This window comes from Staphylococcus sp. FW104-15G4D, assembly GCF_058790135.1.
Window position 1 is genome coordinate 658,592 of sequence record NZ_JBYTCH010000001.1, and the last position, 115,343, is coordinate 773,934.

Here is a 115,343-nt window from a genome sequence, read left to right on the forward strand (position 1 = left end):
AGAAAGTCATGAAGTTCAACTCCACTTCTTTCACGAAGTGAAAGTTAGTGTTACTTATGCAACCGCAAAGCGGTTGTAATCCACAAAATAAGCACGAATGACAAGAGAAACGGAAAAAATAAAATTTTCGAGAAAGTCATGAAGTGCAACTCCACTTCTTTCACGAAGTGAAAGTTAGTGTTACTTATGCAACCGTAAAGCGGTTGTAATCCACAAAATAAGCACGAATGACAAGAGAAATGAGAATAAAAGAAGTTTCAAGAAAGTCATGAAGTGCAACTCCACTTCTTTCACGAAGTGAAAGTTAGTGTTACTTATGCAACCGCAAAGCGGTTGTAACAAAAGGCGTATTAAGGCAATTACTTTTTAATGATCACAATGGACAAGCCATTGTGTAAGTATCACTAATCATTAAAATGAAAGTGATACTATATAAGCACTAAAGTGCTAAGCTATTTTAAGGAACGCCTGAGCTAAAGCTCATGCATAAGAAACGCTAAGCACTAAAGTGCTAAGTGTTTCTAAAAATTCTACTTGTATTTTAGAAAGTAAAATGGGAAAATATAGTAGTCTATGGATAGACACTTTTAAAGGAGGTGAATCGACGTGGAAAACTTCGATAAAGTAAAAGATATCATCGTTGACCGTTTAGGTGTTGATGCTGACAAAGTAACTGAAGATGCATCATTTAAAGATGATTTAGGCGCTGACTCACTTGATATCGCTGAATTAGTAATGGAATTAGAAGACGAATTTGGTACTGAAATTCCTGATGAAGAAGCTGAAAAAATCAACACTGTTGGTGATGCTGTTAAGTACATCAATAGCTTAGAAAAATAATAAACTTACATCTGAGTCGTCACTCACGTCGGCTCAGATTTTTTCTTTAGTTTTACTTTATTTTCACGTAAAATTAAGATGTATAAATATTTATTTTAGAGTTAGGAGGTTAGGCAGTGGCTAACCATAAAAAGAGAGAGATGGTCAAAGAATTTCAACAAAAATTTACCAACAAAATGAATGAGTGGGGTTTTAATTTTAATAATATCGATATGTATCAACAAGCGTTCTCACATTCGAGTTTTATCAATGATTTTAATATGAATCGACTTGATCATAATGAACGTTTAGAATTTTTAGGTGATGCGGTATTAGAATTGACGGTTTCACGCTATTTGTTTGATAAGCATCCTCATTTGCCAGAAGGTAATCTGACAAAGATGCGTGCAACAATTGTTTGTGAGCCCTCACTTGTAATATTTGCAAATAAAATTGATTTAAATGAACTTATTTTATTGGGTAAAGGTGAAGAAAAAACAGGCGGTAGAACTAGACCATCATTAATATCTGATGCTTTTGAAGCATTTGTAGGTGCTTTATATTTAGACCAAGGTTTAGATACTGTATGGAAATTTGCTGAGAAAGTCATTTTCCCATATGTAGAAGATGATGAATTAGTTGGTGTGGTCGACTTTAAAACACAGTTTCAAGAATACGTACATCGACAAAATAAAGGTGATGTGACCTATCGCCTTATTAAAGAAGAGGGTCCTGCCCACCATAGGTTATTTACTTCTGAAGTTATTTTAGAAAATAATGCAGTTGCAGAGGGTAAAGGAAAGACGAAGAAAGAATCCGAACAAAAGGCAGCCGAGCAAGCTTATAAGTCAATGAAGAAAAATGAGTCATTTTAATGTAGATGAGTGACATCTATAGAGAAGCATACGCATACATAATTATTAATTAATTAGAAATAGTAATAATGAGATTGTATTGTGACATGCTGATAAACTCAACATGAATGTGATAAGGAGAATAAGATGGTTTATTTAAAATCAATAGATGCCATAGGATTTAAGTCTTTTGCCGACCATACCAATGTCCAATTTGATAAAGGTGTGACAGCTATTGTTGGTCCTAATGGTAGTGGTAAAAGTAATATTACTGATGCAATTAAATGGGTATTAGGTGAACAATCAGCTAAATCGTTACGTGGTTCTAAAATGGAAGATATTATCTTTTCAGGAGCAGAACATAGAAAGGCTCAAAACTATGCTGAAGTAAAACTCAAATTAGATAATCATTCTAAAAAATTGCAGATTGATTCAGATGAATTAGTAGTCACTCGGCGTCTATACCGTAGTGGAGAAAGTGAATACTACTTAAATAACGATCGTGCTCGTTTAAAAGATATTATTGAAATCTTTTTAGATTCAGGTTTAGGAAAAGAAGCATTCAGCATCATCTCACAAGGTAGAGTTGACGAAATTTTAAATGCTAAACCTATCGACCGACGACAAATTATTGAAGAATCAGCTGGCGTATTAAAATATAAAAAGCGGAAAGCTGAATCTATTAACAAGTTAGATCATACTGAAGATAATCTAACTCGTGTTGAAGATATCTTATATGATTTAGAAGGTCGAGTTGAACCACTTAAAGAAGAAGCAGCAATTGCTAAAGAATATCAACAGTTATCCAAACAAATGGAACAAAGTGATGTTATCGTTACGGTACATGACATCGATCAATATACGGAAGACAACACTAAATTAGACCAACGTTTAAATGAGTTGAAAAGTCAGCAAGCAGATAAAGAAGCACAACAAGCTCAAGTAAATCAATTGTTGCAAAAGTTCAAAGGCGAACGTCAGCAAGTTGATTCTGATATTGAAAAATTAAACTATGAATTAGTTAAAACAACAGAAACATATGAACAACTCGCTGGGAAATTAAATGTATTAGAAGAACGTAAAAAGAATCAATCAGAAACAAATGCTAGATATGAAGAAGAGCTTGAGAACTTAAATGCTCAGATTGAATCGATTGATCATGAAAAGCAACAAAATGAAGAAACGTTAAATGAACTTAAAGATAAACAGAAACATTTAAATAAAGAAGTACAAGATCTAGAGTCAATTCTGTACGTATCTGATGAACAACACGATGAAAAGCTTGAAGAAATTAAGAATAATTATTATACGCTAATGTCTGAACAATCGGACGTTAATAATGATATACGTTTTCTTGAACATACGATTAATGAAAACGAGGCAAAAAAATCTAGATTAGATTCGAGACTTGTTGAAGCATTTAATCAGTTAAAAGAGATACAAAATAATATTAATGAAACTGAAAAAAGTTATAAAATTTCTAAAAAGGCTTTAACAGAAGCGGAACAACACATTCACCGTATTGAAAAAGATTTAACCAAATCTAAAAAACAGCAATCTGAATATGAAGATAAGCTGTATCAAGCCTACAGATATAATGAAAAATTAAAATCTAGAATTGATAGTTTAGCTACTCAAGAGGAGGATTATACGTATTTCTTCAATGGGGTTAAACACATTCTCAAAGCTAAAGATAACGAATTGAGAGGAATTCATGGCGCAGTAGCTGAAGTGATTGATGTTCCATCTCAAATGACTCAAGCAATAGAAACAGCTTTAGGTGCATCACTTCAACATGTCATCGTTGATAATGAGAAAGATGGGAGACAGGCGATTCAATTTTTAAAGCAACGCAATTTAGGGCGTGCGACATTTTTACCTTTAAATGTTATTAAGCCACGACATATTGCGTCAGATATTAAAGAGATAGCTCGTCAAACTGAAGGGTTTATTAATATTGCGTCAGATGCTGTAAATGTTTCTTCCAAGTACCAAAGTGTCATTGAAAATTTATTAGGAAATACAATCATCGTTAATGATTTAAAACATGCTAATGAATTAGCTAGAGCTATACGTTATCGTACTCGAATTGTAACTTTAGAAGGAGATGTAGTTAATCCTGGTGGTTCAATGACTGGCGGTGGTGCACGAAAATCGAAAAGTATTCTTTCTCAAAAGGATGAACTATCAAAAATGCGTCATCAACTTGAGGATTATCAACGTCAAACTGCTGATTTTGAACGTCATTTTAAAGAATTAAAAGACAAGTCCGAACAATTAAGTGAGCAGTATTTCGATGCGAGCCAACAATATAATACGTTAAAAGAAAAAGTGCATCATCATGAATTAGAGTTAGATCGTTTAAAAACACAAGAGACGCATCTTAAGAACGAACATGAAGAATTTGAATTTGAGAAAAATGATGGTTATCAAAGTGATAAAAGTAAAGAAACTTTAACGCAAAAACAGGCGCGTTTATCTGAAATCCAACAACAATTGACTGAATTAGAGAGTGAAATTGAACGTTATACTCAATTGTCTAAAGAAGGTAAAGAATCAACAACTAAAACCCAACAACAACTTCATCAAAAACAATCCGATTTAGCAGTGGTGAAAGAGCGAATAAAATCTCAAAAAGTCGAGATTGAACGTTTAGTTAAACAACAAGAATCAACGCAGCAACAAATTAAGACTGTTGAAGAGAAAATAAGGCTGTTTAATTCTGACGAAATGATGGGTGAACAAGCATTTGAGGATTTGAAATCTCAAATTCAAGAACAAGAAGAGGCACGTGATCAGCTTAATCAACAACATGAAGAACTTAAACAACAACGTATCAATCTAAATGAAACGATTGAGAATAATGAAAGTCAGCTACAAGTTTGTCATCAAGATATTTTAGCTATCGAAAATCATTATCAAGATATTAAAGCAAAACAATCAAAATTAGATGTGTTGATTAATCACGCGATAGACCATCTGAATGATGTATATCAGTTAACTGTAGAGAGAGCACGCGCTTTATATGAATCTAATGAACCTATTGAAAGTCTACGTAAGAAAGTCAAACTTACGAAAATGTCTATAGATGAGTTGGGTCCAGTAAACTTAAATGCTATTGAACAGTTCGAGGACTTAAATGAACGTTATACCTTCCTCAATGAGCAACGCACGGATTTAAGAGAAGCTAAAGAGACACTTGAACAAATCATTAATGAAATGGATCGTGAAGTAGAAGGACGTTTTAAAGAAACATTCCATGCGGTACAAGACCACTTTACAACTGTCTTCAAACAATTATTCGGTGGCGGACAAGCTGAACTACGTTTAACAGAAGACGATTACTTATCAGCAGGTGTTGATATTATTGTTCAACCTCCTGGTAAAAAGCTTCAACATCTTTCTTTATTAAGCGGTGGTGAACGCGCATTAAGTGCTATAGCATTATTATTTGCAATTCTTAAGGTACGTTCTGCTCCATTTGTTATACTAGATGAGGTAGAGGCAGCGTTAGATGAAGCAAATGTGATTCGCTACGCTCAATACTTAAATGAACTATCAGAACAAACACAATTTATAGTTATTACTCATCGTAAAGGAACGATGGAGTTCTCTGACCGTTTATATGGAGTCACAATGCAAGAGTCAGGTGTTTCTAAGTTAGTTAGCGTTAACCTAAATACTATAGATGAGGTTATGAAGGAGGAACAAGCATGAGTTTTTTTAAACGCTTAAAAGATAAATTTTCAGGTAAAAGTGAAGATGAGATTCAAAAAGAATTAACTGAAGATGTGGAATCAAACGAAACAAGTGATTCGGATGCATCAAGTGAATCAGGTGAACCCAATGTCACTGATACAATCGAAGAGCCTAAACCTAAGAAAAAACCAAAAAAATTAAGTGAAGCTGATTTCGACGAAGATGGTTTAATCTCAATTGAGGACTTTGAAGAAATTGAAGCCCAAAAAATTGGTGCGAAATTTAAAGCTGGTTTAGAAAAATCACGTCAAAATTTCCAAGAACAGTTAAATAATTTAATTGCACGCTATAGAAAAGTAGACGAAGATTTCTTTGAAGCACTTGAAGAAATGCTTATTACGGCTGACGTTGGTTTCAATACAGTAATGAAATTGACAGATGAATTACGCACGGAAGCGCAAAGACGCAATATTCAGGAAACTGAAGATTTACGTGAAGTTATTGTTGAAAAAATTGTCGAGATTTATCACCAAGAAGACGATCATTCAGAAGCAATGAATCTTGAAGATGGTAGATTGAACGTTATCTTAATGGTTGGTGTCAATGGTGTTGGTAAGACCACTACAATTGGTAAGTTAGCATATCGATATCAACAAGAAGGTAAAAAAGTGATGCTTGCAGCTGGAGATACATTCAGAGCTGGCGCAATCCAACAATTAAAAGTTTGGGGAGACCGTGTAGGCGTGGAAGTTGTAAGTCAGAGTGAAGGCTCTGATCCAGCAGCAGTAGTATACGATGCAATTAACGCCGCAAAAAATAAAGGTGTAGATATTTTAATTTGTGATACTGCAGGTCGTCTACAAAATAAATCTAACTTAATGCAAGAACTTGATAAAATGAAACGTGTAATTAGTCGAGCAATCCCTGATGCACCTCATGAAGCATTACTATGTTTAGATGCTACAACAGGTCAAAATGCGTTGTCACAAGCGCGTTCATTTAAAGACGTGACAAATGTTTCAGGTATTGTATTAACCAAATTAGATGGTACTGCTAAAGGTGGTATCGTTCTTGCCATACGTAATGAATTGCATATCCCTGTTAAATATGTAGGCTTAGGTGAAAAACTTGATGACTTACAACCATTTAACCCTGAAAGTTACGTATACGGTTTATTTGCTGATATGATCGAACAAAATGAAGATATTCCTGATGAATTAATTGATGAATCGTCGAATGAAACTGAAGAAGGTACTCAAGATGGGCCAAGATGATTTAGTTAAAACAATTAGAATGAATTATTTGTTTGATTTTTATCAATCATTATTAACTCAAAAGCAGAAAAGCTATTTGGAATTATTTTATTTACGAGATTATTCATTAAGTGAAATCGCTGATACATTTGAAGTGAGTAGACAGGCAGTTTATGATAATATAAGAAGAACTGGCGATTTAGTAGAAGATTATGAAACTAAACTAGGTTTATATAGAAGATTTGAGAAACGCCAAGAAATTTATGATTTAATGAAACAATCTCTTAATAATCCAGATTTACTAAAAGAATATATCGCTCAATTAGAAGAGTTAGAGTAGTAATAATTAAAAAAAGGAGGGCACTAGTAATGGCATTTGAAGGATTATCCGATCGATTGCAAGCCACGATGCAAAAAATGCGTGGTAAGGGTAAAGTTACTGAAGCGGATATCAAAACAATGATGCGAGAAGTACGATTAGCATTATTAGAAGCCGATGTTAACTTTAAAGTTGTTAAAGAGTTCGTTAAAACTGTTTCTGACCGTGCTTTAGGTTCAGATGTTATGCAATCTTTAACACCCGGCCAACAAGTGATTAAAATTGTTCAAGAAGAACTTACAAGCTTGATGGGTGGAGAAAACACATCTATTAAAATGGCAAATAAACCACCTACTGTTGTCATGATGGTTGGTTTACAAGGTGCCGGTAAAACTACAACTGCTGGTAAATTAGCATTATTAATGCGTAAAAAATATAATAAAAAGCCGATGTTAGTTGCAGGAGATATTTATCGTCCAGCTGCGATTGACCAATTACAAACTGTTGGTAAACAAATTGACATACCTGTATATAGTGAAGGTGACCAAGTTCAGCCTCAACAAATTGTTGAAAATGCATTGAAACATGCTAAAGAAGAACATTTAGATTTTGTCATCATCGATACAGCGGGACGTTTACACATTGATGAAGCGTTAATGAATGAGTTACAAGAAGTTAAAGAAATTTCTAAACCAGATGAAATTATGCTAGTTGTTGACGCAATGACAGGTCAAGATGCTGTCAATGTTGCGCAATCATTTGACGATCAACTAGATGTATCAGGTGTAACTTTAACGAAACTTGATGGTGATACACGTGGCGGTGCTGCATTATCTATACGTTCGGTGACTCAGAAACCTATTAAATTTGTAGGTATGAGTGAGAAATTAGATGGTTTAGAACTATTCCATCCTGAACGTATGGCTTCTCGTATCTTAGGTATGGGTGACGTGTTAAGCTTAATTGAAAAAGCACAACAAGATGTTGACCAAGAAAAAGCTAAAGATTTAGAGAAGAAAATGCGTGACTCTTCATTTACATTGGATGATTTCTTAGAACAATTAGACCAAGTTAAAAACTTAGGTCCTTTAGATGATATTATGAAAATGATTCCTGGGATGAACAAAATGAAAGGATTGGATAAGCTTAATATGAGCGACAAACAAATCGATCATATTAAAGCGATTATTCAGTCTATGACTCCTAAAGAACGTTCAAACCCAGAAACACTAAATGTTTCTCGTAAGAAACGTATAGCTAAGGGTTCTGGTCGTTCATTACAAGAAGTCAATCGTCTTATGAAACAGTTCAATGATATGAAGAAAATGATGAAACAATTTACTGGTGGCGGCAAAGGTAAAAAAGGTAAGCGAAGCCAAATGGAGAATATGTTAAAAGGTATGAATTTACCATTTTAATAAACATTTTTAAAACATCGGACAATTTTGTTGATTGTTCGATGTTTATTAATTGTGGAAACCCTAGCTAAAAGCTAGTGTGTAAGTCCCACTAACTAAATAAATATAAAGGTACGCCTGAGCTAAAGCTCATATACGCCGTGATTGATTGGGAATTATGCTTATAATACCCTAATCAATTGTGCGGGGGCGAGAAGACGAATTCATGATGAATTCTGTCTCGCTCCCATAACCAAATCTACGATTTATTTCATAAATCTAATAGAGGAACACCCTAGCTAAAAGCTAGTGTGTAAGTCCCACTAACTAAATAAATTTAGAAGTGGGGCTTTAGGTAAAGAAAAAAGTCTTTACAAACTTTTGTGTAACTGTTAATATTTATTCTTGTAGAAAATAAAATGAAAACACATAAAGGAGAGTAATTTAAATGGCAGTTAAAATTCGTTTAACACGTTTAGGTTCTAAAAGAAACCCATTCTATCGTATCGTAGTTGCTGATGCACGTTCACCACGTGATGGTCGTATCATCGAGCAAGTAGGTACTTACAATCCAGCAAATGTTAATGCACCAGAAGTTAAAATTGATGAAGAGTTAGCTTTAAAATGGTTACACGATGGTGCTAAACCAACAGATACAGTTCACAACATTTTATCAAGAGAAGGTATCTTGAAAAAATTTGATGAACAAAAAAATGCTAAATAATTAGCTTAAATTGTTGTAAGTCTGAGACATTATTAATGTCTCAGACTTTTTTAACTTTTGGATAGAATTAAACACATTTAAAAGAGGCATGACTTATTCTCTTTTTTCTAAAGTTTCTCTTATATATCATGCTTACATCGTAATTTCCAAACAATTTGAAATGATTGTTATATCACTTTTTATATAACCACGCATACGTGATAAAATATACATAATTCATTTTCAAAAAAGTTAAAAATAGATAGACTAGGAGGGGCGTTGAATGGAAGTAGAAGTAGGACAAATTGTAAATACACATGGAATTAAAGGCGAAATTAAAGTTAAGTCGAATTCAGATTTTACAGAAACACGATTTCAACCAGGTGAAAATTTAATTGTTAAACACAATAATGAAGATATCGAATATACTGTTTCATCTTATCGCATACATAAAGGGTTTCACATGTTAAAATTTGAAGGAATAAACAATATTAATGATATTGAACATCTCAAAGGTGATTATCTATATCAAGAACGTGATCATGAAGATATCGAGTTGGATGAACATGAGTTTTATTATTCGGATATCATAGGATGTACAGTTTTTGATGATACAGATACTCCTATCGGTCGAGTAATTAATATCTTTGAGACTGGCGCCAATGATGTGTGGGTTGTTAAAGGAGATAAAGAGTATCTTATTCCATACATTGAAGATGTGGTTAAAGATATAGATGTGGAAGGTAAATCAATTAAAATTACACCTATGGAAGGATTGTTAGATTAATGAAAATTGATTATTTAACGTTATTTCCAGAAATGTTTGATGGTGTGCTGAATCATTCGATTTTGAAACGCGCTCAAGATAAAGAAATTATTGATGTAAATACAATAAATTTTCGAGATTATTCAATCAACAAACATAATCAAGTGGATGATTACCCATTTGGCGGTGGGCAAGGCATGGTGTTAAAACCTGAGCCTGTTTTTAATGCTATGGAAGATTTAAAAAGAGATGACGATACGCGTGTGATATTAATGTGTCCTCAAGGTAAACCTTTTACTCAAGAGATAGCTCAAGAGTTAAGTAAATCGCAACATATTGTATTTATTTGTGGTCATTATGAGGGCTATGATGAACGAATCAGAGAGCATCTTGTTTCTGATGAAATTTCTATGGGAGATTATGTGCTTACAGGTGGAGAGTTACCTGCAATGACTATGACTGATGCAATTGTGCGCTTGATTCCTGGAGTGTTAGGCAATGAAGCTTCCCATCAAGATGATTCATTTTCAGATGGATTATTAGAATTTCCTCAATATACAAGACCAAGAGAATATAAAGAAATGAAGGTGCCGGATGTCTTATTATCCGGAAATCACGCTCACATTGAACAATGGAGACATGAACAAAAATTGATTCGCACTTACGAAAAACGACCGGATCTTTTAGAAAATTATGAGCTCAGTCAAAAAGATAAAGAAATTTTAGAAACGTACAAAAAGCAATTGAAAAACAAGTAGCGTTATGCTAACATAATTTAAGTGTGAAAAAACACTAAAAATCACTATGATCCGCTGCTATACTTTTGTCTAGGCAAGAACATAGGTTGAAGGAGAGAATTTATAATGAGTAATCATAAGTTAATCGAAGCAGTAACTAAATCACAATTACGTACTGACTTACCTACTTTCCGTTCTGGTGACACTTTACGTGTACACGTTCGTATCGTAGAGGGTTCACGTGAACGTATCCAAGTCTTCGAAGGTGTTGTAATTAAACGCCGTGGTGGAGGAATTTCTGAAACTTTCACAGTTCGTAAAATTTCTTCAGGTGTAGGTGTGGAAAGAACATTCCCATTACACACTCCAAAAATTGAAAAAATCGAAGTTAAACGTCGCGGTAAAGTACGTCGTGCTAAATTATACTACTTACGTAGTTTACGTGGTAAAGCTGCTAGAATCCAAGAAATTCGTTAATCAGCAAACTCGACATTTTCAACACAAGTTATTTGTAACTTGTAATAAAGATAAAGCTTTCAAACATCTTAATCAAAGGTGTTTGAAAGCTTTTTTGTTTCATTTGAATGTTAAGTACTTACAAAATCGTATAAATAAAACACACCATTGTCTTTAAGAATGATATGCCTCCTAAAAGTTGGACTGAAAATCTAAAATTAGGGGCGGACATTTTATAAGTAAATATTACAAATTTTAAATCAAGTTAAAAATAGTTCAAGACTATTTAAATGAATGTCTAAGAATGTCATATTTATACAAAATAACCCATCAACAACTCTGTTGATGGGCAATATTCTAACTTATATTTAATTATTACAATTTAACATTCACTAAAAGGAAATCATTTTCCTCTTAAAAACAGAATTAATATAATAAATCCTGCAACAATATAGTAAAATAATAAAAAATATATCGCATGTATTGGATTGTTGTCTACAATAATTCCTTTATTCCAAATTACTTTAGATATTGTGTACAGACATACAAAAGCCAATGGAAATGCGAATAATATGTATTTTTTCAAAGAACCACATCCTATTTCACTTTACTATTGGCATATCTACTACATTCATCATAAGTCCATGTCAAACTAGCTGCTAATCCAACTACAGTACCTTTACCGCCTAATTTCAATATTATTTTAGCTGCTTTTTGCCAACTTCCTGTAGTCATTGCGTCAATTAAAGTACCCGTAGCAGACACACCTAATATTTCAGGAATTTTATTGTAAAGGCAACCATTACGTACTTTCAGCCATTTCTTCGCATGTTTTTGTTCTGCTGGACTTGCATTTGGCGCATCATCTCCATAATTACCGGCGGCTCTTGATGCTGTTCCGCTATGTTTATATTGATTTGCATCTTGATCTGACAAAAGTAGTCCTTTTTTACTTAACCCATTTATTATTTCTGATTAATATTTGTTATTTTGCAAATTATTCACAATGGTAGATTTTTGATATCCTAAAATTTTACCTTCTGACTTTATTGAAGACTGTTCAAACGTAACCTGTAATGCTTGTGCTAATTCATCGACTTCTTTTTGATTATATTTATGCCCTTCCTCAGCTTTAGAAGAAAATGGAGAAACTACAGTTAATGCTAATACAAACGACAGCAAAGAGATTACAAATCTTGACAATAGTTTATTCATTTTTACAAACAAAACCAAAACTACAATCTTGGTATTTTGTGATACATTTTACTTTTATCATATTGTATAGTTAGGTTTTGTATTATTTCCTATATGTCTGAGTTAAGTTCTTAAACGTCCTATATTAGTTTTTGACTGTTGTTTTAAATAATATTATAAATTAATGTCCAAGCGTTATTTATCACCTGAGAGTTCGCTTTGACTATGTGTAGCATGACCTAGAAAGAAGTATATATGTTCAAAGAGAATCACATATTTCAAAGTATGTCTAAAAAAGGTAACTGGCTATATAATTTTTATAATAATACTAGAATTAAGTCAAAATTTAAAGACTTGTCTCCTAAACAACATTGGAAACAAATCTTTAAAATAACATACTGAACTAAGGTACAACTTTTGGGATTCAATACATAAGTTAACGCAGTTCAAATCAAAATGATTAAACTTTATTTTTTTCTTACTTTTTTAGTAAACATGATACTTAAAATGACTCCAATGATACTTAAAATAATTAACCAATAAAAATGTGACGGTGTGTAAGTCAATCTAATCGTTGTTTGTCCAGCTTTAGCTGGAATTGTAGTCATAATTCCGTTACCTTTTTTTACATCTAAAGGCTTACCGTTGGCTCTAGCTTGCATGCCATTTTCATAAGCTATAGGTAACACGATATATCCGTTATCGTTTTTATTTTTAGTAATCGTATAACCATTTCTCTCTTTTTTTACTTTTACTGAATGTAATTGTTTAGAAGCTTTTTTAAGTGTGTGATAATTTTCCCCATAAATTCCTTTAATCTTAAATCTATACGTACCTTCAGACATATGAATATTAAGTTTGTCTGAAGCTTTCACACGCATTGTTACAGGTGATACCACACGTCGATATTTATATGACAACGCATTTCGATTTTGACTATATTCATTTACGCCAATACTATGTTCCTTATCAGGAGTGAGCATTTCAACATCCATTTCGAGATACATGTCTTTATACTTTTTAGTTAAAGAATGAGGTAATGTGAGTTGAACGCCTCCATTATTTTTATCTACCTTTAGCTGATTTTTCTTTTTCCATTGTGAATCTTTTAATTGTAGTTGAGCATCATTTAATAGATTTTTATTAGGGCTAAACGTAGTGTTAACACTTTTCGTATTATTATCGAATACCACACCTTGAAGCATCGTTTGTTCTCTATCTAGAGGTGAGTTTAAGTTATTAGAATCATAGACTTTATGCGTAATGTGTGCGCTTGGATAAGAAATCGTATTCTTTGAGTGAATCCATTGATCTTTCCCATCTTTGATAAGATCTTTCTTTTTAAATCCATAAGGCATGTTTAAGTCATTAGGATGTCTTAATCTATCTTGTACATTCCATAAAGCCATCAAATTCGCTCGATTACCTAAATAGCGATATGTACTATTTTTATCTACAGGCATGTTGATTTGCATTGTTTTATCATAGTATTTTAAAATTTGACCGTTGAAAATGCTTGAATATAAAGATGTACCATTGTAGTGATATATAAATGGTGAGTTAAGTGCGTAAAATGAAAAATAATCTAATCTTTTCAAAGGATCTAGTTTATCACTAGTCATTTGATTAATTTTATTGTTTAATACTTTACTTCTATAACTTGAATCGTTAATAGTGTCCATCGTAGTTTGGTATGGTTCAATAGTTATTTTTTTTGAATCATTTACCATAATAACTTGTTCAACTAAAAATAGAATAACTAGCCCGATTGCTATCCATTTTCTTTTTAAAAGTGATTTCCTGTATAATAATAAGCCAATAACTATCATTATTATAATTGCAATATACATCCAATTTACAGAGCGATCAGTGTAAGTGATGTAAAAACAGCTATATAAAAATATAGGTATAGCTATAATTAAATAATTCTTTAGAGATAATTCGCTTAAATGTTGTATGAAAAGTGCAATTAAAGCGCCTGATGATAATGCTAAAAAGTAAACCCAACGTCTTTGAGGTAATGAGAATCCATTGAATGCACTATCAAACCATTGTGATAAAGAACCAATGAGTAGTAACCAAGTTGCAATGGCGAATAACTTATAATAATAATGTTGATATAGCTTGAATGAAAATAACGCAATAATTACAATAATAGAAATTGTTATATAAAAACCATCAGTAAATATATTATAATTTTTTTCAAATAAATTGGTTAAAAAGGTAATTCCAAATTTAGGATTCTGTGATCTATCATTATTTAAAAATGAAGAAACACCAGTATAAAGACCAAATAAACTTGATAAAACACTTAATAAAGTAGCGATAACTAATATGTAAAATTTTTGCCAACGATTAACAATATCTTGCGGATGTACTGCAAGGAGGCGATAAATAAAATAAAATCCTAATACAACCGCTTCATAATAACTAAAATAGAAATTAGTGAATAGTGTAAATGTAATTGCAAAGATAAACCATCCTAACTTGCGCTCTCTAAAAAATCTTTCCATAGCCCAAATTGACATAGGTAGCATGATAAGTAAGTTACCATAAAATGACCAAGTAAAATTATAATATGTCATAACGGTAGACATGCCATACAAAATAGTTGCAATAAACATAGGTGCGGGTTTGAATTTCAAATACATAAACAAATAAAAAGTAAAAATCAAAGTAATTACAGTTCGCACATATGCCATAACAAGTTGATTAGTTGGCCAAAAGCTAATGTCATGTGGATTAATATGAATAGTATGTTCAAGTCCCCAAATACATGCAAAATTGATCCACATAAGTGGTGACATTGAGTAGTAATATGCTAATGATTTCACATAATCTCCACCCAAACCAAAAGAGGCATCATAGAACCCTTTAAAAGAAGCAAAATGTTCATACAGATACATTTGGAAAGGCATCATTTGCCTAAAACCATCACCACTTCCACTGAAAACGTCGCCTTTTGTCATGTATTGATAGATAAATGGAAAGTAGAGTATTAATGAAAGGATACAGCTTAATATTAGGATAGATAGAAATCGCCTTTTAGGTGTTTGCCAAAACTTTTTAATCACGGTGAATCCTCATCTTTCTTTTTATTGAATTCGTATATCTTATATATATCATACTAAAAATAATACTTATAAATGAAATAAATATCATTGTTTTCCAATAAGGGGGCTGATATTTAATAATTATAGTTTGATCATTCTTGTTTACTGGAACACCAGTCATCATATAATTTACTTTGTGGATGTTAACTTGACGGCCGTCAATATAAGCACGCATACCAGCTCGATAAGGAATATTTATGGTAGCTAAACCTTTAGAGTGTTGACCGAGATTCACTTTCACACCATTTTTAATATCATTGTAATCCATATTAAAGTTTGCATTATGATGTGCAGTTTTGAGTGTCTTATAATTTTCTCCACTGAGATTGAGTAACTTAAATTTGAAACCGCCATTTGGAGATAATTTAATAGAAATATTGCCGTTTTTATCAGGTTGGGTCCGATAAAGTTGTGTGTTTATCCCAGTTTTGTAGACTGAATTATTATAAAGACGGTTATTAAAGTAATTATTAACATTTACAGTGTAATTACTGTCTGGATTACCTCGTTTAATATATAAAGTTATATAAAAGTCCTGATATTGCTTACGGATTTTTTTAGGTATATGAATGTTAACAATTCCTATATTATTTTTAACTTCTAACTGATTATTTCCTTTACTTTTAATATTCTTAGTAGTTATACGTGCATGTTTTAGTAAATTCTTACTTTGAGAATTGAAATCTTTGCCATTTGAATCTACAATCGCTCCTTTAAGCATTGCATGTTCACGGTCTATCGGTGTTTTTAAGCTTTGACTATTATATAGGTTATTAGTCACTTTAACGCTAGGTAAATTAAGCTGATTTTCATATATGTCATATTGGCCGCTCGATTTCACTTTTTTGAAGTAAGTAGGTATATTATTTTGATATTTTTTTAACATTACATATTTAATTGAGAATAAACTATCGATATTTTGTCTAGCATTAGTCGATTGATAACGACTAAGTGATTCCTCTGCTAAATTAATTTTCAAAGCATCATAATAGAAATCCAAGATATTGTGATGAAAGATACTTGAATAGAGACTCAAACCTTTAAAGTTTTGATACATCGGCGTATTGTCCTGCTCGTTAACCCGCCAATCAATACGTTGGTCATCCTTCTTACTATTCTTCATTTCTTTAACTAATGCTCTTTGTAAATCAGAGCTATATAGACTTGAATTCGCATAAAATGTATTCGCACGATCCTGATGGTCTTGGAAGTAAATTTGATTTTTTATAAAAACAAAACTCACCATCATACTTAAGGCAACAATTGAAATGATATAAATATATGTAAGTTGTATGCGAACCTTTCTCTCTTTTAAAAATAAAATTAATAATCCAATAATTGAAACTACCGGTACAAGTATTAACCATGGTAAGAATTTATGATAACAATAGGCGCTAATATAAATAATGAGTTGGGCGATCAAACTTGTAGTGATATATGATTTAACACTCACCGTTCTAAAGTACTTTACATATAGTCCGATTAATAAAGATGATGAAAAGGCTAAAATAAAATGCCAACGCTTCTGAGGTGCTGAAAATCCATTAAAAATTTGATCTATAAGTGGTATAAAAGTAAATATGATGAGTACTACGGTCATCAGTGCAAATAATCGATAATAGTAGTGTCTATATAATTTAAAGGTTAATATACTTTGAATTGTTAAAAATAAAATGACGATAAGATAGTTATCGAAGAATATGTTTGTATTAATATTCAGATGCTCAAAAGTTGGAACATTTCCAGAGAATGATACCCGTCTATTGTTTACGAAACTTTGTACGCTGTGAAAGAAAATAAATAAGCTATTTCCTAAAGCTAATACTGCTGGGATAAGTAAAGTGCACAAGGTTCTTATTCGTGTTGAATCATCATCAGGATGCCTAAACATGATTCTAATTAAGCCATAAACACTAGCAATAATTAAAAAATAGTAAGCAAAATAGAAATTATTTATTAATACTAATGTAATAGTTAAGATTAACAGACCACTTTTACGTTGTTGAATTGACTTTTCCATGGCCAATAAAAGTAAAGGTAACCAAATAAACACATCACTGAAAAATGGCCAATAAGCTGTAAATCTGAAATAGAGTGGTGAGATTACAAATAAAAATGCGGTAAATATACTCAAAATTTTATTTTTAAAAATGTATTGAGCATATAAAAATGTACAATAAAGCGCAATCGTCCCCTTAAAAATTGAGACGATTAAAGCGTTATTCATCCAAAACATCACTTGATGTGTATCTAAAGATATGAATAATTTTACAAACGAAATAATTAGAACATTAATGATAAATAATAAATTTGTTGAAAAATAATAACTTAAATCAGTGAAGAAATCCCCACCTAAGCCAAAGTTAGACGCATAAAATAGATTCCCTTGATGCCACTGATTGTAAAGATACATTTGTATTGGAACCATTTGTTCCATGCCATCATTTGGACCAGTTGATAAAATACCATCGTGATAAAAACGATATACGACATAACTATGTCCAATAAGTGATAGCACTATAAATAATACGGTATAACTTAAAACTCTTTTCATTAATTACTCCTAAATAACTTGATGCTTGTTATCTAATTCTCTTATTAGTTATTTAAATTGTAGGCGATAGCGTCAATGAATGAAAGTGATTTTGTTTAAGATATGTGATGTTTACACAAACTTAAATTTTGAGTTATTTAATGTTGTTATTCATTTTTAAAAATAAAAGATAAGCATGTTACACTTAAAGTGGTTGTATAAACAGAATTAAAGTATAATTAATAAGTCGAATTAATTATACGATTATTATAAAATGAACATGAAAGTAAGGTGATATTAATGGCGATACAATGGTATCCAGGACATATGGCGAAAGCTAAAAGAGAAGTGAGTGAGCAACTCAAAAAGGTTGATGTAGTATTTGAGTTAGTTGATGCTCGTATTCCATATAGTTCTAGAAATCCTATGATCGATGAAGTTATTAAACAAAAACCGCGAGTGGTTATTTTAAATAAAAAAGACATGACTAACTTAAAAGAATTAGAAAAGTGGGAAGGATTCTTTAAGGAACAAGGGTTCTTTCCGGTAGCAGTTGATGCTAAACATGGTAAAAATTTAAAAAATGTAGAGGCTGAAGCAATAAAAGCTACGAAAGAAAAATTTGAACGTGAAAAGGAGAAAGGGCTTAAACCGAGAGCGATACGTGCAATGATTGTTGGTATTCCAAATGTCGGGAAATCAACTTTAATTAATAAATTGGCAAAACGTAGTATTGCAGAAACAGGTAATAAACCAGGTGTTACTAAACAACAACAGTGGATTAAAGTTGGGAAATCACTTCAATTGTTAGATACACCAGGAATATTATGGCCTAAATTTGAGGACGAGGAAGTCGGTAAGAAATTAAGTTTGACTGGTGCAATCAAGAATAGCATCGTTCATTTAGATGAAGTAGCAATTTATGGCTTAAACTTCATGTTTGAACATGATTTAGAAGGTCTCAGACAACATTACAATATAGATGTAGACAAAGATGCAGAAATTTTAGAGTGGTTTGATGCGATTGGTCGTAGGAGAGGCCTTCTTCAAAAAGGTAATGAAGTAGATTATGAATCAGTCATTGAATTAATCATTAATGATATGAGAAATGCTAAGATAGGTACATATTGTTTTGATATTTTAAAAGAAATGAAGAGTGACTTATAAATGACATCAACAATTAAAGAAATACGTGATCAACTTGCATTAATTCAATCTATAGAAGAACTTGAAGCGCATGTAGCTAATAAAGATACCCGAAAAGGAGTTCAAAAAGCTATAGAATCACGTAAAAAGTATTTAATCAAACAACAAGAACTAGAAAACAATTATATTAGTATGAATCACTACGAAAATGAAATATTGAATCATGACAACGAGGCATTAATATGTGGAATCGATGAGGTAGGACGAGGACCACTCGCTGGTCCTGTTGTTGCTTGTGCAGTCATATTAAATAAAGGCCATCATTATCTTGGGTTAAATGACTCTAAAAAGGTACCAGCTAAACAGCGCTTAATTTTAAATGAAGAATTGAAAAATAATGTTACGAGTTACGCTTATGGAATTGCAACTCCACAAGAAATTGATGACTTGAATATTTATAAAGCTACACAGGTAGCCATGCAAAGAGCGATTAATCAATTAAGTATTCAACCTACACATTTACTTATTGATGCAATGAAACTCGATAATGATATTCCTCAAACATCAATTATAAAAGGAGATGCTAAAAGTGTTTCAATTGCTGCAGCTAGTATTATGGCGAAAGAATATCGTGATAATTATATGAAAGAACTAGCTAATGATTATCCTAATTACGGATTTGAAAAAAATGTTGGATATGGTACTAAACAGCATTTAGAGGCAATTGACACATTTGGTGTAATAAATGAACATCGCAAATCCTTTGAACCTATCAAGTCGATGTTAAAATAATTTGAATTTTAATTTAATTGCAAAAAATATGGTCTTTCAGTTTACAATAGCGCTTTCATTTTTTATAATTAAAAGGGAACTTAACCTAAGAAACAGGAGGATGGAAGATGAATATCCACGAGTATCAAGGTAAAGAAATATTTCGTTCTATGGGCGTAGCCGTTCCAGAAGGACGAGTAGCATTCACTGCTGAAGAAGCGGTGGAAAAAGCGAAAGAATTAGATTCAGATGTATATGTGGTTAAAGCACAAATACACGCTGGGGGTAGAGGTAAAGCAGGCGGTGTAAAAATTGCTAAATCACTTTCTGAAGTTGAAACTTACGCTAATGAATTATTAGGGAAACAATTAGTTACTCACCAAACAGGACCTGAAGGTAAAGAAGTTAAACGCTTATATATCGAACAAGGTTGCGATATTCAGAAAGAATATTATGTTGGTTTCGTAATTGACCGTGCAACAGACAAAGTTACTTTAATGGCGTCTGAAGAGGGTGGTACTGAGATTGAAGAAGTGGCAGCTAAGACACCTGAGAAAATCTTTAAAGAAACAATCGACCCAGTTGTAGGTTTATCTCCTTATCAAGCACGTCGTATTGCTTTCAACATTAATATTCCTAAAGAATCTATTGGTAAAGCAACTAAATTCTTATTAGCACTTTATAACGTGTTCATTGAAAAAGATTGCTCTATCGTAGAAATTAATCCACTAATAACTACTGGTGACGGACAAGTATTAGCTCTAGACGCTAAATTAAACTTCGACGATAATGCATTATTTAGACATAAAGATATCGTTGAATTACGTGATTTAGAAGAAGAAGATCCTAAAGAAATCGAAGCATCTAAATATGACTTATCATATATCGCTTTAGACGGTGATATCGGTTGTATGGTTAACGGTGCAGGTTTAGCTATGGCAACAATGGATACTATTAATCATTTTGGTGGAAATCCAGCTAACTTCTTAGATGTTGGTGGCGGTGCTACTAAAGAAAAAGTTACTGAAGCTTTCAAAATCATTTTAGGTGATGACAATGTTAGAGGTATCTTTGTAAATATCTTTGGTGGAATTATGAAATGTGACGTTATCGCAGAAGGTATCGTAGCAGCAGTTAAAGAAGTAGAATTAACTTTACCATTAGTAGTACGTTTAGAAGGTACAAATGTTGAGCGCGGTAAAGAAATCTTAAACGACTCAGGTTTAGCAATTGAACCAGCAGCTACTATGGCTGAAGGTGCACAAAAAATCGTTAAACTTGTTAAAGAAGCGTAAGGAAAGGATGGGAGCACTAAGATGAGTGTATTTATTGATAAAAATACGAAAGTAATGGTACAAGGTATCACAGGGTCTACTGCCCTTTTCCATACAAAACAAATGCTTGATTATGGAACACAAATTGTCGCAGGGGTAACACCAGGTAAAGGTGGACAAGTTGTAGAAGGTGTTCCTGTTTATAATACAGTTGAAGAAGCTAAAAATGAAACTGGCGCTAACGTATCAGTTGTATATGTTCCAGCACCATTTGCTGCAGATTCAATTTTAGAAGCAGCTGAAGCTGAATTAGATATGGTTATCTGTATTACTGAACATATTCCAGTTGTGGATATGGTTAAAGTTAAACGTTATTTACAAGGACGTAAGACACGTTTAGTAGGACCAAACTGCCCAGGTGTTATTACGGCAGATGAGTGTAAAATCGGAATTATGCCTGGTTACATCCATAAAAAAGGTCACGTAGGTGTTGTATCTCGTTCAGGTACTTTAACTTATGAAGCCGTACATCAATTAACTGAAGAAGGCATCGGTCAAACAACGGCTGTTGGTATCGGTGGTGACCCAGTTAATGGTACAAACTTCATTGATGTATTAAAAGAATTCAATGAAGATCCTGAAACTAAAGCAGTAGTAATGATTGGTGAAATTGGTGGTACTGCTGAAGAAGAAGCTGCACAATGGATTAAAGATAATATGAATAAACCAGTAGTAGGATTTATTGGTGGTCAAACTGCACCTCCAGGAAAACGTATGGGACACGCTGGTGCAATTATCTCTGGTGGTAAAGGTACTGCAGATGAAAAAATCAAAACATTAAATGATTGTGGTGTTGAAACTGCAGATACACCATCAGAAATTGGTACAACTTTAATCGAAGCAGCTAAAAAAGCTGGAATCTATGATGAATTATTAACAGTTGATAAATAATTGATAGATTTTTATTAGACTCGAACCTTTAATTAGGTTCGAGTTTTTTTATAGTCTTAGTGGAAGTGATATATATAATAGTAGAAACTCGTCACCGTTTAATGAATGATGAGTTTGGAAAATTACTCCTTACAATCACATTAAATTTAACACTTATATGTCTTTAAATAGTAATAACCAACTGGGTTAAATTGAGCTATAATACTTCTAAAGGAGTAATGCATAGTGATTCAACACACTTTATTGAAGCTCTATTGGGCTAATTTCGCCACAACGCAAGTTCATCAATTTATTAAAGAATATCCAGAAGTTATTTCAGAAAACGCACTAATTCAAAATAAGATGATTGAGGATTGGGCTAAAAGACAAACCTCATCCACAGTCAGGAGAAAATTGAGCTTATTTAAATCACTTAATACAGAAGTTATATTTCAAGAAATGACTAAAATGAACCTCAAATATTTAACTTACTTTGATAAACATTATCCTCAATTACTTAAAGAAATTTATGATTTCCCATATGTAATTTTTTATAAAGGAAATAAACAACTATTTAATTGTCCTCATACTTTAGCTGTTATAGGCTCAAGAAAGTCAACCTTATATACAACTCAAGCTTTGGAATATCTTTTCCCATCATTTAAATCACTAAAAATGACGATTATTTCAGGATTAGCATATGGTGCAGATAGTATAGCTCACCAAGTCGCACTAAAAAATAAACTTCCAACAATAGGCGTTCTTGGCTTCGGCCATTCATATCATTATCCTAAATCATCTTTAAAGACAAGAGAGAATATCGAACGAAAAGGACTAGTTATAAGTGAGTATCCACCTCATTCTCCCATAACCAGATATAAATTTCCTGAAAGAAATAGATTGATTAGTGGACTCGCTCGGGGTCTATTAATTACAGAAGCAGAGAAAATAAGCGGTAGTCAAATAACAGTAGACTGCGCTTTAGAACAAAACCGGAATGTATATGTTTTACCAGGATCAATGTTTAATCCTATGACCAAAAGTAATTTACTTAGACTTCAAGAGGGGGCACAAGTCGTTTTAGATGAATGTAGTATTCTTTCAGACTACATTTTCTAAAATAATTTTGAATATACCTCTATTTATAGTGAATGACATGTATTAAATTAGTTAAAGTTTTATGTGACAAAATTAATAATATTTGTAACAAAATGTGAATTTAAAAATTAAAACGTTGACAAACACAAAATTAAGCGTTTATCATTTATCTTTAGTAATTCAATTTGCAAGGGGGAAATCACTTTGGCGGATAATTTAGTCATAGTTGAGTCGCCTGCAAAAGCTAAAACCATTGAAAAATATTTAGGAAAAAGATACAAAGTTATCGCTTCAATGGGACACGTACGTGACTTGCCTAGAAGTCAAATGGGTGTCGATACTGAAGATAACTATGAACCAAAATATATTACAATTCGCGGTAAAGGTCCGGTTGTTAAAGATTTAAAGAAATATGCTAAAAAAGCTAAAAAAGTTTTTCTCGCTAGTGACCCCGACCGTGAAGGTGAAGCGATTGCCTGGCATTTATCAAAAATTTTAGAACTAGAAGACTCAAAAGAAAACAGAGTAGTATTCAATGAAATTACAAAAGATGCGGTAAAAGATAGTTTCAAACACCCTAGAGGTATTGAAATGGATTTAGTTGATGCTCAGCAAGCACGTCGTATTCTAGATAGACTCGTGGGTTATAATATCTCTCCTGTATTATGGAAGAAAGTTAAAAAAGGTTTATCTGCAGGACGTGTTCAGTCAGTAGCTCTTCGTTTAGTTATCGACCGAGAAAATGAAATACGTAATTTCAAACCAGAAGAATATTGGACTATTGAAGGGGAATTTAGATATAAAAAGTCTAAATTTAATGCTAAGTTCCTCCATTATAAAAATAAACCTTACAAATTAAATACAAAAGAAGACGTTGAGAAAATTACAACAGCTCTTGATGGAGATCAATTTGAAATTACGAATGTAAATAAGAAAGAAAAAACACGTAATCCAGCTAACCCATTTACTACTTCAACCCTTCAACAAGAAGCTGCACGTAAGTTAAACTTCAAAGCTCGTAAAACTATGATGTTAGCGCAGCAACTATATGAAGGTATTGATTTAAAACGTCAAGGTACTATCGGTTTGATTACTTACATGCGTACTGATTCTACACGTATATCAGACTCTGCAAAGTCAGAAGCTCATAACTATATTACTGATAAATATGGTAAAGAATATGTGTCTAAACGTAAGGCAACCGGTAAACAAGGTGACCAAGATGCCCATGAAGCGATTAGACCTACAAGTACTTTAAGAACTCCAGATGAAATGAAACCTTATTTAACTAGAGATCAACATCGTCTGTATAAATTAATTTGGGAACGTTTTGTGGCAAGCCAAATGGCTCCTGCAATTTTGGATACTATTGCACTCGATGTTACTCAAAATGATATTAAATTTAGAGCAAATGGTCAGACTATAAAATTCAAAGGTTTCATGACACTATATGTTGAAGCTAAAGATGATAAAGAAAATGATAAAGAAAATAAACTTCCTAAATTAGAGGAAGGCGATAAAGTTACAGCAACTCAAATTGAACCTGCACAACACTTTACTCAACCGCCTCCACGTTATACAGAAGCACGTTTAGTTAAGACACTAGAGGAACTTAAAATAGGAAGACCTTCAACTTATGCTCCGACAATAGATACTATTCAAAAGCGTAACTACGTTAAATTAGAAAGTAAACGATTCGTACCAACAGAACTTGGCGAAATTGTTTATGAACAAGTCCAAGAGTACTTCCCAGAAATTATTGATGTAGAGTTTACTGTTAACATGGAAACTTTATTAGATAAAATAGCTGAGGGAGATACGAATTGGCGTAAAGTAGTTGGTGATTTTTATAATAGTTTCAAGCAAGATGTTGAACGTGCTGAAGAGGAAATGGAAAAAATAGAGATTAAAGACGAACCAGCTGGAGAAGATTGTGAAGTCTGTGGTTCACCTATGGTTATTAAAATGGGAAGATATGGTAAGTTTATGGCTTGTTCTAATTTCCCTGATTGTCGAAATACTAAAGCTATAGTTAAATCTATCGGAGTAACATGTCCTAAATGTAATGAGGGTGAAGTAGTTGAACGGAAATCCAAGAAGAATAGAATATTTTACGGATGCTCTCAATACCCTGATTGTGACTTCATTTCTTGGGATAAACCAGTAGGAAGAGAATGTCCTAAATGTAACCACTACTTAGTAGATAAGAAAAAAGGTAGAAGTAGCCAGGTCGTTTGTTCTAACTGTGATTACAAGGAAGAAGTTCAAAAATAGATTAAATTAAATTAGGAGGAAAATGATGACTCAAACAGTTAATGTCGTTGGAGCTGGATTGGCAGGTTCTGAAGCGGCATATCAGTTAGCTCAGCGTGGTGTAAAAGTTAATTTAATTGAAATGAGACCAGTGAAACAAACTCCAGCTCATCACACTGATAAATTTGCTGAACTTGTATGTTCTAATTCACTAAGAGGTAATTCTCTGACAAATGCAGTGGGTGTGCTTAAAGAAGAAATGAGACGTCTGGACTCTCTAATTATTCAAGCAGCTGATAAAGCACGTGTCCCAGCTGGGGGAGCTCTAGCTGTAGATAGACACGATTTTGCTGGTTATATCACTGATACGCTTCGTAATCATCCCAATATAACAGTATTAAATGAGGAAGTTAATCATATTCCTGAAGGATACACAATTATAGCTACAGGTCCACTAACGACAGAACACTTAGCTCAAGAAATAGTTGATATTACAGGTAAAGATCAACTTTACTTTTATGATGCAGCGGCACCGATTGTAGAAAAAGATACAATAGACATGAACAAAGTTTACTTAAAATCTCGTTATGACAAAGGTGAAGCTGCTTATCTTAATTGTCCTATGACAGAAGAAGAATTTAATAGATTTTATGATGCTGTATTAGAAGCTGAAGTAGCACCCGTCAATGAATTTGAAAAAGAAAAATATTTCGAAGGATGTATGCCTTTTGAAGTAATGGCTGAAAGAGGTCGTAAAACTTTACTATTTGGTCCAATGAAACCTGTAGGACTTGAGGACCCTAAAACAGGTAAACGTCCATATGCAGTTGTACAATTGAGACAAGATGATGCAGCAGGAACACTTTACAATATCGTAGGGTTCCAAACACATTTAAAATGGGGCGCGCAAAAAGAAGTTATACGTCTTATTCCTGGATTAGAGAATGTGGATATCGTGAGATATGGTGTGATGCACCGTAATACATTTATCAACTCTCCTGACGTTTTAAATGAAAAATACGAGCTTGAGGGTCATGAGCATCTTTATTTTGCAGGTCAAATGACTGGTGTAGAAGGTTATGTAGAAAGTGCGGCAAGCGGTTTGGTTGCGGGAATTAATCTCGCTCATAAACTTGCTGGTAAAGGAGAAGTTATTTTCCCTAGAGAGACGATGATAGGAAGTATGGCCTATTATATTTCTCATGCTAAAAATGAGAAAAACTTCCAACCTATGAATGCTAATTTCGGCTTATTACCATCATTAGAAAAGCGAATTAAAGATAAAAAAGAAAGATATGAAGCTCAAGCAAATAGAGCGCTCGAATATCTAGATAATTATAAACAAACACTTTGATGAGCATAATAGTTCAACTGGGTAGTAAAATAATTACTACCTAGTTTTTTTATGGAATGATTCGATTGTTTTGTGGTGAATAGGTAATATTTAAATCTTGCATTATAGGTTTAATAATTCAAGGTTTTATAAATTCTTTTTGACATTAATTCTCTAAAGATTTTGAATTGATTACCAAATTACTGTATGCCCTATCATTCATATGCTACAATGCAATATGATGGAGGGGAATTATATTGAATGAAATCCAAAAAACATTTTTATACATGTTGAAGGTAGAAAGAAATTTTTCAGAATATACTTTGAAATCCTATCATGATGATTTGATTCAATTTAATGACTTTTTAGTTAGTGAACATTTAGATTTAGCTACATTTGAATATAAAGATGCTCGAAATTATTTATCATTTTTATATTCACATAATTTAAAAAGAACGACAGTATCGAGAAAAATTTCTACTTTACGTACTTTTTATGAATATTGGATGACTCAAGATGAATCAATAGTTAACCCCTTTGTTCAACTTGTACACCCTAAGAAAGAACAGTACCTTCCTCAATTCTTCTATGAAGAAGAAATGGAAGCTTTATTTCAAACTGTGGAGCAAGATAGTAAAAAGGGCATACGAGATAGGGTTATTATTGAATTATTATATGCAACAGGAATACGTGTGTCTGAATTAGTTAATATCAAAATTAAAGATATAGATATGAATTTACCTGGAGTGAAAGTTTTAGGTAAAGGAAATAAAGAACGTTTCATTCCCTTTGGTGAATTTTGTAAGCAGAGTATTGAAAGATATTTAGACGAATTTCAACCTAGAAAAACTAATGACCATGAATATCTTATAGTTAATATGAATGGTGCGCCTATTACTGAACGTGGTGTGAGGTATGTTCTCAATGATGTAGTTAAACGCACTGCTGGTGTCACAGATATACACCCCCATAAACTCAGACATACGTTTGCAACGCATTTATTAAATCAAGGTGCTGATTTGAGGACAGTTCAATCTCTTTTAGGTCATGTTAATTTATCAACGACAGGCCGCTATACTCATGTTTCAAATCAACAACTTCGCAAGGTTTATTTAAATGCACATCCTCGAGCAAAAAAAGGAGAGTAAGTTATGAGTAATACTTTACATGCAACAACTATTTACGCTGTACGTCATAATGGAGAAGCTGCAATGGCAGGTGATGGCCAGGTTACTCTTGGACAACAAGTTATTATGAAACAAACTGCTAGAAAAGTTAGACGTTTATATGAAGGGAAAGTGTTAGCAGGATTTGCTGGTAGTGTTGCTGATGCATTCACGCTTTTCGAAAAGTTTGAAACAAAACTACAACAATTTAGCGGTAATTTAGAACGTGCGGCAGTTGAATTAGCACAAGAATGGCGTGGAGATAAGCAGTTAAGACAATTAGAAGCAATGCTTATTGTTATGAATAAAGATGCAATTCTTGTTGTAAGTGGTACAGGCGAAGTTATTGCGCCAGATGATGATCTTATCGCTATTGGGTCTGGAGGCAATTATGCTTTAAGTGCTGGTCGAGCGCTTAAAAGACATGCTTCACAACTTTCGGCTAAAGAAATGGCTTATGAAAGCTTGAAAGTTGCTGCAGACATCTGCGTATTTACTAATGATAATATTATCGTTGAAACATTGTAGTTGAATTGCATAATGTGATTTTATTTTTAAGAATTAGGAAATGAATCTTAGTTACAAAGTAACAAGATGGAGGAATGTTATATATGGATACAAATGGAATTAAATTGACTCCAAAAGATATCGTATCTAAATTAAATGAATACATTGTTGGACAAGGTGACGCAAAACGTAAAGTAGCGATTGCATTAAGAAATCGTTATAGAAGAAGTTTATTAGATGAAGAAGCTAAACAAGAAATCGCACCTAAAAATATTTTAATGATTGGACCAACTGGGGTAGGTAAAACTGAAATAGCTAGAAGAATGGCTAAAATAGTTGGTGCACCTTTCATTAAAGTTGAGGCTACTAAATTTACTGAAGTAGGTTATGTAGGTCGAGACGTTGAAAGTATGGTAAGAGACTTAGTTGATGTAGCTGTTCGTTTAGTGAAAGAAGAGAAGAAAGCACTCGTCAAAGATGAAGCGATTGCTAAAGCGAATGATAAGCTTGTTAAATTGTTAGTTCCAAGTATGAAGAAGAAGGCTTCTCAAGGAAATAATCCTCTTGAAAATCTTTTCGGAGGTGCAATTCCTAACTTTGGTCAAAATAATGAAGAAGAGGAAGAGCCACCTACTGAAGAAATAAAAACTAAGCGTTCAGAAATTAAGAAGCAATTAGAAGAAGGTAAACTTGAACAAGAAAAAGTAAGAATAAAAGTAGAACAAGATCCAGCAGCTATGGGCATGCTAGGAACGAATCAAAATCAACAAATGCAAGACATGATGAACCAATTGATGCCTAAAAAGAAAGTTGAACGAGAGGTATCTGTTGAAACAGCAAGAAAAATACTTGCTGATGATTATGCTGATGAACTTATAGATCAAGAAACAGCAAACCAAGAGGCTCTAGAGCTTGCAGAACAAATGGGTATTATCTTTATAGATGAAATTGATAAAGTAGCAACAAATAATCAAAATAGTGGTCAAGATGTTTCACGCCAAGGTGTTCAAAGAGATATTTTACCAATCCTTGAAGGTAGCATGATTCAAACCAAGTATGGTACTGTAAATACTGAACACATGCTATTTATTGGTGCTGGTGCGTTTCACGTTTCAAAACCTAGTGATTTGATTCCAGAATTACAAGGTCGTTTCCCAATCAGAGTAGAACTTGAAAGTCTTTCTGTTGACGACTTTGTCAGAATTCTTACAGAGCCTAAGTTATCATTAATTAAGCAATACGAAGCGTTGCTTCAAACTGAAGAAGTGACTGTAAACTTCACTGAAGAAGCGGTCAAACGTTTAGCTGAAATTGCTTACCAAGTCAACCAAGACACTGATAATATTGGTGCTCGTAGATTACACACAATTTTAGAAAAGATGCTTGAAGATTTATCATTCGAAGCACCAAATATGCCACATGCTGTTGTAGACATAACACCACAATATGTTGATGATAAACTAAAAACTATCTCAACGAATAAGGATTTAAGTGCATTTATTTTATAATATAAATAGAAGGAGAAAAATTATGAGCTTATTATCTAAAACTAGAGAATTAAACACGTTATTACAAAAACATAAAGGCATTGCAGTAGACTTTAAAGATGTTGCACAAACGATCAGTAGCGTTACAGTCACAAACGTATTTATCGTATCAAGAAGAGGTAAAATTTTAGGGTCGAGTCTTAACGAGTTATTGAAGAGTGAGCGAATTATCAATATGTTAGAGGAAAGACATATTCCTAGTGAGTATACTGAAAAACTTATGGATGTTAAACAAACACAATCTAACATTGACATTGATAATGTTTTAACAGTGTTCCCTCCTGAAAACAAAGACGTTTTTGTAAACAGTAGAACAACTATTTTCCCTATATTAGGTGGAGGAGAACGACTTGGTACGCTCGTTTTAGGTCGAGTTCAAGATGACTTTAATGAGAACGACCTAGTTTTAGGTGAATACGCTGCAACTGTAATTGGTATGGAAATCTTACGTGAGAAACATAACGAAGTTGAAAAAGAGGCTCGTGATAAAGCTGCAATCACAATGGCTATCAATTCGCTATCTTATTCTGAAAAAGAAGCGATTGAACATATCTTTGAAGAGTTAGGCGGAAATGAAGGTTTACTTATCGCTTCTAAAGTGGCTGACCGTGTTGGTATTACTAGATCTGTTATTGTAAATGCATTACGTAAATTAGAAAGTGCTGGTGTCATTGAATCACGTTCACTAGGTATGAAAGGTACTTTCATCAAAGTTAAAAAAGAAAAATTCTTAGATGAATTAGAAAGAACAAAATAATTAATAAAACATCAAATATAAAAAAAGAGTGTCAGCTATATCATGAGCGATACTCTTTTTATATGTGATCATAAATATTATTCATTGTTCAGACACAAAGGCATTGCGTTTTTGGACAAGTTATGATATATTAATTGACGGCTATTAAGCCAATACACACATAATTAATGTAAATATAGAGGGTGCAAATCTTTGGATTTGTCTTTATATGAGTTAATTATGGAGGTAAATAACCAATAGGAGGAATTTTAAAATGGCAGTAATTTCAATGAAACAATTACTTGAAGCCGGTGTTCACTTCGGTCACCAAACACGCCGTTGGAACCCAAAAATGAAAAAATATATCTTCACTGAAAGAAATGGTATCTATATCATTGACTTACAAAAGACAGTGAAAAAAGTTGAAGAAGCATACAACTTCCTTAAACAAGTATCAGAAGATGGCGGTAAAGTCTTATTCGTAGGTACTAAAAAACAAGCACAAGAATCAGTTAAAGCTGAAGCAGAACGTGCTGGTCAATTCTACGTTAACCAAAGATGGTTAGGTGGAATCTTAACTAACTACAAAACAATCTCTAAACGAATCAAACGTATTTCTGAAATTGAAAAAATGGAAGAAGATGGATTGTTTGAAGTATTACCTAAAAAAGAAGTTGTTGAACTTAAAAAAGAATACGACCGTTTAATTAAATTCTTAGGCGGTATTCGTGATATGAAATCTATGCCTCAAGCATTATTCGTTGTTGACCCTCGTAAAGAGCGCAACGCTATTGCTGAAGCACGTAAATTAAATATTCCTATCGTAGGTATTGTTGACACTAACTGTGATCCAGACGAAATTGATTACGTTATCCCAGCAAACGATGATGCTATCCGTGCCGTTAAATTATTAACAGGCAAAATGGCAGATGCTATCTTAGAAGGTCAACAAGGTGTATCTAATGAAGAAGTAGCTGCAGAACAAAACATCAATTTAGATGAAAAAGAAGAATCTGAACAAGCAGAAACAACTGAAGAAAACACTTCTGTTGAATCAAACTAAGATATAGTTTAAATGGGTGATAAGATACTAATGCTTATCACCTTTTTTTAAAAGTAAAACAAATCGTAATAGAGTATTGGAAATATCACCTAAAATAATGGTAAAATTTGGGTATATCATAAATACAATTATATATTGGAGGAGAAATTAATGGCAATTTCAGCAAAACTTGTTAAAGAATTACGTGAAAAAACAGGCGCAGGTATGATGGATTGTAAAAAAGCGCTAACTGAAACTGATGGTGACATCGATAAAGCAATCGACTACTTACGTGAAAAAGGTATCGCGAAAGCAGCTAAAAAGGCTGACCGTATCGCTGCTGAAGGTCTTGTACACGTAGAAGTTAAAGGAAATGAAGCAGCTATCGTTGAAATCAACTCAGAAACTGACTTCGTTGCTCGTAACGAAGGATTCCAAGAATTAGTTAAAGAAATTGCTAACCAAATTCTTGATAGTAAAGCTGAAACAGTTGACGCTTTATTAGAAACTAAATTATCAAGTGGCAAAACTGTTGATGAAAGAATGAAAGAAGCTATCTCTACAATTGGTGAAAAATTAAGTATCCGTCGTTTTGCTATTAGAACTAAATCTGATAATGACGCTTTCGGTTCTTACTTACACATGGGCGGACGCATTGGTGTGTTAACTGTTGTTGAAGGTACAACTGACGAATCAGCTGCAAAAGATGTAGCTATGCACATCGCTGCAATCAACCCTAAATATGTTTCTTCTGATCAAGTAAGCGAAGAAGAAATCAACCACGAAAAAGAAGTATTAAAACAACAAGCATTAAACGAAGGTAAACCAGAAAACATCGTAGAAAAAATGGTTGAAGGTCGTTTACGTAAATATTTACAAGAAATTTGTGCTGTAGATCAAAACTTCGTTAAAAATCCAGATGAAACAGTTGAAGCATTCTTAAAATCAAAAGGTGGTCAACTTACTGACTTCGTTCGTTACGAAGTAGGCGAAGGTATGGAAAAACGCGAAGAAAACTTCGCTGATGAAGTTAAAGGACAAATGAAATAATCTGTCATAATTTTAACAAGAAAGAAGACACCTATTAAGTTTCCTTTCTAATAGTTTTAGAGCTATAGAAAGGAGCCATCCGTGTCTTCTTTACTTATATATTTTTACATATTTCTACTATAGAGAGGATAAGAAAATGGCTCAAACTTCTAAATATAAACGTGTAGTCTTGAAATTGAGTGGAGAAGCTTTAGCTGGAGATAAGGGATTCGGTATCAATCCAATTATCATCAAAAGTGTAGCGAAACAAGTTGCTGAAGTTGCTAAAATGGACTGTGAAATTGCAGTTATTGTTGGTGGCGGAAACATTTGGAGAGGTAAAACAGGCAGCGATTTAGGAATGGATCGAGGCACTGCTGACTATATGGGCATGTTAGCAACTGTAATGAATGCTTTAGCGTTACAAGATAGTTTAGAACAATTAGATTGTGATACACGTGTTTTAACTTCAATTGAAATGAAACAAGTTGCTGAACCATATATTCGTCGACGTGCAATCAGACATCTAGAGAAGAAGCGCGTAGTTATCTTTGCAGCTGGTATAGGTAACCCTTACTTCTCAACTGATACTACAGCAGCTTTACGAGCAGCTGAAGTTGAAGCAGATGTAATCTTAATGGGTAAAAATAATGTAGATGGTGTTTATTCAGCTGACCCTAAAGTTGATGAAAATGCCGTTAAATATGAACACTTAACTCATATTCAAATGTTACAAGAAGGTTTACAAGTAATGGATTCTACTGCTTCATCATTCTGCATGGACAATAATATTCCATTAAATGTATTCTCAATTATGGAAGAAGGAAATATTAAGCGCGCCGTTATGGGAGAAAAAATCGGTACGCTGATTACAAAATAAATTAGAGGTGTAAAAAATGAGTGACATTATTAAAGATACTAAAGCTAGAATGCAAAAATCTATCGACAACTTATCACGTGAATTAGCTAACATCAGTGCTGGTCGAGCTAATTCAAATTTACTAAATGGTGTAACAGTTGATTACTATGGTGCACCAACACCAGTACAACAATTAGCAAGTATCAATGTTCCTGAAGCACGTTTATTAGTAATTTCACCATATGATAAAACTTCAGTAGATGATATTGAGAAAGCAATCATCGCAGCAAACTTGGGCGTTAACCCAACAAGTGACGGTGAGGTCATCCGAATTTCTGTTCCTGCATTAACAGAAGAAAGACGTAAAGAACTAGTGAAAAACGTTAAAAAAATTGGTGAAGATGCAAAAGTTTCAATTAGAAATATTCGCCGTGACATCAATGATCATCTTAAAAAAGAAGAGAAAAATGGTGACATTACTGAGGATGACTTAAGAAGTCAAACTGATGACGTTCAAAAAGCAACTGATAACTCTATTAAAGAAATAGATCAGTTAGTTGACGATAAAGAACAAGATATCATGTCTGTTTAATCATGGGACTTGTCACTGAGTAGATTAAAATTTATAACTACTCTTCACATGATATTTATAAAGTGTCTAAGAATGAATTAGTGAGCTCGACTTTAGGTCATACTTCTTCAATACTTTATGAATCTTTATGTTTTAATAGTCTAAACTGTACCAAGTAGGACTTTGGTACAGTTTTTTTATTTGCTTATTCAATGGAATAAATGAGTATGATAAAATGGTAGATGATTGTTTAATTAACCTATACAATAAAACAGAGATGATCAGGCTCGGAGGAAAGACCATGTTTAAAAAGCTAAAATATAAAAATAAGACTGAAAATAATCTAAATAATGATTTAGATTTACATAATATTCCTGAACATGTTGCCATCATTATGGATGGAAATGGTCGATGGGCTAAAAAACGTAAAATGCCAAGAATAAAAGGACATTATGAAGGCATGCAAACAATCAAAACAATTACTCGAGAAGCGAGTAATATTGGTATTAAATATTTAACACTTTATGCTTTCTCCACAGAGAATTGGTCTAGACCTGAAAGCGAAGTTAATTATATTATGAATCTGCCTGTTAATTTTCTTAAAACATTTTTACCAGAGTTAATTGAAAAAAATGTTAAAGTTGAAACAATTGGATTCGGTGAAGGCTTACCCCAATCAACTATTGAAGCTATTAATCAAGCGAAAGAAAAGACGAAGAATAATACAGGATTAACATTAATTTTCGCTATTAATTATGGTGGACGTGCTGAAATTATTCAAAGTATGAAAGAAATATTTGAAGAGTTACAATCTGCGCATCAAAGTTCTGAAGCTATTGATGAAAATCTATTAAACAAACATTTAATGACTCGCGATTACCCTGATCCGGAATTACTAATTCGTACTTCTGGAGAACAAAGAATTAGTAACTTTTTAATTTGGCAAGCTTCATACAGTGAATTTATTTTTAATGAGAAGTTATGGCCAGATTTCGATGAAAATGAATTAAAAGAATGTTTAAAAATTTATCAATCGCGCCAAAGACGCTTTGGGGGATTAAGTGAGGAGTAAAGTATGAAAGTAAGAACATTAACTGCAATTATTGCCTTATTAATATTCTTGCCATTCTTACTAAAAGGTGGCATGATTTTAATGCTTTTCGCTTACTTATTAGCTTTAATTGCATTAAAAGAACTATTAAACATGAACATGATTAAGTTCTTATCTATACCAGGATTTATTAGTGCATTAGCCTTAATTATTATTATGTTGCCTCAAGATGCTGGGGAATGGGTACAAACTATACAACTTAAAAGCTTAATAGCTATGAGTTTTATTGTCCTTAGTTATACAGTGTTATCTAAGAACAGATTTAGTTTTATGGATGCAGCTTTCTGTCTTATGTCGGTAGCATATGTAGGTATTGGATTTATGTATTTCTATGAAACACGTTCAGAGGGATTACATTACATATTATTTGCCTTTCTAATAGTTTGGTTAACAGATACTGGAGCATATATTTTCGGTCGATTGATGGGTAAACATAAATTATGGCCTGTGATTAGCCCTAATAAAACGATTGAAGGTTTTATTGGGGGAATCATTTGTAGTTTACTCGTACCTTTAATTATGCAATTTTTCGTGAATTTCCATCTAAACATATGGCTGTTATTAATAGTTACAGTGATTTTAAGTATGTTTGGCCAATTAGGAGATTTAGTTGAATCTGGATTTAAGCGACACTTTGGTGTCAAAGATTCAGGCCGTATTTTACCAGGTCACGGTGGTATTTTAGATAGATTTGATAGTTTTATGTTTGTTTTACCACTATTAAATATTTTATTAATCCAAATTTAATTTGTGGTACAGTCTATAAAATAAAATAGATGTTATAATAAAGGAGTTATTGAGATATTGGAGAGAGTGCAATGTCTCTTAACTCCTTTTGAACACTATCACTGTATAAATCGTTAACTACAATTATACATATTTATTCGAGAATGAATCTAAGCGTATTATAATGTTTTATATTATTTGTTTATTCTAGTACTTAGATTTATTGAAAATTAAACATAATATCAATAGAGGTGTAGAGTATGAGCTATTTAATAACAATAGTTTCATTTATCATCGTATTTGGTGTACTAGTTACTGTACATGAATACGGTCATATGTTCTTTGCTAAAAGAGCAGGTATCATGTGTCCTGAATTCGCGATTGGCATGGGGCCTAAAATTTTTAGTTTTAGAAAAGATGAAACATTATACACAATACGTTTATTACCTGTAGGCGGTTATGTAAGAATGGCTGGAGATGGACTTGAAGAGCCACCAGTTCAACCAGGTATGAACGTAAAAATTAAATTAAATGAAAAAGATGAAATTACGCATATTATTTTAGATGATCAACATAAATTCCAACAAATTGAAGCTATAGAAGTTAAAAAATGTGACTTTAAAGATGATTTATATATAGAAGGTATAACATCTTATGATGAAGAAAGACATCATTACTCAATCGCTAAGAAAGCATATTTTGTTGAAAATGGAAGTCTTATACAAATCGCCCCTAGAGATAGACAGTTTGCGCATAAGAAACCATTACCCAAATTTTTAACACTTTTTGCCGGCCCGCTCTTCAATTTTATTCTAGCATTAGTGTTATTTATAGGTTTAGCTTATTACCAAGGTACGCCTACAAATACAATTGGAGAAGTAGTAAAGCATTCACCTGCAGATCAAGCTGGGTTACATAAAGGTGATAAAATTGTTGAAATCGGTGATCATAAAATTAAAGACTTTAGTGAAATAAGAAAAGTATTAGATGATAATAAAACTTCTAAAACAACAATTAAAGTACAAAGAGATCACCATTTAAAAACAATGCAACTTGAACCCAAAAAGGTAGAAAACAAAATTAGCAAAAACAAAAAGCAAACAAGTTACCAAATCGGATTTGCACCTAAGTTGGAGCATAGTATCTTTAAACCAATCAGTTATGGAATTTATAATTTCTTTGATAAAGGTAAATTAATCTTCTCAGCGGTTGTTGGTATGATTGCTAGCATCTTTACTGGTGGTTTTTCATTCGACATGCTTAATGGTCCAGTAGGTATTTACCATAATGTGGACTCAGTTGTAAAGTCTGGTATTATCAACCTAATAGGCTATACAGCATTATTAAGTGTAAACTTAGGTATCATGAACTTATTACCTATTCCAGCGTTAGATGGTGGTCGAATTTTATTCGTATTATATGAGGCTATTTTCAGAAAGCCAGTGAATAAAAAGGCTGAAACAGCTATTATTGCAACAGGTGCATTATTTGTTGTTATTATTATGATTATCGTAACTTGGAACGATATACAACGGTATTTCTTATAATTAGGGAGGAAAATAGAGAATGAAACAATCTAAAGTATTTATACCAACGATGAGAGAAGTTCCTGCAGAAGCTGAAGCACTAAGTCATCGTTTATTACTTAAAGCAGGTTTAATCAAACAAAGTACTAGTGGAATCTATAGTTATTTACCACTTGCAACAAGAGTTTTAAATAACATTTCTAACATCGTACGAGAAGAAATGGAAAGTATTGATGCCGTTGAAATTTTAATGCCCGCTTTACAACAAGCTGAATTATGGGAAGAATCTGGACGTTGGGGAGCTTATGGTCCAGAGTTAATGCGGCTCAAAGATAGAAATGGAAGAGAATTCGCATTGGGGCCTACGCATGAAGAGGTTGTAACTTCTCTAGTTAGAGACGAACTAAAATCATACAAACGTCTACCTCTTACCTTATTCCAAATTCAATCAAAATACCGTGATGAAAAGAGACCCCGCTTTGGATTATTACGCGGCAGAGAATTTATTATGAAAGATGCATATTCTTTCCACGCTGACGAAGAATCTTTAGATGCAACATATCAAGATATGTACAATGCATATAGTAAAATCTTCAAGCGTGTTGGGATTAACGCACGCCCTGTAGTCGCTGATTCAGGCGCGATTGGTGGTAATCACACTCATGAATTTATGGCACTAAGTGAAATTGGCGAAGATACAATTGTTTATAGTAACGAAAGTGACTATGCTGCTAATATTGAAAAAGCAGAAGTTATTTATCATCCTTCAGAAAAACATACTGAAATAGCTGAACTATCTAAAATTGCAACACCTAATGTCAAAACAGCACAAGAACTCGCAGATTTCTTAAATCGTCCGCTAGATGAAATTGTTAAAACAATGATTTTCAAAGTAGATGGCGAATTTATTATGATTCTAATAAGAGGGCACCATGAATTAAACGATGTTAAATTAAAAGCATATTTCGGTACTGAAAATGTTGAAATGGCATCACAAGATGAAATTGTCAATTTAGTTGGTGCAAATCCTGGTTCTTTAGGCCCAATTCATAATAAAGAAATTAAGATATACGCAGATAACTATGTAAAAGATTTAAATAATCTTGTTATAGGTGCTAATGAAGATGGCTATCATTATGTTAATGCTAATGTAGAAAGAGATTTTAACATTGATGAATATGGTGATTTTAGATTTATTTTAGAAGGCGAAATGTTAAGTGATGGTTCTGGTAAAGCTCAATTTGCGGAAGGTATTGAAGTTGGACAAGTCTTCAAGTTGGGTACAAAATACTCTGAAGCAATGAACGCTACCTTCCTTGATAATCAAGGTAAAGCACAACCATTAATTATGGGATGTTACGGTATTGGTATTTCGAGAACTCTTAGCGCCATTGTTGAACAAAATAATGATGACAATGGTATTATTTGGCCGAAATCAGTCACACCATTTGATTTACACCTAATAACAATTAACCCTAAAAAAGATGATCAGCGTGAATTAGGAGATCAATTATATGACCAATTAAATGGTAAATTCGATATTCTTTATGATGATAGAAAAGAACGCGCAGGTGTTAAATTTAACGATGCTGACTTAATTGGGTTACCATTGCGAGTTGTAGTTGGTAAAAGAGCTGAAGAGGGTATTGTCGAGATCAAACAACGCTTGAATGGTGAAAGTGAAGAGATTCACGTCAATGATTTAGAAAATTATTTAAAAGATTTATATGACAATTTAAAATAGATTTAGATTTTGAAAGTTAACTAGTTGAAGTAGGGCGGGGAATGAATTTTGAGTTTGAAATTCAAACCTGCTCTTCTTTATTGTTTTAAATATACAAATAATTTCTTATGAAAATTTATCAAATGAGTAGTATAATATGAATCAAATTTGCTATAAGATTTGACTGTGCAGCAATAGTAGTTCTTATCACATACATAATTAGAATTTAAATAAAAGTACAAGTATTAAAAATTTAAGGTGGTTATTATTTTGGCAATGACAAATCAAGAAAAATTCAAAGTACTTGCCGATCAAATTAAAATATCAAATCAATTAGAGACTGATATTCTAAATGAGGGTGAACTGACTCGAATTGATGTTTCTAATAAGAATAGAACATGGGAATTTCAAATCTCATTACCACGTTTCCTTTCACATGAAGATTACCTATTATTTACTCATGCAATTGAAGAAGAGTTTAAAGAAATAGCCACAGTTACCATCCATTTCTCAATTAAAGATACAACTAACCAAGACGAACATGCATTAAAATACTTTGCCCATTGTATTGATCAAACGAGATTATCACCTAAAGTTAAAGGTCAATTAAAACAAAAGAAATTGATTATGTCTGGTAATGTAATCAAAGTTTTAGTATCCAATGATATTGAACGTAACCATTTTGACAAAGCATGTAATGGAAGTTTAGTTAAAGCTTTTCAAAAATGTGGTTTTAATATAGACAAGATTATCTTTGAAACAGATACTACGAATCATGATGATGATTTAGCCTCATTAGAAGCTCATATTCAACAAGAAGATGAACAAAGTGCTAGAGAAGCTACTGAAAAATTAGAAAAAATGAAGGCTGAAAAGGCTAAACAACAAGATAACAATGAAAGTTCTGTTGATAAGTGTCAAATTGGGAAAACAATTCAAGTTGAAAACATTCGCTCTATTGATTCAATTATCGAAGAAGAATTCAAAGTAGCAATTGAAGGTGTTATTTTCGATATAAATTTAAAAGAATTAAAAAGTGGACGTCATATCGTAGAGCTTAAAGTTACAGACTATACAGATTCTTTAGTTTTAAAAATGTTTACTCGTAAAAATAAAGATGACCTAGACCATTTTAAAGCTTTAAGTGTAGGAAAATGGGTCAGAGCACAAGGACGTATTGAAGAAGATACATTTGTGCGTGATTTAGTCATGATGATGTCAGATATTGAAGAAATAAAAAAAGCACCAAAAAAAGACAAAGCTGATGAAAAACGTATAGAATTCCACTTACATACTGCAATGAGTCAAATGGACGGTATACCCAATATTGGTTCTTATGTTGAACAAGCTGCTGAGTGGGGTCATTCAGCTATTGCAGTTACTGATCATAATGTCGTTCAAGCATTTCCAGATGCACATAATGCTGCAGAGAAACACGGTATCAAAATGATTTACGGAATGGAGGGCATGCTTGTTGATGACGGTGTGCCTATCGCTTACAAACCTACTGATCGAGTATTAAAAGATGCTACTTATGTGGTATTTGACGTGGAAACAACTGGTTTATCTAATCAATACGATAAAATTATTGAGTTGGCAGCTGTCAAAGTTCATAATGGTGAAATTATTGATAAATTTGAGCGCTTTAGCAATCCTCATGAACGTTTATCTGAAACTATCATTAACTTAACTCATATTACAGACGATATGTTAACTGATGCTCCAGAAATTGAAGAAGTATTAACTGAATTTAAAGAATGGGTTGGAGACGCGATATTTGTAGCTCATAATGCCTCATTTGATATGGGATTTATTGATACTGGTTATGAGCGCTTAGGCTTTGGACCATCTACTAACGGAGTGATCGATACATTAGAACTTTCACGTACGATTAATACAGAATACGGTAAACATGGTTTGAACTTCCTTGCTAAAAAGTATGGAGTCGAACTTACACAACACCATAGAGCCATTTATGATACAGAAGCAACCGCTTATATTTTCATTAAAATGATTCAACAAATGACGGAACTGGGCGTTCACAATCACAATGAAATAAATAAAAAACTAACAAATGAGGACGCATATAAAAGAGCACGTCCATCTCATGTAACACTTATAGTTCAAAACCAAGAGGGACTTAAAAATTTATTTAAAATTGTGAGTGCATCCTTAGTTAAATACTATTATCGTACGCCTAGAATTCCACGATCTCTTTTAAATGAATATAGAGAAGGTATATTAGTTGGTACTGCTTGTGATGAAGGTGAATTATTTACTGCTGTTATGCAAAAAGACCAAGCACAAGTTGAGAAAATCGCTAAGTATTATGATTTTATAGAAGTTCAACCACCTGCATTGTATCAGGACTTAATGGATAGAGAATTAATCCGTGATAATGAGACATTAACAGAGATTTATCAACGGTTAATTGAAGCGGGAGATAGTGTAAATATTCCAGTTATTGCGACAGGAAATGCACATTATTTATATGAACATGATGCAATTGCACGAAAAATTTTAATAGCGTCACAACCGGGTAATCCTTTAAATCGTACTACATTACCAGAAGCGCATTTTAGAACTACAGATGAAATGCTAGATGAGTTTCATTTTCTAGGAGAAGAGAAAGCTTATGAAATCGTAGTTAAAAATACGAATGAATTAGCAGAACGTATTGAGAGAGTTGTACCGATTAAAGATAAATTATTTACACCTAGAATGGAAGGTGCAAATGATGAGATCCGTGAGTTAAGTTACTCTAATGCTAAAAAGTTATATGGGGAAGATTTACCACAAATTGTTATAGATCGATTAGAAAAGGAATTAGAAAGTATTATAGGTAATGGTTTCTCGGTTATTTACTTAATTTCTCAAAGATTAGTTAAAAAATCACTAGATGATGGTTATTTAGTAGGATCACGTGGTTCAGTAGGATCAAGTTTCGTAGCTACTATGACTGAAATAACCGAAGTCAATCCTTTACCACCTCATTATATATGTTCACATTGTAAAACAAGCGAGTTCTTCAATGATGGTTCAGTAGGTTCAGGTTTCGATCTTCCTGATAAAAAATGTCCTACATGTGGCAATGAACTCATAAAAGAGGGACAAGATATTCCATTCGAAACATTCTTAGGTTTCAAAGGAGATAAAGTTCCCGATATTGATTTAAACTTTAGTGGGGAATATCAACCAAATGCGCATAACTATACCAAAGTGCTATTCGGAGAAGATAAGGTTTTCCGTGCAGGAACAATTGGTACAGTTGCTGAGAAAACTGCTTTCGGTTTTGTAAAAGGATACTTAAATGATCAAGGTATTCATAAACGCGGAGCTGAAATTGATAGATTGGTTAAAGGTTGTACTGGTGTTAAACGTACGACTGGACAACATCCGGGTGGTATTATAGTAGTTCCTGATTATATGGATATTTATGATTTTACACCGATACAATTTCCGGCAGATGATCAAAGTGCAGCTTGGATGACAACTCACTTTGACTTCCACTCCATTCATGATAACGTATTAAAACTTGATATCCTTGGTCACGATGATCCAACAATGATACGCATGCTTCAAGACTTATCAGGTATTGATCCTAAAACTATTCCAGTTGATGATAAGGATACGATGCAGATTTTCAGTGGACCTGAAAGTTTAGGCGTTACTGAAGATGAAATACTATGTAAAACTGGTACATTTGGAGTTCCTGAATTTGGTACTGGGTTCGTTAGACAAATGTTAGAAGACACGAAACCAACAACCTTCTCGGAACTTGTACAAATTTCTGGATTATCACATGGTACTGATGTGTGGCTTGGTAATGCTCAAGAATTGATACGACAAGGTATTTGTGATTTATCAAGCGTAATAGGTTGTCGTGATGATATCATGGTCTATCTTATGTATGCAGGCTTAGAACCATCTATGGCCTTTAAAACAATGGAGTTTGTACGTAAAGGCCGTGGATTAACCGATGAAATGGTTGAAGCTATGAAAGAAAATGATGTACCTGACTGGTATTTAGATTCATGCCGAAAAATTAAATACATGTTCCCTAAGGCACATGCTGCAGCATATGTTCTAATGGCAGTAAGAATTGCTTATTTTAAAGTACATCATCCTTTATATTATTACGCAGCGTACTTCACAATAAGGGCTTCTGACTTTGATCTCATTACAATGATTAAAGATAAAACGAGTATACGTAACACTGTTAAAGATATGTACTCACGTTATATGGACTTAGGCAAAAAAGAAAAAGATGTTTTAACAGTTTTAGAAATTATGAACGAAATGGCACATCGAGGGTTCCGTATGCAACCAATTAGTCTCGAAAAAAGTCAGGCTTTCGACTTTGTTATTGAAGAAAATACGCTTATTCCTCCGTTTGTTGCAGTACCAGGTCTAGGTGAGAATGTTGCCAAACGGATTGTTGAAGCACGTGAAGAAGGACCTTTCTTATCCAAAGAAGATTTAAATAAGAAAGCAGGACTTTCACAAAAAGTTATTGATTACTTAGATGAGATGGGATCCTTACCAGGTTTACCAGATAAAGCACAATTATCTATTTTTGATATGTAGTTTTCCCTTGAAAATGATTGCTAATTATCAAATAGATTACCAAAATCAGGAAGTAGGTGCTAAACAATAGAATGTTAATAGCACCTCTATCCCGTCTACAACTTATGAAATTTGTTTAGTATCATGAGTTATGATATACTTTAATTGTGTAAAAAATGATTAAACTCAGGCAGAAGAGTGGGCATATACCCGCTCTTTTCTATTTGCCAAAAAAGGAGGCCTGTATGAGTAAAATTACTGAACAAGTAGAAACTATAATTCAGCCTATATTAGATGATTTAAAATTTGAACTTGTTGAAATTGAATATGTTAAAGAAGGTAAAGATCGCTTTCTTAGAGTATCCATCGATAAAGAAGGTGGCGTAGATCTTAATGATTGTACTTTAGCTTCAGAAAAAATTAGTGAAGCAATGGATGAAAATGACCCTATCCCGGAAATGTATTACCTTGATGTAGCATCTCCAGGGGCAGAACGACCTATTAAAAAAGATAAAGATTTTCAAAATGCTGTAAGTCAACCTATATTTGTTTCACTTTATGCACCAATAGAAGGTGATAAAGAGTGGTTAGGAATCTTAAAATCTGTAGATGAAGACAATATAGTTATGGAAGTAAAAGAAAAATCAAAAACCAAAGAAATTGAAATACCAAGAAATAAAATCGCTAAAGCACGTCACGCTGTTATGATTTAACGTGATGAGGAGGAAAAACTGTGTCAAGTAATGAATTATTATTAGCTACTGAATATTTAGAAAAGGAAAAGAAAATTCCTAGAGAAGTACTTATCGATGCTATTGAAGCTGCGCTAATCACTGCATATAAGAAAAATTATGACAGTGCAAGAAATGTAAGAGTAGAATTGAACATGGACGAAGGTTCGTTTAGAGTTATTGCTCGAAAAGAAGTCGTAGAGGAAGTCTTCGATGATAGAGATGAAGTAGATCTAAGCACTGCATTGGTAAAAAATCCAGCTTATGAAATTGGTGATATCTATGAAGAAGATGTTACTCCTAAAGACTTTGGACGAGTAGGCGCACAAGCAGCTAAACAAGCAGTTATGCAACGTTTAAGAGACGCTGAAAGAGAAATCCTATATGATGAATTTATTGATAAAGAAGAAGATATTTTAACAGGTGTGATTGACCGTGTCGATCATCGCTATGTTTACGTAAATTTAGGTAGAATTGAAGCTGTTTTATCTGAAGCTGAAAGAAGCCCTAACGAAAGTTACATCCCTAATGAACGTATTAAAGTTTATGTAAACAAAGTTGAACAAACAACAAAAGGACCTCAGATTTATGTTTCAAGAAGTCATCCTGGTTTATTAAAACGTTTATTTGAACAAGAAGTTCCAGAAATTTATGATGGAACTGTCATTGTTAAATCTGTAGCACGTGAAGCAGGAGACCGTTCTAAAATCAGTGTTTACTCTGATAATGCAGATATCGACGCAGTAGGTGCATGTGTAGGTTCTAAAGGTGCACGTGTTGAAGCTGTTGTTGAAGAACTTGGTGGAGAGAAAATAGACATCGTTCAATGGAATGAGGATCCGAAAGTATTCGTTAGAAATGCTTTAAGCCCATCACAAGTTCTAGAAGTTATTGTTGACGAAGAAAATCAATCAACAATAGTGGTTGTACCTGATTACCAACTTTCTCTAGCAATAGGTAAACGTGGTCAAAATGCGCGTCTAGCAGCTAAATTAACTGGTTGGAAGATTGATATTAAATCTGAATCTGATGCACGTGAAGCAGGCGTTTACCCTGTAATTGAATCTGAAGAAGTTGCAGATGAAATCGTAAACACTGGTGATGAAGATGTTGAATTTGATGACGTTAATTTAGAAGAATCTAATTTAACAACAGCAGAATTAGCTGCAGAGACTGATGAAGAAAAAGACTCTGATGCTGAAGAAGATAAAAATACAGAAGAATAGATTGGAGTGTTAACTTATGAAAAAGAAAAAAATTCCAATGCGAAAATGTATTATATCTAATGAAATGCATCCAAAGAAAGATATGATTCGAGTAGTCATCAATAAAGAAGGCGAAATCTTTGCAGATGCGACTGGTAAGAAACAAGGTCGTGGAGCATATGTTTCTAAAGATGTTTCTCTAGTTGAAAAGGCTCAACAAAAAGAGTTACTTGAAAAGTACTTTAACGCCTCTAAAGAAACACTAGAGCCGGTATATAAAGAAATTATTCGTTTAATTTATAGAGAAGAGATTCCTAAATGATTAAAGATCAAATATTTAATTTCCTGGGCTTAGCAATGAGAGCAGGAAAAGTTAAAAGTGGAGAATCTGTTATTTTAAACGACATTAAAACCAATAAGATAAAACTCGTAATCGTAGCAACCGACGCGTCTGACAATACTTTGAAAGTTATGAAAGATAAGTGCAATAGCAACCAAGTTCCATTAAGGAATTTTGGAACGAGGGCTGAATTAGGGGGAGCACTTGGTAAAGGCGAGAGAGTTAATATTGGTGTAACAGATAATGGTTTTGCTAAAAAGTTATTATCAATGATAGATGAATATCGTAAGGAGTGATTATATGAGTAAAAAAAGAATTTACGAATATGCAAAAGAATTAAATCTAAAGAGTAAAGAGATTATAGATGAGTTAAAAAGTATGAACGTTGAAGTGTCGAACCATATGCAAGCTTTAGAAGACGACCAAATTAAAGCTTTAGATAAAAAGTTCAAAAAAGAACAAAACACAGACGACAAACAAAATACTCAAAATAATCACCAAAAATCTAATAATAAACAAAATCAAAATAATAAAGGCAATCAATCGAATAAAGATAAACAAAATAACAAAGGTAATCAACAAAAAAACAATAACCAACAAAAGAATCAAAACAAAAAAAATGGTCAGAACAATAAAGGCAAGCAACAAAATAAAAATAATAAAAACAATAAAAATAACAAAAATAATAAACAGCAAAATCAAGCTGCAGAACCTAAAGAAATGCCTTCAAAAATTACTTATCAAGAAGGAATTACTGTTGGTGAATTAGCTGAAAAACTTAATGTTGAATCTTCAGGTATCATTAAAAAATTATTCTTATTAGGAATTATGGCTAACATTAACCAATCATTAGATGAAGAAACACTAGAATTAATTGCAGATGATTATGGTGTGGAAATTGAGCAAGAAGTAGTTATTGATGAAGAAGATTTATCTATTTATTTCGACGATGAAACTGAAGATCCTGATGCGATCGAAAGACCAGCTGTTGTTACAATTATGGGACACGTTGACCATGGTAAGACAACATTATTAGACTCTATTCGTCATACTAAAGTTACTGAAGGAGAAGCTGGAGGTATCACTCAACATATTGGTGCTTACCAAATTGAAAATAATGGAAAGAAAATTACTTTCTTAGATACTCCTGGACACGCAGCATTTACAACTATGCGTGCGCGTGGTGCTCAAGTAACAGATATTACAATTCTTGTAGTAGCTGCTGACGATGGCGTTATGCCACAAACAATTGAAGCAATCAACCACGCAAAAGAAGCAGATGTCCCTACAATTGTGGCAGTTAACAAAATTGATAAACCAACTGCAAATCCTGACCGTGTAATGCAAGAATTAACGGAATATGGTTTAATACCAGAAGATTGGGGCGGTGACACAATCTTTGTACCACTTTCTGCTTTAAGTGGTGATGGTATCGAGGATTTACTAGAAATGATTGGACTTGTTGCAGAAGTTCAAGAACTTAAAGCCAATCCTGACAAACGTGCAGTAGGTACAGTTATTGAAGCTGAACTTGATAAATCACGTGGACCAGCTGCTTCCTTATTAGTACAAAACGGTACATTAAACGTTGGTGATTCAATTGTAGTAGGTAATACGTATGGTCGTATCCGAGCAATGGTTAATGACTTAGGTAAACGTATTAAATCAGCAGGCCCTTCAACACCTGTAGAAATCACTGGTATCAATGATGTACCACTTGCTGGAGATCGATTTGTAGTATTTAGTGATGAGAAACAAGCACGTCGTATAGGTGAAGCGCGTCATGAAGCAAGCGTGATTCAACAACGTCAAGAAAGTAAAAATGTTTCATTAGATAACTTATTTGAACAAATGAAACAAGGTGAAATGAAAGATTTAAATGTAATTATTAAAGGTGACGTTCAAGGTTCAGTAGAAGCATTAGCTGCTTCATTAATGAAAATTGATGTAGAAGGCGTAAATGTACGTATTATCCACACTGCAGTAGGTGCAGTTAATGAATCAGACGTAACATTAGCAAATGCTTCTAATGGTATCATCATTGGCTTTAATGTACGACCAGATGCTGGCGCAAAACGTGCTGCTGAAGCTGAAAATGTTGATATGAGATTACACCGCGTTATCTATAACGTAATTGAAGAAATTGAATCTGCTATGAAAGGTTTACTGGACCCTGAATATGAAGAACAAGTGATTGGTCAAGCTGAAGTTCGTCAAACATTCAAGGTGTCTAAAGTTGGTACAATTGCTGGTAGTTACGTGACTGAAGGTAAAATCACACGTAATGCGGGTGTACGAGTAATTAGAGACGGTATTGTATTATTCGAAGGTGAATTAGATACATTAAAACGTTTCAAAGATGATGCTAAAGAAGTAGCTCAAGGTTATGAGTGTGGTATTACTATTGAAAAATATAATGACCTAAAAGAAGGCGACATTATCGAAGCGTTTGAAATGGTTGAAATTCAACGATAATAAATGTTTGAACTAATGAAATCTCCTCGCTATTTAGTAAAATAGGGAGGAGATTTTTAATAAAGCACATTGCTAAGAATAATATGATTTAATAAAATATTACTTGCTAAAGTAAATTTAATTTTAAAGAAAAATAAAATAAAGAGGTGAAATAAGATGAGTAATATGAGAGCTGAACGTGTTGGAGAACAAATGAAACAAGAAATCATGGATATCGTTAATAATAAAGTAAAAGATCCAAGAGTAGGATTTCTAACTATTACTGATGTTGAACTAACTAATGACTTATCTCACGCCAAAGTTTATCTCACAGTATTAGGTAGTAAAAAAGAGGTCGACAACACATTTAAAGCACTTGAAAAAGCTAAAGGTTTCATTAAATCTGAGCTAGGTTCAAGAATGCGTTTAAGAATTATTCCTGACTTAACATTTGAATATGATGAATCAATAGAATACGGAAATAAAATTGAACGCATGATTCAAGATTTACACAAAGAAGATAAATAAATTCTCAATTATAGTAGGTAGGCAGATTCATACAAATTTAAATGTATCTGCTTACCTACTTTTTTATATAAAAATAGTGGGCAATTATATCTAAAGAGATGTTATAATGATTGAGGTAAAATTAACTGTAGATTAAAGGTGTGACAACATGTATAACGGTATATTACCCGTATTCAAAGAAAGAGGTTTGACGAGCCATGATGTCGTTTTTAAACTTAGAAAAATATTAAAAATGAAGAAGATCGGACACACAGGTACGTTGGACCCTGAAGTGGATGGGGTTCTTCCAATATGCCTTGGTAATGCTACTAGAGTGAGTGATTACGTGATGGAAATGGGAAAAACATATAAAGCTGAAGTTACTCTAGGAGTAAGCACAACAACTGAAGATCAAACTGGGAATACATTAGAGGTTAAAGGAATTGATAAAGACGATGTTACAGAACGGGATATTGATCAAACGCTTGAGAAATTTTTAGGCGTTATCGAACAAATTCCACCAATGTATTCATCAGTTAAAGTTAAAGGAAAAAAACTTTATGAGTATGCCCGTAATAATGAAGAAGTCGAAAGACCTGTAAGACATGTTCTTATCAAAAATATTTATAGAACTTCAAATTTAACTTTTCAAAACAACCAATGTCATTTTGAAATTGAAGTGAGTTGCGGTAAAGGCACATACATCAGAACTTTAGCTACTGATATTGGTAAGAAATTAGGTTATCCAGCGCATATGTCACGTTTGACAAGAGTTTCCTCAGGTGGTTTTCAAATCGACAAAAGTTTTAAATTAAAACAAATTAAGGACATGCATGAGCATGATTCATTACAAGATAAGCTATTTCCTATAGAATATGGCTTAAAAGGATTGCAAGAGATTGAAATAAATGATGAAGCATTTAAGAAAAGAATTTTAAATGGACAAAAATTTAATGTTAGAGACATAGATCAAGAAATAGAGTCACAGTTTGTTTTTATTGATCAAATGTCAAAAAAAGCATTAGCTATTTATATGGTACATCCTGAGAAGATAAATGAAATTAAACCGAAAAAAGTATTTAACTAAAGGAGAAATACATTTATGAAAGTGATAGAAGTTACCCATCCCATTCAAAAAGATCAATTAATTAATGAAAATGTTGCGATGGCGTTTGGTTTCTTTGATGGCATGCATAGAGGTCACGACAAGGTGTTTCAAGCTTTGAATCAAAAAGCGGAAGAAAATAATCTTAAGAAAGCTGTAATGACATTTGACCCGCATCCATCTGTTGTTTTGAATCCCGAACGTAAACGTACGACTTATTTAACACCACTTTCAGATAAACTAGAAATGATTGAACATCATGACGTAGATTACTGCATAGTTATTAATTTTTCTTCTCGTTTTGCTAGCGTCACTTCTGAAGAATTTATTCAAGAATATGTAATTAATAATAATGTAAAAGAAGTGATTGCTGGATTTGATTTTACTTTTGGGAAATTCGGAAAAGGAAACATGACTGTTTTACAAGAATCTAATGATTTTAAAACTACAATCGTAGGTAAACAAGAATTGGATTCTGAAAAGATTTCAACAACCGCTATAAGAGAAGCATTAACTGAAGGCAATTTAAGAAAAGCAAACGAAGAACTTGGTTATCTTTATAGAATTAAAGGAACAGTTGTTCAAGGAGAGAAACGAGGCAGAACTATAGGCTTCCCAACGGCAAACGTTCAACCAAGCGACGATTATGTGTTACCAAAAAAAGGTGTATATGCTGTTAGTATGGAAATTGGTCCAGAAAGTAAAATATATAGAGGCGTGGCCAATGTAGGAGTTAAACCAACTTTCCATGATCCAGCTAAAGCTGAAGTCGTTATAGAAGTAAATATTTTTGATTTTGATGAAAATATTTATGGCGAACGAGTTACTGTGTATTGGCACTATTTCTTGAGACCGGAAGTTAAATTTTCAGGTATAGATCCATTAGTTGAACAAATGAATGAAGATAAAGACCAAGCAAAATATTTATTATCTGTTGATTTCGGTGATGATGTATCGTATAATATTTAAAGTTGAGGAAGAAACGCTAAGATAAATAGCTTACTTCTAAAATACCTTTTTCTTAGTAGGTCGAGTCTCCGACGCCTAACTCAGATTAAGGAGTTAAATTATATTAAGGAGGAAATTGATTATGGCAATTTCACAAGAACGTAAAGATGAATTAATTAAACAATACCGTGTACACGAAACTGATACTGGTTCTCCAGAGGTTCAAATCGCTGTTTTAACTGCAGAAATCGCTGCATTAAACGAGCATTTACGTGAACACAAAAAAGACCACCATTCACGTCGTGGATTATTAAAAATGGTAGGTCGTCGTAGACACTTATTAAACTACTTACGTAGTAAAGATATTCAACGTTACCGTGAACTAATCAAATCATTAGGTATCCGTCGTTAATCTTAATATAGAATTAGGAAAGCACCAGTTGAATGGTACTTTCCTTTTTTTATTATCGTACATAATAAAAAATATAAAAATATGTGAATAAATGATATGATGTAAGTAATAGAATTAAGAGAGGAGATTCATAATGTCTCAAGAGAAGAAAGTTTTCAAAACTGAATGGGCTGGACGTTCTTTAACGATTGAGACAGGACAATTAGCTAAACAAGCTAACGGTGCTGTTTTAGTACGTTATGGAGATACAGTAGTATTATCAACTGCTACTGCTTCAAAGGAACCTAGAGATGGTGACTTTTTCCCATTAACAGTGAACTATGAAGAAAAAATGTATGCAGCAGGTAAAATTCCTGGTGGATTCAAAAAAAGAGAAGGGCGACCTGGAGACGAAGCGACACTGACAGCTCGATTAATCGATAGACCTATTCGTCCACTATTCCCTAAAGGATACAGACATGATGTTCAAATTATGAATATCGTACTAAGTGCTGATCCAGATTGTTCACCTGAAATGGCTGCAATGATTGGTTCTTCAATGGCTTTAAGCGTCTCAGATATTCCTTTTCAGGGACCAATTGCAGGCGTAAATGTAGGTTATGTTGATGGAAATTATGTCATTAACCCTTCAGTTGCTGAAAAAGAAGTTTCTAGATTAGATTTAGAAGTAGCTGGCCATAAAGATGCTGTAAATATGGTAGAAGCAGGGGCTAGTGAAATTACAGAAAGTGAAATGCTTGAGGCAATCTTCTTTGGACATGAAGAAATTAAACGTTTAGTTGCATTCCAACAAGAAATCATTGATCATATTCAACCTGAAAAACAAGAATTTATTCCAGTTGAACGTGATGAAGCACTCGTTGAAAAAGTGAAAGCTTTAACTGAAGAAAAAGGATTAAAAGACACAGTTCTAACCTTTGATAAACAACAACGTGATGAAAATCTAGATGCGCTTAAAGAAGAAGTAGTTGCACATTTTATTGATGAAGAAGATCCAGAAAATGAAGCGCTTATTAATGAAGTGTATGCAATTTTAAACGATTTAGTGAAAGAAGAAGTAAGACGTTTAATTGCAGATGAAAAAATTCGTCCAGATGGTCGAAAAGTAGATGAAATACGACCACTTGATTCTGAAGTTGGCTTGTTACCAAGAGCACATGGTTCTGGATTATTTACTCGTGGACAAACACAAGCTTTATCAGTGTTAACTTTAGGCGCTTTAGGCGATTATCAACTTATTGATGGTTTAGGACCAGAAGTAGAAAAACGATTTATGCATCATTATAACTTCCCTAACTTCTCAGTTGGTGAAACAGGACCTGTACGTGCACCTGGACGTCGTGAAATAGGACATGGTGCTCTAGGTGAAAGAGCTTTACGTTATATTATTCCTGATACAGCTGATTTTCCATATACAATTCGTATAGTAAGTGAAGTATTAGAATCAAACGGTTCTTCTTCACAAGCATCAATTTGTGGTTCAACACTAGCTCTAATGGATGCAGGTGTGCCTATTAAAGCTCCTGTAGCGGGTATTGCAATGGGACTTGTGACTCGTGATGATAGCTATACGATTTTAACTGATATTCAAGGTATGGAAGATGCACTTGGTGATATGGACTTCAAAGTGGCTGGTACTAAAGAAGGTATCACAGCTATTCAAATGGATATTAAAATTGACGGTTTAACACGTGAAGTTATTGAAGAAGCATTAGAACAAGCACGTCAAGGACGCTTGGCCATTATGGATCACATGCTACAAACAATTGACCATCCTCGAATAGAATTAAGCGCTTATGCACCAAAAGTTGTAACTATGCATATTAATCCTGATAAAATCAGAGATGTTATAGGACCTGGTGGTAAAAAAATCAACGAAATTATTGATGAGACAGGCGTTAAATTAGACATCGAACAAGATGGAACAATCTTTATAGGCGCTGTAGATCAAGCTATGATTGATCGAGCGAAAGAAATTATTGAAGATATTACACGTGAGGCTGAAGTAGGTCAAGTTTATAATGCTAAAGTAAAACGTATTGAGAAATATGGTGCTTTCGTTGAGCTATTCCCAGGCAAAGATGCACTACTTCACATTTCACAAATATCTAAAGAAAGAATAAATAAAGTTGAAGATGTATTAAACATTGGCGATTCAATTGAAGTTAAAATCACAGAAATTGATAAACAAGGTCGTGTCAATGCATCTCATAAAGCTTTATTAGATGATTAGATTTAACTATTAAGGTTGAGTATTCTTAAATGAATGCTCAATCTTTTTATTTTATTGTAAAAAATAAAGTCAGTTTAAAAGTTTCATTTCAATTAGTTATTTTAATTTAAATGATAATTCAAAATGTTCAAGCGGTTCAACCGTGCAATAATAGTGTACATCACGCATATTTTAACTTATAATAAATGGTGAGTTTATATATGGACGGGTCATTATTTATAGGAGGTATCATTTTGAGTTTAATAAAGAAAAAAAATAAAGATATTCGCATCATACCACTTGGTGGTGTAGGCGAAATCGCTAAAAATATGTACATCGTTGAAGTAGACGATGAAATGTTTATGTTAGATGCGGGATTAATGTTCCCTGAAGATGAAATGTTAGGTGTGGATATCGTTATTCCTGACATTCAGTACGTAATTGAAAACAAAGATAAATTAAAAGGTATTTTCCTTTCACATGGTCATGAGCACGCAATTGGTGCAGTTAGCTATATTTTAGAGCAAATTGACGCGCCAGTTTATGGTTCTAAATTAACGATTGCACTTATTAAAGAAAATATGAAGGCCCGTAATATTAAGAAAAAAGTGCGCTACTATACAGTATCCCATGATTCAGTAATGAAATTTAAAAATGTGAATGTGAGCTTCTTTAATACTACACACAGTATTCCAGATAGCTTGGGGATTTGCATTCATACTTCTTATGGTTCAATTGTATATACAGGAGAATTTAAATTCGACCAAAGTTTACATGGTCAATATGCACCTGATATGAAGCGCATGGCTGAAATTGGTGATGAAGGTGTATTTGCTTTAATTAGTGATTCTACAGAAGCAGAAAAACCTGGCTATAACACTCCTGAAAATGTCATTGAACATCACATGTATGACGCATTCACTAAAGTTAAAGGAAGACTTATTGTTTCTTGCTATGCATCAAATTTTATTCGCATACAACAAGTTCTAAATATAGCTAGTAAATTGAATCGAAAAGTATCATTCTTAGGTCGCTCACTAGAAAGTTCATTTAATATTGCTCGTAAGATGGGATATTTTGATATTCCGAAGGATTTATTAATTCCTATCAATGAAGTTGATAATTATCCTAAAAATGAAGTTATTATTATTGCAACTGGGATGCAAGGCGAACCTGTAGAGGCTTTAAGCCAAATGGCTCAAAAGAAACATAAAATTATGAATATTGAAGAAGGCGACTCAGTATTCTTAGCAATCACGGCTTCTGCTAATATGGAAGTAATCATAGCTGATACTTTAAACGAACTTGTACGTGCAGGGGCACACATCATCCCTAACAATAAAAAAATCCATGCTTCAAGTCATGGTTGTATGGAAGAATTAAAAATGATGTTAAATATAATGAAACCTGAATACTTTATTCCAGTGCAAGGTGAATTTAAAATGCAAATTGCTCACGCTAAGTTAGCAGCAGAATCAGGTGTAGCACCTGAAAAGATTTTCTTAGTTGAAAAAGGTGATGTGATTAATTACAACGGTAAAGATATGGTACTCAATGAAAAGGTAAATTCAGGTAATGTACTTATCGATGGTATTGGTGTCGGAGACGTAGGTAATATTGTCTTAAGAGACCGCCATTTATTAGCTGAAGATGGAATTTTCATTGCTGTTGTCACGCTAGATCCTAAGAATAGACGTATCGCTGCAGGACCTGAAATTCAATCAAGAGGGTTCGTTTATGTTAGAGAAAGTGAAGAATTATTAAATGAAGCCGAAGAAAAAGTGCGTACAATTGTAGAAGCAGGTTTACAAGAAAAACGTATAGAATGGTCTGAAATTAAGCAAAATATGCGAGATCAAATTAGCAAATTATTATTTGAAAGCACGAAACGTCGTCCAATGATTATTCCAGTAATTTCTGAGATTTAATCTTAATAAATAACATTTGAAGAGGTTGGGACAATTGTGTATAGCAAATCATTTAAGTGATTTAAGATGATTATGCTCTGCAACGAGGTCTTCTTAATTTTTGTTCAAACATATCTAATTGGGATATAAGAATAATTGAGATGGCTTTAAACAATTAATTGTCCCTGCCTCTTTCATCTTATTAAATATATACATAATAGTTATTATTAGGCCATAATTAAATAACTGTGAAAGATTAAAAAAGAAGGTGTGAAATCTTGCCACAAACAAAGAAAAAAACAACGAATAGAAGGAAAAGTAATGCTACGCGTAAAAATAGTAAAAGAAAAAAACAAAATGAGAGCCCTTTACGCTACATCATTGCTATTGTCATAATTATTCTTGTCGTTTTAGGAGCTTTTCAATTAGGCATAGTTGGTCAAATGATTGATAGTTTCTTCAATTATCTATTCGGTATGAGTAGATTTCTGACTTATATTTTAGTGATTCTAGGTACAGTCTTCATTACATATTCTAAAAAAATTCCTAAAACGCGTCGAAGTATTGGTGCGCTTGTTTTGCAACTTGCTTTGCTATGTATAACGCAACTTTATTACCATTTTAGTAAAGGCGTGTCATCTGAAAGAGAGCCAGTATTATCATATGTTTATAAATCATATGAACATACACACTTTCCTAACTTCGGAGGAGGTTTAATAGGTTTTTACTTATTTAAATTATTAATACCTCTTATATCAATAGCTGGCGTTATAATTATTACTGTTCTACTAATAGCTTCAAGTATCATACTTTTATCAAACTTAAGACATAGAGATGTAAGTAAAAGCCTATTTGAAAGTATGAAATCATCTAGTAAAAGTGCTTCAGAATCGTTTAGAGACAAAAGAGAAACGAGTAAAGCTAGAAAAGAAGAGAGGGCTCAATTAAAAGCAGAAAGATCTGAAGAGAAAAAGAGAAAGAAAGAACAAGAAAGATTGCAACAAGAAAATGTCAAAGATGTTAGTGATCTTCCTGAAGTTCCGCAAAATAATGACATACCTATTTACGGGCACAGTGACCAAGAAGATAAAAGCAATAGTGCACCTAAGACACGTAAAAAGCGTATTTTTGATCATGAGGCTAATAGTAGTGAAATCACTTCAAACTCACAAGATATTAAACAGAGTGACAACAAAGGTAATGTTTCAAGTTCTAATGAAGACAATGACAATGATAGTAGTAACGCTGAAGGATCAATCTCTGAAGCTGGAGAAGTAGCAAATGTGGAGTATGTGGTTCCACCTTTATCATTACTTAATCAACCAGCTAAACAACAGTCTACTTCTAAAGCTGAAGTTCAAAGAAAAGGTCAGGTCTTAGAATCTACAATGAAGAATTTTGGTGTCAATGCGAAAGTGACCCAAATTAAAATTGGTCCTGCGGTAACTCAATATGAAGTTCAGCCAGCTCAAGGTGTTAAAGTAAGTAAAATCGTTAACTTACATAATGACATTGCTTTAGCATTAGCAGCGAAAGATGTTCGTATAGAAGCTCCTATTCCTGGACGTTCAGCAGTAGGAATCGAAGTTCCTAATGACAAAATTTCATTAGTATCACTTAAAGAAGTTTTAGAAGAGAAGTTTCCATCTCAACATAAATTAGAAGTTGGTATTGGACGAGATATATCTGGAGAACCTGTATCTATACAACTCAATGAAATGCCTCATTTACTTGTAGCAGGTTCTACAGGTAGTGGTAAATCAGTATGTATCAATGGAATAATCACAAGCATTTTACTTAATGCTAAGCCGCATGAGGTAAAACTTATGTTAATTGATCCGAAAATGGTAGAATTAAACGTATATAATGGCATACCTCATCTACTTATCCCGGTAGTAACTAATCCACACAAGGCATCGCAAGCGCTTGATAAAGTAGTTGCAGAAATGGAACGTCGTTATGATTTATTCCAACATTCTTCAACAAGAAATATCGAAGGATATAATCAGTATATTCGTAAACAAAATGAAGAGTTAGAAGAGAAACAATCAGAACTTCCTTACATTGTAGTTATTGTTGATGAGTTAGCAGATTTAATGATGGTCGCAGGTAAAGAAGTTGAAAATGCGATTCAACGAATTACTCAAATGGCTAGAGCTGCAGGTATTCATTTAATAGTAGCTACTCAAAGACCTTCTGTTGACGTAATCACTGGTATCATTAAAAATAATATTCCTTCACGTATAGCTTTCGCGGTAAGTTCACAAACTGATTCTAGAACTATTATAGGTTCAGGTGGTGCCGATAAGTTATTAGGTAAAGGTGATATGTTATATATTGGTAATGGTGAATCGACTCAAACACGTATCCAAGGTGCCTTCTTGAGCGATAAGGAGGTTCAAGATGTAGTGGACTACGTTGTAGAACAACAAAAAGCAAATTATGTAAAAGAAATGGAACCTGACGCACCAGTTGATAAATCAGAGATGAAAAGTGAAGATTCCTTATATGATGAAGCCTACTTGTTTGTAATAGAACAACAAAAAGCGAGCACATCTTTATTACAAAGACAATTTAGAATTGGTTATAATCGTGCTTCACGATTAATGGACGATTTAGAACGTAATCAAGTCATCGGTCCTCAAAAAGGAAGTAAACCAAGACAAATTCTAGTTGATTTAGATAATGATGAGGTGTAAAAATGTCGGAAATGAATGCGATTTATAGAGTTAAACAATACATTTTAAAGTTAATAAAAAATGGAGAATTGGATAATTCTGGTAAGCTACCAAGTAATTTATCAATTGCACGTGCACTCAACGTGAAAACGGACGATGTTTATGATGGAATTGGTGAATTAATTACCGAACAAATTGTAACTGATAATTTTGAAGAGGGGACTAGTGTTAAAAAACAGCCTCCCTTCTTTTATCCATTAGATAAGTTAGTAAGTATTAGTAATATGATTGAAGAAGCTGGGTATAAAGCAGGTATAGAATATTTAAATTTTGATGAACAACCAGCAACTATTCTTGATGCTGAATTATTAGAAATAAGTGATAAAGAACCTGTGACTATCATTGAAAGATTAAGAACGGCTGATCAAATACCAGTAGTTTACTGTTTAGATAAAATCGCTAAACAAAATCTAACTTGTACAGACTATCAAAAAAGTAGTGGCTCTATATTAAGAGCTATTAAAGAATCAACAGGACATGAGGTTAAACATGCAGAAATGGACTTAGAAGCAATTAGTTATGAACCTCATATTTCAGAAGTGTTAAACGCTTCTCCACATGAAGGTTTAATGCTATTAAAGGTAGTTCATTATGATGAGCAAGATCAACCTATTTTATATTCATTAAACTATATTAAAAGTAGTTTGGTTAAATTTAAAATAAATAAAAGCTAAGTAAATATTAAATGTTTTTACAGGAATGGGAGGTATGCCGTTTGGAAAATAATACATTAGACAATTCCAATATATATATTAACGTTTTACCAACTAAAAAATTTAAAACAACCATGGTGACCTTTAAATTTATGGCGCCATTAGATTATAAAACAATAACGGCGCGTTCAATTTTAAGTAAAGTCTTAGTACGTGCTACACAACAATGGCCTAACGATAAAGTGTTAAATAGACATTTATCATCATTATATGGTGCATATATCAATAGTTTTGTATCTAAATTTAAGGATAAACATGTGATTACAATTTCTTTAGAAATTGCTAATGAGCGTTATTTAAAGGACTCAACTCCATTATTTGAGAAGGGTCTTAAGACGCTTAAAGAACTTATTTGGAATCCTTTAATTATTGACGAACAGTTTAATGAGAACTATGTAGCACAGGAAAAATCTTTGCTCACTAAAAAGCTTGAAGCAATGATTGATAATAAAGCTCAATATTCATTTTTAAAATTAATGAATCATATGTTTGAAAATGAACCCTATAAATATTTAGCTACAGGTCAAGTAGAACAAATACCTCATGTTACTGCTAAAAACTTGTATGATACATATAAATCAATGTTACATAACGATGATTGTGCAATTTACGTAGTTGGAAATGTAGATAAACAAAATGTGATAGATACAATACAAGAAAACTTTAATATTAAACCATTCAAATTTGAAAGTAATAATCGACCTGAGCATATAGATCAAAATAAATCATCTAAATTTATCATTGATAATGATGAAGTGGACCAAGCTAAACTCAATCTTGGTTATCGTTTCCCAACTTATTTTGGGAAAGAGAACTATTATGCATTCGTAGTTTTAAACATGATGTTTGGTGGCGACCCTTCTTCAGTGCTATTCAATGAAGTTCGAGAAAAGCAAAGTTTGGCCTATTCTATACATTCACAAATCGATGGAAAGAATGGATTTTTATTTGTTCTTAGTGGAGTTTCGGCTTCTAAATATGAGATTGCCAAAGATACTATTTTAGATGAATTTGAAAAATTAAAGAATGGTAATTTTGATGATGGTAAATTAGAGTTGGCAAAGAAAATTATTATCTCTCACAGACATGAATCTACTGACAGACCTAAAAGTATTATCGAACTATTACATAATCAGGTGTTATTAGACAAACCTCAATCTGAAGAAGAATTCATCACTGCAATTAATGCTGTCACAAGAGAAGATGTTATAAAATTAGCTAATAAAGCTATGCTAGATACAATCTACGTTTTAACGAAAGGAGGTCAAAGTGAATAATGAAGGTACATAATTATGAATTGATAGATGAGAAAGTCTACGAACATGAACTTGATAATGGGCTAAAGCTGTTTATAATACCTAAACCAGGATTCCAAAAAACATTTGTGACTTATACGACGCAATTTGGTTCTTTAGATAATCATTTCAAACCTATTGGAAGCCAACAATTTGTAAAAGTGCCAGATGGTGTAGCGCATTTTTTAGAACATAAACTTTTTGAAAAAGAAGAAGAAGATTTATTTACAGCTTTTGCCGAGGAAAATGCACAAGCAAACGCATTTACAAGTTTTGACCGTACAAGTTATTTATTTAGTGCTACAAGCAATATTGAGAGTAACATTAAGCGTTTATTAGATATGGTTGAAACGCCTTATTTTACTGAAGAAACGGTTAATAAGGAAAAGGGTATCATTGCTGAAGAAATTAAAATGTATCAAGAACAACCTGGTTACAAATTAATGTTCAATACTTTGAGAGCGATGTATTCAAACCATCCTATTCGCGTCGATATTGCTGGTAGTGTGGAGAGTATTTACGATATCACTAAGGATGATTTATACCTTTGTTATGAAACTTTTTATCATCCATCAAATATGGTTTTATTTATTGTTGGTGACGTAAACCCTCAAAATATGATTGATTTAGTAGAACAACATGAGGCAAAGCGAAATAAGACCAACCAACCTAAGATTGAGCGTGCAGAAATTGATGAACCCATTGAAGTGAATCAACACAACGTTACAGAGCAGATGAAATTGCAATCTCCAAGGTTAATGTTAGGTTTTAAAAATCAACCACTTAAAGAAAGCTCGGAAAAATATGTACAAAGAGATTTAGAAATGACATTTTTCTATGAGTTGATTTTTGGAGAAGAAACGGATTTTTATCAACATTTATTAAATAAAGATTTAATTGATGAAACTTTTGGATATCAATTTGTGCTTGAACCTAGCTATAGCTTTTCTATTATTACCAGTGCAACACAGCAACCGGATGAATTAAAAGAATTATTACTTAATGAATTGAAGAAGTACAGAGGACAATTAGTTGATCAAGAAGCTTTCGACTTATTAAAAAAACAATTTATCGGAGAGTTTATTTCAAGTTTGAATTCACCTGAGTATATTGCTAATCAATATGCGAAATTATATTTTGAAGGTGTAAGTGTTTTTGACATGTTAGAAATTGTTGAAAATATAACACTCGAAAGTGTTAATGAAACATCTGAACTATTTCTAAATTTTGAACAACTTGTCGATAGTCGTTTGGAGATGAAACCATAATGAAAGCACTCGTACTTGGTGGTTCAGGTACTATAGGTTTAGCGATTGTTAAGCAACTCTTAAATGAAGGGTATCACGTAATTGTTCACTATCACTCTTCTAAATTAGAAGCCTTGAAACAAAAATTTAATCATAACCAAAATGTAGAATTCATCCAATGTGATCTATCTCAAAATCTAAATTTAGAAGATTATTTTGGACACATTAATGATTTGGATTGTCTTATTTATACTAGCGGCACTGCATTATATGGCATGTTACAAGATATGAGCGATGATGATATCGATAAGAATTACGCTCTTCACTTAAGACAATTTATACGTTTATCCAGATTTTTTGTAGATATTTTAAGAAGAAGTGAAAACGGCCGAATTGTAGTTATTTCTTCTATTTGGGGAGAAACAGGTGCAAGCATGGAAACTATTTACTCAGCTATGAAAAGTGCTCAAATAGGTTTCGTTAAAGCGCTTAGTCAAGAACTTGCGCTTACGTCAGTAACCGTAAATGCTATAACTCCAGGATTTGTTTCAGGTAATATGAGCAAGGTGTGGTCAGAAGAGGAAAGAGATTCAATACTTCAAGAATTACCTCAGAATAGAATGATTGAACCTGAAGAGGTGGCCCATGTCTGTGCGTATTTGTGTCACCCCATGTCTAGAAGTATTACAGGTACTGTTCAAAAGGTAAATGGAGCATGGTATTTATAAAAATTTAAAGTATTTTGTAAGTAATTTAGGTTTTGATTTTATATGAAAATAAATACAATTCCTAAGTGCGCGTTTCTTAATCGATGTTATAATGTTTTTAAATCATACTTTGAAAAAAGCTTTCAAGTGCGTGATTGAAAACAAGGGGTGGTTAAATCATGGTAGTAGCAGAAAGAAAAGAATGGTATCTTGAATATGAGATTACAATTAATCGTGCAGGATTACTTGGGGACATATCAAGTTTATTAGGTATGTTAGGAATTAGTATTGTTACAATTAATGGTGTTGATCAAGGCAAAAGGGGTTTACTTATCAAAACTGATAAACTAGAAAAAGTTGAACGTTTTGAACAAATAGTTAAAGAAATTAATGAAATTGACATTACCAAATTAAGAATACCAGAACTTAGAGATCGTCTTGCAGTTAGACATGGCAGATACATAGAACAAGATGCGGATGATAAAAAAACGTTTAAATTTGAGAGAGAAGATTTAGGTTTACTTGTAGACTTTTTGGCTGAACTTTTTAAAGAAGAAGGACATAAGTTAATAGGAATACGAGGTATGCCACGTGTAGGTAAGACAGAATCAATTGTTGCTGGAAGCGTATGTGCGCATAAAAGATGGCTGTTTATTAGTTCTACTTTAATTAAGCAAACAGTAAGAAGTTCTTTAATCAAAGGTGAATATGATTCAAATCATGTTTATATTATTGATGGCGCAGTGACGGCTCGTGAATCTAATCCTAAGCACCAAGATTTAGTTAGAGAAGTTATGACACTCCCTTCGATTAAAGTAGTTGAGCATCCAGATTTATTTGTAGAAGCGTGTAATTATAGCATGGAAGACTTTGACTATATCATTGAATTAAGAGAAAATGAAAATCAAGAAATACATTATGATGAAATGAAAAAACAGACGATTCAAAGTAAAAATAATTTAGATTTCGGTGATCCATTTGGTGGAGGATTTGGTTTCTTTGAATAGGTTTGAGGAGGGCTATGTGTGAAAACTGTTGGTGAAGCATTAAAAGGTAGACGTGAAAGATTAGGTATGACTTTAAATGAACTTGAGCAACGAACACAACTTAAGCGTCAAACTCTGATACATATAGAGAATAATGATTTTGATTTATTAGCCAAAAAGGATTACACAGAGGGATTTATTCGTAAATATGCTAATGTAGTCAACATTGAACCTAATCAACTTATTGAGGCTCATCGTGACGAAATACCAAATAATCAGAATCAAATTGATGAATTAATTGCTGCTTTCTCGAACGGTGAAGCTCCCTCGTATCGAAGTAAGTCAAAAGAAACGATGCAATTGATAATGCTAATTGGTTTTATAGTAATAGTTTCTTTAATACTTTGGATTCTTGCAGTGTTAATTATATAAATAAAGTTTAAGAAATGAGGATTTATTATGAATATACCGAATCAGATTACGGTATTTAGAGTTATATTGATACCCGTTTTCATACTATTTGCGTTAGTAGATTTCGGATTTGGAAAGGTATCTTTTTTAGGCGGGTATCACATTAGAATTGAAATTTTAATAAGTGCAATTATTTTTATTCTTGCATCGTTAAGTGACTTTGCAGATGGATATTTAGCACGTAAATGGCAACTTGTTACAAATATGGGTAAATTTTTAGATCCATTAGCTGATAAACTTTTAGTAGCAAGTGCTCTTATTGTAATGGTGCAATTAGGTTTTACGAATTCAGTTGTAGCTATAATAATTATTGCACGTGAATTTGCGGTTACAGGCTTACGTTTATTACAAATTGAACAAGGATTTGTAAGTGCGGCGGGTCAACTAGGTAAAATTAAAACAGCAGTCACAATGGTTGCGATTATTTGGATACTACTAGGTGATCCACTCGTTCATTATATTCATTTTCCACTCGGTGTGACATTACTTTATATAGGAGTGTTTTTCACTATCCTTTCTGGCATTGAGTATTTCTACAAAGGTAGAGAAGTATTTAAACAATCTAAATAACATACGAATTTACAAGACTAGGCTTTATAAAAGTAAGATTATAAAGTTTAGTCTTTTTTTGAACTCTTTTTTTAGATTTATTAAATCAGAAAATATATAATGAATTTATTGCGAAAAAAGATGATCAAAGGGGTGAAAGTTGATGAAAGTATCTATAATTGCTGTAGGTTCTGAATTACTTTTAGGTCAAATAGCTAACACGAATGGTCAGTATTTATCCAAACTATTTAATAGTATTGGTAAAAACGTGGTTGAGCATACTGTAATTGGAGATAATCCGGAAAGATTGGAATACATTATCAGACAAGGATTTGAACGTTTTGATACTCTTGTGTTAACAGGTGGGTTAGGACCTACTAAAGACGATTTAACTAAACATACTGTAGCTAAAGTTTTAGGTAAAGAATTAGTTACTGACGAGGCTTCTTTAGAATATATTGAGAGTTATTTCAAAGAGCAAGGACAAGAAATGACACCTAATAATAAACAACAAGCATTGGTTATTGATGGTTGCAAAGTATTACCAAATAAAACTGGTATGGCGCCGGGAATGTTAATTGAAAAGAATGATAAAAAGGTTGTGCTTTTACCAGGGCCTCCTAGTGAAATGAAGCCCATGGCAAAGAATGAGCTATTACCTTACTTACTAGATGACGATAGCGTCATTTTTTCAGAGTTATTAAGATTTGCCGGAATAGGTGAATCTAAAGTTGAGACCATACTCATGGATCTTATAGAAAATCAAACTAATCCAACTATAGCTCCTTTAGCTGGAACACATGAAGTTTATATTAGAATTACTGCCAATTCTGATTCAAAGAATGATTGCAAAAATCTTATTGCCCCCGTCAAGAGGGAAATACTCGATCGTATAGGTGATTATTACTATGGATCTGATGACATTACTCTTGAGGAGGCTGTGATATCTAAAATAAATGAAACGTTTGCTATATATGATGGAGTAACAAATGGTGCTTTATATACAAGACTTAAAAATGTAGATCAAAATGATGTACTTAATGGATTGTTACCACACAATGGTTTATTTATAGACACTACAGATAGTATCCACGACCAATTATTTAATGCAGCGCAATATGTAAAAGATTTATACCAAACTGATTTGGGTATTGTTTTATTACATGAAAATGAAGACGTCTACTTAGCTATGTACGATGGAGAAGTATTAAACGTTGATACTTTTAAAATGACTCAAAGTAGAAATTTATTAAGAAGCAGAAGTCAAAATTATGCGATGATTAAATTATTAAAATGGTTTGAAAATCGATGATTATTCTTTTACTGTTTTAAAAATAAGTACGTTTGTTCGATTTTATATCATTTATAATTATAATTACACGAACAAATATTCGCAGAATGCTTGTGTTTTGAATGGATAGCTTGTATAGTAAAGATAAGATATTAAAAAAGATTACTTTCGTAATTAGGAGGTCTCGCTTTGGATAACGAACGTCAAAAAGCTTTAGATACAGTTATAAAAAATATGGAGAAATCATTTGGTAAAGGTGCTGTTATGAAATTAGGCGACAATAAAGGTCGTAAAGTATCAAGCACATCAAGTGGTTCTGTAACAGTGGATAATGCCCTAGGTGTAGGTGGTTATCCTAAAGGAAGAATTATAGAAATTTATGGACCTGAGAGTTCAGGTAAAACAACAGTTGCTTTACATGCAATTGCAGAGGTTCAAAAAAACGGTGGAGTAGCTGCATTCATTGATGCTGAACATGCACTTGATCCTGTATACGCTCAAGCTTTAGGCGTAGATATTGACAACTTATACTTATCTCAACCTGATCATGGGGAACAGGGACTTGAAATTGCTGAAGCATTTGTTCGAAGTGGTGCAGTTGACATCGTCGTGGTTGACTCAGTGGCAGCATTAACTCCTAAAGCTGAAATTGAAGGTGAAATGGGAGATACACATGTTGGTTTACAAGCAAGATTAATGTCTCAAGCTTTAAGAAAACTATCTGGTGCAATTTCTAAATCAAACACAACTGCAATCTTTATTAACCAAATTCGTGAAAAAGTTGGTGTGATGTTTGGTAATCCAGAAACTACACCAGGTGGACGTGCATTAAAATTCTATAGTTCTGTAAGATTAGAAGTAAGAAGAGCTGAACAACTAAAACAAGGCCAAGATATCGTAGGTAACAGAACTAAAATCAAAGTTGTTAAAAATAAAGTAGCACCTCCATTCAGAGTAGCTGAAGTAGATATTATGTACGGTCAAGGTATTTCTAAAGAAGGCGAATTAATTGACTTAGGTGTTGAAAATGACATCGTTGGTAAATCTGGTGCTTGGTACTCTTATAATGGTGATCGAATGGGTCAAGGTAAAGAAAACGTTAAAACTTATTTAAAAGAAAACCCTCAAATTAAAGAAGAAATTGATCGTAAATTACGAGAAAAATTAGGTATATTCGATGGAGACGTTGAAGAAACAGACGCTGAAGAAGAAGCACCTAAAACTTTATTTGATGAAGAATAATTTTTATTCAAAAGCATATATGTAAGTTTAAAATGGATGGCTTTTTGCTATCCATTTTTTTAGACTAAATTTTCACAATAACTAAGGATTTTAAACGTAGGATAAGGAATTTCATACCTTGACACTTCTCTGTCGAAAAACGTACAATTAGTGTGTATGATTCTTATATAATTTCATATAATCATATTGATTTTGATATACAGAGCAAACCCTAGATAAAGGAGGTGTTTATGTGAATTTATTAAGCCTCCTACTCATTTTGCTGGGGATAATTCTAGGCGTTGTTGTAGGGTATGTCGTTGCCCGAAATTTATTACACCAAAAACAAGTTCAAGCAAGACAAACTGCCGAAGATATTGTCAATTATGCTAACAAAGAAGCTGACAATATTAAAAAAGAAAAATTACTTGAGGCAAAAGAAGAGAACCAAATTTTAAGAGAACAAACAGAAAGTGAACTGCGTGAAAGACGTGGGGAACTTCAAAGACAAGAAACCCGACTTCTTCAAAAAGAAGAGAACTTGGATCGAAAATCTGATCTTTTAGATAAAAAAGATGAGATTTTAGAACAAAAAGAATCAAAAATTGAAGAAAGACAACAACAAGTAGATGCAAAAGAGAGTAGTGTTCAAACATTAATAATGAAGCATGAACAAGAATTAGAACGCATCTCCGGTCTCACTCAAGAAGAAGCTGTAAATGAACAACTTCAACGAGTTGAAGAAGAACTGTCACAAGATATTGCAATACTTGTTAAAGAAAAAGAAAAAGAAGCGAAAGAAAAAGTAGATAAAACAGCAAAAGAATTACTTGCTACTACAGTACAGAGATTAGCAGCCGATCATACAACTGAATCAACTGTATCAGTTGTTAATTTACCTAATGATGAAATGAAAGGTCGTATCATAGGTAGAGAAGGTCGAAATATTCGTACATTAGAAACGCTTACTGGTATAGACTTGATTATTGATGATACTCCAGAAGCGGTTATTTTATCAGGCTTTGACCCAATTCGACGAGAAATAGCTAGAACAGCATTAGTTAACTTAGTTTCAGATGGTCGTATTCATCCTGGTCGTATTGAAGATATGGTTGAGAAAGCTAGAAAAGAAGTTGACGATATTATTAGAGATGCAGGTGAACAAGCTACATTTGAAATTAATGTTCATAACATGCATCCTGATCTAGTTAAAATACTTGGCCGATTAAACTATCGTACTAGTTATGGCCAAAATGTGCTTAAACATTCTATTGAAGTGGCGCACCTTTCAGGTATGTTAGCTGCAGAGTTAGGCGAAGACGTTACTCTTGCTAAGCGTGCAGGTTTACTTCATGATGTTGGTAAAGCTATTGACCATGAGGTTGAGGGAAGTCACGTAGAAATAGGTGTTGAATTAGCTAAGAAATATGGTGAGAATGAAACAGTAACTAATGCTATTCACTCACATCATGGAGATGTAGAGCCAACTTCTATTATTTCTATTTTAGTTGCGGCTGCAGATGCCTTATCAGCAGCAAGACCGGGTGCTCGTAAAGAGACACTTGAAAACTATATTAGAAGATTAGAAAGATTAGAAGCTTTATCTGAGAGCTATGATGGAGTTGAAAAAGCATTTGCAATTCAAGCAGGTAGAGAAATTCGTGTAGTTGTCTCACCTGAAGAAATTGATGATTTAAAATCATACAGATTGGCTAGAGATATCAAAGATCAAATCGAAGAAGAATTACAATATCCTGGTCACATCAAAGTGACAGTTGTTCGAGAGACTAGAGCAGTAGAATATGCAAAATAATTTTAGAGCCACTTACCGGTAAATCGGTTAGTGGCTCTTATGCTTGAATCAAAGATTCAAGTATGACAATGAAACTTACCGAGACATCGGTTAGTGGCTCTTATGCTTGAATCAAAGATTCAAGTATGACAATGAAACATACCGAGACATCGGTTAGTGGCTCTTATGCTTGAAACGAAGATTCAAGTATGACAAAAAACTTACCGAGACATCGGTTAGTGGCTCTTATGCTTGAATTAAAGATTCAAGTATGACGAAAGGGTTTGGCATAAAATAAAAAATCAACATAATCAATTGATTATGTTGATTCCTAAAAACTTATTTTTTAATAATTAGTTTTTAAATTATTAAAAAATAAGTTTTTAAATTATTTTAATTGTAGGTCTGCATCATTGATTTCTTTAATGATTTCAGCTGTATCGTAACAATTAGTAGCAATGTTTGAATATTTTTCAGCTAAACGGTAAGCATTAATATAGAGTGTTAAGCTTTCTTTAGCAATATCTTCTGGTTCATCAGATTTTGCTGGATTCGCGTTTACTACTAATTCTGCAAATTTTTCAGGATCAATATTAATAGACATGTATGATTTACAACTCCTAGAATTTTGTTAATTTCATATTAACATATTAAATAAATACAAAAAAGAAAAGTCTTTTAATATTCAGAATAATTAATTTGTACTGGATACTTTAATTATATGACGGTATCTATTAAACTGTTTATGAGAGGATGAACGATTTATGAGAATATTGTTTATTGGAGATATCGTTGGAAAAATCGGTAGAAAAGCAATTTCTACATATTTACCAAAAATAAAACAAAGTTATCGCCCTACAGTCTCCATTGTAAATGCTGAAAATGCAGCACATGGCAAAGGGTTAACAGAGAAGATTTATAAACAATTATTAAGAGAAGGCGTAGATTTCATGACTATGGGTAACCATACTTATGGTCAAAGAGAAATTTATGACTTTATCGATGATGCACATCGAATGGTTCGTCCGGCTAATTTTCCAGAAGAAGCGCCAGGAGTTGGAATGCGTTATATTCAAATTAATGAAATAAAATTAGCTATTATTAACCTACAAGGACGTTCATTTATGCAAGATATTGATGATCCCTTTAAAAAGGCGGATCAATTGATAGAAGAAGCAAGAAAAGTCACTCCTTACATCTTCGTCGACTTTCATGCAGAAACAACTTCTGAGAAAAATGCTATGGGTTGGTATTTAGATGGTAGAGTGAGTGCAGTAGTTGGAACACATACTCACATTCAGACTTCTGATAATCGCGTCTTACCAAACGGGACTGGCTATATCACTGATGTGGGTATGACAGGATATTATGATGGAATTTTAGGTATCAATCGCGAAGAAGTGATTAATAGATTTATTACAAGTTTACCTCAAAGACACGTCGTACCAGATGAAGGGCGCAGTGTTTTATCTGGCGTCATTATTGATTTAGATAAAGAAGGTAAAACAACACAAATTGAAAGAATATTAATAAATGACGACAATCCTTTTCAGGGATAAACCCCTGTCTTAATAGTGTTTAAAGGTTATCGTCCATTAGTATGAATTTAATTTTGTACCACTGTTTACATAGTAAAACGGTGGTTTCTTTTGTTATTATTAAATATGAATTATATCCACAGGAGGCATGTGATATGAAATCACAACTATCATGGAAAGTGGGCGGACAACAAGGTGAAGGTATCGAATCTACTGGAGAAATCTTCGCTACTGCAATGAATAGGAAGGGATACTTTTTATATGGTTACAGACACTTTTCAAGTCGAATTAAAGGTGGTCATACTAACAATAAAATAAGAGTATCAACTACGCCTGTTCATGCCATTAGTGATGATTTAGATATCTTAATTGCATTTGATCAAGAAACGATTGAGTTAAATCATCATGAAATGAGAGAGGATAGTATTATAATTGCGGATTCTAAGGCTAAACCGACGAAACCAGAAGGCTGTAAAGCGCAACTTATAGATTTACCGTTTACAAGCACTGCTAAAGAACTTGGGACAGCACTGATGAAAAACATGGTGGCTATTGGAGCTACTTCAGCGCTTATGAATTTAGACACAACTACTTTTGAAGAATTAATTACGAACATGTTCTCTAAAAAGGGAGAAAAAGTAGTTGATATGAATATCGAAGCGCTTAACGAAGGTTATCGTTTAATGAAAGAACACCTAAGTTCTATTCAGGGAGACTTTGAATTAGAAGCAATTAATGAAGATCCTCACTTGTATATGATAGGTAATGATGCAATTGGATTAGGAGCAATATCAGCAGGTTCTAAATTTATGGCTGCTTATCCTATTACTCCAGCATCTGAAATTATGGAGTATATGATTGCGAATCTTCCTAAAGTCGGTGGCACTGTTGTTCAAACGGAAGATGAAATTGCTGCAGCTACAATGGCTATAGGGTCTAACTATGCTGGTGTAAGAGGGTTTACAGCAAGTGCAGGTCCTGGTTTATCATTGATGATGGAATCAATTGGTTTATCAGGAATGACTGAAACACCATTCGTAGTCATCAACACTCAACGTGGCGGACCTTCAACAGGTTTACCTACTAAACAAGAACAATCAGATTTAATGCAAATGATATATGGTACACACGGTGATATTCCAAAAATTGTAGTTGCTCCAACTGATGCTGAAGATGCATTCTATCTTACAGTAGAGGCATTCAATTTAGCAGAGGAATATCAATGTCCTGTCATTATTTTAAGTGATCTACAACTTTCTTTAGGTAAACAAACAGTTAAGTCATTAGATTATAATAAGATTCAAATTAAACGCGGCGAATTACTTCAATCTGATATAGAACGTGAAGAAGATGATAAAGGCTACTTTAGAAGATATGCCTTAACAGGTAATGGAATTTCACCTCGTCCTATTCCGGGTGTAAAAGGTGGCGTTCATCACATCACTGGTGTTGAACATAATGAAGAAGGTAAACCTAGTGAAGCGGCTTCTAATAGACAAGCACAAATGGAAAAACGTATGCGTAAAACAGAAAATCTAGTTATAGAAAAACCTATTGAATCTAATGAAAAATATGATGAGGCAGATTTATTATATATAGGTTTTATTTCTACCAAAGGTGCTATTAACGAAGGCGCAGAACGTTTGGAATCTCAAGGTATTAAAGTTAATACTATACAAATTCGTCAGTTACATCCATTCCCTAAAGATACGATTCAACATGCAATCGATAAAGCATCTAAAGTGATTGTAGCTGAACATAATTATCAAGGTCAGTTATCTAATATTTTAAAAATGAACACAAAAGTAGAAGAAAAATTAGTGAACCAAACTAAATATGATGGTACACCTTTTTTACCTCATGAAATTGAAGATAAAGGATTAGAGATAGTCAAGGAAATTAAGGAGTTGGTTTAATTGGCTACATTCAAAGATTTTAGAAATAATGTTAAGCCAAATTGGTGCCCAGGATGTGGAGATTTCTCTGTACAAGCGGCCATACAAAAAGCAGCGGCCAATGTAGGTTTGGAACCTGAAGAAGTTGCAATTATTACAGGCATTGGATGTTCTGGTAGATTATCAGGATACATTAATTCTTATGGTGTTCACGCTATACATGGACGTGCCTTACCTTTAGCACAGGGTGTTAAAATGGCGAACAAAGATTTAACTGTTATTGCTTCAGGTGGCGATGGAGACGGTTATGCAATCGGTATGGGGCATACGATTCATGCATTAAGAAGAAACATGAATATGACATACATTGTCATGGATAATCAGATTTACGGTTTAACTAAAGGTCAGACATCACCTTCTTCAGCAGTAGGTTTTGTAACTAAATCTACACCTAAAGGGAATATTGAGAAAAATGTAGCCCCATTAGAATTAGCACTTTCATCAGGTGCTACATTTGTAGCACAAGGTTTTTCAAGTGATATTAAAGCATTAACTAAAATGATTGAGGATGCGATTAATCATGATGGATTTTCGTTTGTTAATGTATTCTCACCTTGTGTAACATATAACAAAGTTAACACTTATGATTGGTTTAAAGAGCATTTAACTAGCATTGATGATATTGATGATTATGATAATTCAGATAAACAGTTAGCTATGCGAACAGTTTTAGAGCACGAATCGCTAGTTAAAGGTATTGTCTATCAAGATACTGAAACGCCTTCATACGAATCTCAAATTAATGAACTTGAAGATGAGGCTCTAGCTAAAAAAGATGTTCATATTTCAGAAGATACGTTTAATGATTTGACAGCTCAATTTATATAAATTTTTGTTATCTGAGTGCCTACATGGGGTGCTCAGTTTTTTTATGATGAAAATCTATATTTTAATTCTTGATTAAAAATATTTAAATTACGTAAATGACTTTTTAAATTATTTATTTTGGGAATATGCAAAATAAACAATCTTATTGGAGGTAGTCATGGATAGATTTAAATCAATGAAAGAATTAGAAAACGTAACTGTGGAAAATGAAGATTGGGAAATTGAAACAGATGATAAAGATAGTAGTGTATCAATCTTAGCGATTCACGGTGGTGGTATTGAACCAGCTACGACTGAGTTAGCACAAGTGATTGCTGATAAAGGGAATTATAATTATTTTTCTTTTAAGGGACTACGTAGTAAAGGCAATAATGAATTGCATGTTACATCTACAAATTACGATGACCCACAAGCTATTAAAATTGTTGAAAAAAGTGAAAGAGCGATAGCATTGCATGGTTGTAAAGGTGAAGATAGTGTAGCTTATCTTGGAGGCAATGATCAGCAACTTATTGATATATTAAGTGATGCATTATCAGATGTAGGTATAAAGGTACAAGAAGCGCCGAATACAATGGCTGGAAAGCAAGATGAAAATATTATTAATTTAACTAAGAATAATGCTGGCGTTCAAATCGAGTTAACTTCAAGTCTTAGAAAAGAATTATTTGTGAATAACAAAAGTTCTCGTAAAAGTCGTGAAGACCGAGATAACTGGGGTGACTTGATGTACGACTTTGCAGATGCAACAATTAAAGCACTACAACAAGTTTAGTCTTTAGCGTATACTTACTTTATGAATGTTAAAATATGAGTATATGATTGTATAAATAAAAGGAGTGATATTGTAGTGCAAGATACTTTAATGAGTGTACAAATAATTCCTAGAACTTCAAACAATGAAGATGTGATTCCTTATGTTGATGAGGCAATTAAAATTATTGATGAATCAGGAATGCATTATAGAGTAGGGCCATTGGAAACAACTGTTCAAGGAGAAATGAGTGAGTGTCTTATTCTAATTCAAAAACTTAATGAGAGAATGGTTGAATTAGAATGTCCAAGTATTATTAGCCAAGTTAAATTTTATCACGTCCCTGAAGGAATTGATATTGAGACATTAACTGGCAAATATGATGAAGAATAAACTAAGTATCACATAATAAACTAATGTTAAATTTCTTATAATAGGTTAGAGACAAATTAAGCTTAAAAGGTTTGATTTGTCTCTTTTTATATGTCATTTTTGAAAAATAAAACAAAACGTCTTTTTGCACTTTAACTTTAAATTTAATATAATGTAGTAATGATTATGGGCTTATAGAAAGGATTTTTCAAAGTGAATGAAGAACAAAGAAAAGCTGGTACGATAAACATTTTAGCTGAGCGTGATCGTAAAGCTGAAAAAGACTATAGCAAATACTTTGAACAAGTGTATCAACCACCTAGTTTAAAAGAAGCAAAAAAACGTGGGAAACAAGAAGTACAATATAATAGAGACTTTCATATTGATGAAAAGTATAAAAACATGGGTAACGGTCGTACTTTTTTAATTAAAACGTATGGTTGTCAAATGAATGCACATGATACTGAAGTTATGGCGGGGATATTAAAGGCTTTAGGTTATAGTGCGACAACTGATATTAATCAAGCAGATGTAATTTTAATTAATACTTGTGCTATTCGGGAAAATGCGGAAAACAAAGTTTTTAGTGAAATTGGAAATTTAAAACATCTTAAAAAAGAACGTCCTGATTGTCTAATCGGGGTATGTGGATGTATGTCTCAAGAAGAATCAGTAGTAAATAAAATTCTAAAATCTTATCAAAATGTAGATATGATATTTGGTACACATAACATCCATCACTTACCTGAAATTTTAGAAGAAGCGTATTTATCTAAAGCAATGGTAGTAGAAGTTTGGTCTAAAGAGGGAGATGTTATTGAAAATCTTCCTAAGGTAAGAGAAGGTAGTATAAAAGCTTGGGTTAATATCATGTATGGATGTGATAAATTCTGTACATATTGTATCGTACCTTTCACGAGAGGTAAGGAACGTAGCCGTCGCCCTGAAGATATTATTAATGAAGTAAGAGAATTAGCAAGAGAAGGCTATCAAGAAATTACTTTATTAGGTCAAAATGTAAATTCCTATGGTAAAGATATCGAAGATCTAGATTATGGACTTGGTGATTTACTAGAAGATATATCTAAGATTGATATACCAAGAGTAAGATTTACAACAAGTCACCCTTGGGACTTTACGGATCGTATGATTGAAGTTATAGCAAATGGTGGTAATATAGTTCCTCACATTCACCTACCAGTTCAATCAGGGAACAATGCCGTTTTAAAAATTATGGGTCGTAAATATACTCGTGAAAGCTATCTTGATTTAGTAAATAGAATAAAAACTGCAATTCCTAATATAGCGTTAACAACAGATATTATTGTAGGATATCCTAATGAAACTGAAGAACAATTTGAAGAAACGCTATCGTTATATGATGAAGTAGAATTTGAACATGCTTATACTTATCTATACTCTCAAAGAGATGGAACACCAGCTGCTAAAATGAAAGATAATGTGCCTACTGAAGTGAAAAAAGAACGATTACAAAGGTTAAATAAAAAAGTAGGTGAATACTCTCAAAAAGCTATGAGTAAGTATGAAGGTAAAATCGTTACAGTATTGTGTGAAGGAGCAAGTAAAAAGGATGACACAGTATTAGCTGGTTACACTGATAAAAATAAACTAGTCAACTTTAAAGCTCCTAAAGAAATGATTGGAAAACTTGTTGATGTTAAAATCGATGAAGCAAAACAATATTCATTAAATGGAACATTTGTGAAAGAACATCAAAAGGCAATGGTGGTTCATTAAACAATGTATTCAAAAGAGGATATCTTAAAACATGCAGATATACTAGCGCAACGCATTAATGACCTAGATGTTGTAAAAGATTACCAATCGATTGAACAGCAAATCCATAATAATAAAACAATTGAAAGTAAGATGAAAAGTTTAAAAAATCAACAAAAACAATCTGTCAACTTTCAAAATTATGGGAAAGATACTGCCTTCCGACAATCTGAAAATCAAATTCATCATATTGAAGATGAAATAAATAATTTACCAATAGTCGAAGAATTTCGTTCTGCACAATACGATGCGAATGATTTATTACAAATGATGATCAAAACAATGGAAGATAGACTTAATGAACATAACAAACGAGAGCATAAGGAATAAAAGCTAATTGAGGAGTAAATGCTATGAAAATAAGGAATTTGACTATAACTGCATTTTTAATCGCAATCAACGTTGTATTAAGTAGTCTTATTGTAATACCTTTAGGACCTATAAAAGCAGCGCCTGTTCAACATTTTATTAATGTTTTATGCGCTGTGTTTGTAGGACCGTGGTATGGATTAGCTCAAGCGCTTATTTCTTCAATTTTAAGAATTAGTTTTGGAACAGGTAGTCCTTTTGCTTTCCCGGGTAGTATGATTGGAGTTCTCTTGTCTAGTCTATTCTACATGTATAGAAAACATATTTTCATGGCATCAGTTGGAGAAGTTTTAGGAACTGGTGTCATAGGAAGTTTAATGTGTATACCTTTAGCATGGTTTATGGGAATGGAAGACTTCTTTGTAAAACCATTAATGATAGCGTTTATGGTTTCAAGTGTAATTGGTTCTCTAATTAGCTATATAATACTTATTATTTTAAAAAGACGCGGGTTATTAGATAAATTTAAAAAGAAATAATTAATTATCATGTACGCTTTATTATTAAGGGATTAAATAAATGGGGTAACTCTGTTTAATTCGTATAATAGAGCGTGCTTTTTTATTCACTTTTTGATTAAGCGAGTTACATATTTATATGTTAAAATGTATGAGTTAAAACAGTGCGTAAAAAATTTTAAAAATAGAAAAATATTTATGAATAAGGGTTGTGAAAATAGAAATGGCGAATGTAACACCGATGATGCAACAATATTTAAAAATAAAATCAGAATATGATGATTGTTTATTATTTTTTAGACTCGGCGATTTCTATGAAATGTTCTTTGAAGATGCCAAAGAAGCCTCAAGAGTACTTGAAATCACCTTAACTAAAAGAGACGCTAAAAAAGAAAATCCAATCCCAATGTGTGGCGTACCTTATCATTCAGCAGATAGTTATATTGAAACCTTAATTAATAATGGGTATAAAGTAGCGATTTGTGAACAGATGGAAGACCCTAAACAAACAAAAGGCATGGTTAAAAGAGAAGTTGTAAGAATTGTCACTCCTGGTACAGTCATGGAACAAGGTGGCGTAGATGAAAAACAAAATAACTACATTCTTAGTTTTGTAAAAGATGAAGAAATAGCACTTAGTTATTGTGATGTTTCTACTGGAGAATTTAAGTCTACCCATTTTCAAGACGAAGCGACGTTATTAAATGAAATAACGACGATAAATCCTAATGAAATTGTTGTTAATGAAGCATTATCTGAAGAACTCAAACGCCAAATTAGTATGACTACAGAAACAATTACAGTACGTGAGACTCTATCAAATGAACAATACGAGACTAATAAGCTTACTCATAATCTAATGTATAAATCTGTACAATTATTACTAGATTATATTCATCATACTCAAAAGAGAGACTTATCTCATATAGAAGAAGTTGTACAATATGCGGCTGTTGATTTCATGAAGATGGACTTCTATGCCAAACGTAATCTAGAACTAACAGAGAGTATTAGACTCAAATCTAAAAAGGGTACTTTACTTTGGTTGATGGATGAAACAAAAACACCAATGGGTGCTAGAAGATTAAAACAATGGGTAGATAGACCTTTAATTAGTAAAGACCAAATTAATGATCGATTAAATATAGTTGAAGAATTCATTAATCGTTTTATCGAAAGAGATACCTTACGTAATTATTTAAATCAAGTTTATGATATTGAAAGATTGGTAGGTAGAGTCAGTTATGGCAATGTGAATGCCAGAGATTTAATTCAGCTTAAGCACTCAATATCAGAAATTCCACATATTAAAGAATTACTTAATGAATTAGATGCTCAAACTACTACTCAATTTAGTGAACTTGAGCCGTTAGATGATCTTTTAGAACTATTAGAAGAGAGTTTAGTAGAAGAACCTCCAATTTCAGTTAAAGATGGTGGATTATTCAAGACAGGTTTCAATGAACAACTAGATGAATACTTAGAAGCTTCTAAGAACGGTAAAAATTGGTTAGCAGAATTACAGGCTAAGGAACGTGAGCGTACAGGTATCAAGTCTCTTAAGATAAGTTTTAATAAGGTTTTTGGTTATTTTATTGAAATCACACGTGCTAATTTGCAAGGATTTGAACCTAGCGATTATGGCTACAATCGCAAACAAACATTATCCAATGCAGAGCGTTTTATTACAGATGAATTGAAAGAAAAAGAAGATATCATTTTAGGTGCCGAAGATAAAGCGATTGAATTAGAGTATCAATTATTCGTTAAATTGCGTGAGCACATTAAAACTTACACTGAAAGGTTACAACAACAAGCTAAAATTATTTCTGAATTAGATTGTCTACAGAGTTTTGCTGAAATTGCGCAAAAATATAATTATGTAAGACCATCTTTCAGTGATGATAAAACCTTACATTTAGAGAATTCGAGACATCCAGTGGTTGAGAGAGTTATGGATCATAACGATTATGTGCCGAACGATTGTAGTTTAAACAATGATACATTTATTTATCTCATAACTGGGCCAAATATGTCTGGTAAGTCAACTTACATGAGACAAGTAGCAATTATTAGCATTATGGCACAAATGGGAGCATACGTACCTTGTGATTCTGCTATATTACCTATATTTGATCAAATTTTTACTAGAATAGGTGCAGCTGACGACTTAGTTTCAGGTAAAAGTACATTTATGGTAGAGATGTTGGAAGCACAAAAAGCGTTAACTTATGCTACAGAAAATAGTTTAATTATTTTTGATGAAATTGGTAGAGGGACATCTACTTATGATGGACTTGCTTTAGCACAAGCCATGATTGAGTATGTAGCACAAACTTCTCATGCTAAAACACTATTTTCAACTCATTATCATGAATTAACTTCACTAGATCAAATGTTACCATGTTTAAAAAATGTACATGTAGCTGCTGATGAATATCAAGGAGAACTGATATTCTTGCATAAAGTTAAAGATGGAGCCGTCGATGATAGTTATGGTATACAAGTAGCTAAATTAGCTGATTTGCCAGAAGAAGTAATAAGTCGAGCTCAAGTAATACTAGATGAATTTGAACAAAAACCATCTAATCAAATTATGCCTAATGAATTACCAAATAATCATACAAATGATGAAAATGTAAAAAATGAGCATCACAATAGTGACGACAAATCAATGATCAAAGATTCATTTGAACAAGCTGCATTTGATTTATTTGATAATAGTGAAGAACAAAGTGAATTAGAATTAGAAATTAAAAATTTGAATTTATCCAATATGACGCCTATAGAGGCACTTGTGAAATTAAGTGAGTTACAGAATCAATTAAGATAGAGGTAGGTGTAAGAAATGGGAAAAATAAAAGAATTACAAACCTCATTAGCTAACAAAATTGCAGCCGGCGAAGTTGTAGAGAGACCCAGCTCTGTAGTTAAAGAATTATTGGAGAACGCGATTGATGCAAAATCCACCGAGATAAATATTGAAGTGGAACAATCAGGTATTTCTTCAATTAGAGTTGTTGATAACGGCACAGGTATTGAGCAAGATGATTTAAGTCTTGTCTTTCATAGACACGCAACAAGCAAATTAGATGTTGATGATGACTTATTCCATATTAGAACTTTAGGATTTCGTGGTGAGGCTTTAGCCAGTATTTCATCAGTATCTAAAGTGACATTAAAGACGTGTACAGATAATGAAAATGGCTTTGAAGTATATGCTGAAAATGGTGAGATCGTTAATCGTAAGCCAGCAAAAGCTAAAAAAGGTACAGACATATTAGTTGAATCCTTATTCTATAATACACCAGCGCGCTTAAAATATATTAAAAGTCTTTATACAGAATTAGGGAAGATAACTGATATTGTTAATCGAATGGCGATGAGTCATCCTGATATTAGAATCTCTTTAGTGTCTGATGGCAAAACACTAATAAGCACGAACGGTTCAGGTCGTACGAATGAAGTGATGGCAGAGATATATGGAATGAGAGTTGCTAAAGATTTAGTACATATTTCAGGAGATACAAGTGATTATCATCTTGAAGGTTTCTTTGCAAAACCTGAACATTCAAGAAGTAACAAGCATTATATTTCAATTTTTATTAATGGTAGATATATCAAGAATTTTATTCTTAACAAAGCTATTTTAGAAGGATACCATACATTATTAACTATAGGCAGATATCCAATTTGCTATATCAACATTGAAATGGATCCTATTTTAGTAGATGTTAATGTACATCCAACTAAGTTAGAAGTTCGTTTATCAAAAGAGGACCAGTTATATGATTTAATAGTTGAAAAAATTAGAGAGGCATTCAATGATAGAATTCTGATTCCACAAAATGATTTAGACCGAACGCCTAAAAAGAATAAAGTCCTTGAATCATTTGAACAACAAAAAATGGATTTCGAAAAACGAAATTCTGAAGTGACAAATGACGACTTAACAACCGCCCATCCTTCATCTAATAAGGACCATTACAATACTAATGATTCAGAAATTAGAGAAGGTATCAATAATTACCAAGATACAAATACTACTTTATCAAACCATGAAAATGAGCAAGGATTTACCTCTCATAATATACAACGTTCCGAAGAGGATAATTACTCTCAAGTTCAAAAAGACATACTTAATGATATGGAGGACGATTACCTTTTAAATACTGAATCAACCTCTAATAACGAAGAAGATATTAAAGGTACAGTGAGTCAAGATCCTAAGCGACGTGTACCATACATGGAAGTTGTGGGCCAAGTTCATGGAACGTATATTATTGCTCAAAATGAAAATGGTATGTTTATGATAGATCAACATGCAGCGCAAGAGAGAATAAAGTATGAATATTTTAGAGATAAAATAGGAGAAGTATCTAACGAAGTTCAAAATTTACTTATACCTCTTACATTTCATTTCTCAAAAGATGAACAAATGATTATTGACCAGTATATAGATGAATTAGATAAAGTTGGAATACACCTAGAGCATTTTGGTGGTCATGATTATATTGTAAATAGTTATCCAGTATGGTTTCCAAAAGCTGAAGCACAGGAAATAATTAAAGATATGATTGAGTTAGTATTAGAAAATAAAAAAGTAGATGTGAAAAAGATAAGAGAAGATGCAGCGATTATGATGTCTTGCAAGAAATCTATTAAAGCAAATCATTATTTAAAAAATAACGAAATGTCAGATTTAATTGACCAACTAAGAGAAGCAGAAGATCCATTTACGTGTCCGCATGGTAGACCAATTATAATCAATTTTTCAAATTATGAATTAGAAAAACTATTTAAACGAGTGATGTAGAGGAGCTGTTATCTTGAAAGAAAATATTTTACCAGCTATTAGAAACATGAGAGATCTTGAAAGATTAACGAAGACGAACTATAAAGCTTGTGTATTGTTAGATATGCATATCGGCCATTTGAAAAGTATTATGGGGTTACTAAAGCAATATAATATAGAGTGTTATATTCATATCGATTTGATTAAAGGATTGAGCCATGATGAATTTGCTTGTGAATATATCATTCAACAATATCAACCAAAAGGTATCGTTTCTACAAAAACAAAAGTGATTAGGAAAGCCAAATCATTAAATACCTTAACGATATTTAGAGTGTTTATTATTGATAGCCAAGCACTAACTAGAAGTATAGAGTTAATTAAAAAAGTCGAACCAGATTTTGTCGAAGTATTACCAGGTATAGCTAGTAAAGCGATTAATCAAATTCAAAAAGAGACTACAACATCAGTTATTGCGGGCGGATTAATCAATGATGAAGCAGAAATTCAAGAAGCCATATCTAGTGGAGCTAAATATGTTACTACAAGCTATCAAAAGCTCTGGTAGTTACAAATTATGAGTTGTTTAAAGAATGATTTTCTTCTTTGAGCAACTCTTTTTTTATAAAAAATTATCAATAAAACTAAAATATTTAATAAGTGTTTTGGTTATCAATAATATTTCATCACTATTTTTATAATTATAAATACTAATTATGACAATTATTTTACAAAGTTATTGACAACGCTTACAACACAATAGTAAAATTGTATCAAGTTTAAAAGTTAATAATAGAACAGAGACTGGGAGATTTCTACGAGCTTAATATCGCTATGGTAGGGGTCTCTCTGTTTTTTGGGAGGAATTTATATGAATGCTTATTTAGCAGAATTTTTAGGAACTGCGATTCTAATCCTTTTCGGGGGTGGCGTATGTGCAAACGTCAACTTGAAGAGAAGTGCAGGCAACAACGCTGACTGGATTGTTATCGCAGCGGGTTGGGGACTTGCCGTGTCAATGGGTGCTTACGCTGTTGGTAAATTCTCAGGTGCACATTTAAACCCAGCTGTAACTATAGCTCTTGCCATGGATGGCGGATTCAGTTGGGCTCAAGTACCAGGATATATCATTTGCCAGATGTTAGGTGGTATCGTTGGTGGTGCACTCGTTTGGTTAATGTATCTTCCACATTGGAAAGTCACTGAAGAACCTGACGTTAAATTAGGCGTGTTCTCTACAGCACCTGGTATCAAAAATTATTTCGCCAACTTTTTAAGTGAGATAATCGGTACAATGGCTTTAACTTTAGGTATTCTATTTATTGGTGTGAATAAAATTGCTGACGGATTAAACCCACTTATTGTTGGCGCTTTAATTGTAGCAATTGGTTTAAGTTTAGGAGGCCCTACTGGTTATGCAATTAACCCAGCTCGTGATTTAGGCCCACGTATTGCCCATGCAATATTGCCAATTGCAGGAAAGGGTAAATCTAATTGGTCATATGCTATAGTGCCTGTGTTAGGTCCTATTGCAGGTGGTATGCTCGGTGCAGTCATTTACGAAGTATTTTATAAACAAACATTTAATGTAAGTTGTGCCGTTGGAATTTTAGTAGTAGTAATCACTCTAGTATTAGGGTTAATTTTAAATAAATCTTCAAAAAAAGGTGACATTGAATCAATTTACTAATAGTAACAATATATTAGATAATTATAATTATCGGGATTAAAATTTCTCAATTATGTGTATAGATATAATGGTTGATACTTTATAAATAGTTTTAAAATGTTAACTTTATAAAGCTTATTATTAATCACATCAAAAGGAGTCAAAACCTATGGAAAAATATATTTTATCAATCGATCAGGGAACAACAAGTTCACGTGCAATCTTATTTAATAAAGATGGAGAAATTAAAGGTGTTTCTCAACGTGAATTTAAACAACATTTTCCACACTCAGGTTGGGTAGAACATGATGCTAACGAAATTTGGACTTCAGTTCTTTCAGTAATGGCTGAAGTTATGAATGAAAATGATATTCAATCTGAACAAATTGAAGGTATCGGTATTACTAACCAACGTGAAACAACAGTGGTTTGGGATAAAAATACCGGACGACCAATTTATCACGCGATAGTTTGGCAATCACGTCAAACGCAAGATATTTGTACTGAATTAAAAGATCAAGGTTATGAAGAAACATTCAGAGATAAAACAGGTTTACTATTAGACCCTTATTTTGCAGGAACTAAAGTAAAATGGATTATAGATAATGTTGATGGCGCAAGAGAGAAAGCAGAAAATGGAGACTTATTATTCGGAACTATTGATTCTTGGTTAGTTTGGAAGTTGTCAGGTAAAGCGGCTCATATCACTGATTATACGAATGCTAGTCGTACTTTAATGTTCAATATTCATGATTTAAAATGGGATGATGAACTATTAGACATTTTAGATGTTCCTAAACAAATGCTTCCTGAAGTTAAAGAATCAAGCGAAGTGTATGCTAAAACTATAGATTATCACTTCTTCGGTCAAGAAGTACCTATTGCCGGTATCGCTGGTGACCAACAAGCTGCATTATTTGGTCAAGCTTGTTTCGACCGTGGAGACGTTAAAAACACTTACGGTACAGGTGGCTTTATGTTAATGAACACAGGTGAAGAAGCGGTTAAATCAGAAAGTGGATTATTAACAACTATTGCATATGGCATTGACGGCAAAGTGAACTATGCGCTTGAAGGTTCAATCTTTGTTTCAGGTTCAGCTATCCAATGGTTACGTGATGGTTTGAGAATGATTAATTCTGCACCTCAAACTGAGAACTACGCTTCACGTGTGGACTCAACTGAAGGCGTTTATATGGTTCCAGCATTTGTAGGCTTAGGTACGCCTTATTGGGATTCTGATGCTAGAGGCGCATTCTTCGGATTAACTCGCGGTACTGAAAAGGAACACTTCATCCGTGCAACATTAGAATCACTATGCTATCAAACACGTGATGTTATGGAAGCAATGTCAAAAGATTCATCTATTGAAGTACAAAACTTACGTGTAGATGGTGGTGCAGTTAAAAATAACTTCCTAATGCAATTCCAAGCTGATATCGTTAATACAGCAGTTGAAAGACCTGAAATTCAAGAAACTACTGCTTTAGGTGCTGCATACTTAGCAGGTTTAGCTGTAGGATTCTGGGACGATAAAGAAGATATTAGAGAACGTTGGAAGCTTGAAACTGAATTTGAACCAAAAATGGAAGATGAACAACGCACTAAGTTATACAAAGGCTGGAAAAAAGCTGTTGAAGCAACTCAAGTATTCAAATTAGAAGATTAAGACAAATTTTTTAAAGGAAAAATGAGCAATAAATGGACTTGATTTTCTTAAATGTGATATACTTTATTTAAGTTAATAAGAAAATCGAGAAACGAGAGATCTGTTCGTACAAAACAATTAAATGTTGTTGTGGGATAGGTGTCTCGTTTTTTATTTATTTCTAGGAGGCGTTTAGATAATGGCATTATCTACATTGAAAAGAGATCATATCAAGAAAAATTTAAGAGAAAATGAATATGACGTTGTTATCGTCGGTGGTGGTATTACAGGTGCAGGTATTGCTCTTGACGCCAGTAACCGCGGTATGAAAGTAGCATTAGTTGAAATGCAAGATTTCGCACAAGGTACAAGTTCTAGATCTACTAAACTTGTTCATGGTGGTTTAAGATATTTAAAACAATTACAAGTTGGCGTTGTTGCTGAAACTGGTAAAGAACGTGCAATTGTTTATGAGAATGGTCCACATGTAACTACACCTGAATGGATGCTGTTACCAATGCATAAAGGTGGTACATTCGGTAAATTCTCAACAGCTATCGGTTTAACAATGTATGATAGACTAGCTGGTGTTAAAAAATCTGAACGTAAAAAAATGTTATCTAGACAAGATACACTAGATAAAGAACCATTAGTTAAACAAGAAGGTTTAAAAGGTGGCGGTTATTACGTTGAATACCGTACTGATGACGCTCGTTTAACTATTGAAGTTATGAAAAAAGCAGCTGAAAAAGGTGCAGAAATCATTAACTATACTCGTTCAGAACATTTCACTTATGATTCAAATAAAAAAGTTAATGGTATCGAAGTATTAGATATGATTGACGGAGAAACATACGGTATTAAAGCTAAAAAAGTAATTAATGCTTCTGGTCCATGGGTTGATGAAGTGAGAAGTGGTGACTATGCGCGTAATAATAAACAACTACGTTTAACTAAAGGTGTGCACGTTGTTATCGACCAATCTAAATTCCCATTAGGCCAAGCAGTTTATTTCGACACTGAAAAAGATGGTCGTATGATTTTCGCTATACCTCGTGAAGGTAAAGCATATGTTGGTACAACTGATACTTTCTATGATAACGAAAAAGCAACACCATTAACTACACAAGAAGATAGAGATTATCTCATTGATGCAATTAATTACATGTTCCCAAGTGTTAATGTTAAAGATGAAGATATCGAATCAACTTGGGCAGGTGTTCGTCCATTAATCTTAGAAGAAGGTAAAGACCCATCTGAAATTTCTCGTAAAGATGAAGTTTGGGAAGGTGAATCAGGCCTACTTACTATTGCTGGTGGTAAGTTAACAGGTTATCGTCATATGGCACTAGATATTGTTGACTTATTAGCTAAACGTTTAAAACAAGAACATGGACTTAAATTTGAACCATGTGCAACTAAATATCTTAAAATTTCTGGCGGTGACGTAGGTGGTAGTAAAAACTATCAACACTTTGTTGACCAAAAAGTTGACGCAGCCAAAGGATTTGGTATTGAAGAAGATGTTGCACGTAGATTAGCTAGTAAATATGGTTCTAACGTAGATCATTTATTCAACATAGCTCAAACTGCTAAACAACAAGATAATCATTTACCATTAGAAATTTATGTGGAATTAGTTTACGGAATTCAACAAGAAATGGTTTACAAACCAACTGACTTCTTAGTACGTCGTTCAGGTAAATTATACTTCAATATTCAAGATGTTTTAGATTATAAAGATGCTGTTATTGACGTTATGGCTGACATGCTTAACTATTCAGATGCTCAAAAAGAGTCTTACACTAAAGAAGTAGAAGAAGCAATTGATCAAGCACGTACTGGAAATAATCAACCAGCAGTTAAAGAATAAACATGTTGAATTAAAACGTATGAATATCTAATAAACTACTTGTGAATGTTGGCTCTCGCTTTCATTCATAAGTAGTTTTTTAATTTGCAAATTTTGTGCCATCATTTTCTAAAAATAAATGATTAATGAGGGTAATGTTAATATGCAAACGATTTGATTACATCAATGTCTCACGGTATATTATTTATAAAATGGTTTAAATAAACGCATTGAATTAAACCTAAATTTGAAGTTAGAAAGATCGGGGGCATATGTTGTGAGTCAAAGTCAATTTAAAATTACTGTTGAAGATGGAACAATGATTGAAGTTAAAGTTGATAAAGCGAAGAAAAATACTATCGGTATTATTCATCTTTTTCATGGTATGGCTGAACATATGGACCGTTATGACGAGTTAGTAAATGCGTTGAATATACAAGGATACGATGTTTTAAGACACAATCATCGTGGTCATGGTAAAGATATTGATGAAGTTGAACGGGGTCATTTTGAGAGTATGTCTCAGATCGCTGATGATGCGTATGAGATAGTTGAAACACTATATGGTACTGAACTTATAGTTCCTTACGTTGTCCTTGGACATTCTATGGGCTCTATTATTGCAAGATTATTTGTTATGAGATACCCAGAATTTGCAAATGGATTAATATTAACAGGTACTGGCATGTTCCCGAAATGGAAGGGTGTTCCGGCGACTTTCGCTTTGAAACTCATTACGATGATTTTAGGAAAACGCCGTCGAGTAAATTGGGTGAATAAATTAGTTAATAAATCATTTAACAAACGAATAGACAATCCCTTAACTGAAAGTGATTGGATATCTACAAGACGTGATGAGGTAGAGAAATTTGTTAAAGATGAATACTGTGGTTTCAAAGTATCTAATCAGTTAATTTATCAAACTGTAAAATTTATGATGCTAACAATAGAACCTAAATGTCTAGATAAACTTAACAAACAATTGCCAATTTTATTGATTTCAGGAAAAGAAGATCCATTTGGTGATTATGGAAAAGGAATCAAACAATTAGGTAAATTATATAAAAAATCAGGTATTAAGCACATTACTGTACAGCTATATAAAAATAAAAGACATGAAATTTTATTTGAAGACGACTATCAAACAACGTGGCAACATATGTTTGAATGGATAGAGAAACAAATTTTAAAGAAAAATAAAGTGAGTGAATAACGAAATGACGAATCAACATAAGCCATTTATTGTTGTTATTGTTGGACCAACAGCATCAGGTAAAACTGAATTAAGTATTGAAGTTGCCAAAAAATTTAATGGAGAAATCATTAGTGGCGATTCAATGCAAGTATATAAAAATATGGATATTGGAACAGCTAAAGTAACACAAGATGAAATGGATGGTATCACGCATCATATGATAGACATCTTAGAACCAGATGAGTCGTTTTCGGCATTTGAATTTAAAAAACGTGCAGAAGCATGTATTGAAGATATTACAAATAGAGGTAAATTACCTATTATCGCGGGTGGCACGGGCCTTTACATACAATCATTACTTTATAATTATGCATTTGAAGATGAAACTATTTCAGAAGAGCAAATGAAACGTGTTCAAGCACAACTTGAAGAATTAAAACACTATAATAATGGAGAATTGCATCAGTATCTAGCATCTTTTGATAGTGACTCTGCAGAAGATATTCATCCAAATAATCGAAAAAGAGTACTTCGAGCGATAGAATACTATTTAAAAACAAAAAAACTTTTAAGTTCTCGCAAGAAAGTGCAACAATTTACTGAAAATTATGATACATTATTATTTGGGATTGAAATGTCGCGCGAAACATTATATTTTAAAATAAATAAACGTGTCGATATTATGTTGGGTCACGGATTATTTAAAGAAGTGCAAGACCTCGTAGAACAAGGTTTTGAATCAAGTCAAAGTATGCAAGCAATTGGATATAAAGAACTCGTACCTGTAGTAAAAGGTCATATACAGATGGATGATGCTGTTGAAAAACTTAAACAGCATTCACGTAAGTATGCGAAACGACAATTAACTTGGTTTAAAAATAAAATGGACGTTCGTTGGTTAGATAAAGAAAAAATGTCACTTCAGATGATGTTAGATGAGATTACAACCCAAATAAATAAAAGGAGTTCTAAACATGATTGCAAACGAAAACATCCAAGATCAAGCACTAGAGAACTTTAAAGCAGACAAAACTGAGGTCACTGTATTCTTTTTAAACGGCTTTCAAATGAAAGGTGTTATTGAAGACTTTGACAAATATGTCGTAAGTTTAAATTCTCAAGGCAAACAACATCTGATTTACAAACATGCGATCAGCACTTTCACAGTTGATAATGAAGCAGAAGAATCAACTGAAGAAAAAAGTGAAGAATAGAAGTTGTAATCAAAGTGCATTAATAACGCCATTTTGTTGAAAGTAAAATCTAATCGTTGGTTTTACTAATCAATGAAATACATTTAATTATTGAAGATAATGTTTTAAAACACTAAGCACTTTAGAACAAATCAAGGGAATGTTTGTAATAAAAAAATGCTTCATGCAATGTGTTGATTGAAGTTAGTCTTAATTTCAATAATTACACATTACATGAAGCATTTTTCATTGTAGTTATACTCTAAATTACTCTTACTTATTAATTATAATAATTTTTCAATTTCACTTGCGATTTGGTCTGGTTTTTTCTGAGGAGAAAAGCGTTTAATAACATTACCCTCACGATCAACTAAGAATTTAGTGAAATTCCATTTTATTTTTTCATTTAACATACCTTTTGCAGCATCAGTTAAATAACGGAATAAAGGATGTTGATTGTCGCCTTTAACGTCTACTTTCTCATGAATAGGGAAAGTAACGCCATAATTAATTTTACAATTTTGAGCGGCCTCTTCTCCTGAACCAGGTTCTTGTCCGCCAAATTGATTACAAGGGAAACCTAAGACGATAAAGCCTTTATCTTTATAGTTATCATATAACTTCTGTAATCCTTCAAATTGTGGAGTAAAACCACATTCACTAGCAGTGTTTACGATTAGCATTACGTCGCCTTTATACTGTTCTAATTTATAATTTTCACCATTATTTTTTTGTACTACGAAATCATAAATTGTTTCCATATTTATCACCCTTTCGATTTACTTCAAATTTAACATAATTTAACCGTATAGTCTTTGTTTATACTCTATGATAGAATGTTTTGAGTAACTTTTTAAAAGGAGATGTATATCATGGCACAGCAACCACATACGACTAAGAAGAAATTAGAGACTGCTGTTTTAATCGGTGTACATGCTCAAACGGATAATCAATTTAATTTTGATTCAACTATGGAAGAATTAGAAGCTTTATCTCAAACTTGCCGTTTAAATGTTAAGGGACAAATCACTCAAAATAGAGAACAATTTGATCATAAATATTATGTAGGTAAAGGTAAAATAGAGGAAATTAAAGCTTTCATCGAATTTCATGATATAGATGTTGTCGTTACAAATGATGAATTAACGACGGCTCAATCTAAAACATTAAATGATAATTTGGGCATAAAAATCATCGATAGAACCCAATTGATTTTAGAAATATTCGCATTAAGAGCAAGAAGTAGAGAAGGTAAATTACAAGTTGAACTTGCACAACTTGATTATCTTTTACCACGATTGCAAGGTCATGGAAAGAGTCTTTCTCGTTTAGGCGGTGGCATAGGTACAAGAGGTCCAGGTGAAACAAAACTTGAAATGGATCGACGTCATATTAGAACACGCATGAATGAAATCAAGCATCAACTACAATCAGTAGTTGAACATCGTGAAAGATATAGAAATAAACGAGAACAGAATCAAGTTTTCCAAGTTGCCTTAGTTGGTTATACGAATGCTGGAAAATCATCTTGGTTTAACGTTTTAGCGAATGAAGAAACCTACGAAAAGGATTTACTCTTTGCAACATTAGACCCAAAAACACGTCAAATACAAATAAATGAAGGGTTTAATCTTATTATTTCAGATACAGTAGGTTTCATTCAGAAATTACCTACAACACTTGTTGCTGCGTTCAAATCTACGCTTGAAGAAGCTAAAGATGCAGATTTACTATTACACGTTGTTGATGCGAGTCATCCTGAACATCGTACGCAATATGATACAGTTAATCAAATCATTGATGATTTAAATATGGATCAAATACCTCAGGCTGTCATTTTCAATAAAAAAGATTTATGCACAGAAGCTCAAGAGGCTCCAGTTGCTAAATCGCCATATGTATTTGTATCTAGTCGTGATGAAAATGATAAAGATAAAGTTAGAAACTTAATGATTGATGAAATAAAACATCATTTAGACTATTATGAAGAAACAGTTGATAGTACAGATGCAAATCGATTGTACTTCTTAAAGCAACACACACTAGTTGATGAACTTTATTTCAATGAAGACAATGAGACTTATAGTATTAAAGGTTATAAAAAATAAAGAAGGAAGAAAAATCATGGAAGAAATGACCAAATTAATTGAAGAAGTTGAAACGACTTTAGCACCATTCTTCAAAGATATTGAGAAAACTGCGTTAATCAATCAAGAAAAAGTATTAGACGCATTTCACCATGTCAAAGCTACAGAGAGTGACTTGCAAGGATCTACCGGGTACGGTTATGACGATTTTGGTAGAGATCATTTAGAAGAAATTTACGCTCACACATTTAAAGCTGAAGATGCCCTTGTCAGACCACAAATCATTTCAGGTACCCATGCAATTACGCTAGCTCTGCAGAGTACTTTAAAATATGGTGACGAGTTATTATATATCACTGGAAGTCCATATGACACTTTACTAGAAGTGATAGGTGTGAACGGGAATGGTATAGAAAGTTTAAAAGAACATGGTGTGCACTATAACGAGGTCAAATTGAAAAATGGTAAAATTGATATTCCTTCTGTACTTAGTGCAATAAATGAGAAAACGAAAGTTGTTGCTATTCAACGTTCTAAAGGTTATGATCAACGCCCGTCAATTCCGGTGGATGAAATTGAAGAGGCGATTGATACAATTAAAACACAGCATCCGAGTGTCATTATATTCGTAGATAATTGCTATGGAGAATTTGTTGAAGATAAAGAACCTATTGAAGTAGGGGCTGACTTAATCGCAGGTTCACTCATTAAGAACCCTGGTGGTGGACTAGCTAAGATAGGCGGGTATATAGCAGGTCGTAAAGATTTAATTGAGAGATGCGGTTATCGCTTAACTGCGCCAGGTATTGGTAAAGAAGCGGGAGCATCTTTAAATTCTTTACAAGAAATGTATCAAGGATTCTTTTTAGCTCCTCATGTAGTCAGTCAAAGTTTGAAAGGCGCATTGTTTACCAGTCTTCTTCTTGAAAAGTTAAACATGAAAACGACACCTAAATACAATGTAAAACGTACAGACTTAATCCAAACGGTACAATTTGAGACGAAAGAACAAATGATATCTTTCTGTCAAAGTATACAACATGCTTCTCCAATTAATGCACATTTTAGTCCAGAACCTAGTTATATGCCTGGATACGAAGATGATGTCATTATGGCAGCAGGTACCTTTGTACAAGGCTCCTCTATAGAATTATCAGCGGATGGTCCTATTAGACCACCATATGAGGCATACGTACAAGGTGGACTTACTTATGAACATGTTAAATTAGCTGTAACACGAGCAGTTACACAACTGCGAAAACAAAACTTGATATAAAGATTAATGTAACTCTCTAAATAAACTTGATTTAGAGAGTTTTGTATTTGTTTGAACTTTTTGTCAGAAAATTATAAAATTATTTTAAAAAGTATAAGTTGTTGCCTGAAATTAATTAAAAATTTTGAATGAATTTGGTAGTAGAAATATTGATATGACAGGTTTTTGATATTTTATGTTAGAAAACCTTACATACTTTTGTATTATCGATAAAACTATGCTAAATTAATGACAAGTTCAAAAGTAGAGGAGAGGTTCAAGTGCAGTCTAACGATTCAATCAGACGTAACATGGCCGTATTCTCTATGAGTGTAGTGAGTAAATTAACCGAACTAAGTCCAAGACAAATTCGATACTATGAGACACATGAACTCATTACACCTGAAAGAACTGAAGGTAACAAAAGGTTATTTTCAATGAATGATTTGGATAGACTTTTAGAAATTAAATCTTTAATTGAAAAGGGTTTTAACATTAAAGGTATTAAACAAATCATTTTTGATGATCAAGATCACTTATCGACAGACGAACAAGAGACTAGAAAAAGAATGATTGTAGATGCAACACAGAAACCGCGTAGCGAAACATTACCAATAAATCGTGGTGACTTATCAAGATTTATTAAATAAAATTTGGAGGATTAAAACCATGCCAAAACGTAGTTTTACAAAAGATGATATTCGTAAGTTTGCTGAAGAGGAAAACGTAAGATATTTAAGATTACAATTTACTGATATTTTAGGAACAATTAAAAACGTAGAGGTTCCTGTTAGCCAATTAGAAAAAGTTTTAGATAATGAAATGATGTTTGATGGTTCTTCAATCGAAGGATTTGTAAGAATTGAAGAATCTGATATGTATTTACATCCAGATTTAGATACTTGGGTAATTTTCCCATGGACTGCTGGACAAGGTAAAGTTGCACGTTTAATCTGTGATGTATTTAAAACAGATGGTACTCCATTTGAAGGTGACCCTCGTGCTAACTTAAAACGAGTTTTAAAAGAAATGGAAGATATGGGATTCACAGACTTCAACTTGGGGCCTGAACCAGAATTCTTCTTATTCAAATTAGATGAAAAAGGTGAACCAACATTAGAACTTAATGATGATGGTGGTTACTTCGACTTAGCACCTACAGACTTAGGTGAGAATTGCCGTCGTGATATCGTATTAGAATTAGAGGATATGGGCTTTGATATTGAAGCAAGTCACCATGAAGTTGCACCTGGTCAACATGAAATTGACTTTAAATATGCAGATGCTGTAACAGCATGTGATAATATTCAAACATTCAAACTTGTTGTAAAAACTATTGCTCGTAAACATAATTTACATGCGACATTTATGCCTAAACCACTATTTGGTGTTAACGGAAGCGGAATGCACTTTAACGTTTCACTATTCAAAGGTAAAGAAAATGCATTCTACGATCCAAATGGCGAAATGCAATTAACAGAAACAGCTTATCAATTTACAGCAGGTGTTCTTAAAAATGCACGTGGTTTCACTGCAGTATGTAACCCTCTAGTAAACTCTTATAAACGTTTAGTGCCAGGTTACGAAGCACCATGTTATATCGCTTGGAGTGGTAAAAACCGTTCTCCATTAGTACGTGTACCTTCTTCAAGAGGATTGTCAACTCGTATTGAAGTACGTTCAGTTGACCCTGCAGCTAACCCTTACATGGCTTTAGCAGCAATCCTTGAAGCAGGATTAGACGGAATTAAGAATAAACTAGAAGTACCAGAACCAGTAAATCAAAATATCTACGAAATGAATCGTGAAGAACGAGAAGCAGTTGGCATCCAAGACTTACCATCAACATTGTATACTGCGTTAAAATCAATGCGTGAAAATCCTTCAATCAAAAAAGCTTTAGGAAATCACATTTACAATCAATTTATTAACTCTAAATCAATTGAATGGGATTATTACCGTACTCAAGTTTCTGAATGGGAACGCGAGCAGTACATGAAACAATACTAAAGCGCTAAACAAAATAGGGGAACCACATTAGGGGTAAGAGCTGAGGCGAAACTGTCTCGGCTCTTTTTTGTGTTGTTAATAATAATTTTAAAGGTGTGAAATGGTCTAGAAGAGTATGGCAAGATATGGCTATAGTTCAAAAAGAAGTGGAAAGAACGACGAGTAATGTTACTTAGAGGGAGACATCCCAATGAGTATATAAAGGATTTTAAGAAACTAACTAACACTACTACTTATAAAGCAAGTAGATTGTTAGTTACTGAATCTGCACGTGTTCAGGCTGAATCACAGAAGCTAACTTATCTTAAAGATTTAGGTGAAGATGGCGAGTACAAGTATGTAGCAAAAATTGACAAGAAAACATCTAAAATATGTCACACATTAAATGGCAAAGTATTTAAAGTTAAAGATATGATACCTGGAGTTAATGCTCCACCTATGCACCCTTGGTGCAGAAGTACTACAGTACCGCATGTGGGAAACTGGCGGGATAAATTCTTTACTGAACGTAAAGATAAGTATCGGATACAGGACAATGTAATAGAAAAAGAAAAATTACAAGAAAAAGCGAAAAAAGAAATGCTTGATATGATACGTAGTGGTAAAATAAAGATAGAATTGAATAATGAAAAGCAAGAACGCCATATTTTAAATACAAAAGCATACTATAATAAGAAATATAATTCTTCTATCTTGCCAAGTTATATTACGCTGGATCCCAAGGAGATTGAAAAAATAACTAAAAAAGAATTTATTAATTTTCCTGTTTTATTTGATGATGAAGGGAAATTTAGAAATAAACAAATTATTAACTACAACAAGATAATCGGCAAATCTTATGTAAATGATGAATATATTGAAACAAAATTAGGTAAAGTTCATTATTCTAAAACTGGTTTTCATGTGGTACCTTACATTAAAAAGGAGTGATTAATTTGAATTTACAATATTACTTAGGAAAAATTGTCAAATTAACTCTTACTAATAATAAAGTATTAGTTGGAAAAGTGACAGATTTTGATGATAAATATGATAATTTTGATGGATTTAATTCAATAGAAATAGATACAGGTAGTATTTTATACGATATAACAGAGAATAAAATTAAGTCAATTGTTTTAAACTGAAAGCATCCTTTCTACCCATATAAATAGAAAGTGGTGCTATTTTTATACACTTTTTTAACCTTCTACAGAAGGTTATTTTTTATGTCCAAAACGTGCTGATGACGTTATAAAAGCAAGTATGGAATACGCAGTCGACAGACTATAAACGGAGGTATATCTCATGGAGAACAATCAAAGTAATATTACTGAAGAAACGAAGCATAATGAGAATTTAGAAACAACTCATGAACAATCACAGCAAAAGGAGCACACATTCTCCCAAGCAGAAGTATCTCAAATGATTAAAGATCGTTTAGCTAGAGAAAAAATCTGATGAACGTATTAAGGATGTCATCTAGGAGGCTGAAAAACTGGCAAATCTGAATGGGAACGCGAGCAGTACATGAAACAATACTAAAGCGCTAAACAAAATAGGGGAACCACATTAGGGGTAAGAGCTGAGGCGAAACTGTCTCGGCTCTTTTTTGTGTTGTTAACAGTAATTTTAAAGGTGTGAAGTGGTCTAAAAGATTATGGCAAGATATGGCTGTAGTTCAAAAAGAAGTGGAAAAAACGACGAGCAATGTATTACTTAGAGGGAGACATCCTAATGAGTATGTATCTGAGTTTAAAAAGCAAACAAATTCCACTACTTATAATGCAAGTAGATTGTTAGTTACTGAATCTGCACGTGTGCAGGCTGAATCACAGAAGTTAACTTATCTTAAAGATTTAGGTGAAGATGGCGAGTACAAGTATGTAGCAAAAATTGACAAGAAAACATCTAAAATATGTCACACATTAAATGGCAAAGTATTTAAAGTTAAAGACATGATACCAGGTGTGAATGCGCCACCGATGCATCCTTGGTGTAGAAGTACCACAGTGCCACATGTCGGCAGTTGGCGAGACAAGTTCTTTAAAGAGCGTGAAGGTAAGTATCGAGTAGAACAAAAAGAAGAAAATAACGAGCTTAAACAAGCTAAAGTGTTAGGTAAGAAAATTAATATTACTGATCAAGCGATTGATAAAGTAAGATATGTTGATATTCCAACACATACAAAAGAAGAAAATCATTTTATACAAGAACAACATAAAAAATTACTTAGAGATGCTAAAGAAAACAATGATAGTAATGAAGTTGCTTATTTGTTAAAAGATGGTAAAGTTACCAAGTTATATGGTAATCAAGATACAGTTTCATTTTATCCTGGAGAAAAGGGGACAGAGTTATTATTTAAAAGTAAACCTAATTCAATCATTATGTTACATAATCATCCAGGACAATCAGGTTTTTCATTGAATGATATTTCTTTATTTATAAGGTTAAATTCTATCAAAAGTATAACAATAGTTACAAATTATGGAAAAACTAAATATCTGACAAAAGGTGAAAACTATTCAAAAGAAGCAGCATTAAGTTTGTATAAAGAATTGCTAATAGATGTAGGAAATCAAGTAGATAAAAAAATAGTTGATAAATTTTTAAAGAAAATATATAATTTTGGTATAATTAGTAGAAAGTAGTGAATTTTTATGGCTATATATCAGTTAGATGGAGAATGTAACATAAAAGAATTAATTAAAGATATTGAAAAAAGTCTTGAAGAAGAAAGAGCATACAAAAAAACGAAACAATTAGAAAAAGAACAGTCAAAATCACAAGATAAATAGCATCCTTTCTACACAAATATATAGAAAGTGGTGCTATTTTTATACACTTTTTTAACCTTCTCCGGAAGGTTATTTTTTATGTCCAAAACGTGCTGATGACGTTATAAAAGCAAGTATGGAATACGCAGTCGACAGACTATAAACGGAGGTATATCTCATGGAGAACAATCAAAGTAATATTATTGAAGAAACGAAGCATAATGAGAAATTAGAAACAACTCATGAATAATCACAGCAAAAGGAGAAAACATTCTCCCAAGAAGAAGTATCTCAAATGATTAAAGATCGTTTAGCAAGAGAAAGAAGAAAATCTGATGAACGTATTAAGGATGCCATTCAAGAGGCTGAAAAACTGGCAAATCTGAATGGGAACGCGAGCAGTACATGAAACAATACTAAAGCGCTAAACAAAACAGGGGAACCACATTAGGGGTAAGAGCTGAGGCGAAACTGTCTCGGCTCTTTTTTGTGTTGTTAATAGTAATTTTAAAGGTGTGAAATGGTCTAGAAGAGTATGGCAAGATAGTGCCGTAATTCAAAAAAGTAGTGGAAAGAACGGCTAGTAATGTGTCACTTAGGGGAAGACATCCTAATGAGTATGTAACTGTTTATGAGAAACATACTGTTACAAATACTTATAATGCAAGTAGATTGTTAGTTACTGAATCTGCACGTGTGCAGGCTGAATCACAGAAGCTAACTTATCTTAAAGATTTAGGTGAAGATGGCGAGTACAAGTATGTAGCAAAAATTGACAAGAAAACATCTAAAATATGTCACACATTAAATGGCAAAGTATTTAAAGTTAAAGACATGGTTCCAGGCATCAATGCTCCACCAATGCATCCATGGTGTAGAAGTACTACAGTACCGCATTTGGGAAACTGGCGGGATAAATTCTTTAATGAACGTAAAGATAAGTATCAGATTAAAGATTACCTTAGCGAGTCAGGTGCACTTAGTAACAAAAATGATAAACACGGTGTTAAAAGAAGAAAGCACGCACAAACGTATTATAATTCAGTAAAAAATCGTGATAAACTGGCAGAGATAAAAACTATTGCAAACAATGTGAATATGAATGAAAAAGCGATTAAAAGAGTTTATGAACACCTATTTGAGAACAAGTATCTACTAGACAATGGCATTAAACAATTTGACCCTGATTTTTATATGGCTCAAAGTTGGTAAAGATTGAGAAAAGGGAAAAATATTAAATCTATGGATGTAATAATGCTAAAGCACGAAGCACTTGAACACTTTTTAATGAATAAGTATAATTTAAGTTATAAAGAAGCACATATACTATCTGAAAAAAATACAATTACAGCGCATTAATTAAATAGAGGTGAGATTATTTGCTAATTTTAAAACTTCAAGAAAAAAATAACCAGACTGTTATATATAAATATTATCCTAATGATAATGAAAATATTAAGCCAGGTGTTATTCATGTGAATATAGACAGTCTTCAAATTATCAATGCTGAAAAATCTGAGATAGAAGATAAAGAAAAAGATAATTATTTTATACATGCTATCGAAAGAATAGAATTGAATACCAGTAAAAAAATGTTTCCCAAATCTGAACTTGTAGCTTGGGGATAGAGCACCTAACAAAGATATAGATTAAGGTGCTATTTTTATAAACTTTTTTAACCTTTTACGGAAGGTTATTTTTTATGTCCAAAACGTGCTGATGACGTTATAAAAGCACGTATGGAATACGCAGTCGACAGACTATAAACGGAGGTATATCTCATGGAGAACAATCAAAGTAATATTATTGAAGAAACGAAGCATAATGAGAATTTAGAAACAACTCATGAATAATCACAGCAAAATGAGAAAACATTCTCCCAAGAAGAAGTATCTCAAATGATTAAAGACCGTCTAGCTAGAGAAAAAAGAAAATCTGATGAATGTATTAGAAATGCAATTAAAGAAGCTAAGAAACTGGCAAAAATGAAACCAGTTCAATGCTCAATGAGTCCGGTGTTCAAATTTTAATAAATTAACCATAATAAAAAGATCTCGTCGCATTCTCACAATAATCAATCATTAACCTTTTATTTCCAAAGTAAATTAAGAATAGACGAAATCTCTTCAAATTTAAATAGCAGTATATTAAATTAACTTCAACAACTGTTCTACATTTTCTTCAGTAGTTGCCCAACTAGTCGCAAATCTTACAACACGGTGATTATCATCATATTTTTCCCACACTGCGAATTTAACTTTCTTCTCTAATTCTTTTATTTTATCGTTACTGAGTACAAAGAATTGTTGGTTCGTGGGTGAGTCAAAATAGACTTGATATCCATTTTCTAAAAATCCGTTTTTGACTTTCTTAGCCATATCAATCGCATGTTTACTAATTTTAAAATATAAATCATCTGTAAATAACTCTAAGAATTGGATACCAGTTAATCGACCTTTAGCTAGTAAAGCGCCATGGTGTTTAATAATGGTTGTAAAGTTTTTTGGCTCATTATTCTTAGTGAATACAATTGCCTCACCACATAGTGCACCTATTTTAGTACCACCAATATAAAAGATGTCACAATATTTAGCTACATCTTCAATAGTGACGTCGGTATTTTCACTCATCAACCCGTAACCGAGTCTAGCACCATCCATAAATAATGGTATCTCATGTTGACGACAAACTTTGGCTAAACTATTTAATTCCTCTTTTGTATATAGTGTGCCATATTCTGTAGGATGAGAAATATAAACCATCCCAGGAAATACCATATGTTCTTTTTTGAAGTCACTATAAAAAGTTTCTAAGTAAGCTTCAACACCTTTAGCGGATATTTTTCCTTCTTCTGATGGGATGGCTAAAACTTTATGGCCACTAAATTCAATCGCGCCACCTTCATGAACCGCCACATGTCCCGTATCTGCTGATATAACACCTTCGTAACTTTTCAACATAGAATTGATAACTACTTGGTTTGTTTGAGTTCCGCCAACTAAAAATCTTACAGTTGCCTCAGGACACTTGATAGTTTCTCTAATTTTATCAGCTGCTTGTGATGAGAAGTCATCAAAGCCGTATCCAGCAGCTTGAACCATGTTTGTATCAATAAGTCGTTTGAGTACTTTCTCATGTGCACCTTCTAAGTAATCATTTTCAAATGAAATCATTAACTTTCCCTCCTAAGTTAAATCCAATCTTCAATATTATTCAATACATCTTGATGATTCACTTTTATTAGAAAAATAAATTCTCATTTTTAGGGGTAGTAAACAAGAAATGATTAACTAATAAAAATATCAAAAGATAGATAATTCTGAATATTCAATCGAATGTTGTTATTATACATCATGATAACTAAAATTAAAATATATTCCGAACAACCTATTTAAATAAGTGGCAATTAAACAAATTGTTTCTGTAATAATTGAATTTTTATATGAAAAGTTCTATCATTTAATCAACATAAAGAAAGGGGAATGTACCTTATGCAACAAATTAAATTCAAAACATTTACAGAAGATTCTATTGAAAGTTTGGAAAAAAGCGTTAATGATTTTCTTAAGTCAGATGAAGGTAGTGCATATAGCTTATTAAATATCACTATTAAACAAATTGAGGAGCGAAAGTTTCCAAATATAGAAGAAGATTATAACGCAATAGTAACTTTAGTTACTAAAGAATAATATAAGAGAAATATCCACTTGATATGATTCAGGTGGAAATACATATAGGAGTTAACATTCATGAATTTAGGATATTTTGGTACTATTTTAGCGATTTTATTAGTCCTAGGATTTATCATTAATTTGATACTTGCTTTTATTATCATTTTCTTGGAAAAGGACCGACGAAGTGCAAGTTCCACATGGGCATGGCTATTTGTACTTTTCTTATTACCAATAGTAGGTTTCATTCTTTACTTATTCCTAGGTCGAACTGTTTCTAAGAAAAAGCTAGAGAAAAATAATGGGAAAGAGTTGGATGCTTTCCAAGATTTAGTTAAAGCACAAGCAAATAGCTTTGAAAAATTAAATTTTAATTCTCCAAACGACCAAGTTACAAAACATCATGATTTAATCCGAATGTTATTGATGAAACAAGATGCTTTTTTAACAGAGAATAATAAAATTGAATTATTTACGGACGGTCATCAACTATTTGATAAAGTTATAGAGGATATCTATAACGCTAAAGATTATATTCATCTGGAGTATTATACATTTGAACTTGATGGCCTTGGAAATCGTATTATCGATGCATTAGAAACTAAACTTAAAGAAGGCTTAGAAGTCAAATTATTATATGATGATGTAGGTTCGAAAAAAGTGAATATGGCTAAATTTAAAAAATTTAAGTCTCTAGGTGGAGAGGTTGAAGCCTTTTTTGCCTCTAAATTACCTATCATCAACTTTAGAATGAATAACCGAAATCACAGAAAAATTATTATCATAGATGGTCAAGTTGGCTATGTCGGTGGTTTTAATATAGGTGATGACTATTTAGGTCTAGGTAAATTAGGTTATTGGAGAGATACACACCTACGTGTTCAAGGTGATAGTATTGACGCACTGCAACTAAGATTTATTCTAGATTGGAACTCACAAGCACATCGACCACAGTTCGAATATGACCAAAAATATTTCCCTAAAAAGACTGGGGAAAAAGGAGATAAAGCATTACAAATTGCATCGAGTGGACCAGCTTTCGATCTTCACCAAATTGAATATGGTTATACAAAAATGATAATGAGTGCAAGAAAATCAATTTATCTTCAAAGCCCTTACTTTATACCAGATCAATCTTATATTAACGCGCTGAAAATGGCTGCAAATAGTGGGGTAGACGTCAATTTGATGATTCCATGTAAACCTGATCATCCATTTGTATATTGGGCTACATTTTCAAATGCAGCTGATTTGTTAGATAGTGGTGTAAAAATTTATACTTATCAGAATGGATTTATACATTCTAAAATATTGATGATCGATGATGAAGTTTCATCTGTAGGTAGTGCGAACATGGACTTTAGAAGTTTCGAGTTAAACTTTGAAATTAATGCCTTTGTGTACGACAAAGAAATTGCACAACAATTGCGTCATGCTTTCGAAGAAGACGTGAAGAAATCAAAACTTCTTACCAAAGAAAAATATGAGCAACGTCCACTTTCAATTAAGTTTAGAGAAGATTTAGCTAAGTTAATTTCACCAATTTTATAAACTAATAATTAAGTAGAATCCTCGTTCGAAAGAGCGAGGATTTTTAGTTGCTAATAACTTTATTATGTAAACTAAAAAATAAATGACAAATGTCACGTACTAATAATGACAAAATGAACTAAATTATGTACCTAGTAATTGATAAATTGTATATATCCTAAAGAAAAGGCGTGATTATCATGATAAAGATTAACAATTTATCTAAGTCATTCAAGAAGACTAGGGTACTCAATGATATTAATTTAGAAATTAAGGAACATTCTTGTACAGCTTTAATTGGTAAAAATGGTGCAGGAAAGTCAACGCTTATAGATATATTAATTGGTAATATGCAAGGTGATAAGGGGGAGATTATCGATAAGTCTAGAATGATCAATCATCATAAAATGGCAATCTTATTTCAAAAAACTAATTTTCCTAAATTTTTCAAAGTAAAAGAATTATTTAAACTTCATCAGTCTTTTTACGCAAATTCGATATCAACATCACGTTTTTTAGATATTACTCAATTTAGTGAAACCCAAATGAATCAGATGGCAAATCAGTTATCTGGAGGACAAAAACGTATTCTTGATTTTGCATTAACACTCGTTGGTCAACCTGAATTTTTAATACTAGACGAGCCTACAACTGCTATGGATATTGAAACAAGAGAACATTTCTGGAGAATGATTGAGGATCTCAAATCAAAGAATGTCACGATTCTTTATACATCTCATTACATTGAGGAGGTTGAGCGAATGGCTGATCATGTAGTTTTACTAGATGAAGGTCGAATTCAATTAAGTGATTCTCCTGAACAGATTAAAAATCAACAGACTTATTCCACAGTAGTTTTACCACCAATTTGTAAAGATATGGTTGAAGAGTTAGAGAATGAGTTTGAAATTGCAAAGTATAAAAATAATTATGAAGTGAGAACGAATCACGTTGATACAGTTATACAAAAGTTAATTGATCGTCACATTGATTTAAACCAAATTGAAATTCATAAAACTTCATTATTAGATATTATGTTTTCGAATAATAGTGATCAAGAAGGAGTGACTTTATAATGGTAGCCACATTTTTTAAAACTGAATTTAAAGTGATGTTTAGAAAGAAGCTATATTTATTCATGTCTATATTTCTACCATTAGCATTCTATCTTTTATTTACTTCGTTGTTGGATTTACCTGAAGAAGCTAAAGAACCGTTTTATAAGGAGTATATGTACAGTATGACTGTATTTAGTTTATTAAATTTTTGTATGTTGTCATTTCCTCTAGACATGATTGAGGAGAGAAACAATGGTTGGTATAAACATTTGATGTCTACTCCTTTAAAGCCATCACAATATTATTTAGTAAAAGTCTTAAAAACCATGTGCCAATTTTTAGGAGCGATTATAGTTATTTTCACAGTGGCACACTTTTATAAAGATGTAAGTATGAATTTATCAGATTGGTTACTATCTGGAGTTACTTTATGGGTGGGAGCAAGTTTATTCTTAACTTTAGGACTGATTATTGCACAATTTAGTGATAGTCAAAAGGCGAGTAGTGTAGCAAATTTACTTAATATGGCTATGGCTATAGTAGGTGGTTTATGGTTTCCGATTAATACTTTTCCAGATTGGTTACAGACCATTTCTAAAAAAATGCCTACCTATCACTTAAAGCAAATGTCGTTAGATTTAGGTAAAGATAAAGGTATCAATTATGAGTCACTTGGCTTTTTACTTGTGTATAGTATAATTTTCCTAAGTATTGCTTTACTGATTAATAAAAAGAAAGATGTGTCTTAAATGAGATCAAAGCGTGGTTTTGGAGTAAGGATGGGTGAAATTTCTTCACTTATATATTTAATATTTCCGATATTTGGATTATTTTATAGTGAACATCAATATAATATTTTGGTGTATAGTATTATTTTATCTATCTTTACTATCTCGTATCTAATCCTTGTCCTCTTTCACACTAAGATAAATAAAAATCACTTATATATCTTTTTGCTTATCCATTATCTCTGCATCATGTATTTTGTTTATGCTTATGAACCATTATTGAGTATGTTCTTTTTTTATAGTGCATTTGCTTTACCCTTCATTTTCGATGTGGGAGTGAAATCAAAAGAATTTATAAGTTTTATTACTACAATGATTATATGTGCCTTTTTAACCTATATTACGCATCATGAATATGTGTATACGATGATAATTTACTACATCGTCATCTTGATGATTGCGTTTGGTAATTTTCAAGTGCGTAAAGATCGTAGGGTGCGTAAAGAACTCGAAGAGAAGAATAAATATATTAACGTACTTATAGCAGAACAAGAACGAAATCGTATTGGTCAAGATCTTCATGATACTTTGGGTCATGTGTTTGCAAGTTTAACGTTAAAATCTGAACTTGCCACTAAACTCCTTGATACCGACAAAGAGGCGGCTAGAAATGAAATGCGAGCAATTAATGAGTTATCTAGAGAGACACTTAATAAAGTACGCACTATTATAGATGACTTGAAAGTCCAATCATTTGAAGAGGAAGTTTTATCAGTAGAATCTATTCTTCATGATGCAAATTTGAATTTTATTTTCAAAAATAAAAGTGCTGCGAGGTCATTAAACCCGGCCAAGCAATCCATACTATCGATGATATTAAGAGAAGCGATTAATAATGTAATTAAACATGCACATGCCACAGAAGTTGTAGGGAAAATTAAAGAAAAGCAACACGAAATCACATTGATTGTGAGTGATAACGGGGTAGGTATCGATGACGATGACGCGAGTTCACTTAAAAGTATTAGAGAACGTACCGCATATTTAAATGGAGAAGTTAAAGTTCAATCAAATGAAGGCACTACAATAATAGTCAGAATTCCTAGGAGTGAATTAATGTGATATCACTAATAATAGCTGAAGATCAATTAATGTTAAGACAAGCCATGGTACAACTTATTGAAATGCATGAGGATATGAAAGTTTTAAATGATGTCGAGAATGGTGAAGAAGCACTTCAATTAATTGAAAATAAAGAACCCGATGTAGCCATCTTAGATATAGAGATTCCTAGTATGACTGGGTTAGAAATTTTAGCTCAAATTCGAGCTAAAGGGATAAATACTCGTGTAATTATAGTGACAACATTTAAGCGACCTGGTTATTTTGAGAAAGCTGTAGCTAACGATGTAGATGCCTATGTGTTGAAAGAACGTTCTGTAGAAGATTTAGTCAATACTATTTATAAAGTTATGAATGGTGAAAAAGAATATAGTACCTCATTGATGACTACTTTATTTAGTGAGTCAAATCCATTAACGCATAAGGAACAAGTTGTATTAAAAGAAATAGGCAACGGTTTAAGTAGTAAAGAAATTGCTGAAAAATTGTACTTGTCTAATGGTACTGTTAGGAATTATACAAGTACGATTATTGATAAAATGTGCTCTGAAAATCGCTTTGATGCATGGAAAAAAGCAATTGCTAAAGGATGGATATAAACTTTGATAGAATATATTACTTTTTAATTATTAATTTCGGACGGTCAGTTTTATCTACATAATTAGATAATAGTGATAAAATTTCTACAACTTTGTGTGTGGGTGTTTCAATACTCAAGGTGTGTTGAAATATTTTTCCTTTAGCTGTTTTTACTTTATACGTCACAGAGTTTGTGTCGATGATACAATCTAAAATTTCCATCGTTTCGTACCTCCAATCATAAGTGTTGTAAATATGTTAGTCTTAATAAATTGTTAATAAATTTAGACTTTATCTACTTACAACTTTAATGTCGGAGATACATTTATAAAAATTATTCTTCTATAAAATAAAGCTGAATAGTTTAGTTGTAAAAATAGATATTATATTATTTCTGTAACTATACCACTTTAGATAATTATTACTCCTAATTTGTGAAATATTTTAAATTTGATTTTAGCTAAATATATTTTTGCAAAAGCCTTATTAATATAAAAAACCATACGCTATGCGTATGGTTCGTAAAAATTCTATTATCATTAATTGTATTTTTTAATTTATAACGACTTCTCTTCCTAAGGATAGTCTAACTTAAGAGAAGCCATTTGAACTTTCCCTTTGAAGTTTAAAGTTTCCTTAGACCATTTTACCTTCACTTTTTCCTTTTATTTAGTGTTGATTGAATAATGTATACAATGAAACCAACTAAAATGCCTAATAATATGGCTACTACAACACTTACTATAATAGGTAATTTAAATACTATTTGTAATACTACGCCTATGATTATTGCTACAATAATTGCGATTAAAGATATTTTACTTTCATTAGATGAATCCATCTATTTCACTCCTAACATTACATATTATAGCATGAGCTTACATTTTGAAAAAATAACTATTAGAAGAAGCTTTTGATTCATCAGTTTAAATTTCATGTTGACTACAAAGTGAATTTTATTTAACATAAATCAGAATATAACGTGAAGTAAGGTGACATCTATGAAATCAAAAAAAGGATTATCGCTAATTGTTGTTGCATTAATCGCAATAATAGTAATACTATTTCAATTTATTAACCATGATGGGCCATTCGGTGCTCATCAATCAACGGAAGAAAATCAAAGCGCAGATTTGAAAGGGAAGGACAAAGTCTACGTTGAGCGTGTAGTGGATGGAGATACTTTTCTTGCTAAGAAAGATGGTGAGCGCATTAAAGTTAGAATGATTGGTATGGACACGCCTGAAACGGTTAAACCTAATACTCCTGTTCAACCCTATGGTAAAGAAGCGTCAAATTATAGTAAGAAAGAGTTAACACATAAATATGTTTATTTAGAGTATGATAAAGAAAAAAATGATAGATATGGTCGAACTTTAGCTTACGTTTGGCTAAGTAAAAATAGGATGTTTAATAGAGAGCTAGTTGAGAAGGGGTTAGCTAGAGAGAAATACTATTCTCCAAATGGTAAGTACAGACAAATTCTTAAAAAAGCACAAGAAGAGGCGAAACAAAATAAAGTGAACTTATGGAGTTAATATATTTAAAGGCCAAGAGGATTTATTAGCAATCTTCTTGGCCTTTTTAATCTATGAAATGTTATTTAAAACTCTCAGATATATCTTGGACTTGTTCATCATTGAGAGGGTGCTTAGAAAGTTGTATAGCATCTTCTATGACCTTTTCAAGAGAAGATTGAGTAGATACTGTATCCACATATTTATCACTTTCATCTGAACCTTCAATAATATTTACGCTACCATCACTGAAATAAACAACGCCGATACTTTGTATCTTAAATCGATAATCTGATTCAATTTGATCTTTAAGTGCTTTAGCATTGTTTGCAGCTTGTTGGTATGGATCTTGATCATAAAACTCGTATATCACACGATTATCTTGTAAGATTTCTGTAAATGTATAGACACCTGTACGTGTCGTATTGAATTGGCTATGATATCTACTACTTACATAATGACCTACTATTTGATCAGTATCATAGGGTTGATTCTTTTCTTCAAAATGTTTATCTGGAACGTCGAAATGGTAGAAAGTTTTTTGATTCCAATTTTTTACGTCGACATTGATGAGTCCTACATCAGTGACAATAATAAAATCAAATGATCTTGCATATTCAAATAATGGGTGTTTCACAGCTAAATTATTTGTAGAAACAATTGAATATGTTTTTAATCGACCGTTGTTTTTAAAGCGATCCAAAATCTTTTGTAACTCACGCTTAGCATTTTTAAAAGCATGGTGTCCTACATCGTTATTAGAACTTAACATTTGATTCTTTAAAGCTAAATTTTCTTCGCTTAAAGTTGAATTTTTAGCAATTAATTGATTTCTAGCGTATTCTTCAGTCTCAACTCTATCTTTCATATATCTTTGATTTAAGACAATAGCTATAATCAAAATAATAATAATTACAGATAAAATGACCGTTACAGACATAAATATTCACCCAAATCTTAAGATTTTAAATTCTAATTTCAAAACAAATTATATACGTCTTAAAATTTGAGTTCAATCATTATGAGTACAAATAATGATTAAACTTTCTTGCGCTATATTTAATGTTTACAAAATTTTAAGAAATCGAAATCTTTACTCAATATCTAAAAGAACGTAATATAACTCTTTTTGTTTTTATGTATATATGAAAAGGCTATACTTTATAAATATATTAATTTTAATTTACTAAATGTTCACAATTCTGCGTTTGATAATTGTATATTTCGAATGTATAATTAAATTTATGAAAGCGCTTGCTTAAGGAGGTGTACGAATGAAACTTGAAGCACAAAAACCAGTCGACCAAATAGTTAAGATATTAATGGATACATCTACTCATATTTTTAAATTTCATGGTGAAGTTGCGATGCAGTTGTTTTTGAATGATGAGTTTAAGTTACCTAATAAAGTGGATATTTGCGTTGAACGCAAAAAATTAATTGAAATCGTCAAAGTTATACCTAAGGATTTCACTATAGAATATTATGGTAAGGCAAATGGGGTTTCGAAGAATAAAAAACTTTCATTATCTGAAGTTGCCCATGTAGAAGTATTCAAAGATGGAAATATGGTTCTCAATATTTTCGTTTATGATGTAGTAAATGATCAGTGGATATTCAGATTAGATAATAAAATCCGTTTACCAAAAAATAATATTTATTTTCACTCATTAAACTGGAATGTAGATTATATAAAACCTGAAATAGTTTTAATGTATGATTTAATGGATAATCAAAATTATCATCAATTTTCAAATTATAAGGCTGTGATTGATTCACTAAGTTATTATCAATTTTATATTTTAAAATTAGTAGTAGGGAAAAAACGTATTGAAGAAGCGGTAATAAATAATAGAAAAATATCATAAAAAGATTTCTACGACATACACTTAATATAGACTAAAGTAGTATATGTATTGTAGAAATCTTTTTATCTTTTATGAACATAAATTTTTTAAACAAATACCGTGGTAACAAAATTCATAAGTTGATAGGACAGCTTTTTCTGCATCTTCAACTCGTATACCGAACATCATTGATATTTCAGAAGCCCCTTGGTTAATCATTTTTAAGTTAATATTAGATTCTGAAAGTGCATGAGTGATTTTACTTGCTGTACCAACTACTTGATTCATTCCTTCTCCAACAATCATTAAAATTGCTAGGTCGTGGTCAACGCTAAGTTCATCTACTTCACACCGTTTTCTGATTTCATTTAAAACTTGACTTTCTTTACCTTTGATTTGATTCGTACGCATAATAATACTGATATTATCAATACCAGATGGCATATGATCAAATGAGATATTAAACTCCTCTAATACGGCTAGAATCTTTCGTGTAAATCCTACCTATCTATTCATCAAATATTTCTTAATATTGATAACTGTAAAGCCTTTGTCGCAACTTATACCACTAATTACATTGTCCGAATTTACTTCTCTATCATGTCGAATATAAGTACCTTTATCATTTGGGCGATTCGTATTTTTTATTACAACAGGTATCCGATCCTTATATAAAGGTTGTAGCGCTTCATCATGAAAAACTCCAAACCCTGCATATGAAAGTTCTCGCATTTCTCTATAAGTAATCTCTTCAATTAACTCCGGCTTATCTATAATTGTTGGATTTGCTTTGAAAATACCTGACACATCAGTGAAGTTTTCATAAAGAGATGCTCTTACACCTCTAGCAATTATAGCACCGGTAATATCTGAACCGCCTCGGGGGAAGGTTACAATATAATTTTGTTTAGAAATTCCAAAGAAACCAGGGATAATAAGCTTTTCTTTATAATTACGTAATTTATAAATCTTTTCATATGAAGAATCTATAATTTGAGCTTGTTGTGGCAAATCCGTCACAGTGAGTCCAGCTTCTTTAGGAGAAACATACCGTGTAGGGATACCTTGACTATTATTGTAGCTTGCAATCAATTGCGCATTGAAATCTTCTCCACATGATAATAAAGCGTCGTATAAACGTGAAGGTTTATCATAAAGTTGGTTAATGTAAAGTTCTAACGTTTCATCAATGGTAGTTAATATTTCATCATCCATATCTAACTCTTTTACAATGTCAGCATAGCGCTGAATAATTTCTTTTTTCTTATTTTGATAATCTAAACCATTGAGTACTTTTTCATATAAACGAATGAGTAAATCAGTTGTTTTGGTATCATTATTACTCCTTTTACCTGGGGCAGAAACAATAATTATCTTGCGCTCAGGGTCTCCATTTACAATATCTAATACCTTTTTAATTTGTTTAGCATTGGAGACAGAACTACCTCCGAATTTAGCAACTTTCATGAGTTATCAACCTTTCTAAAAAATCAGAAAATTCTATTCAGTTTTCTGATTAAGCATGGTACTATAGATTTATATTTTCAATATTAAGAACTTTACAAAAATTAAGAATAATTTTATACTAAACCATTATTTAGTATTTTTCAACTGTACAATTGTTTTTCTCAAAAGCACAATAGGAGGTATGATACATGAAAGAATTAAATATTGCATTACTTGGTCTAGGAACTGTTGGATCAGGTGTTGTCAAAATTATTGAGGAGAATAGGCAACAAATTAAAGATACCATCAATAAAGATATTGTCATTAAGCATATTTTAGTACGTGATAAATCAAAAAAGCGTCCATTAAATATTAGCCAATATCATTTAACTGAAGATATTGATGAGATATTAGGGGATGAATCAATTGATATTGTTGTTGAGGTAATGGGAGGTATAGAACCTACAGTCGATTGGTTAAGAACTGCACTTAAAAATAAAAAACATGTGATAACTGCTAACAAAGATTTATTAGCAGTTCATTTAAAATTATTGGAAGATTTAGCAGAGAGTAATGGCGTAGCCTTAAAATTTGAAGCAAGTGTTGCGGGCGGTATTCCAATTGTTAATGCGATTAATAATGGTTTAAACGCTAATAATATTTCAAAATTTATGGGTATTTTGAACGGAACTTCTAATTTTATTCTTACAAAAATGACCCGAGAACAGACAAGTTTCGAGGATGCTCTTGATGAAGCTCAAAGATTAGGATTCGCCGAAGCGGATCCTACAGATGATGTGGAAGGTGTCGATGCTGCGCGTAAAGTTGTCATTACATCTTATCTATCATTTAACCAAGTAATTAAACTTAATGATGTGAAGTTAACGGGTATTAGTGGAACAACATTATCAGATATAAATGCTGCTGATCAATTAGGCTTTAAAATAAAACTAATTGGTAAAGGTACATATGAAAATGGCCATGTTCACGCTTCAGTTGAGCCAACGCTTATTCATAAGTCACATCAACTTGCAGCTGTTGAGAATGAATATAACGCTATTTATGTTATAGGTGATGCTGTAGGAGACACAATGTTTTATGGTAAAGGCGCTGGTAGTTTAGCCACGGGAAGCGCTGTTGTAAGTGATTTACTCAATGTAGCATTATTCTTTGAATCGAACCTTCACACGTTGCCACCTCATTTTGAATTAAAAACTGATGAAACGAGAGAGATGATGGATGGGGAAGAACCTGTTGTAATCCAAGAAAAGTTAAATTACTACATTGTTTTACAAAATAATCATTTAACAGTTGATAAGATTGAAAATGATATCAAAGCACTGTTGCCATTCCATAAGTCACTTCAAATTGCTGAAAGAGATGAGAATACAGTAGCAGTGATAATTATAGGATTGGATCAATCTCCAGAGTATGTTCTTAATAAATCAGGATACGAAGTCGAAAAGATTTATCCTGTAGAAGGAGTTTAATAAATATGAAAAGATGGCAAGGATTAGTACAAGAATTTAAAGAGTATTTACCAGTTAATGAAGAAACACCACAAATTACTCTAAACGAGGGTAGTACACCACTTATTTATTGTGAAAAGTTATCTGAAAAACTTGATATAGAATTGTATGTGAAATATGAAGGTGCCAACCCTACAGGATCATTTAAAGATCGTGGCATGGTTATGGCGGTCACTAAAGCTAAAGAACAGGGTAAAAAGATAGTGATATGTGCATCTACAGGAAATACATCAGCTTCAGCAGCGGCTTATGCAGCGCGAGCAGGTTTAAAAGCAATAGTAGTTATACCTGAAGGTAAGATTGCACTCGGAAAATTATCACAAGCTGTAATGTATGGTGCAGAAATTGTCTCAATTGAAGGCAACTTTGATGAAGCACTAGAGATTGTTAAAGAAATTGCTAAAGAGAACAGCGATATTGAATTAGTGAACTCAGTGAATCCTTTTAGAATTGAAGGACAGAAAACTGGGGCATTCGAAATCGTTGAACAATTAGAACAAGCTCCAGACGTATTGGCAATTCCTGTTGGTAATGCCGGAAATATTACTGCTTATTGGAAAGGTTTTAAAGAATATAATGAGAAAAAAGGTAGTCAATTACCTCAATTGTTTGGTTTCCAAGCAGCAGGTGCAGCGCCAATTGTTCAAAATAAAGTCATAAAAAATCCAGAAACAGTTGCTACAGCCATCCGTATCGGTAACCCAGCAAGTTGGCAGAAAGCAGTTAAAGCATTAGAGGAATCTAACGGATTAATAGATAGCGTAACAGATGATGAAATACTTGAAGCTTATCAATTAATGACTACAAATGAAGGTGTGTTTAGTGAACCAGCAAGTAACGCATCAATCGCAGGTTTAATTAAACTTCATAGAGCAGGTAAACTTCCAAAAGGTAAAAAAGTAGTGGCAGTTTTAACTGGTAATGGCTTAAAAGATCCAGATACAGCAATCTCCTTATTGGACAACCCAATTCAACCTTTACCTAATGACAAGGACAGTATCATAAAATACATTAAAGGGGCAATTTGATATGGAAGAAGTTTTAAAACTTAAGATTCCAGCTTCAACTGCTAATTTAGGCGTAGGTTTTGATTCTATAGGAATGGCATTAGATAAATATTTATACATGTCTATTAAAGAAATTAAAGGACATGCTTGGGAATTCTTATATTATAGTCCTGAATTAGAAACGTTACCCAAAGATGAAAGTAATTATATATATAAAGTTGCACAAGAGGTTGCAGAAAAATATAAAGTAACATTACCATGTTTACAAATTGAAATGAGAAGTGATATCCCACTAGCTAGAGGATTAGGTTCCTCTGCTTCAGCGCTAGTGGGCGCTTTATATATTGCAAACTATTTTGGTAATATTCAATTATCACAATATGAGTTATTGCAATTAGCTACTGAAATTGAAGGTCACCCTGATAATGTTGCTCCAACTATATATGGGGGATTAATTTCTGGCTATTATAACCCAGAGACAAAAGTTACAGATGTCGCACGTATAGATGTTCCTAAGGTTGATATTATTCTAACGATTCCACCGTATGAATTACGTACAGAGGACTCTAGAAATGTTTTGCCTGAAACCTTTTCACATAAAAAAGCAGTACAAAATAGTGCGATTAGTAATACTATGATATGTGCCTTAATTCAACATAAATACGGCTTAGCTGGTAAAATGATGGAACAAGATGGGTTTCATGAACCGTTTAGACAACATCTTATTCCAGAGTTTGAGGAAGTACGCCAATTATCGCGAGAACACCAAGCATACGCAACTGTCATCAGTGGTGCAGGTCCTACAATTTTAACTTTGTGTCCTAGAGAACGTAGTGGCGAATTAGTAAGAGCATTAAGAGATCGAATCACTCATTGTACCTCTGAGCTTGCTACAATTAATGAGAAGGGCGTTATAGAAGAAGTTGTGTACCTAAAGTCCTAAACTATTGTAAAATATAGATAAGAATGATTTTTTGATTAAGTCACGGAAGGAGTTCTTTTACTATATGAGTAAATTTAAAATGATAGTTTTGGATATGGATGATACTTTAATGAACAGTGACAATGAAGTGTCAGCCGAAACTAAATCCTATTTGATAGATATTCAAGATAAAGGATATAGCGTAGTTCTAGCATCTGGTAGACCTACGGAAGGGATGATACCCGTAGCTAGAGAATTACAGTTAAATCACAATGAGAGTTTTATAATTAGCTACAACGGTGGCAAAACAATTAAAATGTCCAATGAAGAAGTTGAAGTAAGTAAACCAGTTTCTAAAGACAATTTTGATTTAATTGTAGATTATTGTAGAGAAAGAGGATTTCTAGTTTTAACGTATGATAACGGTTATATCATTCATGATAGTGATCACGAATATATGAATATTGAATCTGAATTGACTGGTTTACCAATGAAAAGAGTCGAAGATATTAAATCATATATTAATCATGATGTACCTAAAGTTATGGGTGTAGATTATGTAGGTAATATTACTGAAGCACGTGTAGATCTTAATGGTTTCTTCAATGAGGACATAGATGTAACGACAAGTAAACCATTTTTCTTAGAATTTATGGCTAAAGATGTCTCTAAAGGAAATGCAATCAAAGCATTATGTAAGAAAGAAAATATTAATTTAGAAGAAGTAGTAGTGTTTGGAGATAGTTTAAACGATCAATCTATGTTTGACGTAGCTGGTTATTCAGTTGCGATGGGTAATGCTAGTGAAGAACTTAAAGAAAGCGCTGATGTAGTTACCTTAGATAACAATTCAGAGGGGATTCCTCATATGTTGAAGAAATTAATCTAACTTAAAATAAAATTACTAAAAATACAGGTTTTAACATATTTAAATGGACTGGGAAGAAGAGTTATTCATACCAGTCCATTTTTGCGTTATTCCATTTTGACAATAGCTTGAGTGTTTATTTTATTTAGCAGTATGTGTCCAATCATGTTTCCCTTTATATCTTTTTATGTGTGCATAGACTTGGTCAGCAGCATAATCAAGATTAGTATATACAGTAATAGTAAAAGCTGATTGATTGTCTTCGAAGGGTTCTTCTAAAAATACATCTTTGAGATGTGTAAATAAATCATTCATTTGATCATGTTTTAAACTAGGGTATTCCCTTAGCGTGTGCTTTAATAAGTTGCCATTTTTTTCTTCAAGGGCTTGAACCACA

At 32.7% G+C, this 115,343-nt stretch carries 98 protein-coding genes and 12 pseudogenes (1 of these 110 cut by a window edge); 98 read left to right on the top strand and 12 right to left on the bottom strand.

Features of this window, described 5'->3' with window-relative positions:
- Nucleotides 1-606: 606 nt before the first annotated feature.
- The 10 genes from AC3WQX_RS03355 (at nucleotide 607) to rplS (ending at nucleotide 11,024) form a co-directional block, all read left to right on the top strand.
- Nucleotides 607-840, top strand: coding sequence for an acyl carrier protein (locus AC3WQX_RS03355; protein WP_001830184.1), 234 nt, complete (start codon nucleotides 607-609; stop codon nucleotides 838-840).
- A gap of 140 nt (nucleotides 841-980) precedes the next feature.
- Nucleotides 981-1,694 (top strand): ribonuclease III, encoded by a 714-nt coding sequence (rnc, locus tag AC3WQX_RS03360; protein ID WP_218926218.1) that lies wholly within the window; start codon nucleotides 981-983, stop codon nucleotides 1,692-1,694.
- Nucleotides 1,695-1,820: 126 nt separating this feature from the next.
- The gene (gene smc / locus AC3WQX_RS03365; protein ID WP_023350408.1) at nucleotides 1,821-5,390 is read left to right on the top strand and encodes a chromosome segregation protein SMC; all 3,570 of its coding nucleotides are present in this window, start codon (nucleotides 1,821-1,823) and stop codon (nucleotides 5,388-5,390) included.
- Nucleotides 5,387-6,646, top strand: a complete 1,260-nt coding sequence (ftsY, locus tag AC3WQX_RS03370; RefSeq protein ID WP_023350407.1) for a signal recognition particle-docking protein FtsY — start codon at nucleotides 5,387-5,389, stop codon at nucleotides 6,644-6,646. The genes smc and ftsY overlap by 4 nt, the downstream gene beginning before the upstream one ends.
- Complete coding sequence (locus AC3WQX_RS03375; protein ID WP_002435170.1) at nucleotides 6,633-6,965, top strand: putative DNA-binding protein; 333 nt, start codon at nucleotides 6,633-6,635, stop codon at nucleotides 6,963-6,965. Before ftsY ends, AC3WQX_RS03375 begins: the two co-directional genes overlap by 14 nt.
- Nucleotides 6,966-6,994: 29 nt before the next feature.
- Entirely contained in the window at nucleotides 6,995-8,362 is a 1,368-nt protein-coding gene (ffh, locus tag AC3WQX_RS03380) for a signal recognition particle protein (RefSeq protein ID WP_002435148.1), read from the top strand.
- 427 nt (nucleotides 8,363-8,789) lie between these two features.
- The gene (gene rpsP / locus AC3WQX_RS03385) at nucleotides 8,790-9,065 is read left to right on the top strand and encodes a 30S ribosomal protein S16 (protein ID WP_002453071.1); all 276 of its coding nucleotides are present in this window, start codon (nucleotides 8,790-8,792) and stop codon (nucleotides 9,063-9,065) included.
- Nucleotides 9,066-9,327: 262 nt separating this feature from the next.
- Nucleotides 9,328-9,831 (top strand): ribosome maturation factor RimM, encoded by a 504-nt coding sequence (gene rimM / locus AC3WQX_RS03390; RefSeq protein ID WP_023350406.1) that lies wholly within the window; start codon nucleotides 9,328-9,330, stop codon nucleotides 9,829-9,831.
- Nucleotides 9,831-10,568 carry a tRNA (guanosine(37)-N1)-methyltransferase TrmD gene (gene trmD, locus AC3WQX_RS03395; protein ID WP_023350405.1) on the top strand — a complete coding sequence of 246 codons (738 nt, stop codon included), beginning with the start codon at nucleotides 9,831-9,833 and terminating at the stop codon, nucleotides 10,566-10,568. The genes rimM and trmD overlap by 1 nt, the downstream gene beginning before the upstream one ends.
- Before the next feature lie 105 nt (nucleotides 10,569-10,673).
- Entirely contained in the window at nucleotides 10,674-11,024 is a 351-nt protein-coding gene (gene rplS, locus AC3WQX_RS03400) for a 50S ribosomal protein L19 (protein WP_002436293.1), read from the top strand.
- A 576-nt stretch (nucleotides 11,025-11,600) separates the two neighbouring features.
- Here the strand turns inward: rplS and AC3WQX_RS03405 are convergent.
- The 4 genes from AC3WQX_RS03405 to AC3WQX_RS03420 all read right to left on the bottom strand — a co-directional run bounded on the left by AC3WQX_RS03405 (nucleotide 11,601) and on the right by AC3WQX_RS03420 (nucleotide 17,864).
- On the bottom strand, nucleotides 11,601-11,939 hold the full coding sequence (locus AC3WQX_RS03405) for a hypothetical protein (protein WP_023350404.1): 339 nt from the start codon (nucleotides 11,937-11,939) through the stop codon (nucleotides 11,601-11,603).
- A gap of 39 nt (nucleotides 11,940-11,978) precedes the next feature.
- Nucleotides 11,979-12,185: a hypothetical protein gene (locus AC3WQX_RS03410; RefSeq protein ID WP_226859621.1), complete on the bottom strand. Its 207-nt coding sequence runs from the start codon at nucleotides 12,183-12,185 to the stop codon at nucleotides 11,979-11,981.
- Between the two features lie 479 nt (nucleotides 12,186-12,664).
- The gene (locus AC3WQX_RS03415; RefSeq protein WP_492739800.1) at nucleotides 12,665-15,271 is read right to left on the bottom strand and encodes a YfhO family protein; all 2,607 of its coding nucleotides are present in this window, start codon (nucleotides 15,269-15,271) and stop codon (nucleotides 12,665-12,667) included.
- On the bottom strand, nucleotides 15,264-17,864 hold the full coding sequence (locus AC3WQX_RS03420) for a YfhO family protein (RefSeq protein WP_023350400.1): 2,601 nt from the start codon (nucleotides 17,862-17,864) through the stop codon (nucleotides 15,264-15,266). The genes AC3WQX_RS03415 and AC3WQX_RS03420 overlap by 8 nt, the downstream gene beginning before the upstream one ends.
- Before the next feature lie 279 nt (nucleotides 17,865-18,143).
- Here AC3WQX_RS03420 and ylqF point away from each other — a divergent pair.
- From ylqF to rny, 43 genes and pseudogenes are all read left to right on the top strand, one after another.
- Nucleotides 18,144-19,027, top strand: a pseudogene (ylqF, locus tag AC3WQX_RS03425) (ribosome biogenesis GTPase YlqF).
- The gene (rnhB, locus tag AC3WQX_RS03430; RefSeq protein ID WP_023350398.1) at nucleotides 19,011-19,781 is read left to right on the top strand and encodes a ribonuclease HII; all 771 of its coding nucleotides are present in this window, start codon (nucleotides 19,011-19,013) and stop codon (nucleotides 19,779-19,781) included. Before ylqF ends, rnhB begins: the two are co-directional and overlap by 17 nt.
- A 107-nt stretch (nucleotides 19,782-19,888) precedes the next feature.
- On the top strand, nucleotides 19,889-21,055 hold the full coding sequence (gene sucC, locus AC3WQX_RS03435) for an ADP-forming succinate--CoA ligase subunit beta (protein WP_492739801.1): 1,167 nt from the start codon (nucleotides 19,889-19,891) through the stop codon (nucleotides 21,053-21,055).
- A gap of 21 nt (nucleotides 21,056-21,076) precedes the next feature.
- A complete protein-coding gene (gene sucD / locus AC3WQX_RS03440) occupies nucleotides 21,077-21,985 on the top strand; it encodes a succinate--CoA ligase subunit alpha (RefSeq protein ID WP_002436344.1) in 909 nt (302 codons plus the stop codon).
- Nucleotides 21,986-22,210: 225 nt separating this feature from the next.
- Complete coding sequence (dprA, locus tag AC3WQX_RS03445) at nucleotides 22,211-23,083, top strand: DNA-processing protein DprA (protein ID WP_023350397.1); 873 nt, start codon at nucleotides 22,211-22,213, stop codon at nucleotides 23,081-23,083.
- 177 nt (nucleotides 23,084-23,260) lie between these two features.
- A complete protein-coding gene (topA, locus tag AC3WQX_RS03450; RefSeq protein ID WP_030064789.1) occupies nucleotides 23,261-25,336 on the top strand; it encodes a type I DNA topoisomerase in 2,076 nt (691 codons plus the stop codon).
- A gap of 25 nt (nucleotides 25,337-25,361) precedes the next feature.
- Nucleotides 25,362-26,669, top strand: a complete 1,308-nt coding sequence (trmFO, locus tag AC3WQX_RS03455) for an FADH(2)-oxidizing methylenetetrahydrofolate--tRNA-(uracil(54)-C(5))-methyltransferase TrmFO (RefSeq protein ID WP_023350395.1) — start codon at nucleotides 25,362-25,364, stop codon at nucleotides 26,667-26,669.
- A gap of 236 nt (nucleotides 26,670-26,905) precedes the next feature.
- Nucleotides 26,906-27,796, top strand: coding sequence for a tyrosine recombinase XerC (gene xerC / locus AC3WQX_RS03460; protein ID WP_023350394.1), 891 nt, complete (start codon nucleotides 26,906-26,908; stop codon nucleotides 27,794-27,796).
- A 3-nt stretch (nucleotides 27,797-27,799) separates the two neighbouring features.
- Entirely contained in the window at nucleotides 27,800-28,342 is a 543-nt protein-coding gene (gene hslV, locus AC3WQX_RS03465; RefSeq protein ID WP_023350393.1) for an ATP-dependent protease subunit HslV, read from the top strand.
- A gap of 83 nt (nucleotides 28,343-28,425) precedes the next feature.
- Complete coding sequence (gene hslU, locus AC3WQX_RS03470; RefSeq protein WP_023350392.1) at nucleotides 28,426-29,829, top strand: ATP-dependent protease ATPase subunit HslU; 1,404 nt, start codon at nucleotides 28,426-28,428, stop codon at nucleotides 29,827-29,829.
- Nucleotides 29,830-29,851: 22 nt separating this feature from the next.
- The gene (codY, locus tag AC3WQX_RS03475; protein WP_002436324.1) at nucleotides 29,852-30,625 is read left to right on the top strand and encodes a GTP-sensing pleiotropic transcriptional regulator CodY; all 774 of its coding nucleotides are present in this window, start codon (nucleotides 29,852-29,854) and stop codon (nucleotides 30,623-30,625) included.
- A gap of 253 nt (nucleotides 30,626-30,878) precedes the next feature.
- Nucleotides 30,879-31,667 (top strand): 30S ribosomal protein S2, encoded by a 789-nt coding sequence (gene rpsB, locus AC3WQX_RS03480; RefSeq protein ID WP_002436327.1) that lies wholly within the window; start codon nucleotides 30,879-30,881, stop codon nucleotides 31,665-31,667.
- A 150-nt stretch (nucleotides 31,668-31,817) separates the two neighbouring features.
- Nucleotides 31,818-32,696, top strand: a complete 879-nt coding sequence (gene tsf, locus AC3WQX_RS03485) for a translation elongation factor Ts (protein WP_030064793.1) — start codon at nucleotides 31,818-31,820, stop codon at nucleotides 32,694-32,696.
- A 136-nt stretch (nucleotides 32,697-32,832) separates the two neighbouring features.
- On the top strand, nucleotides 32,833-33,555 hold the full coding sequence (pyrH, locus tag AC3WQX_RS03490; RefSeq protein ID WP_002436299.1) for a UMP kinase: 723 nt from the start codon (nucleotides 32,833-32,835) through the stop codon (nucleotides 33,553-33,555).
- A 16-nt stretch (nucleotides 33,556-33,571) separates the two neighbouring features.
- Nucleotides 33,572-34,126, top strand: a complete 555-nt coding sequence (frr, locus tag AC3WQX_RS03495) for a ribosome recycling factor (protein WP_002436295.1) — start codon at nucleotides 33,572-33,574, stop codon at nucleotides 34,124-34,126.
- A gap of 280 nt (nucleotides 34,127-34,406) precedes the next feature.
- Entirely contained in the window at nucleotides 34,407-35,177 is a 771-nt protein-coding gene (uppS, locus tag AC3WQX_RS03500) for an undecaprenyl pyrophosphate synthase (protein ID WP_023350390.1), read from the top strand.
- A 3-nt stretch (nucleotides 35,178-35,180) separates the two neighbouring features.
- On the top strand, nucleotides 35,181-35,963 hold the full coding sequence (locus AC3WQX_RS03505; RefSeq protein WP_002436308.1) for a phosphatidate cytidylyltransferase: 783 nt from the start codon (nucleotides 35,181-35,183) through the stop codon (nucleotides 35,961-35,963).
- 239 nt (nucleotides 35,964-36,202) lie between these two features.
- Complete coding sequence (gene rseP, locus AC3WQX_RS03510; protein ID WP_023350389.1) at nucleotides 36,203-37,489, top strand: RIP metalloprotease RseP; 1,287 nt, start codon at nucleotides 36,203-36,205, stop codon at nucleotides 37,487-37,489.
- A 19-nt stretch (nucleotides 37,490-37,508) separates the two neighbouring features.
- Nucleotides 37,509-39,212, top strand: coding sequence for a proline--tRNA ligase (locus tag AC3WQX_RS03515; protein WP_049326556.1), 1,704 nt, complete (start codon nucleotides 37,509-37,511; stop codon nucleotides 39,210-39,212).
- A 255-nt stretch (nucleotides 39,213-39,467) separates the two neighbouring features.
- Nucleotides 39,468-43,778 (top strand): PolC-type DNA polymerase III, encoded by a 4,311-nt coding sequence (locus AC3WQX_RS03520; protein ID WP_087671603.1) that lies wholly within the window; start codon nucleotides 39,468-39,470, stop codon nucleotides 43,776-43,778.
- A gap of 224 nt (nucleotides 43,779-44,002) precedes the next feature.
- On the top strand, nucleotides 44,003-44,470 hold the full coding sequence (rimP, locus tag AC3WQX_RS03525) for a ribosome maturation factor RimP (RefSeq protein ID WP_002436317.1): 468 nt from the start codon (nucleotides 44,003-44,005) through the stop codon (nucleotides 44,468-44,470).
- Between the two features lie 20 nt (nucleotides 44,471-44,490).
- Nucleotides 44,491-45,714 (top strand): transcription termination factor NusA, encoded by a 1,224-nt coding sequence (nusA, locus tag AC3WQX_RS03530; RefSeq protein WP_002436342.1) that lies wholly within the window; start codon nucleotides 44,491-44,493, stop codon nucleotides 45,712-45,714.
- A 16-nt stretch (nucleotides 45,715-45,730) separates the two neighbouring features.
- Complete coding sequence (gene rnpM, locus AC3WQX_RS03535; RefSeq protein ID WP_002436310.1) at nucleotides 45,731-46,015, top strand: RNase P modulator RnpM; 285 nt, start codon at nucleotides 45,731-45,733, stop codon at nucleotides 46,013-46,015.
- Nucleotides 46,012-46,329: a L7Ae/L30e/S12e/Gadd45 family ribosomal protein gene (locus tag AC3WQX_RS03540; RefSeq protein WP_002436350.1), complete on the top strand. Its 318-nt coding sequence runs from the start codon at nucleotides 46,012-46,014 to the stop codon at nucleotides 46,327-46,329. The genes rnpM and AC3WQX_RS03540 overlap by 4 nt, the downstream gene beginning before the upstream one ends.
- Before the next feature lie 4 nt (nucleotides 46,330-46,333).
- The gene (infB, locus tag AC3WQX_RS03545) at nucleotides 46,334-48,508 is read left to right on the top strand and encodes a translation initiation factor IF-2 (protein WP_023350386.1); all 2,175 of its coding nucleotides are present in this window, start codon (nucleotides 46,334-46,336) and stop codon (nucleotides 48,506-48,508) included.
- A gap of 156 nt (nucleotides 48,509-48,664) precedes the next feature.
- Nucleotides 48,665-49,015 carry a 30S ribosome-binding factor RbfA gene (rbfA, locus tag AC3WQX_RS03550; protein WP_002436301.1) on the top strand — a complete coding sequence of 117 codons (351 nt, stop codon included), beginning with the start codon at nucleotides 48,665-48,667 and terminating at the stop codon, nucleotides 49,013-49,015.
- A gap of 148 nt (nucleotides 49,016-49,163) precedes the next feature.
- On the top strand, nucleotides 49,164-50,081 hold the full coding sequence (gene truB / locus AC3WQX_RS03555) for a tRNA pseudouridine(55) synthase TruB (protein WP_023350385.1): 918 nt from the start codon (nucleotides 49,164-49,166) through the stop codon (nucleotides 50,079-50,081).
- A 15-nt stretch (nucleotides 50,082-50,096) separates the two neighbouring features.
- Nucleotides 50,097-51,068: a riboflavin biosynthesis protein RibF gene (gene ribF, locus AC3WQX_RS03560; protein WP_002436322.1), complete on the top strand. Its 972-nt coding sequence runs from the start codon at nucleotides 50,097-50,099 to the stop codon at nucleotides 51,066-51,068.
- Nucleotides 51,069-51,189: 121 nt separating this feature from the next.
- Nucleotides 51,190-51,459, top strand: a complete 270-nt coding sequence (gene rpsO, locus AC3WQX_RS03565; protein ID WP_002436359.1) for a 30S ribosomal protein S15 — start codon at nucleotides 51,190-51,192, stop codon at nucleotides 51,457-51,459.
- Between the two features lie 133 nt (nucleotides 51,460-51,592).
- On the top strand, nucleotides 51,593-53,692 hold the full coding sequence (gene pnp / locus AC3WQX_RS03570) for a polyribonucleotide nucleotidyltransferase (RefSeq protein WP_023350384.1): 2,100 nt from the start codon (nucleotides 51,593-51,595) through the stop codon (nucleotides 53,690-53,692).
- Between the two features lie 233 nt (nucleotides 53,693-53,925).
- A complete protein-coding gene (rnjB, locus tag AC3WQX_RS03575) occupies nucleotides 53,926-55,599 on the top strand; it encodes a ribonuclease J2 (RefSeq protein ID WP_002469869.1) in 1,674 nt (557 codons plus the stop codon).
- 257 nt (nucleotides 55,600-55,856) lie between these two features.
- Nucleotides 55,857-56,712, top strand: a pseudogene (locus AC3WQX_RS03580) (DNA translocase FtsK 4TM domain-containing protein); the annotation flags it as partial.
- A 104-nt stretch (nucleotides 56,713-56,816) separates the two neighbouring features.
- Nucleotides 56,817-58,277: pseudogene (locus tag AC3WQX_RS03585) on the top strand (DNA translocase FtsK); the annotation flags it as partial.
- Between the two features lie 2 nt (nucleotides 58,278-58,279).
- Complete coding sequence (locus AC3WQX_RS03590) at nucleotides 58,280-58,990, top strand: GntR family transcriptional regulator (protein WP_023350381.1); 711 nt, start codon at nucleotides 58,280-58,282, stop codon at nucleotides 58,988-58,990.
- A gap of 41 nt (nucleotides 58,991-59,031) precedes the next feature.
- On the top strand, nucleotides 59,032-60,306 hold the full coding sequence (yfmF, locus tag AC3WQX_RS03595; protein WP_492739809.1) for an EF-P 5-aminopentanol modification-associated protein YfmF: 1,275 nt from the start codon (nucleotides 59,032-59,034) through the stop codon (nucleotides 60,304-60,306).
- The gene (gene yfmH / locus AC3WQX_RS03600; RefSeq protein ID WP_023350379.1) at nucleotides 60,306-61,592 is read left to right on the top strand and encodes an EF-P 5-aminopentanol modification-associated protein YfmH; all 1,287 of its coding nucleotides are present in this window, start codon (nucleotides 60,306-60,308) and stop codon (nucleotides 61,590-61,592) included. Before yfmF ends, yfmH begins: the two co-directional genes overlap by 1 nt.
- Complete coding sequence (ymfI, locus tag AC3WQX_RS03605; RefSeq protein ID WP_492739811.1) at nucleotides 61,592-62,299, top strand: elongation factor P 5-aminopentanone reductase; 708 nt, start codon at nucleotides 61,592-61,594, stop codon at nucleotides 62,297-62,299. Before yfmH ends, ymfI begins: the two co-directional genes overlap by 1 nt.
- A gap of 158 nt (nucleotides 62,300-62,457) precedes the next feature.
- On the top strand, nucleotides 62,458-63,285 hold the full coding sequence (locus AC3WQX_RS03610; protein ID WP_492739813.1) for a YmfK family protein: 828 nt from the start codon (nucleotides 62,458-62,460) through the stop codon (nucleotides 63,283-63,285).
- Between the two features lie 18 nt (nucleotides 63,286-63,303).
- Nucleotides 63,304-63,696: a helix-turn-helix domain-containing protein gene (locus AC3WQX_RS03615; protein WP_002436354.1), complete on the top strand. Its 393-nt coding sequence runs from the start codon at nucleotides 63,304-63,306 to the stop codon at nucleotides 63,694-63,696.
- A 27-nt stretch (nucleotides 63,697-63,723) separates the two neighbouring features.
- Entirely contained in the window at nucleotides 63,724-64,305 is a 582-nt protein-coding gene (gene pgsA, locus AC3WQX_RS03620; protein WP_023350377.1) for a CDP-diacylglycerol--glycerol-3-phosphate 3-phosphatidyltransferase, read from the top strand.
- 142 nt (nucleotides 64,306-64,447) lie between these two features.
- Nucleotides 64,448-65,596, top strand: coding sequence for a CinA family nicotinamide mononucleotide deamidase-related protein (locus AC3WQX_RS03625; RefSeq protein ID WP_023350376.1), 1,149 nt, complete (start codon nucleotides 64,448-64,450; stop codon nucleotides 65,594-65,596).
- 168 nt (nucleotides 65,597-65,764) lie between these two features.
- Nucleotides 65,765-66,817, top strand: coding sequence for a recombinase RecA (gene recA / locus AC3WQX_RS03630; protein ID WP_023350375.1), 1,053 nt, complete (start codon nucleotides 65,765-65,767; stop codon nucleotides 66,815-66,817).
- A 232-nt stretch (nucleotides 66,818-67,049) separates the two neighbouring features.
- Nucleotides 67,050-68,609 carry a ribonuclease Y gene (gene rny, locus AC3WQX_RS03635; RefSeq protein WP_023350374.1) on the top strand — a complete coding sequence of 520 codons (1,560 nt, stop codon included), beginning with the start codon at nucleotides 67,050-67,052 and terminating at the stop codon, nucleotides 68,607-68,609.
- Between the two features lie 367 nt (nucleotides 68,610-68,976).
- Here the strand turns inward: rny and AC3WQX_RS03640 are convergent, their stop codons facing one another.
- Nucleotides 68,977-69,192 carry a hypothetical protein gene (locus tag AC3WQX_RS03640; protein WP_002437019.1) on the bottom strand — a complete coding sequence of 72 codons (216 nt, stop codon included), beginning with the start codon at nucleotides 69,190-69,192 and terminating at the stop codon, nucleotides 68,977-68,979.
- 160 nt (nucleotides 69,193-69,352) lie between these two features.
- Between AC3WQX_RS03640 and AC3WQX_RS03645 the strand changes: the two genes are divergently transcribed.
- The 17 genes from AC3WQX_RS03645 (at nucleotide 69,353) to hfq (ending at nucleotide 89,032) form a co-directional block, all read left to right on the top strand.
- On the top strand, nucleotides 69,353-70,147 hold the full coding sequence (locus AC3WQX_RS03645) for a TIGR00282 family metallophosphoesterase (RefSeq protein ID WP_023350373.1): 795 nt from the start codon (nucleotides 69,353-69,355) through the stop codon (nucleotides 70,145-70,147).
- Between the two features lie 134 nt (nucleotides 70,148-70,281).
- Nucleotides 70,282-72,042, top strand: coding sequence for a 2-oxoacid:acceptor oxidoreductase subunit alpha (locus tag AC3WQX_RS03650; protein ID WP_023350372.1), 1,761 nt, complete (start codon nucleotides 70,282-70,284; stop codon nucleotides 72,040-72,042).
- Entirely contained in the window at nucleotides 72,043-72,909 is an 867-nt protein-coding gene (locus AC3WQX_RS03655) for a 2-oxoacid:ferredoxin oxidoreductase subunit beta (protein ID WP_023350371.1), read from the top strand.
- Nucleotides 72,910-73,066: 157 nt separating this feature from the next.
- Nucleotides 73,067-73,684, top strand: a complete 618-nt coding sequence (locus AC3WQX_RS03660) for a poly-gamma-glutamate hydrolase family protein (RefSeq protein ID WP_023350370.1) — start codon at nucleotides 73,067-73,069, stop codon at nucleotides 73,682-73,684.
- Between the two features lie 75 nt (nucleotides 73,685-73,759).
- Nucleotides 73,760-74,056, top strand: a complete 297-nt coding sequence (locus AC3WQX_RS03665) for a thiamine-binding protein (protein ID WP_023350369.1) — start codon at nucleotides 73,760-73,762, stop codon at nucleotides 74,054-74,056.
- A gap of 192 nt (nucleotides 74,057-74,248) precedes the next feature.
- A complete protein-coding gene (miaB, locus tag AC3WQX_RS03670; protein ID WP_023350367.1) occupies nucleotides 74,249-75,793 on the top strand; it encodes a tRNA (N6-isopentenyl adenosine(37)-C2)-methylthiotransferase MiaB in 1,545 nt (514 codons plus the stop codon).
- Between the two features lie 3 nt (nucleotides 75,794-75,796).
- The gene (locus AC3WQX_RS03675) at nucleotides 75,797-76,162 is read left to right on the top strand and encodes a YlbF/YmcA family competence regulator (RefSeq protein ID WP_023350366.1); all 366 of its coding nucleotides are present in this window, start codon (nucleotides 75,797-75,799) and stop codon (nucleotides 76,160-76,162) included.
- A 23-nt stretch (nucleotides 76,163-76,185) separates the two neighbouring features.
- On the top strand, nucleotides 76,186-76,680 hold the full coding sequence (gene thiW, locus AC3WQX_RS03680; RefSeq protein ID WP_002437014.1) for an energy coupling factor transporter S component ThiW: 495 nt from the start codon (nucleotides 76,186-76,188) through the stop codon (nucleotides 76,678-76,680).
- A gap of 202 nt (nucleotides 76,681-76,882) precedes the next feature.
- The gene (gene mutS, locus AC3WQX_RS03685; RefSeq protein ID WP_023350364.1) at nucleotides 76,883-79,492 is read left to right on the top strand and encodes a DNA mismatch repair protein MutS; all 2,610 of its coding nucleotides are present in this window, start codon (nucleotides 76,883-76,885) and stop codon (nucleotides 79,490-79,492) included.
- 15 nt (nucleotides 79,493-79,507) lie between these two features.
- Complete coding sequence (mutL, locus tag AC3WQX_RS03690) at nucleotides 79,508-81,475, top strand: DNA mismatch repair endonuclease MutL (RefSeq protein WP_023350363.1); 1,968 nt, start codon at nucleotides 79,508-79,510, stop codon at nucleotides 81,473-81,475.
- Nucleotides 81,476-81,488: 13 nt separating this feature from the next.
- Complete coding sequence (locus tag AC3WQX_RS03695) at nucleotides 81,489-82,022, top strand: glycerol-3-phosphate responsive antiterminator (protein ID WP_002433652.1); 534 nt, start codon at nucleotides 81,489-81,491, stop codon at nucleotides 82,020-82,022.
- A gap of 303 nt (nucleotides 82,023-82,325) precedes the next feature.
- On the top strand, nucleotides 82,326-83,144 hold the full coding sequence (locus tag AC3WQX_RS03700) for an MIP/aquaporin family protein (RefSeq protein ID WP_002433839.1): 819 nt from the start codon (nucleotides 82,326-82,328) through the stop codon (nucleotides 83,142-83,144).
- 148 nt (nucleotides 83,145-83,292) lie between these two features.
- The gene (gene glpK / locus AC3WQX_RS03705) at nucleotides 83,293-84,792 is read left to right on the top strand and encodes a glycerol kinase GlpK (protein WP_492739820.1); all 1,500 of its coding nucleotides are present in this window, start codon (nucleotides 83,293-83,295) and stop codon (nucleotides 84,790-84,792) included.
- 178 nt (nucleotides 84,793-84,970) lie between these two features.
- A complete protein-coding gene (locus tag AC3WQX_RS03710) occupies nucleotides 84,971-86,644 on the top strand; it encodes a glycerol-3-phosphate dehydrogenase/oxidase (RefSeq protein ID WP_002470050.1) in 1,674 nt (557 codons plus the stop codon).
- A 256-nt stretch (nucleotides 86,645-86,900) separates the two neighbouring features.
- The gene (locus AC3WQX_RS03715) at nucleotides 86,901-87,836 is read left to right on the top strand and encodes an alpha/beta hydrolase (protein WP_023350362.1); all 936 of its coding nucleotides are present in this window, start codon (nucleotides 86,901-86,903) and stop codon (nucleotides 87,834-87,836) included.
- Between the two features lie 4 nt (nucleotides 87,837-87,840).
- Nucleotides 87,841-88,839 (top strand): tRNA (adenosine(37)-N6)-dimethylallyltransferase MiaA, encoded by a 999-nt coding sequence (miaA, locus tag AC3WQX_RS03720; protein WP_492739823.1) that lies wholly within the window; start codon nucleotides 87,841-87,843, stop codon nucleotides 88,837-88,839.
- The gene (gene hfq, locus AC3WQX_RS03725) at nucleotides 88,793-89,032 is read left to right on the top strand and encodes an RNA chaperone Hfq (RefSeq protein WP_002433967.1); all 240 of its coding nucleotides are present in this window, start codon (nucleotides 88,793-88,795) and stop codon (nucleotides 89,030-89,032) included. The genes miaA and hfq overlap by 47 nt, the downstream gene beginning before the upstream one ends.
- 263 nt (nucleotides 89,033-89,295) lie before the next feature.
- On the opposite strand, the gene AC3WQX_RS03730 is transcribed toward hfq, so the two are convergent.
- Nucleotides 89,296-89,772, bottom strand: coding sequence for a glutathione peroxidase (locus AC3WQX_RS03730; RefSeq protein WP_023350360.1), 477 nt, complete (start codon nucleotides 89,770-89,772; stop codon nucleotides 89,296-89,298).
- A gap of 111 nt (nucleotides 89,773-89,883) precedes the next feature.
- On the opposite strand from AC3WQX_RS03730, the gene hflX reads away from it, so the two are divergent.
- The 16 genes and pseudogenes from hflX to AC3WQX_RS03810 form a co-directional block, all read left to right on the top strand.
- Nucleotides 89,884-91,119: a GTPase HflX gene (hflX, locus tag AC3WQX_RS03735; protein ID WP_023350359.1), complete on the top strand. Its 1,236-nt coding sequence runs from the start codon at nucleotides 89,884-89,886 to the stop codon at nucleotides 91,117-91,119.
- 16 nt (nucleotides 91,120-91,135) lie between these two features.
- The gene (locus AC3WQX_RS03740; RefSeq protein ID WP_023350358.1) at nucleotides 91,136-92,374 is read left to right on the top strand and encodes a methionine gamma-lyase family protein; all 1,239 of its coding nucleotides are present in this window, start codon (nucleotides 91,136-91,138) and stop codon (nucleotides 92,372-92,374) included.
- 260 nt (nucleotides 92,375-92,634) lie between these two features.
- Entirely contained in the window at nucleotides 92,635-93,003 is a 369-nt protein-coding gene (locus tag AC3WQX_RS03745; protein WP_002433929.1) for a MerR family transcriptional regulator, read from the top strand.
- A gap of 19 nt (nucleotides 93,004-93,022) precedes the next feature.
- A complete protein-coding gene (glnA, locus tag AC3WQX_RS03750) occupies nucleotides 93,023-94,363 on the top strand; it encodes a type I glutamate--ammonia ligase (RefSeq protein WP_002433573.1) in 1,341 nt (446 codons plus the stop codon).
- A 71-nt stretch (nucleotides 94,364-94,434) separates the two neighbouring features.
- Nucleotides 94,435-95,293, top strand: a pseudogene (locus AC3WQX_RS03755) (minor capsid protein); the annotation flags it as partial.
- A 5-nt stretch (nucleotides 95,294-95,298) separates the two neighbouring features.
- Nucleotides 95,299-95,490 (top strand): hypothetical protein, encoded by a 192-nt coding sequence (locus tag AC3WQX_RS03760; protein ID WP_037560577.1) that lies wholly within the window; start codon nucleotides 95,299-95,301, stop codon nucleotides 95,488-95,490.
- A gap of 76 nt (nucleotides 95,491-95,566) precedes the next feature.
- Nucleotides 95,567-95,663 (top strand): annotated as a pseudogene (locus tag AC3WQX_RS03765) (hypothetical protein); the annotation flags it as partial.
- Nucleotides 95,651-95,803, top strand: a complete 153-nt coding sequence (locus AC3WQX_RS03770) for a hypothetical protein (protein WP_023350355.1) — start codon at nucleotides 95,651-95,653, stop codon at nucleotides 95,801-95,803. The pseudogene AC3WQX_RS03765 and the gene AC3WQX_RS03770, both read left to right, overlap by 13 nt.
- Nucleotides 95,804-95,958: 155 nt before the next feature.
- A pseudogene (locus tag AC3WQX_RS03775) lies at nucleotides 95,959-96,996 on the top strand (minor capsid protein); the annotation flags it as partial.
- A gap of 9 nt (nucleotides 96,997-97,005) precedes the next feature.
- Entirely contained in the window at nucleotides 97,006-97,143 is a 138-nt protein-coding gene (locus AC3WQX_RS03780) for a hypothetical protein (protein ID WP_153227378.1), read from the top strand.
- A 73-nt stretch (nucleotides 97,144-97,216) separates the two neighbouring features.
- Nucleotides 97,217-97,313, top strand: a pseudogene (locus tag AC3WQX_RS03785) (hypothetical protein); the annotation flags it as partial.
- A pseudogene (locus AC3WQX_RS03790) lies at nucleotides 97,301-97,450 on the top strand (DUF4355 domain-containing protein); the annotation flags it as partial. The pseudogenes AC3WQX_RS03785 and AC3WQX_RS03790, both read left to right, overlap by 13 nt.
- Nucleotides 97,451-97,613: 163 nt before the next feature.
- Nucleotides 97,614-98,068: pseudogene (locus AC3WQX_RS03795) on the top strand (minor capsid protein); the annotation flags it as partial.
- 433 nt (nucleotides 98,069-98,501) lie between these two features.
- On the top strand, nucleotides 98,502-98,750 hold the full coding sequence (locus tag AC3WQX_RS03800) for a hypothetical protein (RefSeq protein WP_023350352.1): 249 nt from the start codon (nucleotides 98,502-98,504) through the stop codon (nucleotides 98,748-98,750).
- Between the two features lie 69 nt (nucleotides 98,751-98,819).
- Nucleotides 98,820-98,916: pseudogene (locus AC3WQX_RS03805) on the top strand (hypothetical protein); the annotation flags it as partial.
- A pseudogene (locus AC3WQX_RS03810) lies at nucleotides 98,904-99,110 on the top strand (DUF4355 domain-containing protein); the annotation flags it as partial. The pseudogenes AC3WQX_RS03805 and AC3WQX_RS03810, both read left to right, overlap by 13 nt.
- A gap of 159 nt (nucleotides 99,111-99,269) precedes the next feature.
- Here the strand turns inward: AC3WQX_RS03810 and AC3WQX_RS03815 are convergent.
- Nucleotides 99,270-100,295 carry a threonine aldolase family protein gene (locus AC3WQX_RS03815; protein WP_023350350.1) on the bottom strand — a complete coding sequence of 342 codons (1,026 nt, stop codon included), beginning with the start codon at nucleotides 100,293-100,295 and terminating at the stop codon, nucleotides 99,270-99,272.
- A 318-nt stretch (nucleotides 100,296-100,613) separates the two neighbouring features.
- Here AC3WQX_RS03815 and AC3WQX_RS03820 point away from each other — a divergent pair, with 318 nt between their 5' ends.
- The 6 genes from AC3WQX_RS03820 to AC3WQX_RS03845 all read left to right on the top strand — a co-directional run bounded on the left by AC3WQX_RS03820 (nucleotide 100,614) and on the right by AC3WQX_RS03845 (nucleotide 105,830).
- Nucleotides 100,614-100,811, top strand: coding sequence for a hypothetical protein (locus AC3WQX_RS03820; RefSeq protein WP_023350349.1), 198 nt, complete (start codon nucleotides 100,614-100,616; stop codon nucleotides 100,809-100,811).
- A 60-nt stretch (nucleotides 100,812-100,871) separates the two neighbouring features.
- Nucleotides 100,872-102,344 (top strand): cardiolipin synthase, encoded by a 1,473-nt coding sequence (gene cls / locus AC3WQX_RS03825; RefSeq protein ID WP_023350348.1) that lies wholly within the window; start codon nucleotides 100,872-100,874, stop codon nucleotides 102,342-102,344.
- Nucleotides 102,345-102,523: 179 nt separating this feature from the next.
- A complete protein-coding gene (locus tag AC3WQX_RS03830) occupies nucleotides 102,524-103,399 on the top strand; it encodes an ABC transporter ATP-binding protein (RefSeq protein WP_023350347.1) in 876 nt (291 codons plus the stop codon).
- Complete coding sequence (locus AC3WQX_RS03835; RefSeq protein ID WP_002433649.1) at nucleotides 103,399-104,130, top strand: ABC transporter permease; 732 nt, start codon at nucleotides 103,399-103,401, stop codon at nucleotides 104,128-104,130. Before AC3WQX_RS03830 ends, AC3WQX_RS03835 begins: the two co-directional genes overlap by 1 nt.
- The gene (locus tag AC3WQX_RS03840) at nucleotides 104,131-105,231 is read left to right on the top strand and encodes a sensor histidine kinase (RefSeq protein ID WP_023350346.1); all 1,101 of its coding nucleotides are present in this window, start codon (nucleotides 104,131-104,133) and stop codon (nucleotides 105,229-105,231) included. It abuts the gene before it with no gap.
- Entirely contained in the window at nucleotides 105,228-105,830 is a 603-nt protein-coding gene (locus tag AC3WQX_RS03845) for a response regulator transcription factor (RefSeq protein ID WP_023350345.1), read from the top strand. The genes AC3WQX_RS03840 and AC3WQX_RS03845 overlap by 4 nt, the downstream gene beginning before the upstream one ends.
- Before the next feature lie 16 nt (nucleotides 105,831-105,846).
- On the opposite strand, the gene AC3WQX_RS03850 is transcribed toward AC3WQX_RS03845, so the two are convergent.
- Together AC3WQX_RS03850 and AC3WQX_RS03855 are read right to left on the bottom strand one after the other, a co-directional pair.
- Complete coding sequence (locus AC3WQX_RS03850; RefSeq protein ID WP_023350344.1) at nucleotides 105,847-106,032, bottom strand: hypothetical protein; 186 nt, start codon at nucleotides 106,030-106,032, stop codon at nucleotides 105,847-105,849.
- Between the two features lie 430 nt (nucleotides 106,033-106,462).
- Nucleotides 106,463-106,651, bottom strand: a complete 189-nt coding sequence (locus AC3WQX_RS03855) for a hypothetical protein (RefSeq protein ID WP_023350343.1) — start codon at nucleotides 106,649-106,651, stop codon at nucleotides 106,463-106,465.
- A gap of 160 nt (nucleotides 106,652-106,811) precedes the next feature.
- Here AC3WQX_RS03855 and nucI point away from each other — a divergent pair, with 160 nt between their 5' ends.
- Nucleotides 106,812-107,348: a thermonuclease NucI gene (gene nucI / locus AC3WQX_RS03860; RefSeq protein ID WP_002433760.1), complete on the top strand. Its 537-nt coding sequence runs from the start codon at nucleotides 106,812-106,814 to the stop codon at nucleotides 107,346-107,348.
- A gap of 61 nt (nucleotides 107,349-107,409) precedes the next feature.
- On the opposite strand, the gene AC3WQX_RS03865 is transcribed toward nucI, so the two are convergent.
- A complete protein-coding gene (locus AC3WQX_RS03865; protein WP_023350341.1) occupies nucleotides 107,410-108,267 on the bottom strand; it encodes an NERD domain-containing protein in 858 nt (285 codons plus the stop codon).
- Between the two features lie 334 nt (nucleotides 108,268-108,601).
- On the opposite strand from AC3WQX_RS03865, the gene AC3WQX_RS03870 reads away from it, so the two are divergent.
- Nucleotides 108,602-109,195: a hypothetical protein gene (locus AC3WQX_RS03870; RefSeq protein ID WP_002433636.1), complete on the top strand. Its 594-nt coding sequence runs from the start codon at nucleotides 108,602-108,604 to the stop codon at nucleotides 109,193-109,195.
- A gap of 69 nt (nucleotides 109,196-109,264) precedes the next feature.
- Here AC3WQX_RS03870 and AC3WQX_RS03875 read toward each other — a convergent pair.
- Nucleotides 109,265-110,641 (bottom strand): annotated as a pseudogene (locus AC3WQX_RS03875) (aspartate kinase).
- A 188-nt stretch (nucleotides 110,642-110,829) separates the two neighbouring features.
- Here AC3WQX_RS03875 and AC3WQX_RS03880 point away from each other — a divergent pair.
- From AC3WQX_RS03880 to AC3WQX_RS03895, 4 genes are all read left to right on the top strand, one after another.
- Nucleotides 110,830-112,110, top strand: coding sequence for a homoserine dehydrogenase (locus AC3WQX_RS03880; protein ID WP_049307158.1), 1,281 nt, complete (start codon nucleotides 110,830-110,832; stop codon nucleotides 112,108-112,110).
- 5 nt (nucleotides 112,111-112,115) lie between these two features.
- Nucleotides 112,116-113,177 (top strand): threonine synthase, encoded by a 1,062-nt coding sequence (gene thrC / locus AC3WQX_RS03885; protein ID WP_023350338.1) that lies wholly within the window; start codon nucleotides 112,116-112,118, stop codon nucleotides 113,175-113,177.
- Nucleotide 113,178: 1 nt separating this feature from the next.
- Nucleotides 113,179-114,099 (top strand): homoserine kinase, encoded by a 921-nt coding sequence (gene thrB / locus AC3WQX_RS03890; RefSeq protein WP_049307157.1) that lies wholly within the window; start codon nucleotides 113,179-113,181, stop codon nucleotides 114,097-114,099.
- A gap of 64 nt (nucleotides 114,100-114,163) precedes the next feature.
- On the top strand, nucleotides 114,164-114,967 hold the full coding sequence (locus AC3WQX_RS03895; RefSeq protein ID WP_023350336.1) for a Cof-type HAD-IIB family hydrolase: 804 nt from the start codon (nucleotides 114,164-114,166) through the stop codon (nucleotides 114,965-114,967).
- Between the two features lie 120 nt (nucleotides 114,968-115,087).
- Here AC3WQX_RS03895 and AC3WQX_RS03900 read toward each other — a convergent pair whose 3' ends face one another.
- Nucleotides 115,088-115,343: the 3' portion of a hypothetical protein gene (locus tag AC3WQX_RS03900; protein ID WP_002433981.1), read on the bottom strand. The gene runs 59 nt beyond the window's last position; the window shows 256 of its 315 coding nt (coding positions 60-315); the start codon falls outside the window, past its right edge; the stop codon is at nucleotides 115,088-115,090.

Coding starts and splice junctions, on each gene's coding strand:
- rnc (WP_218926218.1), top strand. CDS start 981: ATGGTCAAAGAATTTCAACAAAAATTTACCAACAAAATGAATGAGTGG.
- smc (WP_023350408.1), top strand. CDS start 1,821: ATGGTTTATTTAAAATCAATAGATGCCATAGGATTTAAGTCTTTTGCC.
- ftsY (WP_023350407.1), top strand. CDS start 5,387: ATGAGTTTTTTTAAACGCTTAAAAGATAAATTTTCAGGTAAAAGTGAA.
- AC3WQX_RS03375 (WP_002435170.1), top strand. CDS start 6,633: ATGGGCCAAGATGATTTAGTTAAAACAATTAGAATGAATTATTTGTTT.
- ffh (WP_002435148.1), top strand. CDS start 6,995: ATGGCATTTGAAGGATTATCCGATCGATTGCAAGCCACGATGCAAAAA.
- rpsP (WP_002453071.1), top strand. CDS start 8,790: ATGGCAGTTAAAATTCGTTTAACACGTTTAGGTTCTAAAAGAAACCCA.
- rimM (WP_023350406.1), top strand. CDS start 9,328: ATGGAAGTAGAAGTAGGACAAATTGTAAATACACATGGAATTAAAGGC.
- trmD (WP_023350405.1), top strand. CDS start 9,831: ATGAAAATTGATTATTTAACGTTATTTCCAGAAATGTTTGATGGTGTG.
- rplS (WP_002436293.1), top strand. CDS start 10,674: ATGAGTAATCATAAGTTAATCGAAGCAGTAACTAAATCACAATTACGT.
- AC3WQX_RS03420 (WP_023350400.1), bottom strand. CDS start 17,864: ATGAAAAGAGTTTTAAGTTATACCGTATTATTTATAGTGCTATCACTT.
- rnhB (WP_023350398.1), top strand. CDS start 19,011: ATGACATCAACAATTAAAGAAATACGTGATCAACTTGCATTAATTCAA.
- sucC (WP_492739801.1), top strand. CDS start 19,889: ATGAATATCCACGAGTATCAAGGTAAAGAAATATTTCGTTCTATGGGC.
- sucD (WP_002436344.1), top strand. CDS start 21,077: ATGAGTGTATTTATTGATAAAAATACGAAAGTAATGGTACAAGGTATC.
- trmFO (WP_023350395.1), top strand. CDS start 25,362: ATGACTCAAACAGTTAATGTCGTTGGAGCTGGATTGGCAGGTTCTGAA.
- hslV (WP_023350393.1), top strand. CDS start 27,800: ATGAGTAATACTTTACATGCAACAACTATTTACGCTGTACGTCATAAT.
- hslU (WP_023350392.1), top strand. CDS start 28,426: ATGGATACAAATGGAATTAAATTGACTCCAAAAGATATCGTATCTAAA.
- codY (WP_002436324.1), top strand. CDS start 29,852: ATGAGCTTATTATCTAAAACTAGAGAATTAAACACGTTATTACAAAAA.
- rpsB (WP_002436327.1), top strand. CDS start 30,879: ATGGCAGTAATTTCAATGAAACAATTACTTGAAGCCGGTGTTCACTTC.
- tsf (WP_030064793.1), top strand. CDS start 31,818: ATGGCAATTTCAGCAAAACTTGTTAAAGAATTACGTGAAAAAACAGGC.
- pyrH (WP_002436299.1), top strand. CDS start 32,833: ATGGCTCAAACTTCTAAATATAAACGTGTAGTCTTGAAATTGAGTGGA.
- frr (WP_002436295.1), top strand. CDS start 33,572: ATGAGTGACATTATTAAAGATACTAAAGCTAGAATGCAAAAATCTATC.
- uppS (WP_023350390.1), top strand. CDS start 34,407: ATGTTTAAAAAGCTAAAATATAAAAATAAGACTGAAAATAATCTAAAT.
- AC3WQX_RS03505 (WP_002436308.1), top strand. CDS start 35,181: ATGAAAGTAAGAACATTAACTGCAATTATTGCCTTATTAATATTCTTG.
- rseP (WP_023350389.1), top strand. CDS start 36,203: ATGAGCTATTTAATAACAATAGTTTCATTTATCATCGTATTTGGTGTA.
- AC3WQX_RS03515 (WP_049326556.1), top strand. CDS start 37,509: ATGAAACAATCTAAAGTATTTATACCAACGATGAGAGAAGTTCCTGCA.
- AC3WQX_RS03520 (WP_087671603.1), top strand. CDS start 39,468: ATGACAAATCAAGAAAAATTCAAAGTACTTGCCGATCAAATTAAAATA.
- rimP (WP_002436317.1), top strand. CDS start 44,003: ATGAGTAAAATTACTGAACAAGTAGAAACTATAATTCAGCCTATATTA.
- rnpM (WP_002436310.1), top strand. CDS start 45,731: ATGAAAAAGAAAAAAATTCCAATGCGAAAATGTATTATATCTAATGAA.
- AC3WQX_RS03540 (WP_002436350.1), top strand. CDS start 46,012: ATGATTAAAGATCAAATATTTAATTTCCTGGGCTTAGCAATGAGAGCA.
- infB (WP_023350386.1), top strand. CDS start 46,334: ATGAGTAAAAAAAGAATTTACGAATATGCAAAAGAATTAAATCTAAAG.
- rbfA (WP_002436301.1), top strand. CDS start 48,665: ATGAGTAATATGAGAGCTGAACGTGTTGGAGAACAAATGAAACAAGAA.
- truB (WP_023350385.1), top strand. CDS start 49,164: ATGTATAACGGTATATTACCCGTATTCAAAGAAAGAGGTTTGACGAGC.
- ribF (WP_002436322.1), top strand. CDS start 50,097: ATGAAAGTGATAGAAGTTACCCATCCCATTCAAAAAGATCAATTAATT.
- rpsO (WP_002436359.1), top strand. CDS start 51,190: ATGGCAATTTCACAAGAACGTAAAGATGAATTAATTAAACAATACCGT.
- pnp (WP_023350384.1), top strand. CDS start 51,593: ATGTCTCAAGAGAAGAAAGTTTTCAAAACTGAATGGGCTGGACGTTCT.
- AC3WQX_RS03590 (WP_023350381.1), top strand. CDS start 58,280: ATGTCGGAAATGAATGCGATTTATAGAGTTAAACAATACATTTTAAAG.
- yfmH (WP_023350379.1), top strand. CDS start 60,306: ATGAAGGTACATAATTATGAATTGATAGATGAGAAAGTCTACGAACAT.
- ymfI (WP_492739811.1), top strand. CDS start 61,592: ATGAAAGCACTCGTACTTGGTGGTTCAGGTACTATAGGTTTAGCGATT.
- AC3WQX_RS03610 (WP_492739813.1), top strand. CDS start 62,458: ATGGTAGTAGCAGAAAGAAAAGAATGGTATCTTGAATATGAGATTACA.
- pgsA (WP_023350377.1), top strand. CDS start 63,724: ATGAATATACCGAATCAGATTACGGTATTTAGAGTTATATTGATACCC.
- AC3WQX_RS03625 (WP_023350376.1), top strand. CDS start 64,448: ATGAAAGTATCTATAATTGCTGTAGGTTCTGAATTACTTTTAGGTCAA.
- AC3WQX_RS03640 (WP_002437019.1), bottom strand. CDS start 69,192: ATGTCTATTAATATTGATCCTGAAAAATTTGCAGAATTAGTAGTAAAC.
- AC3WQX_RS03645 (WP_023350373.1), top strand. CDS start 69,353: ATGAGAATATTGTTTATTGGAGATATCGTTGGAAAAATCGGTAGAAAA.
- AC3WQX_RS03650 (WP_023350372.1), top strand. CDS start 70,282: ATGAAATCACAACTATCATGGAAAGTGGGCGGACAACAAGGTGAAGGT.
- AC3WQX_RS03660 (WP_023350370.1), top strand. CDS start 73,067: ATGGATAGATTTAAATCAATGAAAGAATTAGAAAACGTAACTGTGGAA.
- AC3WQX_RS03675 (WP_023350366.1), top strand. CDS start 75,797: ATGTATTCAAAAGAGGATATCTTAAAACATGCAGATATACTAGCGCAA.
- thiW (WP_002437014.1), top strand. CDS start 76,186: ATGAAAATAAGGAATTTGACTATAACTGCATTTTTAATCGCAATCAAC.
- mutS (WP_023350364.1), top strand. CDS start 76,883: ATGGCGAATGTAACACCGATGATGCAACAATATTTAAAAATAAAATCA.
- mutL (WP_023350363.1), top strand. CDS start 79,508: ATGGGAAAAATAAAAGAATTACAAACCTCATTAGCTAACAAAATTGCA.
- AC3WQX_RS03700 (WP_002433839.1), top strand. CDS start 82,326: ATGAATGCTTATTTAGCAGAATTTTTAGGAACTGCGATTCTAATCCTT.
- glpK (WP_492739820.1), top strand. CDS start 83,293: ATGGAAAAATATATTTTATCAATCGATCAGGGAACAACAAGTTCACGT.
- AC3WQX_RS03710 (WP_002470050.1), top strand. CDS start 84,971: ATGGCATTATCTACATTGAAAAGAGATCATATCAAGAAAAATTTAAGA.
- miaA (WP_492739823.1), top strand. CDS start 87,841: ATGACGAATCAACATAAGCCATTTATTGTTGTTATTGTTGGACCAACA.
- hfq (WP_002433967.1), top strand. CDS start 88,793: ATGATTGCAAACGAAAACATCCAAGATCAAGCACTAGAGAACTTTAAA.
- AC3WQX_RS03730 (WP_023350360.1), bottom strand. CDS start 89,772: ATGGAAACAATTTATGATTTCGTAGTACAAAAAAATAATGGTGAAAAT.
- hflX (WP_023350359.1), top strand. CDS start 89,884: ATGGCACAGCAACCACATACGACTAAGAAGAAATTAGAGACTGCTGTT.
- AC3WQX_RS03740 (WP_023350358.1), top strand. CDS start 91,136: ATGGAAGAAATGACCAAATTAATTGAAGAAGTTGAAACGACTTTAGCA.
- glnA (WP_002433573.1), top strand. CDS start 93,023: ATGCCAAAACGTAGTTTTACAAAAGATGATATTCGTAAGTTTGCTGAA.
- AC3WQX_RS03770 (WP_023350355.1), top strand. CDS start 95,651: ATGGAGAACAATCAAAGTAATATTACTGAAGAAACGAAGCATAATGAG.
- AC3WQX_RS03780 (WP_153227378.1), top strand. CDS start 97,006: ATGGCTATATATCAGTTAGATGGAGAATGTAACATAAAAGAATTAATT.
- AC3WQX_RS03815 (WP_023350350.1), bottom strand. CDS start 100,295: ATGATTTCATTTGAAAATGATTACTTAGAAGGTGCACATGAGAAAGTA.
- AC3WQX_RS03820 (WP_023350349.1), top strand. CDS start 100,614: ATGCAACAAATTAAATTCAAAACATTTACAGAAGATTCTATTGAAAGT.
- cls (WP_023350348.1), top strand. CDS start 100,872: ATGAATTTAGGATATTTTGGTACTATTTTAGCGATTTTATTAGTCCTA.
- AC3WQX_RS03830 (WP_023350347.1), top strand. CDS start 102,524: ATGATAAAGATTAACAATTTATCTAAGTCATTCAAGAAGACTAGGGTA.
- AC3WQX_RS03835 (WP_002433649.1), top strand. CDS start 103,399: ATGGTAGCCACATTTTTTAAAACTGAATTTAAAGTGATGTTTAGAAAG.
- AC3WQX_RS03840 (WP_023350346.1), top strand. CDS start 104,131: ATGAGATCAAAGCGTGGTTTTGGAGTAAGGATGGGTGAAATTTCTTCA.
- AC3WQX_RS03850 (WP_023350344.1), bottom strand. CDS start 106,032: ATGGAAATTTTAGATTGTATCATCGACACAAACTCTGTGACGTATAAA.
- AC3WQX_RS03855 (WP_023350343.1), bottom strand. CDS start 106,651: ATGGATTCATCTAATGAAAGTAAAATATCTTTAATCGCAATTATTGTA.
- nucI (WP_002433760.1), top strand. CDS start 106,812: ATGAAATCAAAAAAAGGATTATCGCTAATTGTTGTTGCATTAATCGCA.
- AC3WQX_RS03865 (WP_023350341.1), bottom strand. CDS start 108,267: ATGTCTGTAACGGTCATTTTATCTGTAATTATTATTATTTTGATTATA.
- AC3WQX_RS03870 (WP_002433636.1), top strand. CDS start 108,602: ATGAAACTTGAAGCACAAAAACCAGTCGACCAAATAGTTAAGATATTA.
- AC3WQX_RS03880 (WP_049307158.1), top strand. CDS start 110,830: ATGAAAGAATTAAATATTGCATTACTTGGTCTAGGAACTGTTGGATCA.
- thrC (WP_023350338.1), top strand. CDS start 112,116: ATGAAAAGATGGCAAGGATTAGTACAAGAATTTAAAGAGTATTTACCA.
- thrB (WP_049307157.1), top strand. CDS start 113,179: ATGGAAGAAGTTTTAAAACTTAAGATTCCAGCTTCAACTGCTAATTTA.
- AC3WQX_RS03895 (WP_023350336.1), top strand. CDS start 114,164: ATGAGTAAATTTAAAATGATAGTTTTGGATATGGATGATACTTTAATG.